Origin of the sequence: Caloranaerobacter sp. TR13 (genome assembly GCF_001316435.1) — a bacterium.
GTDB lineage: Bacteria > Bacillota > Clostridia > Tissierellales > Thermohalobacteraceae > Caloranaerobacter.
Genome location: NZ_JXLL01000001.1, coordinates 230,686 through 346,028, shown reverse-complemented (window position 1 = coordinate 346,028; position 115,343 = coordinate 230,686). Strand labels below are relative to the sequence as shown.

Annotated in this window: 120 protein-coding genes and 2 other annotated features (2 of these 122 only partly in view); of the genes, 10 read left to right on the top strand and 110 right to left on the bottom strand. The window is 28.9% G+C overall.

Annotated features, from left to right (window positions below):
* The 8 genes from TR13x_RS01625 to TR13x_RS01590 all read right to left on the bottom strand — a co-directional run.
* A protein-coding gene (locus TR13x_RS01625; protein ID WP_054870133.1) for an A24 family peptidase crosses the window boundary here: on the bottom strand, positions 1–339 show its 5' end (the start). 420 nt of this gene lie to the left of the window's left edge; the window shows 339 of its 759 coding nt (coding positions 1–339); it begins with the start codon at positions 337–339; the stop codon falls past the left edge of the window.
* 25 nt (positions 340–364) lie between these two features.
* Entirely contained in the window at positions 365–799 is a 435-nt protein-coding gene (locus TR13x_RS01620) for a type II secretion system protein (protein WP_054870132.1), read from the bottom strand.
* 17 nt (positions 800–816) lie between these two features.
* On the bottom strand, positions 817–2,028 hold the full coding sequence (locus tag TR13x_RS01615; protein ID WP_054870131.1) for a type II secretion system F family protein: 1,212 nt from the start codon (positions 2,026–2,028) through the stop codon (positions 817–819).
* A gap of 27 nt (positions 2,029–2,055) precedes the next feature.
* Positions 2,056–3,111, bottom strand: a complete 1,056-nt coding sequence (locus TR13x_RS01610; RefSeq protein WP_054870130.1) for a type IV pilus twitching motility protein PilT — start codon at positions 3,109–3,111, stop codon at positions 2,056–2,058.
* A gap of 8 nt (positions 3,112–3,119) precedes the next feature.
* Positions 3,120–4,799 (bottom strand): GspE/PulE family protein, encoded by a 1,680-nt coding sequence (locus TR13x_RS01605; protein WP_054870129.1) that lies wholly within the window; start codon positions 4,797–4,799, stop codon positions 3,120–3,122.
* 59 nt (positions 4,800–4,858) lie between these two features.
* Positions 4,859–5,731 carry a shikimate dehydrogenase gene (gene aroE, locus TR13x_RS01600; protein ID WP_054870128.1) on the bottom strand — a complete coding sequence of 291 codons (873 nt, stop codon included), beginning with the start codon at positions 5,729–5,731 and terminating at the stop codon, positions 4,859–4,861.
* A 2-nt stretch (positions 5,732–5,733) separates the two neighbouring features.
* On the bottom strand, positions 5,734–6,294 hold the full coding sequence (locus TR13x_RS01595) for a YqeG family HAD IIIA-type phosphatase (protein WP_369813258.1): 561 nt from the start codon (positions 6,292–6,294) through the stop codon (positions 5,734–5,736).
* 67 nt (positions 6,295–6,361) lie between these two features.
* Complete coding sequence (locus TR13x_RS01590) at positions 6,362–7,642, bottom strand: aminotransferase class I/II-fold pyridoxal phosphate-dependent enzyme (protein ID WP_054870126.1); 1,281 nt, start codon at positions 7,640–7,642, stop codon at positions 6,362–6,364.
* Positions 7,643–7,800: 158 nt separating this feature from the next.
* Here TR13x_RS01590 and TR13x_RS01585 point away from each other — a divergent pair, with 158 nt between their 5' ends.
* Complete coding sequence (locus TR13x_RS01585) at positions 7,801–8,628, top strand: SDR family oxidoreductase (protein WP_082394738.1); 828 nt, start codon at positions 7,801–7,803, stop codon at positions 8,626–8,628.
* 37 nt (positions 8,629–8,665) lie between these two features.
* On the opposite strand, the gene sigK is transcribed toward TR13x_RS01585, so the two are convergent.
* The 39 genes from sigK to glyA form a co-directional block, all read right to left on the bottom strand.
* A complete protein-coding gene (gene sigK, locus TR13x_RS01580; protein ID WP_054870447.1) occupies positions 8,666–9,370 on the bottom strand; it encodes an RNA polymerase sporulation sigma factor SigK in 705 nt (234 codons plus the stop codon).
* Positions 9,371–9,441: 71 nt separating this feature from the next.
* Positions 9,442–11,079 (bottom strand): penicillin-binding protein 2, encoded by a 1,638-nt coding sequence (locus tag TR13x_RS01575; protein ID WP_054870125.1) that lies wholly within the window; start codon positions 11,077–11,079, stop codon positions 9,442–9,444.
* 60 nt (positions 11,080–11,139) lie between these two features.
* Positions 11,140–11,781, bottom strand: coding sequence for a uridine kinase (gene udk, locus TR13x_RS01570; protein ID WP_407060168.1), 642 nt, complete (start codon positions 11,779–11,781; stop codon positions 11,140–11,142).
* Positions 11,778–13,007 (bottom strand): U32 family peptidase, encoded by a 1,230-nt coding sequence (locus tag TR13x_RS01565; protein ID WP_054870123.1) that lies wholly within the window; start codon positions 13,005–13,007, stop codon positions 11,778–11,780. The genes udk and TR13x_RS01565 overlap by 4 nt, the downstream gene beginning before the upstream one ends.
* 4 nt (positions 13,008–13,011) lie before the next feature.
* Positions 13,012–13,665 carry an O-methyltransferase gene (locus TR13x_RS01560; RefSeq protein ID WP_255351295.1) on the bottom strand — a complete coding sequence of 218 codons (654 nt, stop codon included), beginning with the start codon at positions 13,663–13,665 and terminating at the stop codon, positions 13,012–13,014.
* An 83-nt stretch (positions 13,666–13,748) separates the two neighbouring features.
* Positions 13,749–14,795, bottom strand: coding sequence for an endolytic transglycosylase MltG (mltG, locus tag TR13x_RS01555; RefSeq protein ID WP_054870122.1), 1,047 nt, complete (start codon positions 14,793–14,795; stop codon positions 13,749–13,751).
* A 158-nt stretch (positions 14,796–14,953) separates the two neighbouring features.
* On the bottom strand, positions 14,954–15,433 hold the full coding sequence (locus TR13x_RS01550) for a QueT transporter family protein (protein WP_054870121.1): 480 nt from the start codon (positions 15,431–15,433) through the stop codon (positions 14,954–14,956).
* 15 nt (positions 15,434–15,448) lie between these two features.
* Positions 15,449–15,802 (bottom strand): YlbF family regulator, encoded by a 354-nt coding sequence (locus TR13x_RS01545; protein WP_200905800.1) that lies wholly within the window; start codon positions 15,800–15,802, stop codon positions 15,449–15,451.
* Between the two features lie 85 nt (positions 15,803–15,887).
* Entirely contained in the window at positions 15,888–16,481 is a 594-nt protein-coding gene (locus TR13x_RS01540) for a lysine exporter LysO family protein (protein ID WP_054870119.1), read from the bottom strand.
* Entirely contained in the window at positions 16,471–16,782 is a 312-nt protein-coding gene (locus tag TR13x_RS01535) for a LysO family transporter (RefSeq protein WP_054870118.1), read from the bottom strand. Before TR13x_RS01535 ends, TR13x_RS01540 begins: the two co-directional genes overlap by 11 nt.
* Positions 16,783–16,837: 55 nt before the next feature.
* Complete coding sequence (locus TR13x_RS01530) at positions 16,838–18,505, bottom strand: ribonuclease J (RefSeq protein ID WP_255351294.1); 1,668 nt, start codon at positions 18,503–18,505, stop codon at positions 16,838–16,840.
* A gap of 153 nt (positions 18,506–18,658) precedes the next feature.
* Positions 18,659–19,096 (bottom strand): Fur family transcriptional regulator, encoded by a 438-nt coding sequence (locus TR13x_RS01525; protein ID WP_054870116.1) that lies wholly within the window; start codon positions 19,094–19,096, stop codon positions 18,659–18,661.
* Positions 19,097–19,207: 111 nt separating this feature from the next.
* Positions 19,208–19,465, bottom strand: coding sequence for a DUF1292 domain-containing protein (locus TR13x_RS01520; RefSeq protein ID WP_054870115.1), 258 nt, complete (start codon positions 19,463–19,465; stop codon positions 19,208–19,210).
* Between the two features lie 13 nt (positions 19,466–19,478).
* Positions 19,479–19,895: a Holliday junction resolvase RuvX gene (gene ruvX, locus TR13x_RS01515; protein ID WP_054870114.1), complete on the bottom strand. Its 417-nt coding sequence runs from the start codon at positions 19,893–19,895 to the stop codon at positions 19,479–19,481.
* Between the two features lie 11 nt (positions 19,896–19,906).
* Positions 19,907–20,857 (bottom strand): aldo/keto reductase, encoded by a 951-nt coding sequence (locus TR13x_RS01510; RefSeq protein ID WP_054870113.1) that lies wholly within the window; start codon positions 20,855–20,857, stop codon positions 19,907–19,909.
* A gap of 4 nt (positions 20,858–20,861) precedes the next feature.
* Positions 20,862–23,030, bottom strand: a complete 2,169-nt coding sequence (locus TR13x_RS01505) for a hypothetical protein (protein WP_054870112.1) — start codon at positions 23,028–23,030, stop codon at positions 20,862–20,864.
* Positions 23,031–23,045: 15 nt separating this feature from the next.
* Positions 23,046–23,291 carry an IreB family regulatory phosphoprotein gene (locus TR13x_RS01500; RefSeq protein ID WP_054870445.1) on the bottom strand — a complete coding sequence of 82 codons (246 nt, stop codon included), beginning with the start codon at positions 23,289–23,291 and terminating at the stop codon, positions 23,046–23,048.
* A 131-nt stretch (positions 23,292–23,422) separates the two neighbouring features.
* Positions 23,423–26,059: an alanine--tRNA ligase gene (gene alaS / locus TR13x_RS01495; protein ID WP_054870111.1), complete on the bottom strand. Its 2,637-nt coding sequence runs from the start codon at positions 26,057–26,059 to the stop codon at positions 23,423–23,425.
* Between the two features lie 146 nt (positions 26,060–26,205).
* Positions 26,206–26,411 (bottom strand) — a binding site (T-box leader).
* 54 nt (positions 26,412–26,465) lie between these two features.
* Positions 26,466–27,644, bottom strand: a complete 1,179-nt coding sequence (locus TR13x_RS01490; protein WP_054870110.1) for an AI-2E family transporter — start codon at positions 27,642–27,644, stop codon at positions 26,466–26,468.
* Between the two features lie 42 nt (positions 27,645–27,686).
* Entirely contained in the window at positions 27,687–27,848 is a 162-nt protein-coding gene (locus TR13x_RS11010) for a YtxH domain-containing protein (protein WP_152912089.1), read from the bottom strand.
* A 45-nt stretch (positions 27,849–27,893) separates the two neighbouring features.
* Entirely contained in the window at positions 27,894–28,433 is a 540-nt protein-coding gene (locus tag TR13x_RS01485; RefSeq protein ID WP_054870109.1) for a PRC-barrel domain-containing protein, read from the bottom strand.
* A gap of 57 nt (positions 28,434–28,490) precedes the next feature.
* A complete protein-coding gene (mnmA, locus tag TR13x_RS01480) occupies positions 28,491–29,585 on the bottom strand; it encodes a tRNA 2-thiouridine(34) synthase MnmA (protein WP_054870108.1) in 1,095 nt (364 codons plus the stop codon).
* A 112-nt stretch (positions 29,586–29,697) separates the two neighbouring features.
* On the bottom strand, positions 29,698–30,123 hold the full coding sequence (gene nifU, locus TR13x_RS01475) for a Fe-S cluster assembly scaffold protein NifU (protein WP_255351299.1): 426 nt from the start codon (positions 30,121–30,123) through the stop codon (positions 29,698–29,700).
* On the bottom strand, positions 30,120–31,298 hold the full coding sequence (nifS, locus tag TR13x_RS01470; RefSeq protein WP_054870106.1) for a cysteine desulfurase NifS: 1,179 nt from the start codon (positions 31,296–31,298) through the stop codon (positions 30,120–30,122). Before nifS ends, nifU begins: the two co-directional genes overlap by 4 nt.
* 84 nt (positions 31,299–31,382) lie before the next feature.
* Entirely contained in the window at positions 31,383–31,832 is a 450-nt protein-coding gene (locus TR13x_RS01465; RefSeq protein WP_054870105.1) for an Rrf2 family transcriptional regulator, read from the bottom strand.
* 147 nt (positions 31,833–31,979) lie between these two features.
* Positions 31,980–33,149: a sugar phosphate nucleotidyltransferase gene (locus TR13x_RS10875; protein WP_082394737.1), complete on the bottom strand. Its 1,170-nt coding sequence runs from the start codon at positions 33,147–33,149 to the stop codon at positions 31,980–31,982.
* Between the two features lie 160 nt (positions 33,150–33,309).
* Entirely contained in the window at positions 33,310–34,260 is a 951-nt protein-coding gene (locus tag TR13x_RS01455) for an NAD(P)-dependent oxidoreductase (protein WP_054870104.1), read from the bottom strand.
* Between the two features lie 110 nt (positions 34,261–34,370).
* Complete coding sequence (queC, locus tag TR13x_RS01450; protein ID WP_054870103.1) at positions 34,371–35,030, bottom strand: 7-cyano-7-deazaguanine synthase QueC; 660 nt, start codon at positions 35,028–35,030, stop codon at positions 34,371–34,373.
* A 19-nt stretch (positions 35,031–35,049) separates the two neighbouring features.
* Positions 35,050–35,682 (bottom strand): radical SAM protein, encoded by a 633-nt coding sequence (locus TR13x_RS01445; RefSeq protein ID WP_054870102.1) that lies wholly within the window; start codon positions 35,680–35,682, stop codon positions 35,050–35,052.
* A gap of 6 nt (positions 35,683–35,688) precedes the next feature.
* Positions 35,689–36,057, bottom strand: a complete 369-nt coding sequence (queD, locus tag TR13x_RS01440; RefSeq protein ID WP_200905799.1) for a 6-carboxytetrahydropterin synthase QueD — start codon at positions 36,055–36,057, stop codon at positions 35,689–35,691.
* 243 nt (positions 36,058–36,300) lie between these two features.
* Positions 36,301–37,365, bottom strand: a complete 1,065-nt coding sequence (gene orr, locus TR13x_RS01435) for an ornithine racemase Orr (protein ID WP_054870101.1) — start codon at positions 37,363–37,365, stop codon at positions 36,301–36,303.
* A gap of 151 nt (positions 37,366–37,516) precedes the next feature.
* Entirely contained in the window at positions 37,517–38,884 is a 1,368-nt protein-coding gene (locus TR13x_RS01430) for a GlmL-related ornithine degradation protein (RefSeq protein ID WP_054870100.1), read from the bottom strand.
* A complete protein-coding gene (gene oraE / locus TR13x_RS01425; RefSeq protein ID WP_054870099.1) occupies positions 38,874–41,102 on the bottom strand; it encodes a D-ornithine 4,5-aminomutase subunit OraE in 2,229 nt (742 codons plus the stop codon). The genes TR13x_RS01430 and oraE overlap by 11 nt, the downstream gene beginning before the upstream one ends.
* Positions 41,102–41,467, bottom strand: coding sequence for an ornithine aminomutase subunit alpha (locus tag TR13x_RS01420; RefSeq protein WP_054870098.1), 366 nt, complete (start codon positions 41,465–41,467; stop codon positions 41,102–41,104). The genes oraE and TR13x_RS01420 overlap by 1 nt, the downstream gene beginning before the upstream one ends.
* A gap of 17 nt (positions 41,468–41,484) precedes the next feature.
* Positions 41,485–42,903 (bottom strand): 2-amino-4-oxopentanoate thiolase subunit OrtB, encoded by a 1,419-nt coding sequence (gene ortB / locus TR13x_RS01415; protein WP_054870097.1) that lies wholly within the window; start codon positions 42,901–42,903, stop codon positions 41,485–41,487.
* Positions 42,896–43,210, bottom strand: a complete 315-nt coding sequence (ortA, locus tag TR13x_RS01410) for a 2-amino-4-oxopentanoate thiolase subunit OrtA (RefSeq protein ID WP_054870096.1) — start codon at positions 43,208–43,210, stop codon at positions 42,896–42,898. Before ortA ends, ortB begins: the two co-directional genes overlap by 8 nt.
* 8 nt (positions 43,211–43,218) lie before the next feature.
* Positions 43,219–44,265, bottom strand: coding sequence for a 2,4-diaminopentanoate dehydrogenase (gene ord, locus TR13x_RS01405; protein ID WP_054870095.1), 1,047 nt, complete (start codon positions 44,263–44,265; stop codon positions 43,219–43,221).
* 203 nt (positions 44,266–44,468) lie between these two features.
* Entirely contained in the window at positions 44,469–45,878 is a 1,410-nt protein-coding gene (locus TR13x_RS01400; protein ID WP_054870094.1) for a sigma-54-dependent Fis family transcriptional regulator, read from the bottom strand.
* A gap of 67 nt (positions 45,879–45,945) precedes the next feature.
* Positions 45,946–47,175 carry a serine hydroxymethyltransferase gene (gene glyA / locus TR13x_RS01395; RefSeq protein ID WP_054870093.1) on the bottom strand — a complete coding sequence of 410 codons (1,230 nt, stop codon included), beginning with the start codon at positions 47,173–47,175 and terminating at the stop codon, positions 45,946–45,948.
* 314 nt (positions 47,176–47,489) lie between these two features.
* Here glyA and TR13x_RS01390 point away from each other — a divergent pair, with 314 nt between their 5' ends.
* Together TR13x_RS01390 and TR13x_RS01385 are read left to right on the top strand one after the other, a co-directional pair.
* Positions 47,490–48,266, top strand: a complete 777-nt coding sequence (locus TR13x_RS01390) for a threonine/serine exporter ThrE family protein (protein ID WP_054870092.1) — start codon at positions 47,490–47,492, stop codon at positions 48,264–48,266.
* 1 nt (position 48,267) lies between these two features.
* Entirely contained in the window at positions 48,268–48,705 is a 438-nt protein-coding gene (locus TR13x_RS01385; RefSeq protein WP_054870091.1) for a threonine/serine exporter family protein, read from the top strand.
* Between the two features lie 26 nt (positions 48,706–48,731).
* Here TR13x_RS01385 and TR13x_RS01380 read toward each other — a convergent pair whose 3' ends face one another.
* The 4 genes from TR13x_RS01380 to TR13x_RS01365 all read right to left on the bottom strand — a co-directional run bounded on the left by TR13x_RS01380 (position 48,732) and on the right by TR13x_RS01365 (position 51,113).
* Positions 48,732–49,001 (bottom strand): metal-sensitive transcriptional regulator, encoded by a 270-nt coding sequence (locus TR13x_RS01380; protein ID WP_054870090.1) that lies wholly within the window; start codon positions 48,999–49,001, stop codon positions 48,732–48,734.
* Between the two features lie 25 nt (positions 49,002–49,026).
* Entirely contained in the window at positions 49,027–49,452 is a 426-nt protein-coding gene (locus TR13x_RS01375) for a SoxR reducing system RseC family protein (protein WP_054870089.1), read from the bottom strand.
* A 31-nt stretch (positions 49,453–49,483) separates the two neighbouring features.
* Positions 49,484–50,239 (bottom strand): ThiF family adenylyltransferase, encoded by a 756-nt coding sequence (locus tag TR13x_RS01370; RefSeq protein WP_054870088.1) that lies wholly within the window; start codon positions 50,237–50,239, stop codon positions 49,484–49,486.
* Between the two features lie 187 nt (positions 50,240–50,426).
* Complete coding sequence (locus TR13x_RS01365; RefSeq protein WP_054870087.1) at positions 50,427–51,113, bottom strand: Crp/Fnr family transcriptional regulator; 687 nt, start codon at positions 51,111–51,113, stop codon at positions 50,427–50,429.
* Positions 51,114–51,299: 186 nt separating this feature from the next.
* Here TR13x_RS01365 and TR13x_RS01360 point away from each other — a divergent pair, with 186 nt between their 5' ends.
* Positions 51,300–51,782, top strand: a complete 483-nt coding sequence (locus tag TR13x_RS01360) for a permease (RefSeq protein ID WP_054870086.1) — start codon at positions 51,300–51,302, stop codon at positions 51,780–51,782.
* Positions 51,779–52,324 (top strand): permease, encoded by a 546-nt coding sequence (locus tag TR13x_RS01355; RefSeq protein ID WP_054870085.1) that lies wholly within the window; start codon positions 51,779–51,781, stop codon positions 52,322–52,324. The genes TR13x_RS01360 and TR13x_RS01355 overlap by 4 nt, the downstream gene beginning before the upstream one ends.
* A 24-nt stretch (positions 52,325–52,348) precedes the next feature.
* Here TR13x_RS01355 and aspS read toward each other — a convergent pair whose 3' ends face one another.
* From aspS to cysK, 30 genes are all read right to left on the bottom strand, one after another.
* Positions 52,349–54,136: an aspartate--tRNA ligase gene (gene aspS / locus TR13x_RS01350; RefSeq protein ID WP_054870084.1), complete on the bottom strand. Its 1,788-nt coding sequence runs from the start codon at positions 54,134–54,136 to the stop codon at positions 52,349–52,351.
* The gene (gene hisS / locus TR13x_RS01345; RefSeq protein ID WP_054870083.1) at positions 54,136–55,404 is read right to left on the bottom strand and encodes a histidine--tRNA ligase; all 1,269 of its coding nucleotides are present in this window, start codon (positions 55,402–55,404) and stop codon (positions 54,136–54,138) included. Before hisS ends, aspS begins: the two co-directional genes overlap by 1 nt.
* Before the next feature lie 68 nt (positions 55,405–55,472).
* Positions 55,473–55,685, bottom strand: a binding site (T-box leader).
* 33 nt (positions 55,686–55,718) lie between these two features.
* Complete coding sequence (hemZ, locus tag TR13x_RS01340) at positions 55,719–57,203, bottom strand: coproporphyrinogen dehydrogenase HemZ (RefSeq protein WP_054870082.1); 1,485 nt, start codon at positions 57,201–57,203, stop codon at positions 55,719–55,721.
* An 11-nt stretch (positions 57,204–57,214) separates the two neighbouring features.
* Positions 57,215–57,388, bottom strand: coding sequence for a hypothetical protein (locus TR13x_RS11095; protein ID WP_161802920.1), 174 nt, complete (start codon positions 57,386–57,388; stop codon positions 57,215–57,217).
* Between the two features lie 74 nt (positions 57,389–57,462).
* On the bottom strand, positions 57,463–58,083 hold the full coding sequence (locus TR13x_RS01335; RefSeq protein WP_054870081.1) for an MBL fold metallo-hydrolase: 621 nt from the start codon (positions 58,081–58,083) through the stop codon (positions 57,463–57,465).
* An 11-nt stretch (positions 58,084–58,094) separates the two neighbouring features.
* The gene (gene dtd, locus TR13x_RS01330; RefSeq protein WP_054870443.1) at positions 58,095–58,544 is read right to left on the bottom strand and encodes a D-aminoacyl-tRNA deacylase; all 450 of its coding nucleotides are present in this window, start codon (positions 58,542–58,544) and stop codon (positions 58,095–58,097) included.
* Positions 58,545–58,557: 13 nt separating this feature from the next.
* On the bottom strand, positions 58,558–60,711 hold the full coding sequence (locus TR13x_RS01325) for a bifunctional (p)ppGpp synthetase/guanosine-3',5'-bis(diphosphate) 3'-pyrophosphohydrolase (protein ID WP_054870080.1): 2,154 nt from the start codon (positions 60,709–60,711) through the stop codon (positions 58,558–58,560).
* A 173-nt stretch (positions 60,712–60,884) separates the two neighbouring features.
* On the bottom strand, positions 60,885–61,397 hold the full coding sequence (locus TR13x_RS01320) for an adenine phosphoribosyltransferase (RefSeq protein ID WP_054870079.1): 513 nt from the start codon (positions 61,395–61,397) through the stop codon (positions 60,885–60,887).
* A complete protein-coding gene (gene recJ / locus TR13x_RS01315) occupies positions 61,388–63,928 on the bottom strand; it encodes a single-stranded-DNA-specific exonuclease RecJ (RefSeq protein WP_054870078.1) in 2,541 nt (846 codons plus the stop codon). The genes TR13x_RS01320 and recJ overlap by 10 nt, the downstream gene beginning before the upstream one ends.
* 65 nt (positions 63,929–63,993) lie before the next feature.
* Entirely contained in the window at positions 63,994–64,380 is a 387-nt protein-coding gene (locus tag TR13x_RS01310) for a lipopolysaccharide assembly LapA domain-containing protein (protein WP_054870077.1), read from the bottom strand.
* Between the two features lie 15 nt (positions 64,381–64,395).
* Entirely contained in the window at positions 64,396–66,075 is a 1,680-nt protein-coding gene (locus TR13x_RS01305; protein WP_369813257.1) for an ABC1 kinase family protein, read from the bottom strand.
* A gap of 114 nt (positions 66,076–66,189) precedes the next feature.
* A complete protein-coding gene (secF, locus tag TR13x_RS01300; protein ID WP_054870075.1) occupies positions 66,190–67,077 on the bottom strand; it encodes a protein translocase subunit SecF in 888 nt (295 codons plus the stop codon).
* A gap of 16 nt (positions 67,078–67,093) precedes the next feature.
* Entirely contained in the window at positions 67,094–68,362 is a 1,269-nt protein-coding gene (secD, locus tag TR13x_RS01295; protein ID WP_054870074.1) for a protein translocase subunit SecD, read from the bottom strand.
* A gap of 99 nt (positions 68,363–68,461) precedes the next feature.
* Entirely contained in the window at positions 68,462–68,965 is a 504-nt protein-coding gene (locus tag TR13x_RS01290) for a gamma carbonic anhydrase family protein (RefSeq protein WP_054870073.1), read from the bottom strand.
* Positions 68,966–68,987: 22 nt separating this feature from the next.
* Positions 68,988–70,337 carry a thioether cross-link-forming SCIFF peptide maturase gene (gene scfB / locus TR13x_RS01285; RefSeq protein WP_054870072.1) on the bottom strand — a complete coding sequence of 450 codons (1,350 nt, stop codon included), beginning with the start codon at positions 70,335–70,337 and terminating at the stop codon, positions 68,988–68,990.
* A 120-nt stretch (positions 70,338–70,457) separates the two neighbouring features.
* Complete coding sequence (gene scfA, locus TR13x_RS10870; RefSeq protein WP_082394735.1) at positions 70,458–70,595, bottom strand: six-cysteine ranthipeptide SCIFF; 138 nt, start codon at positions 70,593–70,595, stop codon at positions 70,458–70,460.
* Between the two features lie 64 nt (positions 70,596–70,659).
* Complete coding sequence (locus TR13x_RS01280; RefSeq protein WP_054870071.1) at positions 70,660–71,049, bottom strand: TIGR04086 family membrane protein; 390 nt, start codon at positions 71,047–71,049, stop codon at positions 70,660–70,662.
* Positions 71,050–71,153: 104 nt separating this feature from the next.
* Positions 71,154–71,420 (bottom strand): preprotein translocase subunit YajC, encoded by a 267-nt coding sequence (gene yajC / locus TR13x_RS01275; RefSeq protein WP_054870070.1) that lies wholly within the window; start codon positions 71,418–71,420, stop codon positions 71,154–71,156.
* Between the two features lie 52 nt (positions 71,421–71,472).
* Positions 71,473–72,591 carry a tRNA guanosine(34) transglycosylase Tgt gene (gene tgt, locus TR13x_RS01270; protein WP_082394734.1) on the bottom strand — a complete coding sequence of 373 codons (1,119 nt, stop codon included), beginning with the start codon at positions 72,589–72,591 and terminating at the stop codon, positions 71,473–71,475.
* A gap of 16 nt (positions 72,592–72,607) precedes the next feature.
* Positions 72,608–73,633 carry a tRNA preQ1(34) S-adenosylmethionine ribosyltransferase-isomerase QueA gene (queA, locus tag TR13x_RS01265; RefSeq protein ID WP_054870068.1) on the bottom strand — a complete coding sequence of 342 codons (1,026 nt, stop codon included), beginning with the start codon at positions 73,631–73,633 and terminating at the stop codon, positions 72,608–72,610.
* Positions 73,634–73,646: 13 nt separating this feature from the next.
* Complete coding sequence (locus tag TR13x_RS01260; RefSeq protein ID WP_054870067.1) at positions 73,647–75,269, bottom strand: SpoIID/LytB domain-containing protein; 1,623 nt, start codon at positions 75,267–75,269, stop codon at positions 73,647–73,649.
* 29 nt (positions 75,270–75,298) lie between these two features.
* A complete protein-coding gene (locus TR13x_RS01255; protein ID WP_054870066.1) occupies positions 75,299–75,514 on the bottom strand; it encodes a DUF2905 domain-containing protein in 216 nt (71 codons plus the stop codon).
* A gap of 5 nt (positions 75,515–75,519) precedes the next feature.
* Complete coding sequence (gene ruvB, locus TR13x_RS01250; protein ID WP_054870065.1) at positions 75,520–76,539, bottom strand: Holliday junction branch migration DNA helicase RuvB; 1,020 nt, start codon at positions 76,537–76,539, stop codon at positions 75,520–75,522.
* 13 nt (positions 76,540–76,552) lie between these two features.
* Positions 76,553–77,137, bottom strand: a complete 585-nt coding sequence (gene ruvA / locus TR13x_RS01245; RefSeq protein WP_054870064.1) for a Holliday junction branch migration protein RuvA — start codon at positions 77,135–77,137, stop codon at positions 76,553–76,555.
* 15 nt (positions 77,138–77,152) lie between these two features.
* On the bottom strand, positions 77,153–77,647 hold the full coding sequence (gene ruvC, locus TR13x_RS01240) for a crossover junction endodeoxyribonuclease RuvC (protein ID WP_054870063.1): 495 nt from the start codon (positions 77,645–77,647) through the stop codon (positions 77,153–77,155).
* Positions 77,648–77,777: 130 nt separating this feature from the next.
* Positions 77,778–78,386: a BofC C-terminal domain-containing protein gene (locus TR13x_RS01235; protein WP_054870062.1), complete on the bottom strand. Its 609-nt coding sequence runs from the start codon at positions 78,384–78,386 to the stop codon at positions 77,778–77,780.
* Positions 78,387–78,454: 68 nt separating this feature from the next.
* The gene (locus TR13x_RS01230) at positions 78,455–79,189 is read right to left on the bottom strand and encodes a hypothetical protein (protein ID WP_054870061.1); all 735 of its coding nucleotides are present in this window, start codon (positions 79,187–79,189) and stop codon (positions 78,455–78,457) included.
* A gap of 282 nt (positions 79,190–79,471) precedes the next feature.
* Positions 79,472–80,212, bottom strand: coding sequence for a YebC/PmpR family DNA-binding transcriptional regulator (locus TR13x_RS01225; protein WP_054870060.1), 741 nt, complete (start codon positions 80,210–80,212; stop codon positions 79,472–79,474).
* A 105-nt stretch (positions 80,213–80,317) separates the two neighbouring features.
* A complete protein-coding gene (gene nadE / locus TR13x_RS01220) occupies positions 80,318–81,043 on the bottom strand; it encodes an NAD(+) synthase (protein WP_054870059.1) in 726 nt (241 codons plus the stop codon).
* A 63-nt stretch (positions 81,044–81,106) separates the two neighbouring features.
* Positions 81,107–82,021 carry a cysteine synthase A gene (cysK, locus tag TR13x_RS01215; protein WP_054870058.1) on the bottom strand — a complete coding sequence of 305 codons (915 nt, stop codon included), beginning with the start codon at positions 82,019–82,021 and terminating at the stop codon, positions 81,107–81,109.
* A gap of 136 nt (positions 82,022–82,157) precedes the next feature.
* Between cysK and TR13x_RS01210 the strand changes: the two genes are divergently transcribed.
* Both TR13x_RS01210 and TR13x_RS01205 read left to right on the top strand, forming a co-directional pair.
* A complete protein-coding gene (locus TR13x_RS01210; protein WP_054870057.1) occupies positions 82,158–82,523 on the top strand; it encodes a sulfite exporter TauE/SafE family protein in 366 nt (121 codons plus the stop codon).
* Positions 82,520–82,870 carry a sulfite exporter TauE/SafE family protein gene (locus TR13x_RS01205; protein ID WP_054870056.1) on the top strand — a complete coding sequence of 117 codons (351 nt, stop codon included), beginning with the start codon at positions 82,520–82,522 and terminating at the stop codon, positions 82,868–82,870. Before TR13x_RS01210 ends, TR13x_RS01205 begins: the two co-directional genes overlap by 4 nt.
* 23 nt (positions 82,871–82,893) lie before the next feature.
* Here TR13x_RS01205 and TR13x_RS01200 read toward each other — a convergent pair whose 3' ends face one another.
* From TR13x_RS01200 to TR13x_RS01190, 3 genes are all read right to left on the bottom strand, one after another.
* The gene (locus TR13x_RS01200; protein WP_054870055.1) at positions 82,894–83,286 is read right to left on the bottom strand and encodes a CoA-binding protein; all 393 of its coding nucleotides are present in this window, start codon (positions 83,284–83,286) and stop codon (positions 82,894–82,896) included.
* 93 nt (positions 83,287–83,379) lie between these two features.
* Positions 83,380–84,027 carry a YigZ family protein gene (locus tag TR13x_RS01195; RefSeq protein WP_054870054.1) on the bottom strand — a complete coding sequence of 216 codons (648 nt, stop codon included), beginning with the start codon at positions 84,025–84,027 and terminating at the stop codon, positions 83,380–83,382.
* A gap of 80 nt (positions 84,028–84,107) precedes the next feature.
* Complete coding sequence (locus TR13x_RS01190; RefSeq protein WP_054870053.1) at positions 84,108–84,542, bottom strand: NUDIX hydrolase; 435 nt, start codon at positions 84,540–84,542, stop codon at positions 84,108–84,110.
* Between the two features lie 171 nt (positions 84,543–84,713).
* On the opposite strand from TR13x_RS01190, the gene TR13x_RS01185 reads away from it, so the two are divergent.
* A complete protein-coding gene (locus TR13x_RS01185) occupies positions 84,714–85,169 on the top strand; it encodes a DUF3189 family protein (RefSeq protein ID WP_054870052.1) in 456 nt (151 codons plus the stop codon).
* Here the strand turns inward: TR13x_RS01185 and TR13x_RS01180 are convergent.
* The 4 genes from TR13x_RS01180 to TR13x_RS01165 all read right to left on the bottom strand — a co-directional run bounded on the left by TR13x_RS01180 (position 85,158) and on the right by TR13x_RS01165 (position 88,433).
* Positions 85,158–85,817: a HEAT repeat domain-containing protein gene (locus tag TR13x_RS01180; protein ID WP_054870051.1), complete on the bottom strand. Its 660-nt coding sequence runs from the start codon at positions 85,815–85,817 to the stop codon at positions 85,158–85,160. The genes TR13x_RS01185 and TR13x_RS01180 overlap by 12 nt on opposite strands.
* Positions 85,814–87,118 (bottom strand): GTPase HflX, encoded by a 1,305-nt coding sequence (gene hflX / locus TR13x_RS01175; RefSeq protein ID WP_054870050.1) that lies wholly within the window; start codon positions 87,116–87,118, stop codon positions 85,814–85,816. Before hflX ends, TR13x_RS01180 begins: the two co-directional genes overlap by 4 nt.
* A 141-nt stretch (positions 87,119–87,259) precedes the next feature.
* Positions 87,260–87,916 (bottom strand): sporulation protein YunB, encoded by a 657-nt coding sequence (yunB, locus tag TR13x_RS01170; protein WP_082394733.1) that lies wholly within the window; start codon positions 87,914–87,916, stop codon positions 87,260–87,262.
* Positions 87,917–88,010: 94 nt separating this feature from the next.
* Positions 88,011–88,433, bottom strand: coding sequence for a hypothetical protein (locus tag TR13x_RS01165; protein WP_054870048.1), 423 nt, complete (start codon positions 88,431–88,433; stop codon positions 88,011–88,013).
* Between the two features lie 184 nt (positions 88,434–88,617).
* Between TR13x_RS01165 and TR13x_RS01160 the strand changes: the two genes are divergently transcribed.
* Positions 88,618–91,581, top strand: a complete 2,964-nt coding sequence (locus tag TR13x_RS01160) for a penicillin-binding protein 1A (protein WP_054870047.1) — start codon at positions 88,618–88,620, stop codon at positions 91,579–91,581.
* 18 nt (positions 91,582–91,599) lie between these two features.
* Here the strand turns inward: TR13x_RS01160 and TR13x_RS01155 are convergent, their stop codons facing one another.
* From TR13x_RS01155 to spoIIAA, 12 genes are all read right to left on the bottom strand, one after another.
* Positions 91,600–93,054: a spore germination protein gene (locus TR13x_RS01155; protein ID WP_054870046.1), complete on the bottom strand. Its 1,455-nt coding sequence runs from the start codon at positions 93,052–93,054 to the stop codon at positions 91,600–91,602.
* Positions 93,041–93,616, bottom strand: a complete 576-nt coding sequence (locus TR13x_RS01150) for a stage V sporulation protein AE (protein WP_054870045.1) — start codon at positions 93,614–93,616, stop codon at positions 93,041–93,043. Before TR13x_RS01150 ends, TR13x_RS01155 begins: the two co-directional genes overlap by 14 nt.
* 17 nt (positions 93,617–93,633) lie before the next feature.
* Entirely contained in the window at positions 93,634–93,990 is a 357-nt protein-coding gene (gene spoVAE / locus TR13x_RS01145; protein ID WP_054870044.1) for a stage V sporulation protein AE, read from the bottom strand.
* A gap of 10 nt (positions 93,991–94,000) precedes the next feature.
* A complete protein-coding gene (spoVAD, locus tag TR13x_RS01140; RefSeq protein WP_369813256.1) occupies positions 94,001–95,026 on the bottom strand; it encodes a stage V sporulation protein AD in 1,026 nt (341 codons plus the stop codon).
* A 6-nt stretch (positions 95,027–95,032) separates the two neighbouring features.
* Positions 95,033–95,476, bottom strand: a complete 444-nt coding sequence (gene spoVAC, locus TR13x_RS01135; RefSeq protein ID WP_054870042.1) for a stage V sporulation protein AC — start codon at positions 95,474–95,476, stop codon at positions 95,033–95,035.
* A gap of 12 nt (positions 95,477–95,488) precedes the next feature.
* Complete coding sequence (locus tag TR13x_RS11090; protein ID WP_161802919.1) at positions 95,489–95,632, bottom strand: hypothetical protein; 144 nt, start codon at positions 95,630–95,632, stop codon at positions 95,489–95,491.
* A gap of 24 nt (positions 95,633–95,656) precedes the next feature.
* Positions 95,657–96,073, bottom strand: a complete 417-nt coding sequence (locus TR13x_RS01130) for a stage V sporulation protein AB (RefSeq protein ID WP_054870041.1) — start codon at positions 96,071–96,073, stop codon at positions 95,657–95,659.
* 22 nt (positions 96,074–96,095) lie between these two features.
* Positions 96,096–96,629, bottom strand: a complete 534-nt coding sequence (locus TR13x_RS01125) for a stage V sporulation protein AA (RefSeq protein WP_242851709.1) — start codon at positions 96,627–96,629, stop codon at positions 96,096–96,098.
* Between the two features lie 55 nt (positions 96,630–96,684).
* Complete coding sequence (locus TR13x_RS11085; RefSeq protein ID WP_161802918.1) at positions 96,685–96,858, bottom strand: hypothetical protein; 174 nt, start codon at positions 96,856–96,858, stop codon at positions 96,685–96,687.
* A 72-nt stretch (positions 96,859–96,930) separates the two neighbouring features.
* Positions 96,931–97,704: an RNA polymerase sporulation sigma factor SigF gene (sigF, locus tag TR13x_RS01120; protein WP_054870039.1), complete on the bottom strand. Its 774-nt coding sequence runs from the start codon at positions 97,702–97,704 to the stop codon at positions 96,931–96,933.
* Positions 97,705–97,709: 5 nt separating this feature from the next.
* Entirely contained in the window at positions 97,710–98,147 is a 438-nt protein-coding gene (gene spoIIAB, locus TR13x_RS01115) for an anti-sigma F factor (RefSeq protein WP_054870038.1), read from the bottom strand.
* 13 nt (positions 98,148–98,160) lie between these two features.
* Positions 98,161–98,496, bottom strand: a complete 336-nt coding sequence (gene spoIIAA / locus TR13x_RS01110) for an anti-sigma F factor antagonist (protein ID WP_054870037.1) — start codon at positions 98,494–98,496, stop codon at positions 98,161–98,163.
* Between the two features lie 190 nt (positions 98,497–98,686).
* Here spoIIAA and TR13x_RS01105 point away from each other — a divergent pair, with 190 nt between their 5' ends.
* Complete coding sequence (locus tag TR13x_RS01105) at positions 98,687–99,631, top strand: phosphoglycerate dehydrogenase (protein ID WP_054870036.1); 945 nt, start codon at positions 98,687–98,689, stop codon at positions 99,629–99,631.
* A gap of 36 nt (positions 99,632–99,667) precedes the next feature.
* Here TR13x_RS01105 and TR13x_RS01100 read toward each other — a convergent pair whose 3' ends face one another.
* The 10 genes from TR13x_RS01100 to TR13x_RS01055 form a co-directional block, all read right to left on the bottom strand.
* Positions 99,668–101,359 carry a Na+/H+ antiporter NhaC family protein gene (locus tag TR13x_RS01100; RefSeq protein ID WP_054870035.1) on the bottom strand — a complete coding sequence of 564 codons (1,692 nt, stop codon included), beginning with the start codon at positions 101,357–101,359 and terminating at the stop codon, positions 99,668–99,670.
* 220 nt (positions 101,360–101,579) lie between these two features.
* Positions 101,580–102,935, bottom strand: coding sequence for a [FeFe] hydrogenase H-cluster radical SAM maturase HydE (hydE, locus tag TR13x_RS01095; RefSeq protein WP_054870034.1), 1,356 nt, complete (start codon positions 102,933–102,935; stop codon positions 101,580–101,582).
* Positions 102,936–103,066: 131 nt separating this feature from the next.
* Positions 103,067–104,014 (bottom strand): ADP-ribosylglycohydrolase family protein, encoded by a 948-nt coding sequence (locus tag TR13x_RS01090; protein ID WP_054870033.1) that lies wholly within the window; start codon positions 104,012–104,014, stop codon positions 103,067–103,069.
* A gap of 82 nt (positions 104,015–104,096) precedes the next feature.
* Positions 104,097–105,074, bottom strand: coding sequence for a YeiH family protein (locus tag TR13x_RS01085; protein WP_054870032.1), 978 nt, complete (start codon positions 105,072–105,074; stop codon positions 104,097–104,099).
* A gap of 464 nt (positions 105,075–105,538) precedes the next feature.
* Positions 105,539–106,516 carry a hypothetical protein gene (locus TR13x_RS01080; RefSeq protein WP_054870031.1) on the bottom strand — a complete coding sequence of 326 codons (978 nt, stop codon included), beginning with the start codon at positions 106,514–106,516 and terminating at the stop codon, positions 105,539–105,541.
* Entirely contained in the window at positions 106,503–108,311 is a 1,809-nt protein-coding gene (locus TR13x_RS01075) for an AAA family ATPase (RefSeq protein WP_054870030.1), read from the bottom strand. The genes TR13x_RS01080 and TR13x_RS01075 overlap by 14 nt, the downstream gene beginning before the upstream one ends.
* Before the next feature lie 1,066 nt (positions 108,312–109,377).
* Complete coding sequence (gene brxL / locus TR13x_RS01070; protein WP_054870029.1) at positions 109,378–111,426, bottom strand: protease Lon-related BREX system protein BrxL; 2,049 nt, start codon at positions 111,424–111,426, stop codon at positions 109,378–109,380.
* Positions 111,427–111,451: 25 nt separating this feature from the next.
* The gene (pglZ, locus tag TR13x_RS01065) at positions 111,452–114,007 is read right to left on the bottom strand and encodes a BREX-1 system phosphatase PglZ type A (protein ID WP_054870028.1); all 2,556 of its coding nucleotides are present in this window, start codon (positions 114,005–114,007) and stop codon (positions 111,452–111,454) included.
* An 18-nt stretch (positions 114,008–114,025) separates the two neighbouring features.
* On the bottom strand, positions 114,026–114,757 hold the full coding sequence (locus TR13x_RS01060; RefSeq protein WP_054870027.1) for a DUF3226 domain-containing protein: 732 nt from the start codon (positions 114,755–114,757) through the stop codon (positions 114,026–114,028).
* Positions 114,757–115,343, bottom strand: partial view of an ATP/GTP-binding protein gene (locus tag TR13x_RS01055; RefSeq protein WP_054870026.1) — the 3' portion only. 448 nt of this gene lie beyond the right edge of the window; 587 of the gene's 1,035 nt are visible here — the last part of the coding sequence; its start codon lies off the right edge, out of view — the gene reads right to left on this strand; it ends in the stop codon at positions 114,757–114,759. The genes TR13x_RS01060 and TR13x_RS01055 overlap by 1 nt, the downstream gene beginning before the upstream one ends.

The following is a 115,343-nucleotide window of genomic DNA, read 5'->3' as shown; positions in this document are numbered from 1 at the left end:
ATCAATAAAACTAATTACTACAAGCAAACTTGTCAAAAATAAATATCGTATTAAATCAAAGCCAAACCCAAATTTGTAAAATAGCAACAGATAAATTAATCCATTAAGCAATTCTATAAATGGATACTGTAGGGAGATATTTTCCCCACAGTATCTGCACCTACCTTTATTTAACAAATAACTAAATACAGGTATCAAATCAAAAAATTTTAACCTTGTATTACAGCTTGTACAATGAGAAGGCGGATAAACTATTGATTCTCTTTTTGGTATTCTATATATGCATACATTAAGAAATGAACCTATAATTAGGCCTACCATACTTATTAATAAAACCATAATCACAGCTCCTAAAAAACAAACATTAATTACTATAGTTAGAATCAGTATCAGGATAAAGCTCTGTATCTATTGTACCACTACCATTATTAATTGTACCTATCCCTACTCTTATTTTACCTGATTCATTAACTATAATTACAAACTCCTTATTATTTACTGATTGAGGTACTGGTTTTGAATCCAAATAGTTTTTTCCTACTAAATCAGATTGAATATTTACTGTATTGTCATTATTATCAGGAATTTCTATATCACCTTTAGCAATAGCTAATTCAGTTGCTTTAGCTAAACTTCTAGCAGTAGCAACATCTGCTTTTTTCTTTGCCTCTTCTTGAATACCTACAAATCTAGGTACAGCTATCGCTGATATTATACCCAAAACAGCTATTACAACAATTAGCTCAACTAAAGTAAATCCCTTTTTATTTCTTATTCTTTTATTTATAGCCTTTATCATTATTTCACCTCCTTTCATTAGAACCTTACAGTATTAATCATATCAAACATAGGCAGTACCATTGAAATTACAATAAAGCCTACTATTAATGCCATAATAATAATCATAATTGGTTCTATTAGTGAAGTCAGCTTCTGTAGAGAAGCTTCAACCTCATCATCGTAAAAACTTGCAGTGTTGTCCAATATTTCATCAAGAGAACCCGATTCTTCTCCAATTCTTATCATAGATACAACCATTGGTGGAAAAAGCCCCAATTTTTCTATGGGTGATGCTAAGTCCAATCCTCTTCTAACTTCATCTTTAACTAAATTTAACCCTTCTTCTACTACTTTATTACCAACTATTTTTGAAACTATTTCTAAAGCCTTTATCAGTGGAACTCCACTAGATAATAATGTTGATAAAGTCCTTGTAAATCTACTCGTAGTAATCTTTCTTATTAAGTTATTAAAAATAGGAATTCTTAGTTTTAACTTATCAATTTGCATTCTTCCTTTTTCAGTCTCATAATACTTTTTAAAAAAATATGTTAAAATTGTAATTAATGCTATAATTAAATACCAATAGCTTTTTATAATATCACTAATCCCTAATAAAATCAGCGTTGGAGCAGGTAACATTGCACCACTCTGTTGAAACATTGATACAAAAGTAGGCATTACTACTGTTAATAAAAAAACTACTACCACTGTTGCTACAGTACTTAAGATTATTGGATATACCATTGCGCTTTTTATTTTATTACTAATTTTATTTTCTTTTTCATAATGTATCGCCATTCTGTCCATTATCGTATCTAAATTACCACTTACTTCTCCTGCTTCAACCATATTTATCAATAACTCTGGAAATACATCTCTATGACTCTTTAAAGACTCAGATAATGTCATTCCTTTTTGTACTGACTCAAAAATTTGTCCTAAAGTTTTTTTCAATTTTTTATTTTCAGTTTGATTTCTAAGTACTTCTAAGCAATTTACAATAGTAACTCCTGAATTTAGCATTGTATAAAATTGTCTGCAAAATACAGCAATATCTTTGATTTTTATTCTATTAAATATTTTTAAATCTTTTATATCCTTACTGCCAATTACTTCCTCAATCTCAATTGGATATATATTATCTGATTTTAACATATTAATAACTTCTATCTTTGAATTTGCATTATATTGTCCGTGTACCTTCTTACCATCAAAAGTAACTGCTTTATATCTATAGACGGGCATATATTCACCCCTAACCCTAAAATAATATTAAAAACTTATAAATCTACTTACAAATTCCCTATCAACTGCATAATCTAGCGCTGTATTTTTACTTATTAGATCCTGCTTAAAGAGGTTTATAAGCGAGTTATCCATTGTCTGCATACCAAATTTCATTCCTGTCTGTATTGCTGTCTGTATCTGATATGTTTTTCCTTCTCTAATTAGATTTCTTATTGCAGGTGTAGCTATCATTATTTCCAATGCTAATACTCTTCCTGCATTATCTATCCTAGGTATTAATTGCTGTGATATTATCCCTTCCAGAACTGCAGATAGTTGTATTTTTATTTGTTGTTGCTGATGTGGAGGAAAAACATCTATTATTCTATCAACAGTTTTAGCTGTTCCTATTGTATGTAAAGTTGATAATACAAGATGTCCAGTTTCTGCTGCTGTAATAGCAATTGAAATAGTCTCTAAATCTCTCATTTCACCAACCAATATTACATCAGGGTCTTGTCTTAACGCAGCTCTTAAAGCACTAGCAAAACTTCTAGAATCGCTTCCAATTTCCCTTTGATTTATAATGCTTTTATTATGCTTATGCAAATACTCAATAGGATCCTCTAACGTTAAAATATGACAACTTCTTTCTTTATTTATGCAATCCAACATAGAAGCTAATGTAGTTGACTTACCACTCCCAGTAGGTCCGGTTACTAGTATTAACCCTCTTTGTTTTCTTGATAATTCTTTTACAATTTTAGGTAACCCAAGCTCTTCAATTGTAGGAATTCTTAGTGATACAGCTCGTATCGCCATTCCATATGTACCTCTTTGTTTATATACATTAATTCTAAATCTTCCTAAACCTGCGACTGAATAGGAAGTATCTATTTCACCTTTTATTTCTAATTGCTTAAACTTCTCATCATCAAGTATCTGTTTTACAAGACTAAGATTTTTTTCTGGAGTCAATATCTCTTCTCCATATTTCTCAAGTTTACCATTAATCCTCATAACCGGTGGATAACCTACTGTAATATGTAAATCTGAAGCTTTTAATTCAATAGTCTTTTTTAATAACTCAGTAATATTCATATCATCACCTATTCTATAGTATATGTTACTCTCATTAATTCTTCAAACGTTGTAATACCTTCTATAACTAGAGATCTACAATTTTCTCTAAGTGTTATCATACCATTTTTAGATGAATTTAGCTTTAGAATATCATTACTAGCATTTTCATCAATAAGCTTTCTCATTTCTTTATCTATAATCATAATTTCATGTATTGCAGTTCTCCCTTTATATCCTGTATTATAACATTGGCTGCACCCTTTTCCTCTAAAGAGTTTAGTGTTTTCATCAATATTTAGACTTTTTATTTCAATCTTATCAGGTATATATGATATTTTACAATTATCACATATTTTTCTTACTAATCTTTGTGAAATAACTCCAACTAATGATGAAGAAATCAAATATGATTCTATCCCCATATCAATTAGCCTTGCTACAGTAGATGAAGCATCATTAGTATGCATTGTACTTATTACTAAATGTCCTGTTATTGCAGCTCTTACTGCTAACCTTGCTGTCTCTTCATCTCTAATTTCTCCAACCATAATAATATCTGGATCTTGCCTTAATATTGAGCGTAATCCAGTTGCAAATGTAAGTCCTGCTTTATTATTAATTTGGACTTGATTTATACCATCAAGCTTATATTCAACAGGATCTTCTAAAGTAATAATATTTTTATCCATCGAATTCAGTTCTCTTAATAAAGCATATAATGTTGTTGTCTTACCACTTCCTGTAGGTCCAGTAATTAAAATAATACCATTTGGATTTTTGATTATTTTATTAAAGCGTAATAAATTATCTTTAATAAATCCTAATTGTTCTTTACTTAGTAGAAAGCTTCCTCTATCTAAAAGCCTTATAACTACTTTTTCTCCATAAACTGTAGGCATTGTTGAAATTCTTAAATCTATCTCTCTTCCATCAATGTTAATTTCTACCCTACCATCCTGTGGTATTCTTTTTTCAGCAATATTCATTTTCCCCATAATTTTTATTCTTGTTACTATAGCAGAATGGGTAGATATCGATGGGGTCATAATTTCTTGTAGTTGACCATCTATTCTAAATCTTATTCTTAATCTATTTTCAAATGGTTCAATATGTATATCACTTGCTCTACTATTAACTGCTTGCTTAATTATAGAATTAATTAATCTTACTACAGGTGCATTATTAATTTGGGTAATAATTTCCTCATCAATTCCATTAATGTCATCAACGTTATACTGTTTTTTAAAGTCTTCTACAGCTTTTTCTGCTATTTCTTTACCATAATATTGCTCTATTGCATTCAGTATATTTTTTCTAGTTGAAATAACCGGCTCTATATCTAATCCAGTTGCAATCTTTATATCATCAATAGCAAAAATGTTTAAAGGATCAGCCATCGCTACTATAAGCTTATTTCCTTCTTTTCTTATAGGAATTAGAGTATGTCGTCTAGCTAATTTTTCGGGTATTATTTTAGGTATTTCAGGATCTATAAAGTATTTGTCTAAATCCATATGAGGAATTCCAAGCTGGTATTCAAGTACTTCTATTATTTCTTCCTCTTTTATATACCCTTTTTCAACCAGTAATTCTCCTAATTTTTTTCCTGTTTTTTTTTGTTCTTCTAAAGCAGATTTCAATTGTTCTTCTGTTATTTTTTTTGCTGAAATTAACAATTCTCCTAAACGAATTTTACTTCTACTCATTACTTTCACCTTCTATTTATTAGCCATAATACTTATAGCATGTTTTAATGCAAAAATTATTATATAACTTCTACATTTTCTAATAAAATCCTTCTTTTAAGTGTATCTTTTATTTTTTCTATATCTAATTTTCTATTAAGCCATATCTCATCACTTAATAGAGCTTGATAAAGCAACATATCTAAACCACCAATAGCAATCATACCTTCTTTTTTGGCTGATTTAATAAGTTCTGTTTCTAGTGGTTTATATATTATGTCATATACAATTACATTTTTATTAAATTTGTTTATTTCTATTGGTACTTTATCAATTTCTGGATACATTCCTATCGAAGTACAATTTATTAATATATCAATATTTTTAAAGTCTATATATGTTTCATTTAGGCTACCATAACTGCTTTCTATTTCTGGAAATTTGTCCTTGATTTTTCTAACAAGTATTTCACTTTTACTAACTGTTCTATTCAATATAGTTAAGCTGTTAGCTCCTTCATTTGCAACTGTTAATGCTATCGATTGGGCTGCACCACCTGCACCTAAAATTAGAATATTCTTACCTTTTAATGAAATATTCCTTTCTTCAAATGTCTTTAAAAAACCTAACCCATCTGTGTTATATCCAATTAGTTTTCCGTTGTCAATTTTAACAGTATTTACAGCACCTATTAATTCTGATTCATAACTCAACTCATCAAGAAAGTTTATAATGTCAATTTTATACGGAATTGTTACATTGAATCCTTTAACATTAATAGCTTTAAAACTATTAATTACATTTTCAAAATCTTTTTTCTCTATGTTAAATGCCATATAAACGGCATTTTCTTTTTCCTTATCAAATATATAATTATGTATGGTAGGTGATAAGCTCTTAACAATAGGATTTCCAATTAAACAATAAAGTTTTGTTAATGAATTAACTTTCATCGTCAGCTCACCTTCTCAATTTTCCTTAAAATCCTTCTTTCTAACTTTCGAATAATTCTAGTCCATAAAAATTCTTTCTTGCTAATCGGTACTACTAAAATTGTAAATGCTCCTAATCTATTTCCTCCTAAAATATCAGTGAAAATTTGATCTCCAATAACAACTGTTTTACCAGGAGTGGTATTCATAAGTTTTATCGCTTTTTGAAATGGTTTTTTTCTTGGTTTAACCGCTCTATGAATTGCATATACTTCTATACTTTTATTAAATTTAACAACTCTATCTTTAGTATTGTTTGAAACTATGCAACATTTAAACCCTAATTCTTTTATTCTTTTAAACCAATCAACTACCTCTTTTGATGCATATTCAGACTCCCAAGACACAAGAGTATTATCAATATCAACTATAATTGAATCAATTCCTTTAGATTTTAATGATATCAAGTCAATATCGAATATTGTATCAACATATAAGTCTGGTAAAAGCTTGCTCATCAAATCACCTCTTCCCATTAAGTCTAATATAACATATTCACTTCTATTTTTAAAGAAAACTATCAACCTTAATATTTCATTATAAAACTTTACATAAAAAAATAAGGGAAGTCAATCTTCCCTTGCTTGCATCTTATATTATCCCCAATTTCTTACCGGCTGTTTCTAGTACATCTAAAGTATAATCTAATTGTTCTTTTGTATGCTGAGCCATAATACTTATTCTTAATCTTGAAAGTCTCTTAGGTACTGCTGGATATAAAACTGGATTTACATATATTCCAGCCTCATGGCATATTCTACACATCTCTTTTACTTTGTAGTCATCTCCAATGATAATTGGAAATATAGCAGTTTCTGCATTGCCAATATCAAATCCTAAATCTAATAAACCTTTTCGCATATGTTTTATATTTTTCCATAAATGTTCCCTAAGAGATGGTTCATTTTCAATTACATCTAAAGCAGCTATTAATGACCCTGTTACTTGAGGTGTAGGAGCTGTTGAAAACATATAAGTTCTTGAATAATAATGTAGTAACTCAATTAATTCGCTATTACTAGCAATAAAACCACCTACACCACCTAAAGCCTTACTAAAAGTTCCTGCTACAATATCTACTTTACCTTCTATATGAAAATATTCAGGAGTGCCTCTACCATTTTCACCTATGACACCTGTTGCATGAGCTTCATCAACCATCACATAGGCACCATAAGCATGAGCAATTTCCACAATTTGATCTAAATGTGCTATATCTCCATCCATAGAGTAAACACCATCTACTACTACTAGCTTTGTTCTATATTTATCTTTCACTCGCTTTAATACCTTTTCAAGCGAGTTCATATCATTATGCTTAAAAAATTTCATATTAGTATTCTTACAACCATCTATTATACTTGCATGTACATATAAATCTAATATTGCAATATCCTTCTCTCCTAACAAAGATAATAAAGTACCTGAGTTTGAGCCAAAGCCAGAAGTATAAAGTATAGCTGCTTCACAGCCTTTAAATTTAGCTACTTTTTTCTCAAGTTCAATATGTAAATCTAAAGTTCCACCTAGTAATGGTACACTTCCAGCACCTGCACCATATTTTAATAATGCTTCCTTGCCTGCTTTAATCACTTTAGGATGTTTTGTTAAATTTAAGTAATCATTCGAAGCTAAATATATCATTTCTCTTTCTTTACCAGTGTACGCATCAATAATTTTCATTACTGGTCCTGAACCAGTTAATGATATTCTTCTATAGTTTAAATGCCTTTTACTATACATATCTTCCTGAAATAATTTAAACTCTTTAGCCCTTCCCATAATATCTTTGTCTGGTATATCATAAAAATCAGCTAAACTTAAATAAGATGAATCTAATTTCTTACTTATTTTTTCTTCAACCACACTCATTTCCATCCCTCCTAATATTATTAAATATAATATTCTATAAATTGTAAGTTTTTCCTTCCAATTAGTAAAATTTTTTGCACAAAATTGTGCACGAATAAAAAGGATTTTTTTTCTAATTATAGAATATTTATTGTGTATAGAATAAAGGAGGGGGTTTTGTGAAATACATATACGGAAAAGTCGCACTTGTAGTAGGGGCGTCTTCAGGAATGGGTAAAGCATGTGCTGAATACTTAAAAAATCATGGATATATAGTTTATGGCACTTCTAGAAAAGCTACATTCCCTGATTTACTTTCTGAAAAAAGAGAAGGCACAATCCAGATGATACCTTTAGATGTAACACAAGAAAAATCTATTATAAAAGCTATTGATTATATATTAAAAAATGAAGGTCAAATAAATATTTTACTCAACTGTGCAGGCTATGCTCTAGGTGGTGCTGTCGAGGATATATCCAATGATGAGGCACATGAAATATTTGACACAAATTTTTTTGGAATGATGTCAGTTATAAGACATGTACTACCTATAATGAGAAAGCAAAACAAAGGTTTGATTGTAAATATAAGTTCTGTAGCAGGCTTTATTGCACTTCCTTTTCAATCCATGTACAGTGCAACTAAATATGCAGTGGAAGCAATGACTGAATGTCTTAGAATGGAAGTTAAACCTTTTGGTATTAAAGTTTCCATGATCGATCCGGGAGACATAAGAACAAATTTTACTTCTTCAAGAAAAACAGCAAAAGCCGCTTTAATTAATCCAGCGTATAAAGAAAGACATAAGAAAGCTGTTGAAACTATGATAAAAGATGAATTAAATGGTCCAGGTCCAGAAATTGTAGTAAATGCATTTGCAAAAATTTTAAATAGCAAAAATCCACCTATTAGGGTTGTTGTTGGAATCAAATATAAATGTGTGGCATTACTTAAACGAATTTTACCTGCAAAAGTAGTTGAATACGTTTTAGAAAAAATTTATTAAAATCGGAAAATAAACACTGTATCTTTGCATACAGTGTTTATTCATTATAATTAAATGCTCTACTCAATTTTTTTATAGCTCTTTTTTCTATTCTTGATACGTAAGACCTTGATATTCCTAGCATTTTTGCAATTTCTCTTTGAGTTTTACAACATCCATTTATTAATCCATATCTTAATTCAATAATTTTTCGTTCTCTAGTTTTCAATATTTTATCCATTTTCTTATAAAGCTTATTTACCTGCATTTTCAAATCTACTTTATCTACAACCTCATCAGGATCAGTACCTAATATATCTATTAATGAAATTTCATTACCTTCTTTATCCATTCCTATAGGGTCTTGTAAGGAAATCTCAGATTTAATTTTCTTTGATGAACGTATACACATCAATATTTCATTATCTATGCATTTAGCTGCGTATGTCGCTAATCTTGTTCCTTTTTTTCTATCAAATGTAGTAATTGCTTTTATTAAACCTATCGTTCCTATCGATATTAAATCATCAATCTCTTTACCTGTATTATGATATTTTTTTACTATATGAGCAACTAATCTTAAATTTCTCTCTATCAAAATATTTTTAGCATTCTCATCTCCTTGTTCATATAATCTCAAATACTTGTCTTCTTCTTCAGGACTTAAGGGATTAGGAAAAGAATTTGTATTAGTTATATAACCAGCATATAAAGCAATTGGTTTAAGAAGTACTCCTAATACAGCTAATAAAGTCGTAAACATCAAAAAAGCACACCTCCATAAAAGGTCCTACTAGATTATATGTTTTTTTTAGTGAAGGTGTGCTAGTACATCTATTCAATTTTTTGTATTTCTTTGGCTATTTTCTCAAATATTGGTGCTGCAGTTTTTCCCCCTGAAATACCATTTTCTATTAAAACCGTAATTGCATATTTAGGTTTCTTTTTTGGAAAATATCCAGCAAACCAAGCATGTATAGTTTCCCTTTTATTATAAACAGCTTGAGCTGAACCCGTTTTACCTGCAGCACCTCCAATTTCATCCATCGAAATATTTTTAGCTGTGCCCATAGTAACCACTTTTTCCATATACCCCTGTATAAGTTTTGCATAATAAGGTTCCAAAACTCTTTTTGATTTATTTCTTTTTATTTTTTTTATAATATTTCCATTCTCATTTACTATACTATCCACGATAGACATATCTTTCATAATCCCATTATTAGCTATTGTAATAATCATATTAGTTATCTGAAGTGGAGTAACTTCAATACTTCCTTGTCCTATTGATATATTCCCTATGGCCGGCCCGAGTATATCATCACCTTCTGGTAAATTACCCTTGATCTCTTCTAAAAGTCCAATATCAACTATATCTCCAAACCCAAATTTTTTTGCAGTTTGAATTATCTTTTTAGAACCCACTATCTTTCCTATTTGAATAAAAACAGAATTACACGATTTATAAAATGCTTCTTCTAAATTTAATTCTCCATGACCACCATCTTTATATGAATGGCAAGCTATTTTTATATTGCCTACTTCTTCATAACCTTTACAAATATACTTTTTATCTAAATCAATCTTTCCACTTTGTAATGCTGCTGCAAGTACGATTATTTTAAATAAAGAACCAGGAGGATAAGACACTTGTATTGCTTTATTATATAATTCCATGTTTCTACTATTAAAGTACATTGCAACATTTTCTTGATTAAAGTTAGGTCTACTAACCATAGCTAAAATATCTCCACTTTTTACATCGGCGACTATTACAGCTCCATTTTTATTTTCTGAATCCATTACTTTCTCTACAACTTTTTGAATATTATAATCAATTGTCAGTTTTACACCAGTAGCTTCTTGACCTTTTTTCTTTTTTATATTCATCATCCCAATTCCTGGTATTACTTTCTTTTTACCATCAACAATCAAAGCAACTTTTCCATATGAATTATTTAGTTTCAATATATTATCAAAAGCCCTCTCAATACCACTTTCCCCCTTATTTTCACTTTTATTAATATAGCCAATAACATGTGATAATATATTTGATTTATCATATCTTTTAATTTTATCTTCGATATAGATTCCTTTTAATTCTTTTAATTCTTCTATTTCGCTATATAGTGGAACTTCTATCACATTATCTTTATTAAACATTATATTTTTTTTAATAAAATTTCTATCAACCAAAGTTTCTATTATTTTTGACAATTCTTTCTCACTAAATATATTTTTAAATATAAACATAGTTCTAATCTTATCTTTATTTGTTAAAGGTATTAAATTTCTATCAAAAATCATACCTCTAGCAGGTTTTATTTGAACTTCCATTGTTCTCTGCCTTATTGCTGCTTGTTTATATTCTTCTCCTTTAATAATTTGAATATAAAATAGTCTTACAATAATTAATCCAAAAATAAATAATACTGTACAATAAAAAAGTATTAAATTTCTTTTATACTTCATAAAAAATACCTCCAATAGATAACTAATATAAGTATTTCCATTATCTATTGGAGGTATAAGTTAGAATTCTTGTTTTTGTGCTATTATGGATTTAATTTTTGTAACCATTAAATCTATTGCTACTTTATTATATCCTCCCTCAGGTATAATTATATCAGCATATTTTTTACTTGGTTCAATAAACTGCATATGTGCTGGTCTTACTGTTGTTAAGTATTGTTCGATTACAGATTCTAATGTTCTACCTCGTTCTTTAATATCTCTTGTAATTCTTCTAATAATTCTAATATCTGCATCTGTGTCAACGAATATTTTTATATCTAGTAGGTTTCTTATTCTTTCATCATCTAATATTAGAATTCCTTCTAATATTATTATATCTTTAGGTTCTACTCTGACTGTTTCTTTTTTTCTATTATGCTCTTCAAAATCATAAATTGGTTTCTCAATTGCTTTACCTTTAAGTAAATCGTTTAAGTGTTCAATTAACAAGTCATTATCAAAAGCTAATGGATGATCATAGTTAGTTTTTATTCTTTCTTCAAAAGTTAAATGACTTTGATCCTTATAATATGAATCCTGTTCAATAATTACAATATTCTTTTCTGGTAAAGAACTAAAAATTTCCTGAGCTACAGTACTCTTGCCTGAGCCAGTTCCTCCTGTAATACCTATTAGAATTGGTCTTTTCAAATTTATCATTCCTTTCTAGATTTTCTTATTATATCCCAGGGCTCTACTGGTTGTTTCATTTTTATTTTCACTATCTGTTGTGGGTGTGGTGCTACTTCAATCTGCTCTCCATTCTCGTCCCACATTTTTTCAATTGTTTGAGTAAAATGCTCCTTGTTAGGACCAAAAACTTCTATCTCATCGCCGACAAACATTCTATTTCTCTGTTCAACAGTAGCAATTCCTAAGTCTTCATCATACTCAAGAATTAATCCTGTAAAATCATAAGTTCTTATATATGAACTACTCCCATATACTTGTTCTTCACCGGTTGGTTTTCCAAAATAGAACCCTGTTGTAAAATCTCTATGACTAGCTTTCTTAATTTCATCCAGCCATTTATCATTATAAACATAATTTGCTGGATCAGCAAGATATTTATCAATAACCATTCTATATGATCTTACAATAGTAGCTACATAATAAGCACTTTTCATACGTCCTTCTATCTTAAAACTATTTATCCCAGCATTTATCAATTCTGGGATATGCTTTAACATACATAGATCTTTTGAATTAAAAATATAAGTTCCTCTTTCATCCTCAAACACTGGAAAATATTCACCTGGTCTCTTTTCTTCCATAATATAATATTTCCATCTACAAGGATGTGCACATGCTCCTCTATTTGCATCTCTAAATATCATATAGTTACTTAACAAACATCTGCCAGAATATGATATACACATAGCCCCATGAATAAAAGCCTCTATTTCTAAGTCATCAGGTGTTTTATCAATTATTTCTTTAATTTCCTCTAAAGATAGCTCTCTTGCTACAACTATTCTTTTAATTCCTTGCTTATACCAGTAGTTGGCTGTATGATAATTTGTTGTATTTGCTTGAGTACTTAAATGTATTTCAAAATCTGGAGCTACGTCCTTTACAATGCTAAATACCCCTGGATCAGATACAATTACAGCATCAACTTCTAAATTATATAAGTCTTTTATATATTCTCTTAAACCTTTAAAATCTTCATTATGTGGTATTATATTTAATGTTACATAAACTTTTTTTCCTTTCTTATGAGCAAATTCTAGGCCTTGTTTTAATTGTTCAATATTAAAATTTCTAGCTCCAGCTCTCAATCCAAATCTTTCCCCACCAAGATAAACAGCATCTGCACCATAAGTTATTGCCATCTTAAGTTTTTCTAAATCACCTGCTGGTGCCAGTAGTTCTGGCTTTTTCATCATTTTACCTCCTATCTTTCTTAATTGTTAAAGCAATACCATCACCAATAGGTATAATGCTCGTTTCAAGAATTGGAGTATTGCATATATACTTTAAATACTCTCTCATTCTTCTTACAATTGTTTTTTTTCTTCTTATTACTAATTCATCATTAGCAACCATACCTTTAAAAAGTACATTGTCTGAAATTATAACTCCTCCACAATTTAGATTTTCTATACAATAAGGTAGAAATTCCATGTATTTACCCTTAGCAGCATCTAAAAAAATTAGGTCAAATTTTTCTTTTATATTAGGTAAAATTTCCTGTGCTTCACCATGTAATATTCTTATTCTATTATTCAAATCAACTTTTTCAAAATTCTCTTTTGCCAGCTTAACCATATCTTCTCTTCTTTCAATTGTAATTATTTCACAATCTCTTTTAGAAGCTTCTGCCATCACTATAGCAGAATAACCTATAGCCGTACCGATTTCCAAAATTTTTTTTGGGTTTTTTATCTGTATTATTACTCTAATAAACTGTGCAACTTCAGGATGTATTATTGGTACATTATAATTCTTAGCATAATCCTCAATTGTTTTTAGGATTTCCGAACTTCTAGGTATAACACTTCTTATATATTTTTGTATGTAATCCATGTTTATACTACACAAAGCTATCTCCCCTTACAATTAATATTACACAAATAATACGTGGTTAATATACCACGTATTATTTTCTCCAATTTTTAAATTTATTACTTGTTTTTATTTTTAGCATTTACATGCTCATTAAAACTTCTAGAAAAAGTATGACTTCCATCTTTATTAACTACAAAAAACATGTAATCAACATTAGCCGGTTCTACAGCTGCTTCTATTGATTTTAAACCAGGGGATGCAATAGGCCCTGGTGGAAGACCTTTGTACAAATAAGTATTATATTTAGAATCAATCTTTAAATCATCGTAAGTTAAGTTTTCCTTTCTTTCTCCTAATACATATTGAACTGTAGCACACGATTGTAATAACCAACCTTTTTTTAATCTGTTGTGAAATACAGCTGATATTAAAGGTCTTTCGCTATCTAGTTTAGCTTCTCTTTCTATAATCGATGCTAGAGTAATTACTTCATTCATCGTTAAATTCAGTTTTTTAGCTTTATACTTTATTTTATCATTATAAACTTGTTCAAATCTAGCTAACATTTTGTTAATAATCTCTTCTTCTTTTGCATCTTTGTAAACTTCATATGTATCAGGAAATAGATAACCTTCTAAAGTTGACCCTTCTGGAAGTTCTTTAAGAAAGTCAAATTTCTTTTTAAATAATGATACATTATTACAAAGCTCTAAAAATCTTTCTTTATTAACTAAATTCTGTTTACTAAGCTTTTCTGCAATCATTGATAATTCATAACCTTCTGGTATTGTAAATTTCACAGTCTTTTTAGGGTTGCCTTTAACTAAAGCATCTATAATCTGATACAAATCCATCTTTTTATTTAGTGAATATTCACCTGCTTTTAATTTTCCATCAACTTCTTTCATTCTAACAATAATTTTAAAAATGTATTTATTTTTAATTAATGAATTTTCTTCTAGTATATCTGCAATTTTTGCAGTAGTACTACCTGAAGGAATTTTTATAGTAATATCATAAGAAACACCTTCACTATCTACAGGTTTCATTTGCTCTTTTACATAAATAAAACCTACAGTTGCAATTATAATAATAGCTAAAATTAAAAATGTTAAACCTAATTTAATCCCTTTATTTCTACTTTTAATTAGGGCTTTAGCCATAGCCTGTCCCCCTTTTATTTTGCTCTTCTAATTATATAATTTTACGCTTATTTTTACAAGATATAATAATAATTTAGTAAAAATCTTTGTTTTATTTACTAAAAAAAGCGGATAAACCGCTTTCAAATTGTAGATAAACTTAAAGCTAGTAAATCACTTTATATAAATTTTTTTATTGTTCTTTCATAAACATACAAGACAACATTTCCAAACAATCCTACGGCAATTAATTCACCTAAAGCAATTGATGCAACTGTCGGCCAATAAGGAACATTAAAGAAATAAGAAACCCATAACGAAACAATTAATCCATTTAAAATAACAGGAGGTAAAATTCCTAGAAATTTATTAGGCATTTTACTTGTTAATAATGCAGCAATTAGCGTAACTAAACTTCCACCTATAATATCTATTAACCCAAAACCTGAAGTGAAAGTTAGAATTAGATTTGCAATAAAACATCCAACAAAAACGCCAGGTATTGCAGCTGTTTCTACTAACGGTAATAATACTAACGCTTCTGCTATTCTTATTTGTATAGGCCCAAAAGCAAGTGAACCAAATGGTATTTCTAAAGCCACAAGTATAACATATAAAGCAGCAATCACACTTGCTTTAGTTAAAAATCTTGTATTCATTAGAAACCTCCTTTGTTATCTTATGTTATCTTCAATTCCCAAATCTATATTTATAGATTCTCCTAAAATTTTATAAATATCACTCATCATTTGCCCAAATCTCATTTCTGCCATAAAAAATTCACGTATTACAGGATTACTCATAATTATCTCTTCTATCTTTTTAAGTTGTTCTAATTTTTCTTGAGATACTTCTTTACCTGTCATCTGCTCCATTTGAACTTCCATAGTTTTTTTTCTAAAATCAATAACCATTTCTCTTGTTTTTTCGTTTGCAAAAACCTTTTCTTGTTTTCTTAAATATTCTTTATACTCATCTGAATTCTTAATTGCTCTAGCTAAATTATGCGCTGCATCATAAACATTCATCAAACCACTCCTTGTAAATTAAATTTTACTATACAATTCATTATATGTATACAAATAATATAGGTTATTATATAAAATTTGAAATTTACAAATTTATTAATATCGGAACTAAAACTGGTACCGCTGAAGACAAAATCACTCCTGTAACAAATGCAATTATTGAAATACTTGCATTAGTTGCTTTTGTAATTATTGGTAGTGATGTATCCATAGCAGTAGCACCTGCAGGGGCAATACTTTCTAAATCACCAATATATTTTACAATGAGAGGTATTGATATAAATGCTATAATTTCTCTTATCACATTAGACATAAATGCTAATGCTGCAAGTTCAGTCGAATAACTAGACAGCAATACAGATGATAAACTATACCATCCTAATCCTGCACCTACTGCCCCAGCTTCATTATATTCCATCCCAATTACTATACCTCCTAAAATACTTCCTAATATACTTCCTAGAATAATCATAATAGGAATTAAAATCAACTTAAATCCAATTTTTTTTACTCTTGTTAACGATTCTTTATTAAAGCCAATTTCTATACCTACTAAAAACAGTAATAAACATAAACCTAAATCTATTACCCAACCTGTGTAACTAAAAAAACTGCTTGGTAACCCAAAACGTCCTAAAGCAACCCCCAATGCTATTACTACTATTATACTATAACTCACTTTCTGATTCCCCTTTGGAAATAGAATTATAAATAAACCTCTTAACCAGCTTCACAAATATAATACTAAATATAACAGATAGTAATGACAGAATAAAAGCTTTAATACCTAAGCTAAATAAATTATTTAAAACTTTTTCATCCATTCCAATTCTTATTCCCATAAATAACAATAATAAAAACAAACTTAAATACTGTAATTTTTGTATGAATACTTTATTTTTACTACTAATAATTCCTCTAGCACCTATAATGAAACCAATAAAAAGTAAAACTAAATATAAAATAAATCTACTAAGCAAATCTCCCACTCCTATATATAAAATTAGCAAAATGCCGCAGCAATAAGCCACGACATTAAACTTCCATTATGATAGGTAAAATCATAGGATTTCGTTTTATTTTACTGTATAAAAAGTTTCTTAACTCATCTTTAATATTAGCTTTTAAAGTAGCCCAATCAGTAATATGATTTTTTTCACATTCAGCTAGGACAGCTCTAATTCTCTCTTTAGCCTCTTCCATCAAATCTTCAGATTCTCTTACATAAACAAAACCTCTTGAAACTATATCTGGGCCTGCTATTACCTTACCATTTTCTTTACTAATCGTTACTACTACTACGATTAATCCATCTTCAGACAGATGTTTTCTGTCTCTAAGTACAATATTACCAACATCACCTATTCCAAGACCATCTACTAAAATATTCCCTGCAGTTACTTGCTGCCCAAATTTCCCTTTATCTTTTGTAAATTCAATTACTGAACCATTTTCTGCAATAAAAATGTTTTCTCTTGACATTCCTATTTCTTCAGCTAATTGAGCATGCTGCTTAAGATGTCTATATTCACCATGTACTGGAATAAAGAACTTTGGTTTTAATAAAGTATGTATTAATTTCAACTCTTCTTGACAAGCATGTCCTGATACATGAACATCAGCTAGTGTTTCATAAATAACATCAGCACCTTTTTTAAAAAGCTGATTTATTACTTTTGCTACCATTTTCTCATTACCAGGTATTGGTGTTGCAGAAATAATCACTAAATCTCCAGGCATTAGTTCCATTTTTTTATGTTCAGAAGATGCTATCCTTGATAAAGCTGACATAGGCTCCCCTTGGCTGCCTGTTGTTATAACTACTATCTCATTATCTGGATACTTATCTATTTCATTAATATCTATTAATACACCATCTGGTAAATCTAAATATCCTAGGTCTTTTGCAACTCTAACTACATTAACCATGCTCCGACCAGATACAGCTACTTTTCTATTAAACATAATTGCTGCATTAATAATTTGCTGTATTCTGTGTATGTTTGATGCAAAAGTAGCTACAATTATTCTCTGTTTTGCTTTCATAAAAATATCTTTAAAAGTATCACCAACAGTTTTTTCTGACATTGTATAACCCGGTCTTTCTACATTTGTACTCTCAGCCATTAAAACCAATACACCTTTTTGACCTAACTCTGCAAATTTATGCAAATCAATAACTTCTCCATTTATTGGTGTATAGTCTATTTTAAAATCTCCAGTATGTACAACAATCCCAACAGGAGTATGTATTGCTAAAGAAACTGAATCTGGAATACTATGATTATTTCTTATAAATTCTATATTAAAACATCCTAGTTTTACTGATTTACCTGGTCTTACAACATTTAATTTCACGTTTTTTATATTATGCTCTCTTAACTTATAATCTACAAGACCTAAAGTTAATTTCGTACCGTAAATAGGAACGTTAATCTTTTTCAATATATAAGGTAAAGCTCCTATATGATCCTCATGACCATGTGTTAAAACTATACCTCTAATTTTCTCTCTATTCTTCAAGAGATAAGTTATATCTGGTATTACTACGTCTATTCCTAACATTTCATCTTCTGGAAATATTAGTCCACAATCAATAACTATAATATCATCATTATACTCTATTACTGTTATATTCTTGCCTATTTCAAATAGCCCGCCCAATGGAATAATTTTCAACTTGTTTAATGTCCTTTTCGACACCCTATCACACTCCTTGTTTATGTTTCTTATATAAAGCATTAACTAATATGCTATCATAATCATATTGTGTTCATTAGATATTTTAACCAAAAAAAATATATTTACTTTAATTAGTCTTCAATCTTAATGAAAAAATAAATCCCTCTATGGGATTTATTTTTTACAGTCTTTACAGTACCCAAAAAATTTCAAATTATGGTCTACGATTTTAAATTCTCCACTCTTTTCAATCTCTTCTTCTAACGTTTCTAAAAGATCTAGTTGAACTTCTATAACTTTGCCACAACTTAAACAGATTAAATGATGATGTTGGTGATCGCCACTATTAGTATTTAATTCATATCTACTACAACCATCATTAAAATTCAATTTATAAATTATATTTAATTCCTCAAATAGTTGTAAAGTTCTATAGACAGTAGCTAAACCTATCTCAGGAAATTTTCCTCTAACTTTTTCATATATTTCTTCTGGGCTTAAATGCTTTCCTTGATTTTCCAAAATCACATCGAGTATGATTCTTCTTTGTGTTGTTAATTTATAGCCCTTTTCCTTTAATTGTTCTCTTAAACTTTCTATCAAATATACCATCACTTCACCTGCTTTTCCTGTTCTATATATTAGTCTATAACTATATTATGGAAAAGTCAACAAATATGTTAATTTAAAATTTCATAAGCTTAATATAATTTAAATATGGGTTTAAATTATCTCATCTATAATAGCTTCATATACAGCTGCAGCATCATCAAACTCTGCTTTGTCTTCTATATTTACTAAAATCATATTGCCATCTTCATCAGATTCAATTCTTAATATATAAGCTTCTTCCTCTTCTTCATTAATAGGAAGCAAAACTGCATATTCCCTATCTTCAATATCAAATGTAGCAATTACCTCAAATTCTACTTCGTTACCTTCTTCATCAATAAGTATTATTGTCTCTTGTTTATCTTTCATACTTATCACCTTCCTAATTTTTTATTTTATCTAAATAAGATTGTAGAATAAAAACAGCAGCCAATTTATCTATAACATTTTTTCTTTTTTTTCTACTTACATCTGCATTAATTAGTGTTTTTTCAGCAATTATAGTTGTTAATCTTTCATCTTCAAATAAAATATTAACTTTAAATCTTTCTTTTATTTTTTCTGCAAATTTAATAACTTTTTCACCCTGTGGTCCCAACGAATTATTCATGTTTTTCGGTAATCCAATTACGATATCGCTAATCTTATAATGATTGATAAGCTCCTCTAATTCATTCAAATCACTCTTAATGCTTTTTCTTCTAATTGTTTTTACACCTTGAGCAGTTAAACATAATGGATCGCTAACCGCTACTCCAATAGTTTTATCACCAACATCAAGCCCTAATATCCTTCTCATACATACCTCCATTATATTACTTTTATACAAAACTCTGGACATGCTGCTGCACAATATCCACAAAAAATACATTTACTCGTAACTGCAGTAGCTTTACCTTCTAAAATCTTAATTCCACCATGCCTACATGTTTCAACGCATTTTTCACAGCCTATACACCAATCCTGAACTATAAGTTTTCTAGCTTTTTTACTCAATTTCTCCTTTAAAAACTTTGGTATATTCCCTTTTTGTAATAAGTGAACATTTGCATCAACTTCGTCAATTGATTGCATTCCTATAGCTATCGAATGAAGATGTGGAATATTTTTGACATATTCAAAAGCTTCCTCTACTCTATTTATCAAATGCCCACCACCTAAAGGTTTCATTCCATATATGCCAACACCTTTTTCATACGCTTTCTTTATTGCATCAATCATTTCTTCTGAATTTCCATCTTGTATTCCTAAACCAAATTTATTAATTATAGGATGTATAACTTCTATCTCGTCAAATTTCAATGAATCTAACACACCTTTTACTCTATGTGTAGAAATTCCAAAGGCTCTTATCAATCCTTTTTCTTTAGCCTTTAAAAAATATTCTATTGCCTCATAATGCCCTCGGATTGTATATTCACTCTCTTGCTCATGTAATAGGAAAATATCAATATAATCTGTTTCTAATTTATTCAGCGCATTATAAAGGCTTCTCTCTGCAGTTTCTCTTGAATAAGAATAAGATTTTGTTGCTATAATATACTTTTCTCTTGGTATAGTTTTTAGTGCTTCCTTAATATATTCGTAATTGTTATATAATTCAGCTGTATCTAGAAAATTAATTCCACACTCATAAGCATATTTTATTATATTAGCACCTATCTTAATAGGTAAATTAGCTTGAAGTGGTCCAATTGTTAAAGAGCCAAAGCATATTCTTGATACCTTAATATTAGTTTTGCCAAGATTTCTATATTCCATTACGTCACGTCCTCAATTTCTGATATATTTGTAATACTACTATATATGTTAAAGCAGTTACAGTTAATAAAAGTATTAAAGCTGCTATAACAACTCCAGAATCATTCAAAAATAATCCAAAAATTGCACTAAGTATTAAGCATTTAAGTGCAAAAGATATATTTTTATTTCTAGTTAAGAAATTTTTTATAATACTCTTTTGGGTTATTAGTAAAATCATAAATAACATTACATTTATTCGAAGTGACTCACCCCAAATAGAGACTTTAAACAGTTTAACATTCATAAGTAATTTTCTAATTATTATATTATAAATATAGTTAACATCTCCACTTAATATCTTATTAATAAAACTATCTATATGCGTTGTATTATTGCCCATTATAGTGTTAGTAACAGTAAATATAGAAATAACAGCTAATGCCACTAATAACATTTTTACAATATTAGAATAATTCTTTTCTACTTCAAAAGAATCATTAAATATTATATAAATTAATATAAATACTAAGATCAAGCTGCCGCCTAAATTTGCTCCATAATTTGAACTTATTAATAAATATGTATTAACGATAAGTAGTATAGATAGAAATAGTTTGTTTGGTTTATTTTTAAATACAAAAGCTATTGCAGTAAACAATGAAAAAATTAGAATACCTACTAACTCATTACCTATTCCATAATATCTAGCACCTATTATTGGATCATATCCAATAATAGACGTTTTAGCTAATTCACAATTTGTAAAAAGGTCTATTAGAATTGTTATGTAAGTTAAAACACCAATTAACTGCAGTCTATATTTAGAATTAAAAACTAAAACTAAAATTAGTATGAAAAAAGATATTATACTTATATATTTTATATATTTCCAAGTATCCATTATATTGTAACTTGATACAAATAAAAAGACAAGAGGCATAATAATTATTAACATAAGTATTGATTGAATAATCCTTAATAGTTTTTTAGTTTGTATCCTTCTAAACAACAATATAAAAATTATAATCATTATAAAAATCATTTCGCAAATTACATATAATTTTAAAGACTGTTTTCTAATATTTGAAATGAATTTTATTTTATAACTTAGTTGTTTAACATATGCTAAATTATTATTATACTTTTTAAATTCAATAAAAGTACCAGTAAAACCTTTGTATTTAATACCTAAATATTTTGTAATTGAAGGAGCAATATCTATATTAGATACAATACCTTTTCTTTTTGTAGTTTTTGAAAATAAAACTCCTTTAGGTATTCCATCCCCCCAAAATATTAAAGGTGTTAATTCACTAGCATTTTTTATCTTGTCGTCTCCCATATTGGGACTTATTATTATAAGTCTTGTTGTATTTCTATCAATGCTATTTACTAAATCTCCTATGAACTCATCAGCTTTTTTTAATATTTTTCTTCTATGTAAAAAATACATTATATCTGCTAAATTATCTTTATAAAAATAGAGCCTATCTAGGTCACCCGTTTCTATAATTACTAATGAAGCTTTATCATTTAGATTTTTTATTTCTGTTAATACTTTTTTATAGTCAGTTCGTATTCCATATGGATATGAATCATCTTTAATTAAAATGTTATCTACATTGCCATAGTCTATAAGTCCTCTAAAATCAGTAGCAATTAAACAATTTGTCCTAATAATAGTATCAGCAGTATCTGAATTTCCAAATACTGCTGTTTTTAATCCTTTTTTATGTAAAGCGTAACCTAACGCTCCTATTTTTGCATTAAATTTATTCTTATTATTTAATTTATTAAGTTTTATTATTTCAGTATTAATAATTTGATATTTCTTTGGTATAATTCCTAATCTTCTTTTATAAATATTTGATATGTTATTTTTTAAATTATAACTTTTTGAATATTCATATGTTGCACTAACTCTTCCAGAAGCATTAATAGTAGCATATGATCCTGCCCCTTTATATCCATAAAAACCTTTTGTATTCATTATTCCTATACTTCCGTCTTCAATTAAAGCATTTAGGTTGTCCATATATTCCAAATCTTCAAATATTAGTCTATTTAAAACTATCATAACTACTTTTTTGCGTTCATTAGACTCAGAAATAGAAAAATTTTTTTCACATATAATTAATACAACAACTATAATCAAAATTTTAAACAAGTTCTTCTTTAGTATATCTAACAAAGCAATCGCTCCATTTTACTTTTCTAAATAGTTTCTTAATAATTCTTCTAATAATTCATCTCTTTCTAACTTTCTAATTAAAGTTCTTGCATTTTTATGACTTGTAATATAAGTAGGATCACCAGAAAGTATATAACCTACCATTTGATTTATCGGATTATATCCTTTCTCTTTCAAGGCATTGTATACACTTTCAATTATCTTTCTAGCTTCAGTAATATTATCCTTTTCTACATTAAACTTTACAGTGTGATTTATTATCTCTTTCACAACAGCACCTCCCTTTTATTTATATCATATATTCTACAATTATATACATATTCCTTTAAATTTATAATTTCTATGGTGAAAACCTGACCCGTAAAGGGTCAGGAGTACTTGTCTAAAAATTATTATAATTGTTCTTTTACTATATCTACTACTTTTGATAAAGCAATATCTATTTTAGATACATCTTTTCCACCTGCTTGGGCCATATCTGGTCTGCCGCCACCTCCGCCACCAGTTTCTTTAGCAACTTCTCTAATTATATTTCCTGCATGTATTCCTTTTGAAACTAAATCTTTTGTAGCCATTGCAACAAACGAAATTTTGCCATCTTTAACTGAACCTAAAATAACTAAAACAGAGTTCATCTTATCTTTAATTCTATCACCTAATTGTCTTAGTTCATTCATACCCATATCATCTATTCTTTTAACTATCAGACTTATTCCATTAACTTCAATTTTTTCATTAATAATATCATCTACTTTTGAACTTGCTATTTTTGATTTAAGATTATTAATTTCTTTTTCCAATAATTTATTTTCTTCAATTAAATCTTTTGCTTTTTCTATAACTTCTTTTTTATTTGTTTTAAGTACCTCTATTAATGAATTCATTTTCTTTTCCATGTCATTTAGATATTCAAAAACTTTCATGCCTGTTATTGCTTCTATTCTTCTTATACCTGATGCTACTCCACTTTCACTTACAATTTTGAACATACCAATTTGACTTGTATTATTAACATGAGTACCACCACATAATTCCAGAGAATAATCACCCATTTTCACAACTCTAACTTTTTCACCATATTTTTCATCAAACAAAGCTACTGCCCCCATTTTAACAGCCTCATCTAAAGAAACCTCAAAAGTTTCTACATTTAACGATTGTAGAATCTTCTCATTAACTAATTTTTCTATTTCTACAAGTGTATTTTTATTTAATCCTTCAAAATGTGTAAAGTCAAATCTTAGTCTATCAGGATGTACTAAAGAACCAGCTTGATTTACATGCTCACCAACAATATCTTTTAGTGCCCTGTGTAAAAGATGTGTAGCAGAGTGATTTCTTGCTGCATCTAGTCTCTCTTTCTCATCTACAATAGCTTCCACTTTATCTCCTTCAAAAACTTCTCCATCTATTACGATAACTTTGTGAAGAATAACACCTTTGCTACCTTTCTTAGTGTCAAAAACCTCACATTTAAAATTATTATTTAATAATTTACCTTTGTCTCCAACTTGGCCTCCACTTTCAGGGTAAAAAGGCGTTTCTTTTAAAATTAAAATACCTTCTTGTCCTTTTTCAAGTTTTTTAATTTCTTTATTGTCTTTAATAATGCTTAATACTTCTGTTTCTAGTCTAATATTATTATATCCTTTAAAAATAGTTTTTTCTCTATTAATATAAAATCCCTCTATATCTATATCCCAAGCTTGACTATCTTTCTCAGCTCTTGCTTTTCTAGCTCTTTCACGTTGTTTATCCATTTCTCTGTTAAATCCTAATTCATCTACTGTTAAGCCTTCTTCTTCCAATATTTCCTTAGTTAAATCTAATGGAAAACCATAGGTGTCATATAATTTAAATGCACTTTCACCATCTAATCTAGTTTCTCCATTATCTTTAATCTTTTCTATATATCCTCTTAAAATATTAATACCTTGATCAATTGTTTCATTAAACTTATCTTCTTCTATATCAATTACATTCTTAATTTGAGTCTGTTTTTCTTTCAATTCAGGATAAATCTCTTTCCAGTTTCCGATAACAACACTAGATAATTTACTCAAAAATTTTCCATTTATCCCTAATAATTTTCCATGACGAGCAGCTCTTCTAATTAATCTTCTTAATACATACCCTCTTCCTTCATTACTTGGTAATACACCATCTCCTACCAAGAAAGTTATTGCCCTTATATGATCAGTAATTACCCTTATTGATGTATCACTTTTATAATCCTTTCCATAAACTACACCACTTATTTTTTCTACTTCATTCAATATACTTTTTATTGGTTCTATTTCAAAAATATTATTTGCTTCTTGAATTACTGCTGTTATTCTTTCAAGACCCATTCCAGTATCTATATTAGGGTTAGGTAAATTGTTATAATTACCATTCTCATCTTTATCAAATTGTGAAAATACTAAATTCCAAACTTCTACATATCTATCACAGTCACAACCAGGTTTACAATCATCTTTACCACAACCATACTTTTCTCCTCTATCTACATAAATTTCAGAGCAAGGGCCACAAGGTCCAACTTCTAATTCCCAGAAATTATCTTCTTTGCCTAATCTAACAATCCTATTGCTATCAATCCCTATAATCTTATTCCATATTTCAAAAGCCTCATCATCTTTATAGTAAATTGATACCCATAATTTTTCTCTAGGTATCTGTAACCTCTCAGTTATAAATTCCCACGCCCATTTAATTGATTCTTCTTTAAAATAATCTCCAAAAGAAAAGTTTCCTAACATCTCAAAGAAAGTTGCATGTCTATCCGTTTTACCTACATTTTCTATATCTCCAGTTCTAACACACTTTTGACAAGTTGACATTCTTTTTCTTGGTGGTTGTTCCTTACCTAGAAAATATGGTTTTAAAGGTGCCATTCCAGCGTTTATTAATAGTAAACTTTTATCATTTTTAGGAATTAATGAATAACTTGGTACTATAAGATGTTCTTTTTCTTTGAAAAAATCTAAAAACTCATTACGTATTTCATGCAAACCTAACTTTCTCATTTAGTTCACCCTTTCTTTAAATTTTATATTATTTAATAAAACATCCAAAACTTAATCATATGAATTATATTAACATCTTCTATTAAAATAAATTTAACAATGATTTTGTTATAATTTCTATGGATTATAAAAAAACTCGCCCCTTAATTAGGGACGAGAGAAGAACCCGCGGTACCACCCTACTTACTATAAAGTCGCTCAAGTACGATAACGGTATAACCGTAGACTTCTACTATAGTTTCAAAGTCTCAACTTAAGGGCTGCTTCAGTACACTCATCTAAATACCTTCCAGCCAAGGGTATTCTCTCTATAAGACTCGTAATACTTACTACTCCCTATCATCGTTGTTAACAATATTTTCTTAATAAGGATTATAAATAAAATATCTATTCTTGTCAATATTATCTACAATCTAATAAGTTTATTAATTATAAAGTTTATTACTATCTTTAACACTGCTGCTACAGGAACAGCTAATAAAAGCCCCCATATTCCAAAATAACTACCTCCAAGTAACAACGAAAAGATTACTACTACAGGATGTAAACCAACACTCTCCCCTACAATTTTAGGTGAAATTATCCCACTTTCAACTTGCTGAATTATAACAAATAATATAACAACCCATAGAGCTTTTATAGGGCTTTCCATTAATGCAAATATGAGTGCAGGTATTATCCCAATTATAGGTCCAAAATAAGGTATAACATTAGCTATCCCGGCTATTATACCTATTATCAATGCAAAATCAATACCTAAAATTAATAATCCAATTGTTGTAGCTACTCCCACAAAAGCAGCAACTATAAGCTGTCCTCTAATAAACTTACCTAATATCAAGTCAATCTCTCTAAATACACATAAAACATCATACCTATAAACCTTTGGAATAAATAAGATTATTTTTTTCTTAAAATAATCTTTATCTTTTAGAAAATAAAAAGTTAAAATTGGAATTAAAATAAAACTAAAAGCCTTTGAAAAAACTTGTATAATAGAATTTGTAAAGTTTTTTAGAGAATTTATTATTGTAACTTGTATTTTATCAAGATTAGACTTAACTACTTCGTTTATGCTTTGTAATTCAGGTGGTAAATTTTCGATATTTCGTGAATACTTTAAATAAAGTTCATTAAAAAAACTATAAGCATTATTAAAAAAGTTTGGTAAAATATCAATTAATTTCTTAAATTCACTTGTAAGTTTAGGAAATATAGAAAAAGAAATTACAAGTATAATTCCAATTAAAAGCAGATACACTAGAAGTACTCCTAGAGTTCGTGATATCCTTCGTTTTTCTAGGCCATTAACTAATGGATTCAAAAGATATGATAATCCTATCGCTAAAATAAACGGTGTAAATAAGCCAGTCATATCTTTAGTAATTTTATAAGTTATGTAAATAAGGAGAAATATTAATAGAGTAGTTATAAGTTTAACTATTTTTCTCTTTGATACTATAATCCGTTTAGTTGATTCTACATATTTATTCCCGATATTAACTAAAAAATAAATTATAAGTCCTAATAAACATACAATAAAAATTTCTTTCAAATAAATGATAAGATTAACTAAATTTTGCATAACAACCTCCTCATATATATAAAGGCAGCAAAGCTGCCTTATTTAAAACCATCCCATATTATCCATCATGTTAAAAAGCATTTTTTTACCTGTTTTCATTAGTCTCTTTCTTTGTCTAGGAGTCATTTTACTTGCAGCATACATTCCTGCTGTAGCACCAATTATACTGCCAGTGATAACTCCTTTCACAAATCTACCTTTCATTTTACACACTCCTTTAACTGTGTTTATAGTTAGTTTATTACTCTTTTACTGTTCTAATTCTAGCAGTTTTTTGAAATACTCCTTGTTTTTATCAAACTCTGTTTTAATTTCATTTGAAATCATTAAGGCATCTTTACCAAATGTAATACCATAGATATAAGGTAGTACATTTCTACCATCCATAATATCCTGAATTAAACCATCCGATAAAATAAACCCTAATACTTTTCCATTATCTTCGTCTATTATTATATCTTTTATTATCCCTATATTTTCTCCTGCTTCTGTTATTACATCCTCACCTATTATTTTTTTCCTTTCTTTTATTAATTCAAAAATCTCAGGTATATTTGCTGCAGATTCAATAACATTTTCTTTATTGACTATAATAGCGTCTTTTCCAACACTTATTATATTTTTATATTTTATTATTTTCGCTTCTTTAAAAACACTACCTTCATGTGTCATTAAAGCCAGAATTCTAAACTTGTTTCTTGAAAAAACCAAGTCTTTTATAACAGCTATTTTTTTTCCAGAAACTTTACTCATTACAGGTAACCCAATAAATTCACTGGCTTTTTTCACTAAAAAGACCTCACTTTATAAATTTATTTCTTATATAATTATTATTCCACAAATAATTTATAATATTTTCTTCAAAATTGTTCCACCACCAACGACAATATCACCATCATAAAATACAACTGATTGCCCTGGAGTTATTGCTCTTACAGGTGCATCAAACACAACTTTAACTTTATCTTCATCGATAGGATATATAGTAGCATCTGTTTCTTTTGCAGTATATCGAATTTTAGCCTTAACTTTTAGTGGTTTTGTAAGTTTTTCAAATGGTATAAAATTTAAATCATTCGCAATAAGTTCAGTACCAAAAACTTTTTCTGCATCACCAACAACTACTATATTTTTTTCAGGATCAATGTGTACAACATAGACTGGTTTCCCAAGTGCTAAACCTAAACCTTTTCTTTGTCCAATTGTGTAGTTAGTTATTCCTTTATGTTTTCCTAAAATATTTCCATCTGTATCTACGAAATATCCAGGCTTAATTTTATATTCAGCATTTTCTTTTATAAACTTACCATAATCATTATCCTCAATAAAACATATTTCTTGACTTTCTGGCTTTTCTGCCACAATTAAGCCTAATTCTCTTGCTATTTTTCTAACTTCTTCTTTGTTGCCAATATTACCTAATGGCATTAGTATATGTTTTAATTGTTCCTGTGTTAAATTATATAATACATAAGTTTGATCTTTACTTACTGCTTCAGATCGTTTTAATAAGTACCTACCTATTTCCTGATCATATACAATTTTAGCATAGTGACCAGTTGCAACATAGTCTGCACCAAGCGATTTAGCTCTTCTTAATAATTCTTCAAATTTAACAAATCTGTTGCAAGCTATACAAGGATTTGGTGTTCTACCTTTTCCATATTCATCTATAAAATAATTTATAACTTTTTCTTTAAAAACGTCTTTAAAATTCATAACATAGTAAGGTATACCTAAATAATTAGCAACTCTTCTAGCATCTTCAACTGCTGAAAGTGAACAACATCCACCTTCTTTTTCCATAACATAAGGATCTTTTTCTTGCCAAATCTGCATTGTAACTCCTATTACTTCATAACCCATTTCTTTTAGTAAAAATGCTGCAACTGAACTATCAACACCACCACTCATTCCTATTACAACTTTCTTTTTTTCCATAATCCACCTCTATCTATCTTCTATTTTATTAATAATATATTTTACATCAATTTTTTAAAGTATACAAATCATTTAACTTTGAAAAAAGCTACTGTTTATCAGTAGCTTCTTTTTAGTGTCCATGTGGGTCTTCATCAGGATTGAAATCTTCCAAACCCTCTATTACAATATTATTTTTCTTAGCGTAATCTAGTAGAGCTGATTTAATTGCTTGCTCTGCCAAAACTGAGCAATGCATTTTAACTGGAGGAAGTCCATCTAAAGCCTCAGCTACAGCTTTATTTGTCAATTTAACAGCTTCCTCAACACTTTTTCCTTTTATCAATTCAGTAGCCATACTTGAAGAAGCAATTGCAGAACCACATCCAAATGTTTTAAACTTAACGTCTACTATAATACCATCTTCTATTTTTAAATATATTTTCATTATATCTCCACATTTAGGGTTCCCTACTTGACCAACGCCGTCTGCATCTTCAATTTCACCTACATTCCTAGGATTCATAAAATGATCCATAACCTTTTCTGAATACATTATTTAACCTCCCTTACACTCTCATACAATGGTGACATTTCTCTTAATCTTTCTACAATCTTAACTAAATTCTCAACTACATAGTCCACATCTTCTTCTGTATTAAAATCTCCTAGTGAAAATCTCAATGAACCATGCGCTATTTCATGAGGCAATCCTATTGCAAGTAATACATGTGATGGGTCAAGAGAACCTGAAGTACACGCAGATCCACTAGATGCAGCTATTCCCATCATATCTAAACTTAATAGCAAAGCTTCACCTTCTATAAATTCTATGGAGAAATTCACATTTCCTGGTAGTCTTTTTTCTGGGTGTCCATTTAATCTTATATAATCAATTTTACTAGTAACTTCTTTGATAAGTTTATTTCTTAAATAAATTAACTTTTTATTATGCTCCTCCAAATTTTCATAGGCTAACTCCAATGCTTTTGCTAGTCCTACTATTCCTGCAACATTTTCGGTTCCAGCTCTTCTATTTTTTTCTTGAGCACCACCATGTACATAAGGATGAATTTTGACACCTTCTCTGATATATAATACACCAACACCCTTAGGGCCATAGAATTTATGTGCTGACATAGAAAGTAAATCTATATTAAGCTCATTAACATCAATCTCAATATTACCTATAGCTTGAACTGCATCAGTGTGAAAATAAATGCCTTTTTCTCTTGCTATTTTACCAATTTCTTGAATAGGCTGTATGGTTCCAATCTCATTATTAGCAAACATAATTGTAATTAAAATAGTTTTATCAGTTATTGCATTTCTAAGCTGCTCTAAATCAACTATACCAAATTCGTCTACATCTAAATAAGTAACCTCAAAACCATGTTTTTCCAAATATTCACAAGCATGTAATACAGCATGATGTTCAATCTTGCTAGTTATAATATGATTACCTTTATCTCTATTTGCAAAGGCAACCCCTTTAATAGCCCAGTTGTCAGATTCTGAACCTCCACTTGTAAAATAAATCTCTTTAGATTTAGCACCTATTATTTTAGCAACCTTCTCTCTAGCTTCGTCAATTGCTGCTCTAGATTCTCTGCCTATTCTGTATATACTTGATGGATTACCATATTTTTCTGTGAAATATGGTATCATCTCTTCTAAAACTTCCTTTTTAACAGGAGTTGTAGCAGCATAATCCATATATACATATTTCTTCATAAGAAAACCTCCTATACAACAGATAAATTTCTTTTTATTTCAACAAAATGTATCTTATACAATTTATTTAAATTGCAGAGTCTATTATATATAATACATATAACCATTGTTTTTATTCATTTTATAATGCTCATCAACCATATCTTGTAAAGTTACTGAATCAATTACATCATTTATACTGTCTCTTATCTTAATCCAAATAGTTTTTGTTACGCAAAAGTCCTCCTTATCACATTTAAAAGCTTCATCTTTAATAACACAATCAGTAGGAGCCAAATTGCCTTCTAAAGCTCTTAAAATTCTACCAACTGTTATATCCTTAGGAGGGTAAGCCAAAAAATATCCTCCCTGTGCCCCACGTACACTGTTTACAATACCTTCCTTTTTTAAAACAGAAATAAGCTGTTCCAAATAATTCTCTGATATATCCTGGCTATCAGCAATACTTTTCAGGGGAATCGGACCTTCTCCATATCTTTTTGCTAATTCAAACATTGCTTTTAAACCGTATCTTCCTTTTGTAGACAACTTCATATTATCACCTCTTTATAATCCCTAGTGAACCACTTGGAATTCTATATTAAGTATATTATAACCTACTAAATCTGTCAACATTCAAATATTTTAAAAAAAACGTAACAAAAATAATAAGGGACTATCATCCCTTAAATAACATAAGTATTAAATAGAATAATGATTGAATTTATTATTCTTAGTTTTATAATACACTGTATTATCAATAACTATACTTTTAACAATATGAATTTTACTATTTTTTAAAAAAACTGTACTGTAAATAGATGATTCCTCTACTTTAATATTTTTTATATTTACATTGTCACCGATTATAGTATATGGCTCTATTATACAATTACTTATAAAAGAGTTTTTTCCAATAAAAACAGGTCCTTTAATATAAGAATTTATTAATTTTGTATTTCTACCGATTTTAACTTTACCATATATTTTACAAGTATCATCCATATTGCCTTCAATAGCTGTATTAATTTTGTTCAAAAGATATTTATTAGCCTTAAAAATATCATCAGGTGTACCTAAATCCATCCACCATTTTTTTGTTTCATTAAACGTTACCTTATACCCATTATCTATAAGATACATTATAGCATCAGTTATCTCATATTCTCCTCTTTTAGATGGTTTTATATTTCTACAAGCTTTAAAAATACTTTTGTCAAATAAATATACGCCTGTTACTGCCATATTGCTTATCGCTCTTTTAGGTTTTTCTTTAATCTCTATTATTTTGTCACCTATAACTTTGATTATACCAATTTCTTTATCTTTTAAAGCCCTTAATAAAATAATTTTAATTTGCTCTTTTGTTAATGGTTCTAGTTTAAATACCATAGATCTAGATATTAAAGCTTTATTAACTTCAAAGTATGGATTTTCTGTAGTAGCACCTATTAGAATAATTGTCCCATTTTCAACATACGGTAATAATGCATCTTGTTGTGATTTATTAAATCTATGTATCTCATCAATAAATAGAATTGTTCTTTTATTATAAAAACCTAACCTTTCTTTTGAAATTTCGATTATTTCTCTTATATCTTTAATACCTGAAGTCACTGCGTTAAGCTGTTCAAAATGTAATTTAGTTGTGTTTGCTATGATTCTTGCAAGAGTTGTTTTACCAGTACCTGGTGGACCATGTAAAATTAGAGAAGTTAACTTATCAGCTTGAATAGCTCTATACAATAATCTTCCCTTTCCAACAATATGTTCTTGTCCAATAAATTCTTCTAAAGTTTTTGGCCTCATTCTCTCTGCAAGGGGACTTTGCTTTTTTAACGAGTTTTCTGCATTTAAAGTAAATAAATCCAAACTACCACACCCCTAATTTTTTATCAAAATATTATATTGAAATTTCCAATTTAAAATGAATTAAAAAAATTCCTTTAAAATACATATTTATACATTTCCCCACTTAATTAGCGTCTAATAATGTTATATATTAATAGTATATAACATTATCTTTATTTTTTTAAGTTAAGTTATACAAACTTTTAATATAACTTATTTCCTTTTTCAAACCCTCATATATACCTGTTCTTTTATCTAACGTAATAATATCTTTTAATTTCTCAACTGAAGCATAAGTAATAATCTGCTCTTCTATTATAGGCTCAATATATTTAACTATAGCCTTTTTGTTGAGTAGCTTCTCAATAACTTTAATAGATTCATTTACACTTAAAGTGACTCCACCACCAACATTTATTATCTCATTTTTTAAATTTAGATCTAGTAAATTTAGTATTATTTCGCAAATATCCTCTACATAAATAAAATCGCGTCTCTGTTCTCCATCTCCATATATACAAATTTCTTCTTCCTTTATAATTTTTTTAATAAAATTATGAAATGCCATATCAGGTCTTTGTCTAGGCCCATAAACTGTAAAAAACCTTAATATAGATACATCAATATCATATACTTTACCATAATAATGGCATAAAGTCTCTCCTGCTAGTTTAGTAACACCATATAAAGAAATAGGTTTTGGATTGTGTAATTCTGACATTGGTAATGTATCATTATCTCCATATACTGTTGAAGAGGAAGCATAGATTAATTTTTTAACTCCTTTATTTTTAATTGCATCTAGCATTCTTTGTGTCGCAGTAATGTTATATTTTATATATTCGTCAAAATTTACTTCACTACATGTAGTTACACCTGGTATATCAGCAAGATGTATAATACAGTCAATTTTTAGACCTTCTATAAGTTTGACTATATTTGGCTCTAAAATATTATATTCTAAAAAAACAAAATTTGGATTTCCTAGGCAATATTTTAAATTATATTCTTTAATCCATCTTTCATAATTGTTGTAAAAATTATCGATACCTATAACCTTATATCCTTTTTCTAATAATAACTCACATAAATTGCTACCTATAAAACCTGCTGCACCTGTAACTAAAATCATATAAAAAACCCCTTTCATCTTTATATAATTCAATATATGATGAAAGAGGTACAGTTGTTATTTAATATATTTTAAATAATAATAAAGTTTATAATTACTTTTAATTAATACTACATATATTCTATTGGGTCTTCTATTCCAGCTTCTTCAAAACCTTTTAGCCTCAACACACAGCTATCACATACCCCACATGCTTTTTCTTTTCCATTATAACAACTAGTTGTTAAATGATACGGCACACCATACTTTGTACCAATTTTTATTGTTTCTGCTTTTGATAAATTTATAAGAGGAGCAACTATCTTTATTGATTTACCTTTAACTCCTGCAGCTGTACCAACATCAACTACATTTTGAAAAGCCTTTATAAATTCTGGCCTACAATCAGGGTATCCACTATAATCAACAGAACTCACACCTATAAAAATTGCTTCTGCACCAATTACTTCTGCATAACCTAAAGCATAACTCAAAAACAAAATGTTTCTAGCTGGTACATAAGTAACTGGAATTTCTCCATCCCCTTTATATTCAGGTACATCTATATTTTTATCTGTAAGCGCACTACCACCTACATTATCTAATGAAATAATCTTGTGTTCTTTCACATTATAATACTCTGCTATCTTTTTTGCAGCTTCTAATTCTCTTCTATGTCTTTGTCTGTAGTCAAAAGAAATAGGATATAATTCATACCCTTCTTTCTGAGCAATTCCCATACAAGTAGTACTGTCTAAACCTCCTGAAAGCAAAATAACTGCTTTTTTCATATTCACATCCTCCTTATTCCTATACTCCTCTTTCGTCTGGGTTCCATATGATTTTGTGTAATTGAAGTTGAAACCTAACATCTAATCTGTCTTGTAATATCCAGCTTACAATTTCTTTTGGTTCAATCATATTATAGATTGGTGAAAATGTAATAATACCTTTTTTATAGTATTTTTTTATAATTTCTTTACACCAATTGTAGTCCTCCCAAGTCCCTATTACAAACTTTATCTCATCATTATCTCTTAGGTAGTTAAAATTGTTCAATTTCATTTTCTTATGTTCATTTGATGTTGGAGTTTTAATATCCATAGTAAATCTATGTTTCTTAATAAGCTTATATTTACTTATATCTACTGAACCGTTTGTTTCTATATTTACTTCATAATCAGCTAATTTTTCTAATAACTTTATAATATCCTTTTGTAACAAAGGTTCTCCACCAGTTATACATATTCTTTTATAATCAAAATTTTTAATTTTATCAACTATTTGCTCAATAGTCATAAGATTACCATAATTATATGAATAAATTGTATCACAATAGCTGCATCTTAAGTTACATCCAGTTAACCTTATAAAAATAGTAGGCAACCCAGTTGAAATACCTTCTCCTTGTATACTTAAAAATATCTCATTTACTCTTAACATATACAACTACCTTTCTAAAGTTGCATAGCTTGTTGGTGTCTCCCAGAGCACAACCTTTTTAAGGCAACATTTATCATTTTTTATTGCATTATCGATTTCGTTAAATATCCAAAGTAAAATATTTTCACAAGTTGGATTAAAATCAAATACTTCATTTAAATATTTGTGATCTAGTACATTAATAACTCTCTCTTTTACTATATCCTTTAAATCATTAAAATCAATTACAATACCCCTGTTATCAATTTCTCCTCTTATTGTAATTTCAAGCTTATAAGTATGACCGTGTAAATATTTACATTCTCCATCATAATCTTCTAGTTTATGTGCACTATCAAAAGTAAATATTTTTGTTATTTCTATTGTTCTATTCATCAAATTTCTCCTTTCATATCTATTATTGCATTATACAAAATAGTCATTAACCCAGCAAGCTCCTTTAAGGCATTCCCTCAATAAACAAGTAAAATCAAGAATAATAAAAGGCTACTTATTTAACAGCAGCCTACTTAACATCATCAAAATATTATAAAAACACAAAGTTTTCTATCTCATTACTAATTTATCACATTACATTAAGAAGTTCAACCATAAGTTCTATATCATATACTATGTTTATTATATAAAAATCTTTTTTACATACTCAGACGTCATAACCTTCAATATGCCGCCATAAGTTAGCTTAAACTCTATAATATCTCCAACATAGTAATCATTCTCACATTCTGTAATATCTAAAATCAAATGGTCACTACTTGCACCTAATATTTCAATATTTTTATCATAAGGTATAATGTCACCCAAATCAATATCTTGCTTTCCTATTGCACAAATAGCTCTCTTAACTATACCCCTATCAACAAAGGAAGGCTTATTACCAAAAGCATCCATACCTATTTCTCCTATTGGAACTGAAGGCTTTTCTTTAACCTCTATAATCTCAACAATTAGTTTGAAACAGTCATCATAAGTATTATGTATATTTTTGCCAAATGCTGTTTCTCTGCCTAAAACTATTGATTCACCTAATCTTAATTGATTTACATCTTTTGGCATTTCACCAGTTTGTAGCAAATATAAACTACTCGAGTTCCCTCCTGAAATAATATCTAGTTTTATATTAAACTTCATTTCAATATCTTTTTTTATTTCAACTAATCTACTTAAATTCTCATATTTTGGTATTACTCCTCCATAACAAGTAAGGTTTGTACCAATACCTATTAATTTTATACCGTCTAGATTTAATATATCCGATACTACTGAAAATATTTCTTTTTCATCAAATATTCCTTCTCTCAAATCTCCTAAGTCAATCATTAAAATTATTTTATGATTTTTATTTAATTCTACAGCTTTTTTTGATAATTCTTTTATTGTTTTTAGCTCTGAGTTCAGAGATATATCAGAATATCTTACAACATCATCTACTTCGCTTATCATAGGAAGTCTAAGTAGCATTTTAGGAATTTCAATTTCTCTTAATTTAATCAAATTTTCTATTCTTGAATCGGCTAATATTTGTACTCCACCATCTACCATTATTTTTGCTATTTTTGGTTCTCCACAAAATACTTTTGTCACACCAGCTACATTTATCTTATTTTTTTCACATAATTCAACAAGCTTTTCAGTATTGTGCTTAATTTTATCCAATGAGATCTCTACACATGGGTATCTCATTTTAGTCCTCCTTTCAAATAAACAAAATCTTCGTTTGGATAGATCAAGGTAAATTTTGTTGAAATCCATAAACGAAAATTATATTTGAAATTATCCAAAATTTTATATGGAATATAATTTCCTATGGATTATAAAATGAGGGCAATGCCCTCTAATTAATGTTTAAACTTTCTTTCAATAACTTAATTGCAGCTTCAGGATATTTTTTAGACAATACACCTAATGAAGCCATAATATAATCATTATCTATTAAAATCTTAGCTTCTTTGGTAGGTAATAATTCATTACCTTTATTACTAAGTGCAATCTTTTTTAAAATCTCAACTCTATTTGGCAGTCTAGTCAATGCTCCTCCAGTACCAATAATGTATTTCACATTTGTTAAATCTTTTCCTTCAGCAATAGTTTTTTTACCATTTGGACCATATAAATGTCTAAAGCGTCCACAATGTCTCTTTACCGCAGTTATAACAGCCTCTAATGTAAGTTCTTCAACAAATCTTTTTTCTAATTCTGTTTCTGGTATAGGTTTATAGTTACTCATCAAATCTAAAACAATTTCTTCATTTACATCAAGCTTATCACTCAACTTATCTATACCTAATCTTTCTATAACATTCTTCATGTTTACATATACGCCTAAGTCTCCTTCAACTGTTCTCTTAGCTAAAGGTTCTGGACTTATTAGCATCCTATTTATTTCATCACTACCTTCTGTTACTGAATGAACATCAGTTGTTGCACCACCAACATCAACAGTTATCAAATCTCCTATTTCATTATATAGTAGCTTTGAAGCTACCATTACTGCACCTGGTGTTGGAATAATGTTACCAGTTACCATTTCACGTACTTTTCTCATTCCTGGAGCGTTAGTTATGTGTTCTTCAAAAACTTTCTGAATAACTCTTCTAGTTGGTTCTATATTAAGTTGATCTATTTTAGGGTATACATTTTCAACAATATATAGTCTCGTATTAGTACCCTCGAAAATATATCTAATATCATCATGATTTTCTATATTACCTGCATAAATAATAGGTATTTCTAAACCTAATTCTGCAATCAATTCCGCATTATATAGTGCTGTATCTCTCTCTCCGTAATCTACTCCTCCAGCTAATAGAATAATATTAGGTCTAATTGCAACTAATTTCTTTAAATCACTTTTTCTTAGTCTACCTGCAGTAATCTGATGAATATTAGCACCTGCACCTAAAGCTGCTTCCTTAGCGGCTCTAACAGTCATATCATAGACAAGTCCGTGTACAGTCATTCTTAAACCGCCTGCAGCACTGCTAGTAGCAAGCAATTCATCATATTCAATTTTACTTGCCCCAATATTTTTTCTTAAACTTTCAATAGCTCCTTTTAAACCAATATTAACATCGCCTTCAAGTACAGTTGTTGGAGCTTGCCCCTGCCCAACAAAAGTTGGACAGGAGCTAAATATTCCATCAAATGCATTCACTACAGTTGTTGTACTTCCAATTTCCGCAACTAAAACATTAATTCTCATTTCCTAATTTCTCCTTCATTTCCCTACGTTTCTTTACTAAGAAAGTAGCTACGTGTACACCTTTAGTTCCTCTACCAAACCCTGCATCAACACCTTGCTCTACTGCTAGTTCATTTGAAACCTGAGTTCCACCACAAATTAATATAATCTTATCTCTAATTCCTTTTTCAATGCAAAGCTCATGTATTTTTTTCATATTTTTATAATGCACATCATCGTGACTGATAATTGTTGAAGCTAATATTGCATCTGCATCTAATTCTATAGCAGCATCTACTAATTTCTCAACAGGCACAGATGTTCCTAAGTAATGACACTCAATACCATACTTTTCAATTCCACCATGCTTAATATCTATTATTTCTCTTAATCCTACTGAGTGTTCATCTTGACCTACTGTAGCTGCAACAATTCTCATTGGCTTTGCTTCAATTTCAGCTCTTATTTCTTCATCAGACATTACTTCTGGTTTTGGTGGAATAACTAATTTGCTAGTATCGATTGTAAATGGAACTCTACCTTTTAACTCTATTCTTGTACCTTCTGCTAACTGCATGATTTCTTTATGAATAACTTCAACATCTTCTAGTCCCATTCGTTTTCCTATTTCGACAGCAGCAACTTCTGCAACCCTCTCCTCGGTTGGCAAGAATAGAGTAATCTGTATAATTCCATCACCTTGCCATTCCATTTCAGGTTTTATTTTACTAGTTTCTCTAAGTTCTCTTGTTTCTTCTAGTCTCTTATATACATTATCATTTTCATCCAACTCATCTATAAAAATGATTTTGTCTGGATTTTCAAATGTACATCCATCAATAAGTTTTGAAGGATTATCTACAGCACTTTCATCATATTGAGCTATATTATTATATCCAAAATGTGCTGTCACAGGTGCCATATAATCTTCTTCTCTTTCAACTACTGTACCAGCACCTATACCTCCATCAATTTTTCTTACTATACCATCACCGTTTCTTTCTGGATAATATCCTGAATCTACAAAGAAACCTAATTCAACAGCTTTAAAATATCCACCAACTTCTAAAATTTCTTCCATAAATAATACTGCTCTCTCTTTTAATTCTCTAACCTTTTTAGCTAGTTCTCCTTCATGTCTCCTAAGCTGTACCATTTCCTTAAGACCATCCATACCAATAAGAGCTTGTTTAGCTGTATCACATGCTTCCATATTATAAATATGCCATGGTACATTTCTACCTTCATCAGGTGTAATAGTTGATTGTATATCAGCTCTTGTTAATTTAGAAATAAGCAAGTTTAAAACATGTGTTACAGTTGCTTCTCTAGTTGATGATTCCATATATTTTGTATTCATTTGTGCTCTCATTTTATACTCTTTAAACAACTCTCTTAAAGCAACTGCATAAGGTAAATCCAATCTCATACAAGGAGCTGGTGGTGCTGTTGGTGGTACTGTTGAAAGACAAATATTTTCTTTTTTCATTCCAACTTTTACTGAAAACATTGAGTTAATAGCATGTTGAACCATAAGCTCTGGCATAACTTTCCAAGCTTTAATAGCTGTTGCATTAGCATTATGAGCACCATCTATCTGTGCCATATCTGCCCAAACCATCACTCTTTTTGCAACTGCTGCGTCAACGAAAGATCTAATCATGTTAATATTTCTGTAAAGAACATTATATTGAGGGTCTTGATGTGCACCATTTACCCCTTCTTCTGCGAACATAACAGCTATTTCTGGACCAGCTACTCCACTTACGTATGAATGGTAATTTATAGGTCTTCCTACTTCTTCTTCGATTATATCAAGTGCTTTTCTTTGTGCTCTAACTTGTTTTCTTGTAACAGGTATACCACCAATACCTTGTGGAGTACCTTCGATAAGACCATCAAAATGACTCTGTCCTGCAGTTCTTATTACCATTATATGATCAGCACCATGCCAAGCTGCCATTCTCATACGTCTAATATCATCTTCAAATCTACCAGATGCAATTTCTGTTGTTATAATACTATCAGGCTGTGGATCTATTTCATCAAAACTTTTTGCAGCAGGCAGTGGTTGGCTCTGTTTTAAAGGTTCTGAAGTATCATAATACTCAAATTCACCTATTTTTCTTTTTTGTCCTGTTCCCTTTCTCCAAGTCCAGCCTCTTCTTTTCGGTCTATATTTATCTAAATCTTTTAAGATGTTTTCAATATTTAATTTTTCATTTGGTTTTAACTGCATTAACGCTCACCTCCTCTAAAAATGCTAACAACTTCATCCCACATTTCTCCTTCAGCAAGTTTCAAACCAGCTTCACGGATATCCATACCTTTTTCTTTAGCTAGTCTATATACTAAATGCCCTGCACCTTTACCTAATAATCCTCTATCAACCGCTCCTTCAACAATAGCTTTAGCTTCTAAACTTGAAAAGCCCATTCTTAATAGTACTGCCCTTTCAATCGAAGGAGAAGTATGCTTATATGCTAGCTCAATTAATGGATCGACTATTTTCTCTGCTAACTCCCAAAATCTTTTTTCTAATTCTTCTTCTGTTAAATCTTTTAAATGCTGTCTTCTAGTTTCAAAATCATCTGGTCTTTTCATAAATGCACCTCCAATAATTAGTATTTAACTCCTAATTCATTTAAAATTTGTTTTACAAATTCCTCATTTGATTTTGTATCTTCTACTAAGAAATCTATATCTTCTTTAGTTACATAATTAATTTTTGTTGTCTCAATACAATTTTTAATATACGATTTCTTAATTTTATCAAGATCTAAATCCCTAGCCTTTATTAGACTTGGATGACTTGGTAAAATAATATTTTTTCCAGGTACTTCATCATCTGGATTGCCAATAATAATATCTACACCATTCTGTTTTGCAAATGTCAACTGAGGTTGAATATGTTTTCCAGCACCTGTATATTCAGTTTCTTGTGCTACTATTATTTGGTCTTCATCTAGCTCTTGAGCTAATGCAAAAGCAGCAGCTAAAGATGTGTTCCCAGCAGGACCCCTTTCTAATCCTTCCAATTGTGCCAATGCTTCAGTGATATAAAACACTTCTCCTTGATTTACAGTCACATATCTATCCATATATCTCAAAGGTCTCGCTGCAGATCTAGGTACATCTGACCTATCAGGCCATGTAGCAAAAGGTATGCCAAATCCTGTATGTCCAGTAGTAAAGGATTTTCTATTAAATTGTGTATCACTAGCCATATGAAGTCCTTTTAAGTTTACGCTTGCTCCTACTATTTTTACATCATAAGCTCCAGCTTTTATAAGTCCTCTAGCAGTACCTGTTAAGTTACCACCGCCTGCATTTGTTGCTACAACAACATCTGGGTCTCTACCTACTAACTCTCTAAATTGCATTGCTAATTCATAACCTAAAGTTTCTACTCCTGCAATTCCAAATGGCGTATATAATGATGCGTTAAAATAACCAGTTTCCTCTAATAGTTTTAAAAAGGTATAAAATAATTCTGGTCCTACTGTCAACTGCAAGACTTCAGCTCCATATGCTTCACATTTTCTTGCTTTCTCTATAATCTCAGGTTGACCAATCCCTCTTGAATCATAGCACTCCTGAACTATTATACATTTAAGTCCCTTCATTGCTGCTTGGCTAGCTACTGCTGCACCGTAATTACCACTTGTAGCTGCTATAACTCCTTTGTATCCTAACTTCTTAGCATGATAAATACTTGTTGCAGCTCTCCTTGCTTTAAAACTTCCAGAAGGATTACACGCTTCATCTTTAATAAATATTCTAGCCCCCTTACCTTTAGGTGCTAATTTTCTAGCTAATGCTGTTAAATTTTTCAATTCATATATCGGTGTATTTCCTACTCCTGTTTCGTTCTGTATTTTTTGTATTTCTTGTAAGCTATAACCTGTTTCTCTCATCATTCTTTCATAATCAAATGCTATACCTTTACTTTCAAAACGTTCATAATCAATACCAACAGCTTTTTTCATTATTTCATTTCTTCTAGACATAACACCTTGATAACTCATATCTCTATTCATTATCTTCACCGCCTTCGAGGATGCCACGCAATTGTCTACCGATAAACAGTAATTCTGGTATGCATTTTCCATAATCATGGCTATAATATGGATTTATTTCTACTAGCTTCCCTTTGATTTTCCTGCCAATATATGTTTCTATTTCTACTTCATCACCAATTTTAGCTTCTTCATTTAATAAAAAACCTTTAACCCACATTTCTAAAGGAACTTTCTTAGTATCGTCAGGAACTTGCGGAGCTCGTTCTTCAGGTTTAAGAACTATATTATAAACTCTTACCCAATCTCCTTTTTTTGCCTTATTCATATACATCCCTACCTTTTTATAAGTTCTCTCATATCACCCATAATTGCTCTCGGAACTGGTAAATCTAACATAGTTTTTAATCCAGAATCAGCATTAATAACATGAGGTATCATATTAACACACATAGCTATCGTTCCAATACCTCCTGGAATTTCAGGCTTGATTTGCATACTTATGTTAGGTGTACCTTTTATCCAAATATAATCGCCAGTTTCTACTCCTTCTTTTTCTGGTAATATTTGCTGTGGATGCTCCATTTCAATTTTTAATTCATCACCTACATAACCATATCCCATTTGTTTGCATCCTGCTACATTTCCAGGCTGTACTTCTGCATATTTAGTTTTTCTATATACATTTGAAATTATTGGTTCTTTAGTTTGTTCAATTTTACTAATTTCCCAGCCTATTGCGTCAGCTATCATATTTATAGATTCTGGGAAACCAACATGACCAGCTAGTGTACCATCTTCAACACCCTTATTAAATTCGTCTACTGTAGTTCCAACTCCTTGCTCTGTCATAACTGCTGGGCCAAAAGGTGATAAGTCATTAATTCTTGATGCCTTTATATGTTGAACTTCTTCACATGCACCAGTTAAAGCTATTACTAATAAATCCATAATAAATCCAGGATTTATCCCTGTACCTAAAACTGTGACACCGTTTTCCTTTGCTATTCTATCCATCTCTTTAGATAATTCTGGTGATTGAGCCATTGGATACGCCATTTCTTCTGCTGTTGAAATCACATTAATCTTTTTCTCCAAACAGAATTTAATTTTATCAAAAGCATTTTTTGTAAATGAATCTGTTGCTAAAAGTACTACATCAGCACATTTTTCAGTAATTACATCTTCAATATTTTCCTTAATAATAACCTCTGGTCTATTTCCTCTTTCCACTCCCAAAACTTCATACATACTCTTATTAACTCTTGCTTCATTCCTATCACAAACTCCTACTATCTCAACACCTTTCTTCTTAAGTAGCATTTCAGCCATTCCACTTCCCATAGCACCAAAACCCCAAATTATAACTTTTACATTTTCCATAAAAACACCTCCGAATTTAATTTTTATTTTATCGTCATTAGTATTATGCAATTAACCTGCCAATTTTCTTTTTTTTAAACAAATTATTTTTTCGCTAATTTTCAACATATTTTTTTGTTAAATCTAAATATTCTTTATATTATAAATCTACAAAAAATAAAAAGCGCAAATAATTTTGCATGTACATGCAAAATTATTTGCATCTAAAGTTTTATATTATATTTTTTAATTTTATGCTGCAGGGTCTGCCTCTTAATATTCAATTTATTTGCTGCTTTAGTAATATTATTACCAGTTGATTTTAATGCATACATTATTAGATTTTTTTCAATTTCTGAGATGATTTCTGGTAATGAATTCTCTAAATTTATTTTATCTTTAATATCGATAATTTCTGTATTCTCTTCAATAACATATGAAGGAAAATGCTCTTTCTTGAGAACATGCTCATCCTTAGATATGAAATTTATAGCTCCTTCTATTAAGTTTTCTAATTCTCTAACATTACCTGGCCATGTATAATTTAAAAACTGTTCATAAACATGCTCCGATAACATCCAAACATCTTTATTAAGTTTCTTGTTATATTTTCTAATAAAATAATCACATAGCAATTTTAAATCTTCTTTTCTCTCCCTTAAAGATGGAACTTTTATTGAGATAACGTTCAAACGATAGTATAAATCCTTCCTTAAAGTACCTTTTTCTATAGCAATTATCGGATCTTCATTAGTAGTGGCTATTATTCTTACATCTATCGGTATATCTTTAAGACCACCTATTCTTCTGATATACCCTTCTTGTAATACTCTCAATAGTTTAGATTGCAACGTCAATCCCATAGAATTGATCTCATCTAATAATAAAGTTCCTCCATTAGCTTGTTCAAATAGACCTGGTCTGTCAAGCGCTCCTGTAAAGCTACCTTTTACAGTACCAAATAAAATACTTTCAAGTAAAGATTCTGGTAATGCTGCACAATTCTGTGCTATAAAAGGTTTACTCTTTCTTTTTCCACAATAATGTATACTTTGAGAAAATAGTTCCTTACCTGTTCCTGTTTCTCCATATATTAGTACTGTTGAATTTGACAATGAAGCCTTTCTAGCAATATCAATTGCTTTCTTTATTTCATTACTATTACCTATAATATTTTCAAAAGTATATCTTTTTATGCTAGGCTTTACACTTTCTCTATCTTTCTTAAACAGTTCTTGCTGTAAGTCAATTACTTGTTCAGACAACGCCTTAATTTTAGTTATATCTTTTGCAATTTCTAAAGCGCCAGCCTTTTCATCATTAATAAATAACGGAATTGTAGTATTCATTGTTGTAATCTTATTCCCTTTATAATTTAAATATGTCTGATTTCTATTAACTATTGGTCTGCCTGTATTCATTACTGTAAGTAAAGTGCTTGAATTTTCATCAAGACTAGGAAATATATCTAGTATATTTTTATCTAACACTGTTTCTTTATCCAAACCTTCTAATCTAGCCATTGCATCATTATATAAAATTGTATTACCTTTATTGTCAATAACATGGATACCCTCATCTATATACTGCAAAATATTTTGCAGTACTAACTGTAATATTTCCTCTCTTTTCATACTATCAACCCTTCATAAGATTAAAAAGATACTGCATTATAATATGCAGTATCTTTTTCAATATTCCCTAATATAACGGAAAACTGTCACATAACTTTTTAACTCTTTCTTTAATCATGTCCCTGGAATTTGATTCATCTAATGTTAAATTGATTATTTCAGCAATTTCTACCATTTGCTCCTCTTTCATTCCTCTTGTAGTAACTGCAGGTGTACCTATCCTTAAACCACTAGTAACAAAAGGACTTTCTGGATCAAAAGGTATAGTATTTTTATTAGTAGTTACTCCTACTTCATCTAATAATGCTTCTGCTTTTTTACCAGTTAACCCTTTATTTCTTAAATCTATTAAAATTAAGTGATTATCTGTACCACCAGAAACTAATCTAAAACCTCTTTCTATTAAACTTTCAGCTAATACACTTGCATTTTTAATTATCTGTTTTTGATATTCTTTGAAATCTTCTTCTAGAGCTTCTTTAAAACTTACTGCTTTTGCTGCAATTACATGCATTAATGGACCACCTTGTAGTCCTGGGAATATAGCCTTATCAATTTTCTTTGCGTATTCTTTTTTGCAAAGTATTACTCCACCTCTTGGACCTCTTAAAGTCTTATGCGTAGTAGTTGTTACAAAGTCGGCATAAGGAACCGGACTTGGGTGTAATCCTGCTGCTACTAAACCTGCAATATGAGCCATATCTACCATTAGATAAGCTCCAACCGCATCTGCTATTTCTCTAAACTTTTTAAAATCTATTACTCTAGGATATGCACTAGCACCTGCAACAATTAGTTTTGGTCTTTCTCTTTTAGCAATTTCCATTACTTCATCATAATCTATCATTTCTGTATCTTTATTTACTCCATAAGAAATAAAGTTAAAATATGTACCTGATATATTAACAGGACTTCCATGTGTTAAATGCCCACCATGAGATAAACTCATACCTAAAACTTTATCACCAGGTTCTAATACTGCAAAATAAACTCCTAAATTTGCATTTGCTCCAGAATGTGGCTGTACATTAGCATGTTCAGCATCAAATAACTTTTTTAATCTTTCTCTTGCTAAATCTTCAACTATATCTACAAACTCGCATCCTCCATAATATCTTTTACCAGGATATCCTTCTGCATACTTATTTGTTAGTTGGCTTCCCATAGCTTCCATAACTTGTGGAGAAACAAAATTTTCTGAAGCTATTAGTTCTATTTTGCTACGTTGTCTGCCAATTTCCTGTTCAATGGCTTGCATAACTTCAGTATCAAAATTTCTTAAATTACTAAAATCCATATTACTTCTCCTTTCTATAATAAATTTAAATAAAGTATTGTTATTTTTATAATCCATAGGAAATTATATTCCTTATTAACTTGAAGATAATTTAGAATATAATTTCCGTAATGGATTTCAACAAAATTCTCCTTAATTTATTTTATTAATTGAAAATTTTGCTCTTTTTGCTTATAATATACCTTTGTAAATATAAAATACAGTATGTTATATAAAAGCCTATCAAGTATATTATACTAAAATATTTTCAAAATAGGAAATTTTTCAACAAATTTTTGACTTTAAAATAAATTGAAAGAAAGGTAAGTGTTGCTATGGAATCATTAAACGATGTAAAAAAACTACTAGTTATGGCTATTCTAGCCGGTAAAGTCATGCTAAAAAACGGAGCAGAAACTTACAGAGTTGAAGATACTATAAAAAGAATCTGTAAATCACGAAATATAGATTTCGCAGAAGCTTTTGTTACTCCAACTGGTATATTTTTATCTGTAGAATATAGAGGAGAAATATTAACTTATATAAAAAGAATAAAAAATATTAGATTTGATCTTAACAAAATTGCACTTGTTAACGAATTTTCAAGACAATTTGTAAATTCTAATATGTCTATAGATAAAGGTTTTGAAATATTAAATGATATTGATAATATAAAAACCTATCGCAAAAGCGTAAGACTTACATTCGGTGGATTTGCAGGTAGCTTTTTCACTTTATTATTTAAAGGGAGTTTTACAGATTTCATTTCAGCTTTTGTTATAAGTTCTATTGTAGTTTTAGTTATGGAATACTTAAGTAAAAAAAATTTTACTTTCTTTCTTTCTAATATTGTAGGCAGTTGTATAGCAACATTACTATCTATTATATCTGTTACTTCAGGTTTTGGTACAAATATGGATAAAATTATTATCGGTTCTATAATGACCTTAGTTCCAGGTGTTGCAATAACTAATGCAATCAGAGACTCAATTGGTGGGGACTTTCTTTCTGGTGTTTCAAGAGGATTAGAAGCTATAATAGTTGCATTAGCAATAGCCTTTGGAGTGGGAGCTACTCTAAAATTATCTTTTCTATTGTTTGGAGGTATGTAAATTGATTTATATAAAAGAGTTTATTTATGCTTTTTTATCCACATTAGGATTTTCAATTATTTTTAATATTCCAAAAGATTCTATTATAAAATCAGGAATCACTGGTGCATTAGGTTGGGTAGTCTATCTTTTTATAAATATCAATTACTCTTCAAAAGTTGCAGGCGCATTTTTAGGAGCTATAACTGTTGGTATGATAGGAGAAATTATGGCAAGATTATTTAAAAAGCCTGCAACTGTATATATAATACCTGGAATAGTACCACTTGTACCAGGAGCCGGCATGTATTATACGATGTTGTCAGTCATTGAAAAGAATTTTATTCAAGCTGCTAATTTTGGTAGTGAAACACTATTTATAGCAGCATCTATATCAAGTGGAATTATTATTTCTACTACTCTAAATAAAACTATATTTAGTTTGAAAAAAAACTGCTAATTTTTTAGCAGTTTTTTTAATATAATCTATTTTGTATACTTAAGCATAGTATCAATCAGCTCTTCTATTACTTGATCACCTTTATTTTCATCTAGATAGCCTTTAATACAATTTTTCATATAGTTCTCTAAGATTAGTCCACCGACTTTATTAAGCGCAGACCTAGCTGCAGCTATTTGTATCAAAATATCACCGCAACATTTATCTTCATTAACCATACGTTGAATACCTTTTATCTGACCCTCTATTCTTCTTAGTCTAACTATAATATCATTAGTATTCTTTATAACTTCCATTTTTACCTCCTTATTTGCATTTCTTTCACTTTAAAATTCTAACCATTTCAAATTTATAATCTTCATTCTTTTTAATTTTTTTATCATACAATTTTAAAATTATAAACGAAAAACCTAAGAAAAATAATCCTGTTATAAAACCTAAATTTTCATAATTACTATACCCCATATTTTTAAATAAATATATACTTAAACTTATTCCCAATAACATAAAAACAAGTGGTAATACATACACCAAAAATGCTGATTTTAAAACTATATTCGTATTCATTCTAATCTCTACATAATCTCCTGGTTTTGCCCCTAATGTATTCTTGATAGTCGTCTTTATTCCAGGTACACTACATCCCCCTTTACAACTAGTACATTTATCACCACAAGAAGAAACTCTTCTTACTATAACTTCAGCCTTATCTCCATCAACCCTACTTATAAAACCTATTTGATCCACTTTTTAAACCTCCCAAATATTTTTATTTTCATTACTCTTTATATTCTATTAAATCTTTCACAACCTCAGAAGCGATAATCAAACCTGCGACTGATGGAACAAAGGAAATACTTCCTGGTATTTGTCTCCTTTCAGCACAAGTTCTATCTTTATTTGGACAGATACAATCTGTCTTACAATTGCCTCCAACTAATTTGGGTTTTATAGGTTTTTCCTTGGAGTATACTACCTTTAAACTTTTTATACCTCTCCTTCTCAATTCTCTTCTCATTACCTTGGCTAACGGACAAACGGACGTATTGTATATATCATCAACCTCTAGCATAGTAGGATTCAATTTATTGCCTGCTCCCATACTACTTATTATAGGTATTCCTCTTTTTTTACATCTCTCTATTAAATCTAATTTAGAAGATACCATATCTATAGCATCAACAACATAAGAGTATGAGTCTGAAAGTAACATTTTAGCACTTTCAGCATTATATAGTTCCTTAAAAGTTATAACCTCAGCATTAGGATTTATCTCTAACACTCTATCTCTCATTATTTCTACTTTTGGTTTTCCAATAGTTTTCCTTGTAGCATGAATCTGTCTATTTATATTAGTCAAACATATATCGTCATCATCTACCAGTACAAATTTACCTACACCCGCTCTAACTAAACCTTCAACAACAAAAGTGCCAACTCCACCAATACCAAAAACTGCAACAGTACTATTTTTAAGTTTTTCTAATCCTTCTGTACCTATTAACATCTCTGTTCTTGAAAATGCATGCAACATATCTTACAACACCTCTTTAAAACAATTCTAAATTTTAAATTATTAATACTAAATTTAATAGTCACTAAACCAAAAATAAACAATTACATTAATTAAATTTATCTTATTAAATAATAGCATAGTTTAATATCTTCATCAATAAAAGAATCTTTGATTCTTTAAGTCTTAAGCTTTCTTAAAATATATATTAATTATCTATATAATCCTTAATAATATCTAAGTTCTTAATATATATTGTATTTCTATCATAATCTATTAATCCTTCCTTTTTCATTTTAGACAATTCTCTAGAAAGTGATGGTCTCTGAACTCCAATTTTTTCAGCCCATTCTTTCTTGCTCATATTTAACCTAATCTTAAGCGTATTCTGTACACAATATTGATTAACTAAAAACTCTATTATCTGCTGCCTTATAGTCTTCATAGTTACAGATTTTAGTTTCGTTCCAATAATTAAAATTTTATTAGATATTGATCTTAATAATTCATTTGAAAAATTCATATCTATCTGGCAAAATCTTAATACTAACTCTTTATCCATATGTAATAATATTACATCTGTCTTCGCCTGTACCATCATAGGATAATTATTGCAATCGGCAAACAGTAAGTTCCCACCTATAGTATCTCCAGTTTTAAACTCTGAAACTGTTAATACTTTACCATTTTCATCTATCGTTTTTATAGTTACAATTCCTTCAAGAATCATATCAAAACTTCTACATTTTTGATTCTGTAAATATATTATTGTTCTTTTTGGATAATCTTTAATTTTGTAATTATTTTCATTAAATAAAGCGATAATATCTTTATCTGAAAAATTCTTAAAGAATTTTGTCTTCTTTAATACTGGAATGTACTCTAACAATTTCATTTATTGCCCCTCTTACAACTAGATTCGTAACATAAGTTACAGAATTATATTTATACTGAAATTATAATATAAAAGTGAAAACAATAAAAGGAGGATTTTTCTATGATAGAAAAAGTTTTTAATGATGAAATTCTTGAATTTTTTGTAGTAAAGGCACCAAATCCAAAAGAAATGGAGAGATAAAAAATGGATCTTTTTACTATACTTTTATGGATCATTACTATTGTACTTTTTATAATTTTTTTAGGTAAAGACAAGAAAAAAACTATTAATTCAGTAAAAATGGCTAAAAAGCTAATGAAAAATATGATAGGTGAAATCATAGCAGTTCTATTTTTAATTGGGTTAATTTTAACATTTATTCCTCCACATATTATAAAAGACTTTATGGGAACTTCAAAAGTAATATCATCTACTATTGTTTCTGCTTTAATAGGTAGTATAACATTAATTCCAGCTTTTGTTGCTTTTCCTCTAGTTGGCTCTTTAGTTGACAGAGGTGCAAGTATAATTCCTATAGCATCTTTTTTAACTACTTTAACAATGGTTGGAATCGTTACGTTTCCTTTAGAAAAGAAAAACTTTGGTACAAAATTTGCGGTAATAAGAAATACTTTAAGCTTTATCTTTGCTCTATTTATTTCTTTCTTAATGGGGGTACTAATATGAATAATATTTTAGTGAAAATCAAAAAAAATAAACTATTAACTCTTGTCAGCTTAATTTATTTAGTACTATTTTGGGTAAATACAGATAAAGCTATCTTATCAGTAAAAAATAGTATATACTATGTAAAAGAAATGTTAGAAATAATGCCTGCGATTTTTGTTATAACATCTCTAATAGAAAAAAATGTTCCTAAAAATGTTATAATAAATAACCTTGGAGAAAATTCAGGAATTAAAGGTACTGTACTCTCATTTATTCTTGGTAGTTTTTCAGCAGGACCTATATATGCTGCATTTCCTATATGCAAAACTTTAATTAAAAAAGGAGCAAGTATTTCAAACATAGTAATAATATTAAGTTCATGGGCCGTTATTAAAGTTCCTATGTTATTAAACGAAGCAAAGTTTTTAGGAATTAAATTTATGTTTTTAAGATGGATTCTAACTATAATTTCAATTTTATGTATGTCTTATTTAGTTTCATTACTTGTTGAACATGCTAACACTCCAAATACAGAGAAGAAAATAATTGAATTAAGCTAAAATAAGCTGGGGTATTTTCCCAGCTTATTTTTCATTATCAGGTTCAACATTTATGTGTAGTTCTTTTAACTGTTCATTTGAAGCTTCAGATGGTGCATTTGTTAATAAACAAGTTGCATTTTGTGTTTTAGGGAATGCAATTACATCCCTTATGTTGTCACTATCTGTAAGCAACATTATTAATCTATCAAATCCATATGCAATACCTCCATGAGGAGGAGTACCATATTTAAATGCTTCAAGTAAAAATCCAAATTTATTCCATGCTTCTTCTAAAGTAAAACCTAATGCTTTAAACATTCTTTCTTGTAACTGAGAATTATTGATTCTTATACTTCCACCACCAATTTCATCTCCATTAATAACAATATCATAAGCCTTTGCTCTTACTTTTTCAGGTGCAGTTTCCAAAAATTCTATATCTTCATCTACTGGATGTGTAAATGGATGGTGCTTAGCTACATATCTACCCTCTTCCTCATCATATTCAAAAAGTGGGAAATCAGTTATCCATACTAATTTAAACTCATTTTTATCTATTATATCTAATCTTTTAGCAACTTCTACTCTTAAATGTCCTAATGCATCAAATACTACTGAAGGTTTATCTGCAACGAACATAAGTAAGTCGCCTGTCTTTGCTTCCATTCTTTCTAAAATAGCTTCAATTTCATCTTCACTTAAAAACTTACTTATTGGAGATGTTACACCATCTTCAGTCACTTTTATCCAAGCAAGACCTTTAGCACCATATGTTTTTACAAAATCTTCTAGTTTAGAAATTTCTTTTCTACTAAATTTTTCAGCACATCCATTAAAATTAATTCCTCTAACATTGCCCCCATTACTGATAGTTCCTGAAAACACCTTAAAATTTGAATTCTCAACAATGTCAGATATATTTTTTAATTCAAATCCAAATCTTAAATCAGGTTTGTCAGAACCATATCTCTCCATTGCTTCGTTATAGCTCATTCTTTTTATAGGTAATTCTATTTCAATTCCTTTTATTTCTTTAAAAATCCTGTATAGTAACTTTTCATTAATACTAATCACATCATCTACATCTACAAATGACATTTCTATATCTATTTGTGTAAATTCAGGCTGCCTATTAGCTCTTAAATCTTCATCTCTAAAACATTTTACTATTTGATAATATCTATCCATACCTGATACCATTAATAATTGTTTAAATAACTGTGGTGACTGAGGTAAAGCATAAAATTTGCCCGGATTAACCCTACTAGGTACAAGGTAATCTCTCGCACCTTCTGGTGTTGTTTTTGTAAGCATAGGAGTCTCAACTTCAATAAAATTATTTTCATCCAAAAAATCTCTTACAATTTTTGCTGTTTTATGCCTAATTTTTAACTTTTGCTGCATTGATGGTTTTCTTAAATCAAGATATCTATACTTTAATCTCATAGCTTCTGAAACATCATCATTATCTTTTATATAAATAGGTGGAGTTTCTGCTTCATCTAATATTTTTAGTTCCTCTGCAAATACTTCTATCTCCCCTGTTGGTAAATTCTCATTTATAGATTGTCTTTTATAGACCTTTCCTTTTACTGCAATTACATATTCACTTCTAATCTGATCTGCTTTAGTAAAAGCCTTTTCTGATACATCATTATCAAAAACTATTTGAACAATTCCTGTTGTATCTCTTAAATCCACAAAAATTAAACCACCTAAATTTCTTCTTTTTTGAACCCAGCCCATTAGCACAACTTCTTTACCAATATCTTCAACTCTTAAGTTGCCACACATAGTAGTACGTCTTAGCTTGCCCATTGTCTCTCCCATTATCTATTACCTCCTTGCTCTTTAATAAATTTAGATATATCTTCAATCTTAATATCAATTTGCTGACCAGTATCCATATTCTTGATTTTTACTAATCCTTTATTTAGTTCATCTTCTCCTAGCACTAATGTAAATTTAGCATCTAGTTTATTTGCATATTTAAATTGTGCTTTTATACTTCTTCCTAAATGATCTTTCTCTGATGATATTCCTTCTTTTCTTAAATTATAAAGTATCTTAAAAGCTTCTTTTTCTGCATTCTCACCTATTGCAATAAGAAAAACCTCTAGTCTCTTAGGTTTAGGAATTTCAATGCCCTTATTTTCAAGGGTTAACAATAATCTTTCAATACCCATACCAAATCCAACACCTGGTGTTGATGGTCCTCCAATTTCTTCAACTAGCCCATCATATCTTCCACCACCACAAACAGTCGATTTAGCTCCTATTTCAGTAGAAATAAACTCAAAAGCTGTTTTCGTATAATAATCTAACCCTCTTACAATTTTTGGATTTACAATAAAGTTAATATTAAGAATTGACAAATAATCTTTAAGTTGTTCAAAATGACTTTTGCACTCATCACATAAATAATCAATCATCAAGGGTACATCTTTTAGTTCATATTGACATTTTTCATTTTTACAGTCAATAATTCTCATTGGGTTTTTTTCATATCTCACTTGACATGTTTGGCATAAGTTTTCCAGTTTATTTGACAAGTAGTTTTTAAGTATCTCGTTATATTCTTTTCTGCATTTTGGACAGCCTACACTGTTTATATTAAGCTCTATATCCTCTATTCCTAATTTTCTATAAACTGACCACACTAAACTTATAACTTCAGCATCTATAGATGCACTATTTGAGCCAAAAACCTCAACTCCAAATTGATGATGTTCTCTTAATCTTCCCTTTTGTGGCCTTTCATATCTTAAAACCGGAGTTATGTAAAACACTTTAGTTGGTTGTGGTTCTGCAAACAACTTATTTTCTACATACGCTCTTACAACAGAAGCTGTTCCTTCAGGTTTTAGCGTTATACTCCTTCCACCTCTATCTTCAAAAGTATACATTTCCTTTTGAACTACATCAGTTGTCTCACCAACACCTCTTTCAAATAGCTCTGTATGCTCAAAAATTGGTGTTCTTATTTCTTTATATCCAAACTCTTTACATGTCTCCCTAAATAAATTTTCTAAATACTGCCATTTGTATGAATCAGCAGGTAATACATCTTTTGTACCTCTTGGTGCTTTCATAATCATCGTTACCCCTCCTTAGAATATGTTATAATGTGTTAGAAAAAAACCTCTCATCACTGTCCAAACTTTATGACAGGGACGAGAGGTTAAATCCCGCGGTGCCACCCTTATTGGGTAAATAATACCCCACTTTAATACCATTAACGCTGGTTTACGAATAGCTCTACTAACTTTCAAGCTACCTACTCCAGAGTGTCTTCGTTAGATGTAAGCACCGGATTCCCACCACCGCCGGCTCTCTTAAGCTCAGTGACCTAACTACTACTCTCCTTCATAGTATTTATAATATTTCTAATAATTATAATTAAAATATTATTTTATGTCAATAACTTAATAAACTTTTTCTTTCTTTCAACCATTTCGTCAACACGTTTTAAATATTCATAAATATTTTTTACATTTGGAACACGTTCAATTCTATTTTCATCCGGAAAGAAAAATTTCGATACTCCACCTGCTCCAACAGCTAAAATTGTTTGCTTTTCCTCCATAATTAAAATGTTATATAAACATTCTTTATCTGGTATTGTATAGCCTATATTTTCCATATTGCCTAAAATCTGTTTTTGTCTATATAAATAGTATGGATACATGCCCATTTCGTGAGCGAATTTTTTCGTTATATCAATCATTCTCTCAATTTCTATTTGCTTTGATAGTTTAAAATCATTCAAACTCTCATTCAGTTTTGAAGCTCTTTTAATTGCCATAGTATGAACAGTTAAATTGTCAGGCTTTAATTTAACTATAAGTTCCATTGTCTTTGCAATATCTTCAACATCTTCATCAGGTAAACCAACAATTAAATCCATATTTATATTACTAAAACCTATTTCTCTAGCTAAACTATATGCTTTCAAAATATCTTTTGAGCTATGCTTTCTGCCAATCAATTTCAATGTATTTTCATTCATAGTTTGTGGATTTATACTTATTCTATCAATTCCTAGTTTTTTTAATTTTGTAAGTACATCTCTCGATATCGTATCTGGACGCCCTGCTTCAACAGTAAATTCTATTATATTGTCTGCTCCAAATACTTTTTGAATTCTATCGATTATTTTTTCTAAATATGAAATAGAGATCGATGTAGGTGTACCTCCACCAATATAAACGGTATTTATGTGCATATTCTCTGTTAATTCTCCAACTTTATCTATTTCATATACTAGCTTCTCTACATACTCACTCACATAACCTTTTGTCTTATCTAGTGGATTAGAAGGAAAAGAACAATATACACATCTTGTTGGACAAAATGGAATACTAACATACAAACTAAAATTTTTTTTTGAAACAGGATATATATACTTTCTCTGCAATCTAGCGATGTCTAAAATTAATTTAGCCTTTTCTTCGAACATTTTGTAATTGTTTAATAATATTTCTAAAATAGATTCGTTATTGTATCCTTTATCAATTAATTCGTGTACTACTTTTGTAGGCCTTACTCCTGTTAATATTCCCCAAGGAGCTTTCACTTCAACAACTTTTGTAACTGCTTCATAGATCGACATCTTAACTGCAATTTTCAATTTCTTTTTTTCACTAAAATCTTTTATTGTTATTTTTTCTATTTCGTTAATAATTGATGAAGTTAAAAGTTTATCATCCTTCTTAATATTAGTTTCAACAACATAAGAGTTATCACTTTTATATAATATACTTTCTATCAAGAGGCTTTGGTCATTGACCAAAGCCTCTTCATCTATAAATCTTATTTCATCATTAACAAAAAATACTCTTAGTAATTCAAACACTTCATAATCAAAATCATGTCCTTTCAAAACCACATTAACCATTTCAATTCTCCTTAATAATCCTTTTCTATTTCCATTAATAATTTATTCAAAGATTTATTTGATAAATAAAATTCGTTAGCAATGTCATTTTTACTTATATTTAATGAACTGAATTCAATTATATCATTTAAACTAATATCATCATATAAACTTCTCTTTCCATAAATATATTCTGATATTTTCAATAAAACACCCCCAAAAAGATAGTTTATTATTAGTTTTCCACCTATCTTTGAGAGTATACTTTTTAAGTGTTTTTCTATACTATAAATGGATTTGTTATTTTTTCAATTCCTATAGTTGTTGCAGGACCGTGTCCTGGGAAAATTTTAACGTCATCATCATAAATTAGTATTTTTTCTTTTATCGATTTTATAATATTTTCATGCGAACCACCAGGTAAGTCTGTTCTACCTATTGAACCAGCAAACAACGTATCTCCTGTTAATATATTATTCTCTAATCTTATACAGATACTACCCTTTGTATGGCCAGGAGTATGAATAATATAAGCATTGTAACTTCCAATTTTAATTACATCTTTATCTTGAAGTACATCATCTGGATTTACTTCAACGTTCTTTATACTCATTTTACTTGATAAATTAATATCGCTATCTTTTAACATATATTCATCATCAGCATGTATTAATATTTTTGCATTTGTTTTTTCTTTTAATTCGATAACTCCACCTATGTGATCACCATGCCCATGAGTTAATATTATATACCTTACTTTCAATCCTAACTCTTCTATTTTTTCTAATATAGTATCAACATCTCCACCCGGATCAACAACTACAGCTTCTCCCGTTTTCTCACATCCAATAATATAGCTATTTGCCGAATATACTCCAACAGGTAGTCTCTCAAAAATCATTATTTTCCCTCCTAGAATATCTTTTTACTATCTAATAAAATAGTAACAGGCCCATCATTAATTAACTCTACATGCATATGTTCACCGAACTTACCAGTTTCAACTTTAATGCCTGTTTTTATGATCTTATTAACAAAATCTAAATACATACTTTCTGCCTTTTGTGGCTGCGCTGCATTCATAAAATTTGGCCTTCTACCTTTCCTTACATCTCCATATAAGGTAAACTGTGATACAACTAATAACTCTCCTTTAATATCCAATAGCGATTTATTCATTTTGCCATTTTCATCTTCAAATATTCTTAAATTTATGATTTTATCACATAAATAATCTAAATCTTTTTCATCATCATCTTGTCCTACTCCTAAAAGTACAAGTAAACCTTTATTTATACTACCTACAATAGCATCTTCTACATTAACACTAGCTTTAGAAACTCTCTGTACAACAGCTCGCATTTTCTCATCCTTTCTAAGTAATAACTCTATACACATCAATAACTCCATTAATGCTTCTAATCTTCCTCATTAATTCATTTAATTGTTCAACACTTTTAATTTCCAAAACTAAATTTACAAGAGCTATTTTTTCCCTATTCGTTCTAGCATTCAATGAAGTAACTGTTAAATTCTTCTCTGTTAATAATTGAGTAATCTCAGATAACAAACCTGACCTATCAGTAGCTTTAATTTGTATCTCTGCTAGATAAGAAACCTTTTTAGCATCATCCCATTCTACTTCTATAAATCTATCTTGTATACTTAGGTCAGCTATGTTTGGACAATCCTTCCTATGAATTGAAACCCCTCTTCCTCTAGTAATATAACCTATTATCTCATCTCCAGGCACTGGGTTACAACATTTTGAAAATCTCACCATAATATTATCTATACCTTTAATCTTTACTCCTTGAGCTGGTCTGTACTCTTTATTATTTTTTATTTGTTTTACTATTTCTTCATCTTTCTTATCTTCTTTATAATATTCTTTATAGAGTTCTTTTAGTTTATGAATTACCTGTGATAATGTAATACTACCATAACCAACTGCAGCATATAAGTCATCGATATTATTTAAACTCAATTTAGAAGCTACTTCTTGTAACCAATCTTCTTTCAAAATTTCAGTTAATTTAAAGCCTTGTCTTTTTACTTCCTTTTCAATTAGTTCTTTACCTCTATTAATATTTTGTGCTCTTTCTTCTTTCTTAAACCACTGTCTAATCTTACTCTTTGCATGGCTACTTTTCACAATTTTTAACCAATCCCTGCTTGGACCATTACTATTCGCAGAAGTAAGTATTTCTACAATATTGCCATTTTTCAGCTTATAATCAAGAGGTACAATTCTACCATCTACTTTAGCCCCTATACAATTATTACCAACTGCAGTATGCACTCTATACGCAAAATCAATTGGAGTTGAGCCAGCTGGTAGACTAATTACATCACCTTTTGGTGTAAACACGAAAACTTCATTTGTAAATAAATCTATTTTTAATGATTCCATGAATTCTTTAGGGTCTTTTAGTTCATTTTGCCATTCCAATAACTGCCTTAGCCAGCTTAATTTTTTATCGAAATCATCACTCTTAGTTATACCTTCTTTATATTTCCAATGTGCTGCTATACCATATTCTGCTGTTCTGTGCATTTCCCATGTCCTAATCTGTATCTCTAAAGGTTCTCCTTGTGGTCCAATAACTGTAGTGTGTAGAGATTGATACATATTAGGCTTCGGCATAGCAATATAATCTTTAAATCTACCAGGTATTGGCTTCCACATTGTATGCACTATACCTAATACACCATAACAATCCTTAACACTATCTACTATAACTCTAATAGCTGTTAAATCATATATTTGTTCAAACGTTTTATTCTGATAAACCATTTTCCTATAAATACTGTAAAAGTGCTTTGGTCTACCATTAATTTCACTCTTTATACCCATTTCATCTAATTTTTTAGATAATAATTCTATAACTGTGTTAATATACTTTTCTCTTTCTCTTCTCTTCATTGATACTTTTTCAACTAAGTCATAATAACCTTCAGGATCAAGATATCTTAATGCTAAATCTTCTAACTCCCATTTAATTTTTGAAATACCTAATCTATGAGCAATAGGTGCATATATTTCAATAGTTTCTAAGGCTTTTTCTTTCTTCTTTGCCTCAGACATATAATTTAAAGTTCTCATATTATGAAGCCTATCTGCTAACTTAATTATAATAACCCTAATATCTTTAGACATTGCAATAATCATTTTTCTTAAGTTTTCTGCTTGTCTTTCCTGTTTTGAACTGAATTTCAATTTTCTTAGTTTTGTAACTCCATCAATCAAATTTCTAATCTCTAAACCAAACTCTCTTTCAATATCATCAAATGTTACTTCTGTATCTTCAACCACATCATGTAATAAACCTGCAGCTATAGTAGTTGTATCCATATTGAGTTCTGCCAATATTAAAGCAACATTGTAAGGATGTATAAAATATTTATCTCCTGATACTCTATACTGCCCTTCATGTGAAGTTTCTGCAAAGTAATAAGCTTTTTTTACAATATCTATATCACCATGAGGGTTATACTGCTTTATTTTATCTATGAGACTGTTTAACAAATCAATTCACCCTCTTACTTATTTTTTGGTTTCCATAACATTGTTATGTAAACTCATAATTTTCCATTAAATTATATAGATATAGTATAACATAATAATATTATTAACTAAACCACTTATGTTAAAAAACCCCACAGATGTGGGATTTTTTAAGTAATATATTTTAAGTCTTCTTAGAATTTAATTAATGAATTAACTTCATAATCCTTAAGCAATTCTCTGCCATTTAAGAATTCTAATTCTATAAAGAAACTAATTCCAACTACTTCTCCGCCAAGTTGTTCAATTAATTTTACCGTAGAATGTACAGTTCCACCTGTTGCTAATAAATCATCAACTACAACAACTTTTTGTCCTGGCTTAATCGCATCTTTATGCATTTCTAACTTATCTGTACCATATTCCAGTTCATACTCTACACTTACTGTCTCTGCTGGTAATTTACCAGGTTTACGTACTGGTACAAATCCAGCTCCTAATTCGTAAGCTAGAGGAGCGCCTATCAAAAAGCCTCTTGCTTCTGGTCCAACAATGATGTCTATTTCCTTATCTCTTAATTTCTCTGCCATTTGATTTATTAAGTAGCGAAAAGCTTCTTTGTCTTTCAAAACAGTTGTTATGTCTTTGAAATTTATTCCTTCCTTTGGAAAATCCTTAATATTTCTGATTTTGCTTTTTAAATCCATGCCATTTCCTCCTTTTTTATTTCAAATAAATTTAGAAATGTATTCTTCATTTTACTTTGATTATTTAATAGCAAATTAGCACTTCTATATATAGGTATTTCTAGTATTTCGATATTATCTGTAGGCTTTTGCTTTAATTTTATATAATAGTTATTCTGATTAACTTTAAAATCAATCAAATTACAATCTTTTAGTATTTCTAGTGAGAAGATAAATTTACTTTTATTAATTTTAATTTTAAAACTTTTATTTAAATAATTAAAATAATTTACAGCATCGATTTTAAATATATTTTGTTTATTTAAAAGAAAAGTTTTGTAAACAATTCTTAGTTCATTTAATTTAGGAATAAAGTTATCTAACAAAAGCTGATTCATTTTAAAATCTTTTTCATTAAATAGTAAATATACTTCTTTATCTATCAACCTTTTTATTATATCAAAAAAATCGTTTTCATCAAAACAAATATCAAAAAAAATTATTTTATTAAATATTTTTAAATCGTAGTCTTGATGTAATGGATTAATTAATAACGTATTCGTCCTAATATTTAATATATCTCCAATATTGGTAGATATTCTTTTATTAAACTCTCTTCCTTGATAATGTAACTCATTAATTATTCTTTTTGCATTTAATAAATTATTTATTATAATTAAAACATTTTCGTTATTATGTAAAAATTCAATTAAACTTCCTATCTTGTCATCAACTTCTTTTATAATTATTCTATTGCTCAAATCAAACTTTGTATTATTTTTTTTCTTTCTTAAATTATTAATAAAGTTTAGATAATACTCTTCTTCAATATCAGTACTAATGTTATCTTTAATAAATATATCTTTAACATTCAATTGGAGTTTTTTTTCATTCATATATATATTTATATCAGGAACAAACACAATATCTACACTATCACCTTCATTAATATGTTGTGCTTTATGGCCTAAATTAAAACCTATACAATCCATAACATCTTTATCATCTTTAATACTAAATTTTAAATGTTTTCCATCCGAACCAACATTCTTAATATTAATAGCCTTTACATCTTTAATAATAAACAACGGAGATGGATTGCCAATTCCATATGGTTTTAACAACTTTAATTCTTCTATAATTTTATAATTTATATCTTTCACTTTTAATATATCATCAACTTTTATCTCGTCAATCATATCTTCTTCCATAAGTAATTTTTCAGCAATTTCATTTATTTCTTTTCTAAAACTATCTATTTTTTCTCTATCTATTGATAAACCTGCAGCCTGTTTATGTCCGCCAAATTTATTAAAAAACTTACTTACTTTGCTTAGTCCTTCATATATATCAAAAGTTGGTATACTTCTAGCAGATCCTCTTCCTTCTTTACCTTCAATTGCTATTAATATACATGGTTTAAAGTATTTTTCACATATTCGTGATGCTACAATACCAATTACACCATGATGCCAATTTTCTCTTGCGATTACAAGTACTTTTTCTTTTTCATATTTATCGTCATTTTTAATAATTTCTTCTGCCTCTTTCAGTATTTTCATTTCAATTTCCTGGCGTTCTTTATTTACTTTATCTAGCTCATTAGCTAGTATTAAAGCTTCTTTGATTGATTTAGATGTCAAAAGCTCTACACCTGTTTTAGCAGAACCCAGCCTTCCAACTGCATTAATTCTAGGACCTAGTACAAAACCTACGTGTCCAACTGATATTTCTTTATCTTTCAATCCAGTTACTTCTAATAATGCTTGTACCCCTATATTTTCAGTTCGATTAATTAACGCTAAACCTTCTTTAACTAAAACTCTATTTTCGCTTGTTAGCGAAACTACATCTGCTACCGTTCCTATTGCAACAATAGGTAATATTTCTCCTATAGGTATTTCAGAATTCAACTTAATTGATATTGCTTGAATCAATTTAAAAGCAACACCTACTCCAGCAAGCTTCTTAAAAGGGTAATCACTGTCTTTTCTATTAGGATTTATTACTGCAAGAGCATTTGGGATTTCACTTTCACACAAGTGATGATCTGTAATTATAATGTCAATACCTTTTTCAATACAATATTCAACTTCATCATTTGCTGTAATACCACAATCAACAGTAATAATAAGTTGTCCACCTTTATGTACTATATAGTCAATAGCATCTTTATTAATACCATATCCTTCTGTCATTCTATTAGGTATATAATATTCAACATTACAACCTATCTTTTCTAAATACAGTTTTAAAATTGTAGTGCTAGTAATTCCATCTACATCATAATCTCCATAAATCCATATTTGCTCATTTTTCTGAATTGCTTCAATTATTCTTTCAACAGCTCTATCCATATCTTTAAGTAAAAAAGGATTGTACAGATTTTTCAGACTTACATTAATAAAATTTTCACATTCTTCTATAGTTTTAATGCCTCTATTTATAATAACTTTCGCAGTTATACTAGATATGTCAAAAGCATTACTAATTTCATTTATACTACTGTAATCTTCACTGTATAGTTTCACAAATTTTTCATATCTAATCATATACTTCACCTACTACATTAAAATCTATATATGCTAAAACATATAGAGCATACATCAATCTCTTATTATTCATTTTCGTTATCACTGTTTTCTTCTGAATTTATATTTTTTATTTCAATTTCTTTATTACTCGCTTCAAAATCAGTTTCTATCTTTAAATCTTTTTCCGAAATAATCTCTTCAATTCTACTCTCTAATAAAGTCTTTTCTTCTTCTAATTTTTTAATTTTTCTTGCCTGCTCTTTTATTTTCAGAGTTAATTTCAACTGTCTTACAAGTCCTAATATAGTAACTATTACTGCCCCTAATGCTGCTGATACGAATATAACTATAGCCTGAGAAACTTGAATCTTAGCAAAAAAGAAATCAATCATAACACTGTCTGCATTTTTTAAAGCAAACACCGCTACTAGTATTGCGAAAATAAGTGAAAATATAAAGCCTATTTCCATTAAAATACCCCCTAGTTATTTATAATTCCTTTTATTTAGTAAAATAGAAATAATTAATGCTACTCCTAAAATCCCAGCTGCTACAAAACCTATTAGTCCAAAAGCTGACATCCCAAATATTTCAGGACCTGTATGAGATTGAATTATTATAGATGATCCTACAATAATTGATGAAATTATTAAACTTAATGATAACTTATTTGTTATTATATATATTTCTTTTTCCAACCTACTTAATCCTTCTATTTCCATTTTAATTTTTAGTTTATCGTTATCTATTTTATATAGTATATTATTAACTTTATTAGTAATCTCGAAAATATTTTCTATATTTTCAGTCGTATTATCTATAATTTTTTTTGTTAGAAGTTTAGGATTTAATTTTCTTTTTGTTACTTCTTTTATAATCTCTTTAGAAATTTTTGATAAATTGAATTGAGGATTTAATTTTTTCCCTGTGCCTTCAATCGTGATTATTGATTTAATTAATAATATTAATTGTGAAGGTATTCTTAGTTTGTATTTATATGATATAGTCATAATTTCATTAAAAACTTCTCCGAAGTTAATTTTATTAATTGGCAAATTAAAATAATGATTTACAATAAAAAACAATTCTTTTTTCAATCCAATTTCATCGGTTTCATCAGAGATTGCATTCATTTTATATAGACTTTCTACTATCTTATCTATATCCCTGTTAAGAGTCGCTTTTAATAAAGTAGTTATAAATTCAAATGTCATATTATCTAAATAACCTACAACCCCAAAATCTATAAAACTTATTTTATCTTCTGATAATATTAAAATATTACCAGGGTGTGGATCGCCATGAAAAAATCCATGTACAAATATCTGCTCTAAGAAAATCTTTGCACCTAGTTCAGATAATTTTTCCTTATTAAATCCTATTTTATCAATCTCATCAATATTACTTACCTTAATTCCTCTTATTTCTTCCATTACTAACACTTTTTTTGTTGTATATTCCCAATATATTCTAGGAATTATAACTCTTTTATCATTTTTAAAAAGCATTCTAAACCTTTCACAATTTTGAGCTTCATATGTATAGTCTAGCTCCTTTTTGATAAAATAAGAAAACTCTTCTACAATATTTCTTGCACTAATAACTATTTTTTTCTTTAAAATATCATCAAACATTTTAGCTAAAGTATATAAGATATCAATATCTTGTTTTATTACTGTATTTATATTAGGTCTCTGTATTTTAATTACAACTTTATTACCATTTTTTAGTACGCCACGATAAACTTGACCAATTGATGCAGCTGCGATAGGTTCTTCTTCAAACTCCATAAAAATATCTTCTAACTTCCTTCCTAACTCATTCTTAATTATATTTTTTGCAGTATCTAGATCAAAAGGAGTAATTTCATCCTGTAGCTTTGATAGCTCATCTACTATATCATTAGGTAAAATATCATATCTTGTACTAAGAATTTGTCCCAACTTAATAAAAGTAGGTCCTAGTTCTTCCAATGTAAATCTAATTCTCTCGCCTCTAGTATAATTTTGACTATATTTTTTAGCTCTTTTTATAAAAATTTTTGAAATAATACTTATATCATCAATTTTTTCAGCAACCATACCAAATCCATATTTTGTTAATATTTTAGCGATTTCTCTATATCTTTTTAGTTTGTTCCTTTTTTTACCAAAAAGCAATTTCAATCTTACCACCCCTCTATTAGTGGTATATATATCCATTATTATTGTCTTAAGTTAAATATATATTACAGAAACTCTTCGTTTAGAAAAAAAACTGCCTTGCGGCAGTTTATCATTTTATACTCTATTAGGATTATAATTATTTCTATCTGATACTCTTGTTTTTAATAGATACCATATAGGACTAGCTATAAATATTGATGAATAAGTACCAGCTATTATACCAACTATTAGTGGCAGAGCAAAATCCTTTATGGCCTCAACTCCGAAAATATATAAAACTACTATAGCTAATAATGTCGTAAATGATGTATTAATAGATCTTACAATAGTTTGAGAAATACTTTTATTTACAATTTCTTCATATTTATCCTTCTTCATAATCTTTATATTTTCTCTAATTCTATCAAAAACTACAATCGTATCATTTATTGAATAACCTACTATAGTTAATATAGCCGCAACAAAAGAACTATTAACAGGTACTTTAAAAATAGCATATACACTAAGTGCAATTAAAACATCATGAATTAAGGCAATAATAGCTGAAATACCAAACTTAAATTCAAATCTAAAAGTGATATATATAAGCATACCAATAGTAGCTATTATTACTGATAATAATGCTTTAGTTCTTATTTCCCCTCCTATAGAAGGTCCAAACTTTTGTGACTGAACAAAAGCTTCATCATCAAGATTATACTTTTCTTTAAACTTATTAAATATTTCTAATCTATCTTTATTATCTAAATCTAAAGTTGTCTTTATTATTACCTGCTCTTTATTATCTCCAGCATGAAGAATACTTGCATTTTTATCAAATTGATCTGTAATTTCTCTTATTTCACTAACTGGTATTTTCTTCCCGAAATCAATCTGTAGTAAAGTTCCTCCAGTAAAATCAATACCAAAGTTTAAGCCACTTACGATTGCCATTACTAAACCTACCACAATTATGGTTAAAGATATAAGGAAAAATTTGTTTCTATTTCTTATAATATTCACGTCAAATCCCCCTCTTTTATGCTCCATAAAGTTTTGTGTTTTTGGTTATATTCATTTTAATAGTTAGTTTTAGCAGGTATTTTGTGATGAATACTGCTGTAACCATTGAAGCAACAAGACCAATTAATAATGTTACTGCAAATCCCTTAATAGGACCTGTCCCAAACTTAAATAACACAACTCCTGCTATGAAAGTAGTTACATTAGCATCTATAACAGTACGTAAAGCTCTTTTGAACCCTGAATCAACAGCAGCTCTTAATGTCTTACCTGCTCTTATTTCTTCTTTAATTCTTTCAAAAATTACAACATTAGCGTCTACAGCCATACCAATTGATAAAATTAAACCTGCGATACCTGGCAAAGTTAAAGTAGCATCTAAATAAATCATAGCACCTAAAACTAGTAATATATATATAGTAAGCCCTAAATCAGCAATTAATCCCGGTATTCTATAATATATTAACATAAATAAAAATATCAAAATAAGTCCTATTTTCGCAGCATAAATACTCTTGTCCAATGATGTTAATCCCAATGTAGGTCCAATAACTGAAGTTTGTATTTCTTTCATCTCAACAGGTAATGCACCTGCTCTTATTAAAGTTGCTAATTTACTAGCTTTTTCAACTGTAAAACCACCTGTTATCACGGCCTTACCATCTGTAATAGTACCACTAACTACAGGACTTGAAATCACTTCGTCATCTAGAACTATATATATGATTCTATCTTTTGAATTTGCATTCTTTATGAGTTCACGAGTTGCTTCTGCAAACTTCTTAGTACCTTCCTTATCAAACTCTAAAGCAACAACAGGCTCTTCTCTTCCTTTTTCTCTATTTAACTGATAAGTAACTTCTGATCTCTTTATGTTCTTTCCCGTTACAACAACATTACCTTTAGGGTCAATAAATTGTAATTGTGCTGTTTTACCAATAATATCAATAGCATCCTGTGCATTTTTTACACCTGGTAACTCAATTCTAATTCTTTTCTTGCCTTCTAACACTATATTAGGCTCAGCCACACCTAATCCGTCTACTCTTTGTCTTATAATAGCTTTTGCCTGTTCCATTTTCTTTTCTAATTCTGCACCTTGCGCATCAGTCTGAGCTTCTAATACAACAAATACTCCACCTTCTAGATCCAAACCAAGTTTCATATTTTCTTTTGCAGGTGTAATTTCATACTTGCCTAAATTGACCCCGAAAATCGCTGAATAACTAATAAATCCAACTATTGCAACAATCAATAGAAAAATAGTAATACTTTTGAAGTTCATTTGTTATGCCCCCTTCAAATCATCATTATATTTATTATATAACTCCTGTAAAAATGAGTCAACATTATATAACTTTGTTATATCTTAACTTTATTCAAGCTATTTTTTGTGTTTCCTTGCATATTCAACATAATCTACAGCTGACTGTTTCAAATGCATAATTTCCTCTTCAGTTAGATTCCTTACAACCTTTGCTGGTGAACCCAACACTAAAGTTCCTGATGGAATCTTTTTTCCCGGTGTCACAATACTCCCTGCACCTATTAACACATTATCTTCAATTTCAGCACCATCCAAAATTATAGCTCCCATACCTATCAAAACATTATCACCTACTTTACATGCATGTACTATTGCTTTATGTCCAATAGTAACATAATCTCCTATAACTGTTTCATATTCTTTACTTATGTGTATCACACATCCATCTTGAATATTTGTATATTTACCAATTTTAATAGGGTTCTCATCTCCTCTTATTACTGTATTGTACCAAACACTCGTGTTCTCTCCTATTTCAACGTCCCCAATTATTTCAGCACTGTCTGCAATAAAACAAGTGTCATGTATTTGAGGCTTTTTACCTTCATATTCTTTTAACATACTAAAACCTCCTTATGTTATTTTAGCATCCATTTGCAACTATTGATATAGCGCACTCTATCCTTTTTTTCTCCATTTCACAACCGATTTTATATGGTTTAGTTATATCTTTATTAAAGTTATAAGCATTTGCATGACATCCTCCACTGCAGTAAAATCTAGCCCAACATTCCTGACATTCATTTTTTGTTAATACACTGGCTTTCTTAAATTGTTCTCTTAGCTCTTCGTTTAGCACACCACTAAAAACATCACCCATCTTAAATTCTTCATTTCCAACGAATTGATGACAAGGATATAAATCACCTTCAGGGGTAACAGCTAAATATTCCACACCAGCACCACAACCTACTACTCTTTTAATCAAACAAGGTCCTTGACTTAAATCAATCATGAAATGGAAAAACTCAAAGCCTTTCCCTGCTTTTTTAAGCTCTATATATTTACTTGATAATTCTTCATACTCACTCAATATAGTTTTTAAATGCTTTTCTAAAATTGCATAATCATTTTCAGGACTTGCAACTACAGGTTCAACTGAAATACTGTCAAACCCTATTTCATGAAGTTTTAAAACATCTTTAGAAAAATCTAAATTGTGACTTGTAAAAGTACCTCTAACATAATATGACTTTTCTCCTCTTAATTTCACAAGTTCCAAAAACTTTGGAACTATAGTATCAAAACTACCACTACCATTTATTGTTTTTCTCATCTTATCATTTACTTCTTTTCTGCCATCTAAGCTAAGTACTACATTATCCATGTTTTCATTAATAAATTTCATATTATCATCGTTTAATAAAAGTCCATTAGTAGTAATAGTAAACCTAAATCTCTTATCATACTTTTTTTCTAATTCACGGCCATATTTAACTAACTCTTTCACAACATCAAAATTCATTAGAGGTTCCCCACCGAAAAAATCTACTTCAAGGTTTCTTCTATTACCCGAACTTTCAACTAAAAAATCTAATGCTTTTTTACCAATTTCTAATGGCATCAACAGTCTTTGACCCTTAAAATCCCCTTGAGAAGCAAAGCAATATTCGCATTTTAAATTACAATCATGTGCTACATGCAGACATAGGGCTTTCACAATATTTTGTGGGTTATAATTTATATTTAGATTTTCTTCTTTAGTAAACAATAATTCATTATCAACTAAAGTTTGTATTTCTTTATAAGCTTCTAAAATATCATCTTGATTGTATTTATTTTTCAAATCATTTATGATTGATTCTAAACTTTTATCTTCATACAGTTTAATTATATCCCATACAATTTCATCTACTACGTGAACTGAACCACTATTAATATCCAATACTATGTTTTTTTCATTCATCTGAAACATATGTATATTCATATACATTCCTCCTTAAATACTGTCGCAACTTTTATTTTATATTAAAGCGTGAATCTAATCAAATAAATTTACACTTAAACAGAAAAAAAGCAGTGGATAACCACTACTTTTAATATGTAGTAATAATTATTTCTCACACTTTTGATTTCCAACAGTGCAAGAAGTCTTACATGCTGATTGGCATGAAGTTTGGCATTCTCCGCATCCACCTTTTACAATTGTACTTTTTAAACTACGACCGCTTATTGTATTTATGTGCTTCATAATATACCTCCTTAATAATTTTTTCTTAATAGATTATAACATATTGATTTTTAATTATAAAGTGCTATTTTAAATTAACTCCAATCATTCCACCAACTGCACCTGTAAGTAACGCAACTATTCCTTTTATTATAACATGACTATTAAATTTATATGAACGTATAAAAATATAGCTCACTAGTATTAGCAATATAAAATATAGCAAACCAACAATAGCACCATTAAACCATCCTTTTCTCTTAATTCTAATAGATGAATAAATCGCCCCTATGGTAATACTAACTATCATAACTATAGAATTTAAAATTGGTACTACACTTTCTGATAAACTTGTATAAGTTAATATTACAGCTAAAATAACAATACATATAATAGAAATAACAATACTTATTAAAACACCTTTTAAAGTTGTAACCATATAATTATTATTTTCCTCATTAACTTTTAATTTCATTTTCCCACCCCCAATATTCCTTACTTAAACTTATGCAAAAAAAATCTAATTAATTACAAGAAAAAAAGACCTCCTTCAAGGAAGTCTTTTATGTAAATAAGCTATTATTTATTATCTACAACATTGCCAATTGCCCATCTTGAAACATTAAATTTATTTTTATCAGCACCTACTTCAATAGTTATTATTTCATCTTTGATTTTTACAATTTTACCATGAATACCACCAATTGTAATAATCTCATCGCCGACTTTTAAATTATTTCTCATCTCTCTGATTTTTTTCTCTTTCTTTTGTTGTGGTCTAATTAAGATAAAGTAAAATATAACTAAAAATAGAATTGGCAATAATAATGCTGAAAATTGTTGCATACCATTCCCCCCTTCCTTAATTTATATATTCTATATTGCAATTTAAATTCCTTTATTTAATATATCCATATTTTTTAAAGAATTCCTCTTTATATTGCAGCAATCTATCTTCTTTAATAGCTAATCTAATATTCTCCATTAACTTCAACAAGAAATATAAATTGTGTATAGTAGTAAGTCTAGCTCCTAAAATCTCATTCACATTAAACAAGTGTCTAATATAAGCCCTTGAATAGTTTTGACACGTATAACAATCACATTCGGGATCAAGCTTTCCAAAATCTCTAGCATATTTAGCATTTCTAATAACAACTTTACCTTGACTTGTCATTACAGTACCATTTCTAGCTATCCTAGTAGGTAAAACACAATCAAACATATCAATACCTCTTATTACTCCTTCAAATAAACAGTCTGGACTACCAACTCCCATTAAATATCTAGGCTTATTTTTAGGTAACAATGGTGCTGTATAATCAAGTACTTCATACATGAGCTCTTTTGGCTCACCTACACTTAGTCCACCAATCGCATATCCTGGAAAATCTAAGTCTATAATCTCTTTTGCACTTTGCTCTCTTAAATCTCTATACATACCACCTTGAACTATTCCAAATAGTGCTTGAGTTTCTGGGTTTCTATGTGCTTCCTTACATCTTTTAGCCCATCTAGTTGTTCTTTCAAGAGAATGTTTTACATAATCTCTATCACTAGGATATGGTGCACATTCATCAAACGCCATAATAATATCTGACCCTAATGCATTTTGTATTTCAATTGATTTTTCAGGACTTATAAAATGTCTAGAACCATCTATATGAGATCTGAATTCAACACCTTCTTCAGTAATTTTTCTTAAATCACCCAAACTAAAAACTTGGAAACCACCACTATCTGTAAGTATTGGCTTATCCCAGTTCATGAACTTATGAAGCCCTCCTGCTTCTTTTATCAACTCATGACCCGGTCTTAAATATAAATGATAAGTATTACTTAATATAATTTGAGCTCCTAAATCTTTTAATTCTTCCGGAGTCATTGTCTTTACAGTCGCTCTAGTACCTACAGGCATAAATATAGGTGTTTCAATTATGCCATGAGGTGTATGTAGTTTACCTAATCTTGCTTTACATTCAGTAGATTCTTTAATTAATTCGTATTTTACAGCCATCAGTTGCCTCCTTCACTTATTTTATTAACATAGCATCTCCAAAACTAAAAAATCTATATTTTTCTTTGACAGCAATATTATAAGCTCTTAAAACATTTTCTTTGCCTGCTAATGCACTAACTAACATAATCAATGTAGATTCAGGTAAATGAAAATTTGTAATAAGCCTATCAATAACTTTAAACTTATAACCTGGATAGATAAATATATCTGTCCATCCTTTTTTAGGTACAACAAATCCTTCATTATTACTTGTTGACTCTAATGTTCTAGTTGTTGTTGTTCCTACAGCTATTATTTTTCCACCCTTTTTCTTAATTTCATTTATTTTATTTGCTGCTTCTTCACTAACTTCAAAAAACTCAGAATGCATTTTATGCTCATCTAACTTATCAACTTTAACAGGTCTAAAAGTCCCAAGTCCTACATGAAGAGTTATATATACAATTTCTACTCCTTTTTCCTTAATTCTTTCTAGTAGTTCTTCTGTAAAATGAAGTCCAGCAGTTGGAGCAGCTGCTGAGCCCTCTTTTTTTGAATATACTGTTTGATATCTTTCTTTGTCTTCTAATTTTTCTTTTATATATGGTGGTAATGGAACTTCTCCTAACCTATCTAGTACTTCTTCAAAAATTCCATCATATTTGAACTCAACTATTCTAATACCTTCTTCACCAATATCTAATACATCTGCTTTTAAAATCCCATCACCAAAAACAAATGTAGTTCCTACCTTCGCTCTTTTGCCTGGTTTAACTAATACTTCCCATTTATCTTTTTCAATTCGACTTAATAGTAGGAATTCTATCTTACCACCTGTTTTCTCTTTTTGCCCAAAAAGTCTTGCAGGTATCACTCTTGTATCATTTAATACTAAACAATCACCCTCATTTAAATAGTCAATTATATCTTTAAATTCTTTATGTTCAATAGCTCCCGTTTTTTTATCTAAAATCATCAGTCTTGAGCTATCTCTTTTTTCTATTGGACATTGCGCAATAAGTTCTTCTGGTAAATCAAAGTAAAAATCTTGTCTTCTCATTTAACCACATCCTTTACTCAACTTTTGCTCCAGTATAATAATACTCTAGTATTTGTTTATAATTATATCCTAATTCAGCCATTTTCTTAGCACCCCATTGGCTCATACCAAGTCCATGCCCCCATCCTCTACCTTCAAAAATATATACATTAGGTATTACAGGCATTATATTAGTTTCTTCCCCATTTGTTATTCTCACTTGAGAATACATATCTTTAGTACTAGTAATTGAACCATTTGCTGAAATAACATGAACTTTATTTAAAGTTGTTTTAATTGGTTCAAAATCAGTGCCAGTAACAACGTACACATCTGCATCTGATTTTACATTAAACCAAGTGCTTTTCAATGAACTATACCCAAATATTTTTCTGCTTTTTTCTTTTTTTAGAATTTCTACTCCATTAGTTCCTTCGATTTTTAATTCTAACACTCTTCCATATTCAGAAAAAGCCAAAGGTTCAATAGAATAAATATCTCCAATATTTATACCGTTTGCTTCAAGTTTTTCTTTTACCTCTTTTCTATTTAAAACTAACTGCCAACTATAATTTGGTGAATCTATAGAAAAATCGTCTTTTACTCCTCGTAAATAAGGAATTTTATATCCCCAAACATTTTCACTATTTTCAGTATGTCCACCATTAGTAGAATGGAAATATGCATTTACTAACTTTCCATTATATTTTAGAACTTTTCCATAGGTTTCATCAACAGCTCTATTACTTTTTAGGCTCTCCCAATCATAGCCTGCATATACTTGACAATTTTGTGTATCACACAAATCATAGCCTAAATCCTCATGCTTTTTTAAATTAACTAACGCATAATTTCTAGCTGCTACTGCTTGTGCTTTTAATGCCTCAAGAGGCCAATTTACAGACATCTCTCTAGGCACTACACCATATAAATAATGTTCTAGTGGAAGATAGTTTATAATTATAAGCTCTTTATCTACTCTGTTTAAAGTCAAATAATCTCTATAATTACTTCCATTTATAGCTATTATGCTTTCATTCACTTCAACTACGTTCTCTTTGATATAAATCTTTGTATCTGAGTTTAATACCAATAAAATATTTCCTTCAGCATCCTCAATTATAATTCTAGTTTTAGTCTTATCTATTATATTAATTTGTTTACCAAGTTTTTCTGATAATATTCCTGCCTCTTTTGATGCCTCTTCATAAGTTTTATAAAATCCTAGCCAAATTCTAAACTTTCCATCATAATACGGATATGCATTAACCCCAGAATTTTTCAATTTATTAATTTCAACTTTTATATCATTATATACAGTATATTCTCCTTGTATTTCCAAGTGATATGAACCATAATCTGACTGTTCGTTTTCATTAACTAGTTTTAAAGCATCGCCTTCGATTTTATAAAAATCATCTAATCTAATAAATAGACTTTTTGCATCGGTTTTTAATATTTCATTATAGTTACTATCTATAGTACCAATAGAAAACCCATTTTTAGTGCTAATAACAGCTTGATCTTCAAATACCATTGGATTTTTAAGGCCCACTCTTATATATTCTTTATAATTTTCGTCCCCTAAAACATTTATAGAAACAAATTGAGCTAACATTACTGTTAAAATAATTATTAAAACTCTTTTTACATTCAAAATTTCACCCCTTAAACTTTATCGTATTCTTACTTTAGTCTTGAAATAATATTTATAATTATTGATAGAATTATACTTAAAACAATACTTGTAACTATAGGAAAAACAAAAGTAAAATTACCTTTTTGATACACAATGTCACCAGGTAGCTTTCCTAACCCTACTTTTTGAAATATAATTAAAAATCCACCTAAAATAATGAAGATAAGGCCAATTACTACAAGAAGCCTACCTAATGATTCCATTTATTTCACCCCAACTCATCTATTTTAATTTTAAAATAATCTAAACATTTCTTAGTTACAATCCTACCTCTAGGCGTTCTATTAATAAATCCCAGCTGAAGTAAATATGGTTCATAAACATCTTCTATAGTATTGCTTTCTTCTCCTGTAGAAGCTGCTAATGTATCAAGCCCTACAGGCCCTCCATTAAATTTATATATTATTGTATATAATAGTTTTTTGTCTACGTTATCTAATCCCATTTCATCTACTTCTAACAATTCTAAAGCTTTTTGAGCTACACTTTTTGTGATAATTCCATCTTCTACAACTTGTGCATAATCTCTAACTCTTTTAAGAAGTCTATTTGCAATACGAGGTGTTCCTCTTGAACGCTTTGCTATCTCATTTGCACCATCATCATCAATTTTTACACCTAAAATATATGCTGACCTTATTATTATTTTTTTAAGATTTTCTACGTCATAAAAATCCAATTTACAAATTACTCCGAATCTATCTCTTAGTGGAGATGTTAACAAACCTGCTCTTGTTGTAGCTCCTATAAGAGTAAATTTAGATAAATCGAGTCTTATTGACTTAGCACTAGGACCTTTTCCTATAACTATATCTAATACATAATCTTCCATTGCTGGATAGAGAATTTCTTCAACATTTCTATTTAATCTGTGTATCTCATCTATAAAAAGAACGTCATTTTCTTCTAAATTAGTTAGTATCGCAGCAAGGTCACCCTGCCTTTCTATAGCTGGTCCTGATGTGATTTTTATATTAACTCCCATTTCATTTGCTATAATATTAGCCAATGTTGTCTTTCCAAGACCAGGTGGTCCATAAAGCAAAACATGATCTAATGACTCATTTCGCTTCTTAGCTGCTTCAATAAATATTTTAAGCTTTTCTTTTACTTTACTTTGTCCTATATAATCCTCGATTTTTCTCGGTCTTAATGTGTTTTCTATCTCATAGTCCTCATACTTCAAATTACTTGTAATTATCCTACTTTCTTCAGTTATACTACTCATATATTCTTCCTCCCTACTTAGTTGACAATTTCTTTAGGGCAATCTTAATTATTTCTTCCGTTTTCAAACCTGATGTATCAGTTTTTGATAAAACATTATTTATTTCGGATCTACTATATCCTAAAGAAATCAATGCTCCAACAGCTTCATCAACAAATGAGTCAGTTTTAAAAATACTTATTTCTGTAAATATATCATCTTTTATTTTATCTTTTAATTCTAAAACAATTCTTTTACCTGTCTTTAAACCTATTCCTTGAGCTGTTGAAAGTAATTTTATATCTTCATTTAATATTGCTTGTTTAATGCTATCTGGTGTTAACGATGAAAGTATACCAAGAGCTACTTTAGGACCTATCTTAGATACTAGTAATAATAATTTAAACATTTCTAATTCTTCTTTACTAATGAATCCGTATATACTAATGCCATCTTCTCTTACATGAAAGTGTGTATGAACCTTTATACCTTTTAATTTATCTTTTAAATTACAAATTGTATTTTTTGATGTATTGATAAAATATCCAATTCCATGATTATCTATCACTATGTAATCTTCACCTATCTCGCTTATATCACCAATTATATAACTGAACATCAAATTCCTCCTATTTTATCTAATCTTAAATAAATCTTTGAATCTACCTGAATGTGCATGACATATTGCAACAGCTAAAGCATCTGCAACATCATCAGGTTTTGGAATTTCATTTAGATTTAATAATAGTTTTACCATTTCTTGAACTTGCTTTTTTTGTGCTCTACCATAACCTACAACACCTTGCTTAACTTGAAGTGGAGTATACTCATAAATATCTATTCCACAATTAACAGCTGCTAATATTTCAACCCCTCTAGCTTGTCCTATAGTAATAGCAGTCTTTACATTTTTATTAAAAAAAAGTTCTTCTATAGCAAACGCATCTGGCTTGTATTCTAAAAGTATTTTTGTTAACTCGTCATAAACAACTTTTAATCTGTAAGGTAATGAAATATTTGGTTCAGTTGTTATAGCTCCATATTTTATAGCTTTAAGTTTATTTCCCTTTTTTTCAATAACACCATAACCTACTATCGCAATTCCTGGATCTATTCCTACTATAATCATTAAATCATCTCCCTATGCAAACATATATTCGTATTATACTTTAAAATCCACACTAAGTAAATATGGTATATAAGTATTTTATCATAATTAATTAAAACAAAAAAGCTAGGTATTAACATTATCCTAGCTTTTAGCTTATAAAATTTTCTATAATGTCCCCTATTTCTTCTTCCGAATCTACTACTATACCTTTTTTTAATCTTTTCTGATCTATTTCTTTTAAAGTTGATACAGATTTGTTTATTATTTCAACTAATACTTTTTCACCCATATCATTGAACTTGAATATAGCAATCTTATTGTCTTTAACGCTTATTATGTAATGATTTGGACAATATCTATCTAATTCTCTCTTAACTATGACTTTTTCGTTTGAAAAAGACAATAATTGCCAATTTGGATGATCTGTTTCTAAATACTTCTTATAATCTTCTTCATTTAAATTTATTATTGCTTTTTCTGGTTCTACTATTTGTGTTAAAGTATCATTGCATTTTTTATAATAATTTATATATTCAATAACAGTATTAGGTCCAATAATCTTTTCTTCTTTCTCTACACTTTCAACATTACTATCGTCTTTATAGTCAACAATATTATTCTCTGTACCTTTAATCGTTAATTCCTTTTGAGGTTTCTTAATAGCTTTCTTATTCCCGACATTATATCCATATATAAAACTTATTAAAAGCAGTGAAAATGCAAAAGTTACAAATGCAACTTTTGAAATTTTTTTCATAAATATCCCTCCCAATCTCTTGAGGAATATTTTTTCCAAATTACCAATTTCTATACATTCAAAATATATTAAATATACCTTTTTAAGACTCTATCATTGATAGCATACCAACTTGCATCTTTATATATATCTTTTACGTTTTTTATAATAACACTTACAACAGAATGATAAATTTTATCCTGTTCTTCTTCCTTTAGTTTATAATCCTCTTCCTTAATACTATAATTATAGGGATTAAAATCTATTTTTAGCTGCTTATCAACATATCTATCTAAATTCTTTATCTTCTTTTTTATAATTTTGTTGCAAAATGTGTAAACTAAACCTTCAATTTGTCTATCTTTCTTCTCTTTGCTATCAATTTCTCTTCTTAAAGCTCTTCTAATCTCTGCTATCTCAAGATTACTAAAATCATAGTGAAATAGATAATTATTATTATAAAGCCCTTCAAGTCCATGTAATTCTATAGCTTTCTTCTCTAATCTATCTACCCACTTTTTATTATTATAGCCGTACTTATAACCTTCTAAATAAAAACATAATTCTAATCTATTTATATCTTCATGAATTAATACGCTTATGTTTCGAGCTATTAATTCTCTGTTTGTCCTATTTTTCAATATATATTTAATACGCCTTTTAATACTTTTTGTGCATGTATATTTAGGGCGTATATTACTTATATTTTCTTCTAAATCATATAAAGCTAGTAGGATATAAATTGAATTAATATCATTATGAAATAAAAATTGATTTTTAAGTCCTTCATATATATCCCATAGCTTTTTGGGCGCAGTTGACATAGATATCCCTCCATCTAGCAATTATTACCATAAAAAAGGAGGTTTAAACATGCATAACTTTTTTCTTTGCATAAACCAAGTTTTAATTACTTTATTATTTACATTAAAGTTTTTTTATTTAATCTTTGAATAATAGTAGACTCTATCTATCCTACTTTAGAATTACTAATAAGTCAATAGGTAAAATAACTTAATTTAACATATTGTTAAAATCACCTAAATATTTTTCAAAAAATAAAATACACTTCTAAATCGAATTTAGAAGTGTATTATGAAACTAAATTACTCTAAATCCTCTGGCATCTCCCAGTTATGATATACGTTTTGTACATCATCATTATCTTCTAAAGCATCTATAAGCTTAGTCATATTCTTGATATCATCTTCATCAGTTAATTTGCTTGTATTTTGAGGTATAAAAGAAATTTCTGCAGTTGTGAATGTGTATCCTGCTTGTTTTAATGAATCTCTCACGTTTGCAAAATCTTCTGGACTTGTTGTTATTTCAAAATATTCTTCTTCTGTTATAAAATCCTCAGCTCCAGCTTCTATTGCTTGCATCATTAACTCTTCTTCGTCAATTCCATCTTCTTTTTCAATTATTAAAACGCCTTTTCTATCAAACATAAATGAAACACAGCCAGTAGATCCTAAATTTCCACCAAATTTACTGAAATAATGTCTTATGTCAGATGCAGTACGATTTCTATTGTCAGTTAAAACTTCAACCAATACTGCAATTCCACCTGGTCCATACCCTTCATATGTTATTTCTTCATAGTTAACACCATCTAATTCTCCAGCACCCTTTTTTATTGCTCTCTCTATATTATCATTTGGCATATTTGCAGCTTTTGCTTTTTCAATAGCAGTTTTTAAAGCAGTATTATATTCTGGGTCTGCTCCTCCCTCTCTAGCTGCTACTATTATAGCTCTAGTTAATTTTGTAAAAATCTTTGCTCTTTTCGCATCTTGCTTTCCTTTTCTATGTTTTATATTAGCCCATTTTGAGTGTCCTGCCATAATTTAACCTCCTTATAAAATATATAAAAATCAAATAATTCAATACTATATATGAATAATCTATCGAAAATAATATACCATAAAAAAAGAGCAAAGGCAAAGCCTTTACTCTTCTCTCTTAAACATCAATGGCATTCTTCTCTTATGCTCACTTAATTTATTCATTGTAACTATCTTTTCTTTTACTTTTGGATCTGCTTCACCTGTTAGTATAAAGGAATCTAATTCTTTATAGCTGAATCCCATCTCGTTTTCATCTGTTTGATTTTCCCATAAACCTGCTGAAGGTGGTTTATTTATAATTATTTCAGGAATTCCTAAGAATTTAGCTAACTCTTTTACTTCAAATTTAACAAAATCTGAAATTGGAAGTAAATCTACCCCACTATCACCATATTTAGTGAAATAGCCTATAGTCAATTCACTCTTATTACCTGTACCTGCTACTAAATATTTGTTTTTCTGTGCAAAATAGTATAAGGTTGTCATTCTTAATCTTGGTTTTATATTAGATACTGCTAACAAATTAGCTCCATCATCTTTCAACTCATCTATTAAATTATCAAATGTTTTTGATAAATCAACTTTAACTGTCTTTAAGCCTATTGTTTCTGCTACTAATCTAGCATGTTCTTCATCTTTGCTGTTGCTATGGCACGGCATTATTACACCTAATGAATCCTCGGGAAAAGCTCTTTTAGCTAAGGCAGCTACTACAGCTGAATCAATACCGCCACTTAATCCAACAACTAAGCCTTTACATCCCGCTTCTTGTACTTTGTCTCTTAACCAAATTACTAGATTATCACATACTCTTTCTACATTTTCCATTTTACTACCCTCCATTAAGCGTTTAAATATAAAATACCACATTTAATGGAGATAGTAAATAGCTTACTCAAATATTCCTGTACTTAAATACCTTTCTCCGTTATCAGGAGCAATTACTACTACTTTTTTACCTTTTCCTAATTCCTTTGCTTTGTTTAAAGCTACATATATAGCTGCTCCTGATGATATACCTAACAATATTCCCTCATTTCTAGCTATTTTTCTAATTGTATCAATTGCATCTTCATCCCTAACTTTTTCTATACTATCTATCAAGTCTTTATCTAATATTTTTGGTATAAAACCTGCTCCTATACCTTGTATTTTATGTGGTCCAGGTTGCCCTCCAGATAAAACTGGTGATTTTTCAGGCTCCACTGCTACTATTTCTACATTTTTCATTTCTTGCTTTAGAACTTGAGCTACACCAGTTAAAGTACCACCTGTACCAACTCCAGCTACAAATACATCAAAATCTCCATCCATTTGTTCTATAATCTCTCTTGCAGTTGTTCTTCTATGAATTTCCGGATTGCTTGGGTTTTCAAATTGTTGCGGCATAAAGTAATTATCATTTTGTTCTAAAAGTTCTTTTGCTTTTTCTATTGCTCCTTTCATACCCTTTGCACCAGGAGTCAATACTAATTCAGCACCATAAGCTTTTAATAAGTTTCTTCTCTCTATGCTCATTGTATCCGGCATTACTAAAACTACTTTATAGCCTTTAGCTGCACCAATCATAGCCAATCCTATGCCTGTATTTCCACTAGTCGGTTCTATTATAACTGAATTCTTAGTTAATTTACCCTCTTTTTCTGCTTGTTCAATCATATTCAAAGCAATCCTGTCTTTTACACTACTTCCAGGATTAAAGTATTCAAGCTTTACATATACATCTGCACTATTTTCATCAACTGATCTGTTTAACTTTACTATAGGAGTATTTCCTACTGTTTCTATTATACTACTATAAACCATAATAACCCTCCTTTTATTTCCTAGTAATCTTATAGGTTTATATGTATATAATATTTTTTATATTATTTTTTGTCAAGTGAATAATTAAACTTATTTAAGGAAAATTTACAAATAAAATATCTTTTATGGTGATAGTATGCTACTAAATAAAAAAATATATAAGTCTTTACTAGTAGGTTTTTTAACTGGAATAATTAATGGCCTATTTGGATCAGGTGGAGGTACTATTATTGTGCCATCTCTTGTATTTTTACTAGATATAGAAGAACATAAAGCTCATGCTACAGCAATTTTCATAATTTTACCTATTACCTTAGTTAGTACTTTTATTTATTTAAAACAGGGTATGTTAGTTTACAAAGTAGCACTACCTGTAGTTATCGGGTCAATTTTAGGTAGTGTAGTAGGATCAAAATTACTAAATAAAATTCCTACAAATATACTAAGAAAAATTTTTGGCATTTTTATGATTATCGCAGCAATTAGGATGGTGATTAAATGATTCTTTTTATCATAGGTCTTTTTTCTGGAATAATAAGTGGTTTAGGTATTGGTGGAGGTACTATTCTAATTCCTGGTCTTATCTTATTTACAACTTTAACTCAACATGAAGCTCAAGGTATTAATCTCCTAGTATTTATACCAACTGCAATAACTGCATTATTCATTCATTTCTATAATAGAAATATACTTTTAAAAATAGCTTTTCCAATAATTATAACTGGACTAATTGGTGCATTTGTAGGTTCTACGATTGCAATTAATATCAATCCAAAAATGCTTAGAAAATTTTTTGCAATTTTTCTATTTTTAATGGGAATATATGAATTTTGCTACAAAAAAAAGTAAAAGGCTCCATAATGGAACCTTTTCTAATCTAAAGCTACTAAAACACAGTCATGAAAAACTATTTTTTTACCTAAACTCTCAGCTTTTTCAATAACTTCTTCGTCTGCTGTTCCTGGTTGAAACCATAAATATTCTATTCCAAGTTCGTGTGCATGCTCAATACCTTTTAACGTTACTTTAGGTGGAACAACGAAATCCACTACATCTGGTATTTTAGGTAAATCTTTTAATGTAGGATAACAAGCTTCACTATCAATATTATCATATTTTGGATTTACTGCATAAACTTCATATCCATTATCTTTTAACTTTTTCCATATTTTATAGCCGAATTTTTCTTTATTATTTGTAGCACCTACTACTGCCCATACCTTCTTTTCTAGCATTTCTTTCTTGTTCATTTCAATTTTATCCATATTATACCTCCTTTTCAGACGATATACCATACCCACGTATATTATAACTCTAAATTGTAAATTATTAAATATTCTTATTTAAAAAGAATAATATTATTTAATTATTTTACCATCCTTAACTGAATAGTATTCTTCGTCTAATTCTTCAATTTGTACTCTACCGTTAGTTATATCTATTAATAAATTTGTCAATTCAGTAATATTATCTACTTCACATAAAATAATTAAATTTACTGCTGTATCATAAGTTACATTATCTATGATATATCCACCTCTAAGTAAATCATTTTCAACTCTTCCATATAGAGTATAGTCTATTCTGGCCATTATTCTTTTAAATAATACCTTCTCAACAATAACACCAGCTTCAATACCAATCTTTGCACCTTTAGTATAAGCCCTAACTAATCCTCCAGCACCTAGCTTAATTCCACCAAAATACCTAGTTACTACAACAACGACATTTCTTAAATCTTCTTTCTTTATAACTTCAAGAACTGGTATGCCTGCAGTTCCACTTGGTTCACCATCATCACTATATCTTTGAATATTATTATTTTCGCCAAAAACATAAGCATACACATTATGTGTTGCATCTCTATGTTTAGCCCTTATCTCATTAATAAATTCAATTGCTTCTTGTTCACTATTTATAGGCTTAGCATACCCAATAAATTTCGATTTATTTATGATAATCTCATCCTTACCGTATTCATGTAATGTTTTATACTTGTTTTTCATTCTGAATCTCCCCTTTATATTAGCTTCAGCTATTCTAATTATAATCATTTAAACAAAAAAAATAAAGGGCAATAACTGCCCTATACATAAGCTACTTTTTTATCTCTTAATTTTTGATATTTTTTAAATGATAAACTAACCAAAGCTTTATCCTGGCTATATGTAATTAGTTTAAGTGCATCTTCAACATCAAAAAATCCACCATCTTTAAAGCCCTCATCCTTATTTATAATAAAATCTTTATTTTTTGCTTCCATGATGTACCATATTATTTCATTACAAACTGGTCTTTGTCTTGTAATAGAAAAAAATTCGTAACTAGTCTCCCCAGCAGTTGACACAATAGAAACCTCAAGTCCTGTTTCTTCCTTAACTCTACTTACCGCAGTCTCATGCGCTAGGAATTCGTTACGAATCTTTCCTTTAGGTAATACCCATTCACCTTTTTCATTTTTTAAAATAAAAACCTTGTCGCCATAAAACACTACACCACCAGCACAGTTTCTAAACAGCATTGGTATTCCCTCCCACTTTTTAATTTTATTATAATTTAAAATATTTTTAATTGCAATATAATTCTGAAATTTTCTTTTGCAACTAGTTTATGTTTAAAACTTAATTTATATAATTATTTTTATAGAATTTGGGAAAATTATATTTGTATTAATCTTTCACGAGGTGATTAAATGTATATAATTTATCATTGTGTCGGGGGAGCTCATTCGTCTGCAATAGCATCTGCAATTCATCTTGGTCTACTCCCAAATAATAAAAAACCTAGTTTAAAAGATATACTTTCTTTATCATACTTTGATACGTTAAACAAAAAAGACCAAGGTAAAATTATTTTTCGAGGTATAGATGAAAAAGGACATAAAGTATTTACATTAAGCAGACAATTTGTACCACATCTTGTAATACCAGCAATAAAAGATGCATGGGAGCTTGCTGGAGGAAATAAAGATGATTTATTACTAGTCAATACAATGGATGGTGTAAATATCTTAATGAAAATAGGAGGCTTTAGCTCAAGACGACTTAATCTTGTTGCATTTGGACGTCCTATAGTTGCATATGGTACAATACTATCATATAACAAATTAGTTAAAATAGTTGAAAACACTAAAAAGCTAATTTGCTAATTTTGCTTCAATGCTAACTAAAGAATTGTAAGCTGCTTTTTTTACATAATCTTTTTCTTTCTCATAAGTAATTATTTTTCTAAGTTTATCAATTGTTTCTTCATTGCCTATATATTTTAAAGCTTTTGCTGCGTATTGTCTAACCTGAGGATTTATATCTTCCAATGCCTCCTCTAACCAATCTTTGGTTTTCTCATCTTTAATTTTACCAAGAGCTGAACAGCATAGTCTCCTTATATTTACATGCTTACTTCTCAGCTCCATTCTAATGAAAGGTAGTAACCTTTTATCCTTAAGCTCTCCTATTAACCATATTAAAATCATTCTGTCCTCAATATTTTTGAATCTGATATATCTTTTGTATATTTCCATTACTAAAACTTCTTTTTCAGTTTTATTCATCCTATTTAAATATTCCAATCTATCTTCCTTGTTCAAACTAATTATTCTAATTAGTAAATCTTCTTCTGATATTTTTTTACTTAAATTAATCTTACATTCTAAAATATGTCTTTCAATCTGTTCTTTAGACATCCTTCTAATAATAGAAATTTCATCAACACTCCTACCTTCTAAATATAGTAAGTAAGTTATTTGATAATCTTTCAGTTCTTTTAAATTACTCCAAGTTAGTTCAGCTTTTTTCATATAGTCTCATCCTTATTTTCAGTTACATATTTATAATACTTGTTGTAATTAGCTTCATCTAATACAGTTTTTATTAAAACACCATTTTCTTGATAATTATATTCTTCAACCTTAGCTGTATCAAAAAATTTAGACATTATATCTAAATCACTATAAGGAACCAAAAGATTTACTTTATAATATTTCTTACTAAAGTAATCTTGTATCATGTTCAATAATTTATCAATATTCTTACCTTCTTTTGCAGATATAAACAATTTTGGTCCACTGATATTATATACTAGGTCTTCTTCTTTAATTTTATCTACTTTATTGAAAACAGTTATAATAGGTTTATCAAAAACTCTCAAATCTTTAATAATGTCTAAAGTTGTTTTAATTTGTATATCTAAATCTTTATTAGTACAATCAACTACATGAAGTAATAAATCGGCAAATTTTATTTCTTCTAAAGTACCTTTAAATGCTTCAATTAAATGAGTTGGCAACTTACTTACAAAACCAACTGTATCTGTTATTAAAAAATCATGTCCATTAGGTAGTTTTGCTCTTCTTAGTGTTGTCTCCAATGTAGCAAAAAGCATATCATATGCAAATACTTCTTTATTTTCAAAATCTTCACTACAAATATTTAAAATAGTATTTAGTAAAGTGGATTTTCCTGCATTTGTATACCCAATTAAAGCAACAATTGGCAACGAAGATTTGTCTCTACGTTTTCTCTTAACCTCTCTAACTTTTTTTACTTCTTGTAATTGTCTCTCTATTTCTGAAATTCTCCTTAATATATGCCTTCTATCAATTTCCAATTTTTTCTCTCCTGGACCTCTAGTCCCAATACCAGCACCTGTTCTTGACAGGGATTTACCTAAACCTACTAATCTAGGTAATCTATACTTTAATTGTGCTAATTCAACCTGTAATTTTCCTTCTTTAGTTGTCGCTCTATTTGCAAATATATCTAATATTAATGTAGTTCTATCAATAATCTTTCTTTCTACTATACTTTCGATATTTCTCATTTGCATACCTGATAGTTCATCATTAAAAACAACTGTATCTATATCTAACTCATCACAATATAATCTAATTTCTTCAACTTTACCTTTACCTATAAAATAAGATGAATCTATTCTATTTCTCTTTTGAACAATACTTGAAATCGGTATTCCTCCAGCAGCCTTTACTAGCTCTTCTAACTCTTTCATTGAACTTTCTATACTAATCTGTGATTTTTTTTGTAAGTCTATACCTACTAACAAAACTCTTTCATCTTCTGTAGTGTTAATGTAAATTGCCATAAATTCACCTCTTTAAAATTGTCATTAGTCACTCGCCATTCGCTATTCGTTAAATTGTTACAATAAAACTTTTAACACTAACTTTAATTATTTTTAACTAATAATATAATATATCATTTTTATATTCTTTTCTAGATATATCTAGTCAGGTACAACGTTTAATATTTCATTTTCAGGCACTCTAATATAATATTGAGGCACATCTCCTACTATTACTGTTTCGGCTATCGGTACATTAGTTGATACTTGTATTGTTTCTGAAGTCAAGGGAACAATAATTCTAACATTAGTTTTTATCGTTAAAAAAACTTTATGTCTAGTTTGATTTATACCCGATTCCTCAAACTCTGTTGTAAAATCTACAGTTACTGTGCCTTGTGGTACTATATTTATATTTATTTTAGGCCCCCATTGAGATAGTATCTGACTATTAAGTGCATTTCCTAAAGGAATTCTTATATTACTTGCTGCTATTTGTCTCATGTTTTCCTGAACTTCTAATGCTACTTCGGATGCAATGCTATTCATTAAAACTGTATTGGCTTGCATCATTGTAACTTTGCCTTGATTATCATATTTTAGAAAAATTAAATCATTATAATTAATATCTTCATTTATTTTTGCTCGTACTGCATCATTTATCGCTTGCGTCGCTATCATTCTAGCTTTAGCCTCACAAATGGCCAAAACCGTTGGTTTGATATTTCTATCTATTATAATAAATCCGTAAATTATTATAACTAATATCACAACTAATATAATAAAAGTTTTTTTCTTTTTATTTCTAGCTTGTTTCAAAATAAACACCCCTCCTAACATTATATGCAGGAAGGGTGAAAAAGTTTTAATTAAAAAGCTCTCATATACTACTTATATTTAAAAATTTATTTTGTTAATGTCTATAAGGTCTTCTGTGATAAGGTTTACGATACCTTCTTCTCCTGTATATCATTACCAATAGCAAGAACCATAACAACAAGCTTGTAGGACTAAAAAATTGATTCTCTAACTCCCTATCTGATATTTTTTTGTTTTCTGATGATTCTACATTTATTAATCGCTTTAGTTTTTCAATTTCTCTTTTAATATCTTCTGTTACAAAACCTTCAAATTTAGAAATTGCTTCAAGATTTTTAATGTGTCTTCTTTTAACCGCATCAGGAACCTCTTTTTGAACTCTTTCTATTTCTTGGTAAATATATTTATCAGATTTATCTTCATATTTTTCAAGAAATTCATTAAATTTATTTATAATAATATCATCGTATAGTATTCTATTGAACATATAATCAAAATTTAGTTTATTATTATCCATTTTTTAACCTCCTTTCTTCCTGTGTTTTTTCACTAGTATAATATGTTTATATGTTTTTTAAGTTACATAATATTTTAAAATGACAGCATATTTATTGCATAACCTACTCTAATTTAACAAACTTCTGTTTATATGTTATAATTAACTTTGATGTTGGTGCCCTCATTTTAAAGGAGGTAATATTATGACAGAAAACAAAAAAAGATCTAAAAAGAAGAAAAAGCTCAGCATCCTAAAGTTCATACTAATTGTTTTATTATTGGTAATATTTATTACTGTTGGTTCTGTTGGAGGTCTTGTATTTGCAGTTATAAAAAACACGCCCAAAATTGATCCAACAAAAATTGATTCTCTTTTAAGTGAAAATTCTATTATTTTAGATAAGAATGGAAATCTTATTGAAAAAATTGAAACTCAAGAATACAGAACAATAATAAAAGATCTTGATGAAATCCCTGATTATTTAGAAAATGCTTTTATTGCTATAGAAGATGCTAGATTTAGAAAACATATAGGTTTAGATTTTATCAGAATAATCGGAGCTTTAATTAAAGACATAAAAGAAAGACAAATTGTAGAAGGTGGAAGTACAATAACCCAACAGCTTGCAAAAAATGTATATTTAAGCCGTGAAAAAAAACTTACTAGAAAAATCAAGGAAGCTTATATAGCAATACAAATCGAAAGACACCTCACAAAAGATCAGATTTTAACACTATACCTTAATACAGTCGACTTAGGCAAAGGTGCTTTCGGAATTCAAGAAGCTGCTCAAACATATTTTTCAAAAAACGTTAATGAATTGACTCTAGCAGAAAGTGCATTATTAGCTGGTATACCAAAAAGCCCAACAATCTATTCTCCATATATTTTATTAAAATCGGAAAATGTTGATAAAGATAAATATTACGTCATTGGAGAATATGATATATATGGAACAAAGTATACTGCTGTATTTAACAATAAGGCTCTTGAAAGACAGAGATTAGTACTAAAAATGATGAAAGAACAAAACTATATTACTGAAGAGGAATATCAAAAGGCACTTAAAGAAGATATAAAGAAAGCTATAAAACCAGGGCAGAAAAAAATAAAAGGTATTTCATCATACTTTACTGATTATGTAAAAGAACAAGTTTTAGACACTTTAGTAAACAAGTTAGGATATACAAAGGAACAAGCCAAAAGAGAATTATATACAGGTGGTTTAAAAATATATTCTACTATGGATATTGATATGCAGCATAAAGTAGAAAAAATTTATGATAATTTCATTAATGTCATAGTAGGAGATACATCTAAAGTAAAAGGACCTGTATTAATAAGCTGGTCAAGAGATAAGTATGGAAATGTTCTAGATAGCTATAAAAAAGTTATACTTTACAAAAAAGAAAATCTATTAGATAAAAATTATAATTTAATTATAGAAAAAGGAACTTTTGATTTTTCTAATGGTAATCTTATAATAAGAAATAAAAAGTTAAATGTATATCCAAAAACTGTAGATATAACAGATTACTATACTATTGACAGCAATAAAAATCTAGTTACACATACTGTTGGTTCTCTTGATATTTCAAAAGAAAATTACTATATAGATAAAAAGAAAAGAGTAGTCATTAAAAGTAATTTCTTAAATCAAAATAAAGATTTTTATAAAGTTGATGAAAATAAAAACCTTTTAATTAATTCAAAATATTTCTATATTAATAAAACAGGTATTGTACAGCCACAATCTGCTGTAGTAATTATGGATTATACAACAGGTGAGATAAAAGCTTTAGTTGGCGGAAGAAATGTAAAGGGTAACAAAGTCCTTAACAGAGCTGTTCATTCACAACGACAGCCTGGTTCTGCTATAAAACCAATAGCAGTTTATTTACCAGCTTTAGACAATGGGTATACTGCAGCTACAGTAATAGATGATATTCCACATTATGATAGTAAAGGGAATCTATGGCCTGAAAACTGGTATGGTAAAACTAAATATGGAAAGAAAAGAAAAGATGATGACTTTTTAGGTTTAACTACTCTAAGAGAAGCCGTTGAACAATCAGTAAATGTTATCGCAGTAAAAGTATTACAAGATATAGGCATCGACACTTCAATTGAATATTTAACTAGAGAAGGTATAATAAATGAAGCTGATCCAAGCAAAGACAACTTCGTATCAAGAAGCGAAAATAAAAGAGTTAATGATGAGAATTTAGCTTCACTTGCTCTTGGTGGTTTGTCAAAAGGATTTACACCATTAGATATGACTAAAGCTTATGCTTCTATTGCTAATCAAGGTATTTATATTGAACCGATTTCTTTTACAAAAATTGTTGACAGAGATGGCAATGTTATATATGAAAATAAAGCTCTTAAAAACAGAGTTGTTACACCACAAGTAGCATATCTTATGACTGATATTCTGAAAGGAGTTGTAACAAGAGGTACTGGTTGGAGAGCTCAGCTTTATCAGTATAATACAACAATACCAGTTGCTGGTAAGACTGGTACAACACAAAACAAAGCAGATGCTTGGTTTATTGGATACACTCCATATTATATTGGTGGTGTTTGGATAGGTAATGATAATCCTGGGGTCAAACTATCACAAGGTAGTAAAATAGCATCTATCTTATGGAAAAACATCATGAAAGAAATCCATAATGGTTTTGAACCTAAAGACTTTGTTAAGCCTCAAGGATTTGTTGTTAGAAATATCTGTACAGAATCCGGTAAACTGGCAACAGATTTATGCGAAAGAGACCCTCGTGGAAGTACTGTTAAAGCAGAAATTTTTATAAAAGGTACAGAGCCAACTGAATTCTGTGACGTTCATGTAGAAGCATTAATAGATACAAGTACAAATAAATTAGCTAATAAATTCTGTCCACCAGAACTAGTTGAAAAAAGAGTATTTATAAAAAGAAAAGTTCCATATATACCAGAAGAAAATGATGGTTATATCCCAATGGATTATCAATATACATTACCAACAGAAGTATGTGATGTACACAATGAAGAAAACAGTTTTAAAGATTGGCTGAATAAATGGTTCTTCAACAATACTGAACAAAATACAAATCAAAACAACGAAAGTAACCAACAAAATATAAATACTCAAGAAAATAACACTGAAAATAACATGAACGATTAAAGAGGCTTTTGAGCCTCTTTATTTTTTATCGACTTTCATCTTATCTTTATCTTTTGCTCTAAGAAAATCTGGTCTTTGATATACTTCTGGAATAGGTTTTCTTGTTAATACTGTAGATAAAGCTTTTGCATTAAATGGTATTAACGGCCAAGTGTAATTAATACCTCCAAAAGATTTTGTTCTTAATAAAGTAATTAAAAATATAAAGATACCTATTACAAAACCAATCGTGCTAAATAATCCGGTCAAAATAAGCAATATTAATCTAAATATCCTTATCGCCATAGCAAATTCAATACTTGGAGTTGCAAACATTCCTATACCAGCAATTGCACCATATAAAACTGTTTCTGGTATAAACCATCCAACTTTGATTGCAAAATCACTCAAAAGCAATGCTCCTATAATTCCAAGAGAAGTTGTTAATGCATTTGGTGTATGTATTGATGCTATTCTTAACATATCTAAACCTATCTCTAATATTATAAATTGAAATAATAAAGGTATCGCTCCTGATTCTTTAGGACCAATGAACTTTAAAAATTCTGGTAACAAAGCCTTATTCTTAGTTAGCAATAGCCACAATGAAGGTAAAAGATATGATAAAATAATAGCTAAAAATCTTATCCACCTTATATAAGTTCCTATAATAGGATTTTGATAGTAATCTTCTGCATGTTGTGTAAAATGAAAAACGCAAACGGGTAATATCATTACGCTAGGTGTTGTATCAACCAACAATACTACATGCCCCTCTAATAAATGTGCTGCAGCTACATCTGGTCTTTCAGTAAATTTGGCTTGAGGGAATGGATTTAAATTTCTACCTAAAATAAACTCTTCTAAACTCTTTTCAGCCATTACTAAGGAATCAATATCTATGCTCTTTATTTTTTCTCTAAGACTATCAATCAAATCCTTATTTGTAATATCTTCAATATAGCCAATAACTACATCATTTTGAGACCTTTTACCAACTTTATATAATTCAAAACGTAAATTTGGATCTCTTATCCTTCTCCTTATTAAAGCAGTATTAAAGACAATAGTTTCAACAAAGCCATCCCTAGAACCTCTCGTAACTTTCTCTAAATCTGGTTCTTCCGGCCCTCTTGCTGGATAAGTTCGTACATCAATTATCAAAGCTTCTTTTAAATCCTCAATAAACAAAACAGCAGACCCTGATAATAAAGAATATTGAATTTCCTCTAAATCTTCACTACTATCACACTCAATATATGATATCTTTCTTTTAATTAATTTATTTAAAGTATTCGGTATTATTTCTTCTCTATTAACCTCTTGCAGTCTTTTTATTATCCATATCATTAGTTCATCTTTTACAAAACCATCTATAAAAAAAAGAGAGGCATTTTTGCCAGCAACTTCAAAATCTCTCCTAACAGCATCAAAACTTTTTCCTACACCTATTTTTTCAGAAATGTAATTTATTCTTTCGTCATATACTTTCATTACTATCACCTTGTTTATTCATTCTTAATATTTCTTCTATTGCCTTAGTCAAAATAGGAGCTCCTATTTTTGAGTCATCTTTCCCATTCATTTTGCCTATATCTCCAATCCCTACTATAACTGGCACTTTATATTTATTTAGAACATCTACAGTATCTCCATATAAGACTTTGCTATTAGTTTCTGTGCCGCATTTATTAACTGCATTTTCTACCTTTTCTCCTTTTGAGTTAATTGAAAAATCTACTGCAACTCCATCAACGCCTTCAGTATTTGAAGCTACAGCTATAACCCCCAAAACCTCTATTTCTTCACTTTTAAGTATCTCTTCTATAACTTGTTCCCCTTGTCCTTGGTTAGGATTACCTTTATCATCTACCATAACAATGACTGGATCATATTTTGCTATCTTTACTAATTCAATAATTTCTTCACCTGATAAAGGAGTTGGATTCCCAGCAGACCTAGAAATACATCTTCCTCCTACCCTAGCAGTTGCCATCTCAACTGCTCTACGTGCATTAATATCACCATCAGTAACTAAAATAACTCTCCTTTTCAAAGTATCACTTCCAATAATCAACTTTTTGTTTTAGGATTGAATATTAAAGACATTATATAACCAAAAAATATTGCTGCTGATACACCTCCTGCAGTAGCTTGAATGCCACCAGTAAAGATGCCTATTAAACCATCTTTATCTACTGCTTTAAAAACACCTTTCGCCAAAGAATAACCAAAACCTGGTAATGGCACGGTAGCTCCTGCTCCACCAATATTTACTATTGGCTCATATATTCCTATTGCAGTCAATACTACTCCAGAGGTAACAAAAGCTACTAGTACATGTGCTGGTGTTAGCTTAGTTCCATCCATTAGTAATTGTCCAATCACACAAATTAAGCCACCAATGATAAAAGCTCTTATATACTCCATTAAATCCCTCCTATTCTCTTGTATTACTAATAGTAACTGCATGAGCTATTCCTGGAATTGACTCTCCTTGTTGTGTACTTGTAGTTGAATGTAGTGCTCCAGTTGAAACTAATAATACTCTATTTAGATCTCCATTTTTAAGTAACTTGTAAATATATCCACAAAATACTACAGCTGAACAACCACACCCACTGCCCCCTGCATGAGTATCCTGTCTTTCATGGTCGAATATTTCAATTCCACAATCAGTAAATATTCCTGAAATATCATAACCTGCTTTAGCTATAAATTCCTCAGCTATTTCTTTACCTATTTTAGCTAAATCTCCAGTTATTATTAAATCATAATCTTCTATTCTATATCCCGTATCTTTAAAATGTTGTATTATAGTATCTGCTGCTGCCGGAGCCATTGCAGCTCCCATATTATTTGCATCCTTAACACCAGCATCTACTACCTTTCCAGTTGTAACATGAGTAACATATGGACCTAGACCACTTGAAGATAAAACAGCAGCTCCAGCTCCAGTAACGGTCCATTGAGAAGTTGGTGGCCTTTGATTGCCTAACTCTAGAGGAAATCTAAACTGCCTTTCAGCAGTACAAAAATGACTTGATGTAGCACAAACTAGATAATCTGCATATCCTCCGTCAACAAGCATAGAACCTAAACTCAAACTTTCTGACATTGTTGAACAAGCACCATACAGACCAAAATAAGGTATACCTAAATTTCTTACTGCATATGAAGACGATATAATTTGATTCAATAAATCTCCTGCCAAAACGTACTCGACCTGTGTTTCAGATAACTGCGCATTTTTTATTGCCATCTTTATAGCATCTTCAAGAATTTTAGATTCGCACTTTTCCCAAGTTTTTTGACCACATAAATCATCTTCTAAAATATAGTCAAAATACTCCTTAAGTGGTCCATCACCTTCCTTTGGCCCAACAATACTATAAGTTGATATTATAGAAGGTGGATTATCGAATTTTACTGTTTGTTTTCCAAGTTTCTTTACAGCCAAGTGCACACCTCCTTATTTCTTTATTAAATAATATATTAAGCCTACTATAACTGAACTACCAAAGCCATACACAAGAACTGGTCCTGCAATTGTAAACATTCTTGCTGCTACTCCAAATATGAAGCCTTCTCTTTTAAATTCCATTGCTGGCGATACAATAGAATTCGCAAAACCTGTTATTGGCACTATAGAACCTGCTCCTGCTCTTTTTCCTAACTTGTCATACAGTCCTAAACCAGTAAAAAAAGCTCCAAGAAATACTAGAGTAATTGCTGTTGCTGTCGATACTCCTTCTTTATCAAGACCTAAACTTTTATAGAAATTTATTACAAACTGGCCAAATGTACATATAAGCCCACCAACAAAAAAAGCCCAAAGACAATTTTTTAGGTAACTAGGTTTCGGGATTTTCTCCTGAACATATTTGTTGTAATCCTTAGGATTAATCTTATCCATAAAATCACCCCTTTACTTAATTTGATTTATTTTTTTAAAGAATTCACATTTTGACACTAAATCATCAGAATTTATTGCATTCTCTTGATATCTTAATTCATTCTCATTTATATTTTCTTTAAAAATACTTTTACCTAACTCCTTATAATATTTCATAATATCCTCTGTCATTTCATCACCTTATCTTTCTAAAACTAGCCATTGTATTAATGAACCTACAGTTTTTCCGATAGCTATAGCTATTAAAATATAAATAATGTAATCTTTTATTTTAACCCTTCTTTCAAAAACAGCTACTACATTAATAACTTCAGCTAGTGCAGCTGCTAAAATACCAATAAAAATTCCCATTATTAATCCTATCGGAATTAAGTAAATTTCATTTATCTTTAACGTAACATCAAAAAAATCTAACAGTGTAATTACTACAACTGACAAGACCATAACTTTCTCATAAATATTAATAAACTTCTCTGTATGAGACATTTTAGCCAAACTTGGAATTATATTTAATAATACGATAACTGCAATAAAGGCACTTCCAATTACAATGCCTCCAGAAAACCCTATTAATGTTAAAAGAATATATTTGAACATTTTCATCACCATATTTTGTTAATTAATCTTCATTTTTGTTATTCATCTTATAATCATCTATATCTTTCTTATATTTATACATTTCTATTTCTAATGGACTAGGCTCTTTTTTACCTTTCTTACCAAATTGGTTTAAAAAAATGGCCATGCCAATACCAATGCCCAAAGAATATGATATCTGTAATGTTAGTGGTTTATCAGTTTTTTTCCCAGTTATAAGATAGTATATTATCTTATGTGATTTTTCCATATTTACATCTGCATGAAAATTTATTATAGCAAGACCAGCCCCAATAAAAAGAATCAAAGATATTAAAAATACTTTAATCAATTGAACAAACTTATTTGAGTCACTAATATTTATATCTACTAAAACTTCATCTACTCCAAATGTTGATATTGTCAAATTTTTATATTCAGCTTCTATCTTTTTAATTACTTCAAGTACAGATATCTTCACAAACTTCTTATCATTAGGTGTTTTAATTAGCTTAATATCTAATATAGCCTTCTGTAAGTTCACATCCTCACAGTAAACATCAGCAATATCTTTTATCCTTACTGACTCTTGCTTTTCCTTTGTAGCTTTTGTTTTAAAAAATAAATATACATTAGTATTTTTTATAGCATATCACCCCATTGTTATTAATATTTACATTAAAAACTAACTTAGCTCTTTTAGGAATTTGTTTCATAGACTTATTACTTAGAAATACATACCACCCAAAAGTAACAAGTACAATAAATAAAAATAAGCAAACAATAATTTTAAAATACCTTTTCATGCAACCACTCCATTTCTTTTACATATTTTATTATTTACTTCTATCTTTCTTTTAATACAAAAAAATAGGCATCTAAGTTTGATACCTATTTAAATAGTTTCTCATATTTTGTAAAACTCTTTTTTCTATTCTTGAAACTTGAACTTGTGATATTCCTAGCATTTCAGCAATTTCGGTCTGTGTTTTATCTTTAAAATATCTCATTATAATGATTTGTCTTTCTCTCGGCTCTAGTTGACTTAAAGCCTGTTTAAGAACAATTCTATCTAATACTTCTAAATCTTCAGTCTCGTTATTGCCAATTTTATCTATTAAATGAATTGGTGAACCATCATCATGGTGTATTACATCATACAAATAATCAGGCTGATAGTTAGAATCTAATGCCATTACAACTTCTTCCTTATCTATTTTTACTTCATCACATATCTCATTTATAGTTGGTTCTCTCCCTAATTTTTTGGCTAATTTTTCTTTTGCTAACTTAACTTTTGCTGCAGTTTGTTTAAGTGATCGACTAACCTTTATTATCCCATCATCTCTTAAAAATCTCTTTATCTCACCTATAATCATAGGAATTGCATATGTAGAAAACCTAACTTCATATTTAGGTTCAAATTTTTGAATCGCTTTAATTAAACCAATACAACCTAATTGAAATAGATCCTCTGTATCATACCCTCTATTATTAAATCTTTTTAATACACTCCTAACTAATCCTAAATTGTGATCTACAAGTATTGCTTGAGCCTCTTTATCGCCAGCTTGTGCTTTTTTTATTAATTTAATAGTTTCTTCATGACTAAGCAATTCAGTAGAGGTTTTTCTCAACGTACTAGTGCTCATATTATCTACCCCTCAGATGATAGACTTTTAAATTCTTTTACCATCTTGATTATAGTACCTTTACCTACCTCTGATTGTACTTTTAGTTCATCCATAAAAGTTTCCATTACTGTAAATCCCATACCTGATCTTTCCATTTCAGGCCTCGAAGTATAAAACGGTTCCATAGCTTTCTCTATATCTTCTATTCCTTTACCCTTGTCCTCAACAATTATTTCCAATTTATTTTCTATTATTCTGCATTCTATAGTAATTATCCCCATTTTATTTTCATAACCATGAATTATTGCGTTAGTAACTGCTTCTGATACTGCTGTTTTAACATCAGCTAACTCTTCAATAGTAGGATCTAATTGAGACGCAAATGAAGCTACTACCACTCTAGCAAAAGCCTCGTTTTGTGACTTACTTGGTATTTCTAATTTCATGTAATTATCATGCATACAAAACACCCCCTTATATATTGTCTAAAGCATTATTAACAGAATCATAAATCTTAATTATCTTTGTTATTCCTGACATTTCCAAAATTTTCTTGACTCTATTACTCGCATTTACTAATAATAATTTTCCATCATTATTCATTGCTTTTTTATATCTTCCTAGAATTAAACCAATACCAGAACTGTCCATAAAATTCAAATTATCTAAATCTAGAATAATATTTTTTAACATTTTTTCATCAAAATAATCATCTATCTCTTTCCTGATGTTTTCTGCAGTATGATGATCTAACTCCCCACTAAAGCCTACAACTAAAGTTTTACCTATTATATAAAAGTTTAATTGCAAAACTAACCCCCCTATCTTTTAATATCTTATCATTTATTCTCTATCAACATATATTTTCCCTTCAATGAAAATTGTCTTGTTTTGTAATTTAAAGTAATATTTCATCAAAAATACTTCTTAAAATAATGATAAACTTTATCAAAATATTCTGATATAATATATACAAAGCATATTATAAAGGTGGTGAATTATGATAAAAGTCTTATTTACTTATAACTATGGGAAAGAAAAAATGAAAAAAATCGAAGATTTAGGCTATCAAATTGTGTATATTAAAGAACAAGAACTATCCTATAATGAGAAAATAAAAGACATAGAAGTTCTTGTATGTTATAACCCTTTCAACTTTTTAGATATTACTAAATTACATAAGCTAAAATGGATTCAATTATCAAGTATTGGTATAGATCAAGTTCCTAAACAACATTTATTAGAAAAACAAATTTTGTTAACTAATAACAAAGGTGGATATAGTATACCCATGGGTGAATGGGTTGTATTAAAAATACTTGAAATGCTAAAAAGAAGTAAAAGTTTCTATCAAAAGCAAAGTAGTAGGCTTTGGAAAATTGACACTTCTATTATAGAGCTTTATGGGAAAACAATAGGTTTTATTGGAACTGGAAGTATTGCTTATGAATCAGCAAAGAGGCTTAGAGGATTTGAAGCAAATATATATGGATTAAATACTACAGGAAGAGATGTAGAGTACTTCGATAAATGCTTCAGTATTTCCGAATTTGATCACTTTTTAAGCTTATGCGATATTTTAGTTCTTACCATTCCATACACTGAAAAAACTCATCATTTACTTGATGAAAGCAAATTTAAAATTATGAAAGACGGTGTATATATTGTAAATGTTTCTCGTGGTAGTATAATAAATGAAAGCGACTTAATTAAATACCTAAAAAATAGGAAAATAAGATTTGCTGCACTAGACGTTTTTGAAAAAGAACCATTAAATGAGACTAACCCTTTATGGGAATTTGATAATGTTATAATAACACCACATAATTCTTGGGTTTCAGAAATGAGAAATGAAAGAAGATATAACGTTATATATGAAAATATGAAAAGGTACATCAATGGTGAAAAACTAATTAACATTGTTGACTTAAAAAAAGGATATTAAAAAGCCATCGGACTTTACCGATGGCTTTACTTTTAATTATTCTGCACTTTCATTCGCTTCTAAAAGTAAATCTTCTTCAGCTGTACTCTTACCAAAGAAATGTACTATACCTACTAGAAGTGCTGCACCAACTATAAGAGATACTATTGGACTTAATTTAAATATTCCAACTATAATATAACCTAATATAGCAATTCCAGCAGCTGTCAAAGAATAAGGTATTTGAGTCTTAACATGGTCTATATGGTCTGATGCAGAAGCCATAGATGACATAATTGTTGTATCTGAAATCGGTGAACAATGGTCACCAAAAATAGAACCAGTTAAAACTGCACTTAATGTTGCTATTAAAAGATTTGAAGCTCCAGTTCCAGCTAAAATATAACTATTAGCAAGAGGTAATGCTAAAGGAATTACTATTGCCATAGTTCCCCAAGAAGTTCCTGTTGCAAATGCAACAACACAAGAAATCAAGAATACAATAATTGGTAATAAACCACTAGGTAATTTATCAGATACTACCTTAACAAGGAAATCAGCAGTACCTACTGAACTAGTAACACTGCCTAATGACCATGCTAGAACTAGAATAATACATGTAATTAATAATGACTTAGAACCATCAACCCAAGATTCCAATGCTTCTCCTAAAGATAATATTTTCTGAGATATTGCCATAACAATAGCAACTATACTTGCAACTATTGATGCCCAAACTAATACAACACTGGCATCTGCATTACCGAAACAAGTTCTAATATCATACCAGTTTATACCTTCACTATAAGTATATCCATTATACCAAAGACCTATAAATGCAACTATTATCAAAGTAAGAATTGGTACTATTGCATTTGATGCTCTAAGCTTGATTCCTTCTTTAAGTTCCATTTTAGTAATTTCATCACTAGCCATAGGTTTAGCATCGTCTGCTAATACTTTACCTGTTAGCCTAGCTCTTTTCTCTGCTTTATACATTGGACCAAAATCTTTTAATTTAAAAGCTATAATAAAAACTAATAATAATGCGAATATACTATAAAATCTATAAGGAATAGTATTAACAAATACTTCATAGATATTAGCTTTTATACCTAAACTTTCATAAGCATCTTTAATAAGACCAATTTCATATCCTATCCAAGTAGAAATTAAAGCCATACCTGTAACAGGAGCAGCAGTTGAGTCTACTATATAAGCTAATTTTTCTCTTGATATTTTTAGCTTGTCAGTTAGAGGTCTCATTGTTGGTCCTACTATAAGGGTATTTGCATAATCATCAAAGAAAACTATAATTCCCATAAGCCAAGTAACTATTTGTGCACTTCGTACAGTCTTAGCTTTTTTAGCTAATGCTTCAGCAATAGCTTTAGTTCCTCCCATTTTACCTATAACACCTATCATACCACCAATACTTAAGGTAAATACCAATATTGCTGCATTCCATGAATCTGCAACAGAATTGATTACAAAATTATCTAAAGTTCTTAAAAATCCATAGAAAATATTACCACCATTTAACATTACTGAACCAATAAAAACACCTAAAAATAATGACAACAATACCTGTTTAGTAATAAAAGCTAAAGCAATCGCTAATAATGGTGGCAAAATAGATAACCAACCAAATTGAGGTGTTTCACCATCTGGTACATCTGGTGTTAAAAATGCAACTAAAACAAACAGTAGCACAATGAGGACAACGCTTAAAATGTTTTTATTTTTCATTTAACCACTCCTTATAAATATTTATTGATATATGTTAATTTTTGTTAACATTACACCTCCTTTTATTAAATTTTTGTAATTTATTTTTTTATATTCTATAAATATTTAGCATCTCCTTCTTTTATATCTTTTTTATTTTCAACATTTTTTAATTTTCTGAATTTATGGCCAAAAAATAAAATGCGACATAATCGCATTTTATTTTCACCTCTTATTTAACCTAACATATTAATTCATCTTCTATTTCATATCCTAATTCTCTTAAGTAATCATAATTCAAATACTTAGGAAGCTTTCGCTTCGCATCTCTTGTTGATTTTATTGCAAAACTTAAATCAACCATATTTTTATTTGAATAAATTTGATAATTATCTCTTAACATAGCAGGAGTACTAATAAGCATAATTGTATTAGCACCTGCTTTTAAAGCTAGAGTTTGTCCATCTGGGTGCAATGTAGCTATCGCTGTAGTAGCTGGTAAAAATACATGTTGACATACTATTCTAGTAACAGCTACAACTTTTAATGTCAGTTCAAGATCACCTGGTTTATAATTTTCATATGGTGTTCCCTTAGCTGGTAAAAAAGGTCCAAAGCCAATCATATGAATACCAAAATCTCTCTGAAATATAATATCTTCAGCTATTTCATCTATAGTTTGAGTAGGTAACCCTATCATTCCACCAGAACCTGCTCTCATTCCAGCTTCTTTAATAAGTTTAGTATGTTTTACTCTAACATCATAATCATCATCAGGATGGATTAATTCAAATAACCTTCTACTTGCAGTTTCTATTTTTAATAGATAATTATTAACACCTGCATCACCAAATAGTCTATACTCTTCTTCGTCTCTTTCTCCCACACTTAAAGTAATTCCCATTCTAAACTTTTGCTTTATTTTTTTAATAATTGACAATAGCATATCAGTTGTATAATATGGGTCTTCACCTGATTGTAATATTACTGTTTTTATACCTATTTTGTATAACTTCTCGACCTCATTTATTATTTCTTCTTCAGTCATTCTATACCTATTTATTTTATTATCTCTTCTAACACCACAGTAATTACAATTCTTTCTACAATAGTTAGAAAATTCTATTGCAGCTCTTATTTCTATCCTGTCACCAACACATTCTTTTCTTATAATATCTGCTACTCGAATTAATGCATTATACTCTTCATTTTCTACTTCTAGCAAATATTTTATTTCTTCCTTGCTTAATTCTATATTAGCCTCTATTTTTTTCACTATATCTTTAAAAGTATCTGAAATATTCATATTAAATATTTCAGTTAAATCGTATTTGTATTTATCTTTTAAAGAATAAATCCCTTCATATTCAATATTATTTTTCTTTATTATTTCTTTTACTTTTTGTTCAAATTTTTTATCAAACTTTATAGCTGTCGTACATACTCCACCAAACCCTTTTGGTGTAGGAATTAAATCATTTTCTATACCTTCTTTATCCAATAAATCCTTACTAAACAACATCTGCGATTTAGAAGAACAAACTAAAATATACGGTTCTTCAAACTTATTCTTCAGAAACTTGTTAATCAGTGCCATAATAATCCCTCTTTATTTAATAAATTGTTTTTTCTAATAGTAAATTATTTGAAAAATACTTTTTTCACACTACTTCTAACTTATCTTATTATAACATAAATTAATTAATATCTTGCCTTATTAATTGTTATTTAAATATTATTAATATTTAAGCTATTACTAAATCGCTCAGCTAATTTAATTATGTCATCCTTTCTAGCAATTGCATCTATCCAATCTTTTGGTATATCTTCTATACCATAGTATATACCCGCAAGTCCACCGGCTATTGCTGCAATTGTATCTGTATCATTTCCAAGATTAACAGCTGCTAAGACTACTTCTTTATATCCATTTTTATTTAAAAAGCACCAAAATACAGCCTCTAATGTATCTACAACATAACCACTTGACCTTATTTCTTCTTTTTTCAGCTTTGGTATATCTCTATTTAATATCCTACTATATGAATTAAATTCTTTTCTAAAAACAGTATCAGAATAAAAATTAATAATATTTTCTTTTGTATTTTTATAAGCTTCCTTTTTTGAATAACCTTTTAAAAGATTTATTGCATATTCTACATATATACTACAAGCTAAAATACTTCTTAAATGTCTATGTGTAATCGAAGAAATTTTATGTATTACATTATATTTTTCTTCAGCTTTAAAATTTTTTAAGTAAAATGCTAAGGGTAATACTCTCATGAGAGAACCGTTGCCATTTGAATATTCATCATCAAGTCCAGCTTTTTCAGGGCTTATACCTTCAGAAATTCTGCAAATAGCTTCTTTAGTTGTATTACCCACATCAAAAGTTTCATTATATGGTGTCCAGTAAGAATTATAATACCATTTTACAAACCTTTCTCCTATATCTTCTAAATTCAAGCCATTGCATAAGCTCTCAACTAAACATAAAGTTAAAGAAGTGTCATCTGACCATGTTCCTGGTGGCTGATTATAAGTTCCATAACCAATCATATCTGTAACTGGTTCTTTTTTTAATTCTTCTCTTGATTTAAATTCTACAGGTACACCAAGAGCATCTCCAACACAAAACCCTATAATTCCGCCTATGATTTTATTTTTGCTCATTTTATCATCTCCTGAACTTCCTTAATATATTTTTCATGAGCATCATTTTTATATCTTCTTTGTCTCTTCTTTGTCGTCAAACTTAAATTAATTTTGTAATTATGAAATTAGTAGTTATTGATATTAAACCAAATAAAATTAAGCCAAATAAAAATGATTTTAGACCTTTATCTTTAATACTTTTTAAGTCTACAGAAAGCCCCATTCCGACCATAGCCATAAGTATAAAAGTAGAACTTAATTTTACTAATATCATCGAAAGTTGAGCTGGAATTATGCCTAATGAACTTATTACCCCAGCTATTATGAAATAAAATATGTACATCGGAAATTTTACACTAGAACTCTTTTCTTTTTTATTAAATATGTAACTTAGAACCATAGCTACAGGGATTAGCATTACAACTCTACCCATTTTTACGAAAGTTCCTATTTCTCCTGCTTCACTACCTCTAGCAAAAGCAGCCGCTATTGCATGAGCCACACCTTGAAGTGACATTCCAGACCAAATTCCATATTCGATATTACTAATTCCTGAAGCTAAAGCTATTGCTGAATACACTAAAACTCCTATAGCTCCTAAAAAATTGATAATAGATACTGCAACTACAGAATCATCTTCATCTGCGTTTATACAAGGAGCCATCGCTACTATAGCAGAAGCTCCGCATATACTGGAACCAACTCCTATAAGTATAGGAATTTTATTATTCAACTTAAACAATTTACCCAAATAATAAGCAATTATTAAAACGACTGGAACAAATATTATTATCATTAAAATAACTTTAGGTCCAAGGTTTAATAAAGACTTAAAGTTAAGCTTAAAACCAAGTAGAATAATTCCTACTTTTAAAAGTTTCTTTGCAGAGAATTTTATACCTGGTTTAAATATTTCTCTAGTTTCTAGTAAATTATTATACAAAATTCCTATGATAATACCTATAGTTAAAGCTTCTAAATTTACAATATGCTTTATTGAGTCATTAATAAATATGGAAATAAATGATATCAAATAAACAAACAAAATACCTGGTATAAATCTTTTAACATTTTCCACGAATACCACTCCTTCTACATTCTTTAGTTTTTTAAAACAAAACTCAAGGCCTTTAAACCTTGAGTTCTCACAATAGTAAAACGAGTAAGTCTATAAGCCGAGTTCTGTATCAACATTTTTAAGAATGCTTTTTGTGCTGCAAATGGCTATTTAAAGCCATTTTTATTTTTGGCTATATTTCAAAGAATAAAAACATTGCACAGAACCCATGTTATGTACTTAAAATTGCAGTACATAACTAGAATTATAAATTATTATTTCCTTTTATGCAACTAAAAATTTATTGAGTTCTGTACAAGAGAGGTGTGATATATTATACATGTGTAATATATCACACCTCTCTTATTATTTTAAAGGTTATTTACTCTTATAGTAGGCAAAGTTATCAAATAATTATTCAAAAAATCTTTCATTTATGCTACACTTTTGAACTGTTAGAATGGAGTAGAGCAATCAACAGTTCTTTAACTATTGTAACGTTCTTCATAATACTCTTTGTATAAATCACTATGCAATTTAGCCCTCCGATGATTTACCATTTGTTCTTCGGGTATCCTTTTATCAAAGATATTATTCTCAAAGTCCTCTTTCTTAATATCTTCTTTACTACTCAACTTCTTCCAAGTTCTATATAAAGAATCTATAAGTTCAGGAGAATAATTTCTAAATTTTTTTAATAATTCAACTGCATATTCAATTTCTTGTTGGTATACCCCCAATATACCCTGTTCATCATCATATGCTAAATGAAATAATTTATTATTATTTCTTACTTTATATGAATTTTTACCGTATCTTAATGCAATATAAGTGTTACTTGATTTTTTAGTATCTTCTTGTAAACTGTTCATAGCTTGTCCCATTATCAAAATAAATCTACCTTCATCTCCAAAACATTCAAAGTATGGATGAATATAATTTTTTATATTAGTTGATTTTGAACCTTTAAAACTTGAATTGCATGTACTACATATTGGAACTAAATTATAAATCGATAAAGCAAGGTATGGATAATCTTTTTTGCAGTAAAAATGGTCTAAATGACCTCGCTTTGTTCCATGTACATCTTTATAATAGCTAATGTCATTTAAATTACAATATGGACATACTTTTATATCAATTTCTTTATATAGTTTCACTGCATTCATCTTAGCTGATTCTTTATCACTATCACGTGAAACAAAACGTTCATATTCATCTACAAAATCATATTTTGATTTTATTATACTTTTATCTGCTTTTTTTAACATCGTTGAAATTTCTATATAAGTGTTGTCACTTATAATAACATCTTTTAATAAAAAATCTTTTTCTAACATATATTTTCCTTCAATAAATATTTCGCTTAGTTTCGTATTGTCATTAACCTCATAATGATTTTTAAACCAATTCCAGTAAGCTTCCTTAAAGGCGTCTGAGTATGGCGAACTAATTTTTACCATGTATATTCTCCTTTCTATCAATAGAATTTAAAATAATTTTTTTAAGAATAGGTTCGCCAATTATATTTAAAACATAATCTACATACTCTTTATTTTCAGAATACTTATTTTCGGTAATGAATCTTATAGTCTTCTGAATATTTTTATGAGCAAATTGTCCTGAAAAATCTTTCATAAAGAAAGCATTGCTAAGCAGAGTATAAATATTACCTGCAAATGTATTTTCTTTAAAACTATGTAATGATACTCCTCGTTTTGCGTCTTTTTTTAAAAAAACACAATTATCTTTGGGAAGATCTGATATTAAAAATGGTGAGTGTGTAGTTATAATATATTGCACTTTAATATTATAGTCTCTCAGCAATAACTCAGTTACTTGTATTAAAATGTCAATAAATCTTCTTGCTAAATCAGGATGTAATGAACTATCTGCCTCATCAATTAACACTAGTAATGTCTCTACTCGATCTAAGTATCTTGCTTTTCTTTTTACATAAGAATTTAGTTTTGCTATAGTTTTTAATATATTCATTTCACCTTCACTCATTCCATACCAATCTATCGAATATATTTCTTGATTAAAGTATTCATCATTCCTAAACATCCTGAATAGTAAAGGGAATAATTCACTTTTATTCTCAATATAATCTAGTTCAATTTCAAATCGTGTAGGTTTTGCATAATATCTAATTTTTGAACCATCTATTTTTGAAATACCATTTAATATATCCAAAATTTTCTCACTAGTCACTTTTATTTGAGCTGAGGATATTCTTAAGGTTGGTTTTTTCAATTTAATTTGCTCATCTCTTATAGGAAGAATTTTATTAATAAATGTTTCTAATGTACTCTCGAAACTATTATAATAATCAACATTATTAATATACTGATAATACTTATCTGAATATAAATCAATTCCTTCTAAAAAACATAAATTGTTTAAGTACAGTAAATAGTAGCAAAGCATAAAATTAACTAGATAGTTTAAATCTTTTTTTTCAGTATGTTGCAATATTGAATTATGATATTTATATGCTTTATTTAGATAAGGATCTAGCCCTTTATTTCCTTCTAATTTAACAATATCTCTAATTTTTAAAATGCTATTATCTCTTTCTGTAAAAATATGTAGAATTATTTTGTTGGGTAATTTTATATTTAAAGCTGAGTCAGCATTAATTGAATTTAATAAAGATAAAATTTCAATGATTATGTATGAGTTTAAAACTTGAAATGATTCTGTTTTAAATAATTCAAGTTCTTCATCAAAATCAATGTATGGAAAAAACTTGCCATTTTTATCAGATAGATTGGTTTTTCCCATTAATGGTGAATATTCTAAATTGCACTTTATATATTTAATCATCTGTTTTGATTCAATAGCAAGTCTAGACTTTGTAATACTTGGGATTTGATTAGCATGATTTTTATCATATAATTTTGTTACTAAGAATTCTGTATTATTTTTAATTTCTACCCTTAAAGTTGAAATGTATTTAATTACTTTATTTTTTTCATCAAAGTATATATGTAAATGATTGCACGAATATGGTAGTTCACCTTGAATATAACTAAGCAAACTGGATTTACCTGACCCATTACTACCTACAATTGCATTAATATTAGAAATTTTATTTCCAAAAAAATCATTTGGAATTAAATTTAATTTCTTTTCAATTTTGACATAAAAAACTTCATCTCGTTTTTCACATTGAATGTTAAAATATTTCGAAAAACTTATCCCTATATTTTTTAATATTTTGAAATCTTCAATCCATAGATATTCAAGCAACATAGCAAATTCTCCCCTTGACATAAAAATCATATTATCATAAACATACATTGCACTTTAAGATAACTATTATCTATGATAGAGTTCACCTTGAAATATTCTAAGTATATATATGCTATAATAACTTTAAAATTATATTTATTAAAAAAACCTATTTAAAATTATACCATAAAAAGTAATTATTACTAATGTCATTCTCAGAATATAAACATAAGTTTGTCAAAATTAAAATAAAGCATAAAGTTGCCAAACTGGCAAATCTATGCTTTATTCAATACATTACAGAGCTTCATAACTTCAAGTTATTCCATCATTAAAGTAACATACTCATGTTAATAACTTTAGTATTTAAATATTTTATTAATATCAGTATAAGCAATTTTTAACTGTCTCTCAACTCTCTATTCTCTTCTTCAAGTTTTTTAATTTTACACTTTAGGGATGTAATCAAAAATCATCTTTATTATTTTCATCCATTTCACGCTTAATTGGGCTGGAGTAGGTACTTATGATTGATGATGTCTTAAGCCCTCAATTCATTCTCTAATATAAAGATAGCTATATATAACTTTTTAAAGATTACTAGCCTCATTAGCCATGCTATTAAAATTTATGATTTTATTTGCCTTTATAAGTCTTTTTATTGCTTCATCTACATTTTGTCCTGTTTCAGCCTTTTTTGTTCATGTAACTGTTTTAAAAATTCTTTAATAACTTCTTCTGTTCTATTTGTTTATCTATGTATTCTCTAAATACCTACTAGTTATATGACCTTCAAAAACACTTCTAACTAAGATAAGAATATCTTCATTGAAGTAATATTTATTATTTTTAACAATTCTCAAACAGCATGTAGTGTTTCTCTACTTTTTGTAAAAACGAATTAATCAAAGTCATATGATATTTTTCTACTCCATCAAGATAGCAATATTTATCTAAAAATCTCACTTTCTTTATCACTTAAAAGATAAAACAATAAATGTATTAATGCTTTTCATCAAGTTTTATTATTATACCTTTCATTTTTTTATTAGATGTTAAAATATTAAACTTTTATTAATATAAACCATTATTCTACTCCTAAGGCTTTAAATACTGCATCTTCAGGACTTTGATAAAATGCTATCTGAAATTTAGCAAAAAGTTCTGGTGGTACAGTACTAATATCCGATGCTGACGCCATAGGAAGCAATATTTTTTTAGCCCCAGCATCAAAACAAACTTGTAATGTACTAGCAAGTTCTTCAACTTTATTTATTGTTCCACCAATACTCATAGAACCTAATATAACCATCTGACTTTGCACAGGTTTTCGTAATGCTCCTGAACACAATGCAATAAATGCTGCTAAAGATAATTCAGGTGTCATACCTATTCCTTGCAAATCTTGAATATGCATTAAAAAATCATTATTTTGAACCGAAATCGTTCCACTAATATTCTTTTTATTTGCTTTAAAATAATTAAAAGCAATATTAATACTTTCTTTAGCATCTCTATTTGAGCCAAGTCCGGTTCTCTCAAATTTCCCTGAACCTGCTACTACTTCTGTTTCAATTTTATAAACTCCTATCATACCAGAATGACTATGTCCAACTGTATATACATGCCCTGGTTTGCCTATTCCTTCTGGAATTAATTTACCCCCACCTTGCTCTGGTACAGTTACAAATTCTTCATTAAAACTTTCTTTATCTATATAAGAAAAATGAACATCATAAAACTCCATGCCACCAATTTTCTTCAATTGCTCTTTTACCCTTCTTCTTCCAACTAAAGCGTACCTTAAAATCTCCTCTATATCTTCTTTTTCAAATTCTCCATTAGGATATATGAGTTTTACAAGTCCAGAAACTGTTTTTCTAACTGCTATAACATCTCTTTGGTTTAAATTATTTCCTAATTTAAAGTATTTATCAAAAGCATCTGTGTAAGATCTTTTCCTCATTTCCCTAAAAAATTCTGCTAGATAATCTGTAATAAAACCATACTCATCTGTAAAATATTCTGGCCTAAATTTAGGAATATCCCATCCTGGTATATAATAATGCATTCTATCAAAAAAAGCCGTATCATATGCCATTGCTTCAGGGAAAGGATCAAATAAATGAGATGTTTTTAATAATACATCGACACTTTGATTTATGTTCCCTACAAAAACCATTGATGCTGAAGCATTTTTTTCTTCTTTTCCTCTTGCAAATGAGCCTGAAGCCATGTAATCTTTCATTATTTGAATTCCATCTTTGTCTTTAAAAGTTATACCTGCTACTTCATCAAATGCTACTACATCCCATAAACCAACAAGTCCTATTTTTCTTCTCGCCATATTATAGAAAAGATTAGCAACTGTAGTTTGTCCACCTGATATCAATATAGAATTAGGAGAAATTTCTTTATAAATATGCGACTTTCCTGTTCCCCTCGGACCTAGTTCACAAAGATTATAATTATTCTCAACCAAAGGTATCATACGACATAACAAATGCCATTTGACATTTTCTTTTAATTGTGTTGGCTCCATTCCAATAGATCTTAGTAATACATCAATCCATTCATCTTTTGTAAAATATCTCCTACCATTAAATATTTCTTCAATATCCATATTAGGCATTTGAATTGGAGTTAGTTTTGATATATTAAAAGGACTTACGCCTTTTATTTCTTCATCATAATAATAACTCATTTTTAAAATACACCAAATTCCACCTGATAGTAATTTTTCATACTCTTTTACATAATGAGGTGCTAACTCTACTCCTTTAAGTCCTAAATTAGAAAACTCTGCTTCATATATATCTTTCTTTTCATTAAGTTTTACCGTAACTTTGTCTATTACCGTATACTGCCCTAATTCTCTAATTTTCGATTTGACTTTTTCTGCTTCATCAGGTCGAACAAAATTGTCAGCAAGAATCTTTTTAACTCTTTCCACACCCTCATTTATGCTATCTTCATCATCAGTAGCACAATACATTCCTAACAAGTATTCGAGTACATAAACAGGCACATTGGCTCCTTCTTTAATCTTTTTAGTTAAATCCTTTCTTACTACTCTACCTGCAAAGTACTTATTTAATTTCTCATTAAGGTTGAATGTTTTATCAGAACTTTCCATGTTCTTCACCTACTTTTTTAATATACTAAAAGTCAAAATCATTTATAATTGCTAAGTCAATGATAAATGGTATCTTTTCATAGATTTTATCTACTGTTTCATCTTCATCTTCTAGTATTAAATAATATTTCTTAGATTTATCATAAGGCTGGTCTTTTAATGTAAATTTCTCTCTATACGTACGATCTTCTGGTTTAGATGATCTACTATCAGCAATAATAATATTCTCATTTGAAATTCTGTTCCCTTCTTCATCTACAAAATATAATTTTAATCTTATAGGTATCTTTTTATCTTCCACCTTTTCTGTTTGGAAAAACTCCAAATATGTGATTCTGTTAGTAATCTTTCTTGAAATATTAGTTAGTTTCACTTCTACCTTTGTAGATTTAAATTCATTCTTGCGTATATTTTTAAATTTAATTACTGGTATAACTATTTCTTGCAAAGATGCTCCTCCATGAACATAATTTGCTCCTGCACCTTGTACCTTAAACCTTGTCACACCTTTTGGTACTATTGCTTTTAAAGTAGTTTTATTCCCAAATATATAATTTAATGAAATTGATAATGTTCCTTCTATTTCAGGATTATCTTCTGTTAAAATAAATCTTCTACTTTCATCTAATGATTTTAAAGTAGTTTTCTGTATTTTATCGAATTCTTGTAATGTTGACCTTCTATATATAAATCCATGATCTGATGTTATATAAATATTAGTCGCACTAACATTATTTATTAAATTTCTTATAAGATTATTTAAATCGTCAAAAGTTTTCTCAACACCTTCAAAAACATCTCTTTCTGTTAAAGGTTTATCTCCTATAGCATCGATAACATTATGATAGATGTAAATCAAATTTTTGCCTTCAAAGACTTTCTTATAATCTTTTCTCTTCATATCTTTCATGTCGTTGTACTGTATTGCTATAGCATTATCTGAATAATTGAGCAATATCTTTTTTCTATTTTCTGTACCTTGACTATTAATTCCATCTACTATGATTTCTGACTTGTTATTTATTATAATTTCTCTATGAGGAAGTAAACTTGCCATGCCAAGTTTAGTATACGAAGGAATAACCCCTTGCATAAAAGTTATTTCAGCCTTACCCCTTCTTTGTACATTTAGAATATCACTAAATTCTTTAGCAGCCTCATATCTTAAAGCATCAGAAATAATTACAAATACTCTTTCATTATTTCTTACATGAGGTGCTATATAATTCTCATAAAAATCTATTTGTTGTGTAATGCCATTAATTCTAATATCTTCTTTCAATTCATTTTCTATAATATCAGACCATTTAATAGATAATTCATTCAAATACCAATGTGTATAAGTATTTTCTATTAACTCTACCAATTTGCTAAATTTATCTTTGTTTTGAATTTTATCATACGAAATGTAAAATTTTCTATAGAAATAATCGAATAAGTAATATTCTTTTACATAGTTTTCTATCATTTCATAGGCTGTCGAACCTCTTAATGTTTTTTGAAGTTTATTTTCTAATCTTAAAATCTCCATAGCATAATATATTGCTTCATACTCATACTTATATTTGTTAAACCAATGACTTGTCCTTCTACTATTTATAATTTTTCTATATCTCTCATACTCACCAATTTTTTCTATTAAATTATTTATTAATTTGGATATTATTTCTTCATCAAATGCTCTAAAAGTATCACAATTAATATAATTTTCTATATTCCACCTTGATAAATGTTTTCTTAAATTAATTTTCTTTTCAATTCTATCAGCAAGAATATCGTAAATCTCACTATCAACTGAATGATTTATAAAATGACTTAAAAATACTATTGCATCAGACTGCTTATTTGATATAAACTTTTCCCATGTATCAGGTAATTCTTCTTCAAGATTATAACTTAAATGAGTAATAGTAAACATAATCATAAGATGTTCAAGATTTTTATCTTCTAAATGGTATCCATACTTTTTCTCTACTAATTTCCAAAATTCATCTATATCTCCAAATCTTTTTATATCCTGTAAATATTTATTTTCGTCTTTAATTTCTTCTTTTAGTATAGTTCTCAATGCTAATTCGAAATCTGCCACTGATAATTTACATATGGTAGACAAAACTGCTATATGCACTTTTTCTTCAGTAAAGTTCTCTAATTTGTATGATGCAAACCTTTTATATCTTTCCTTATTTCCGAAAAATTTTAAATACTTTTTAAATGTATTTCTTAAACTATCATCTTTAACTCCTAAATCTTTCATTATTACAGTTGCTTTATCAGTAGAAAATTCACTGCTGTATTTTAAAATATCTAAAAGATAATTTTCTTTAGGAGAAGGCTTTGGAGCAGAAGAATATATTAAATAATTTGAATTCATATCCAATTTTTCTAATAAATATTTTATATAAAAACTATTATTATCTTTTAACTTTAATATCTTTGCATTTTTTAATTCTAATTCATCTATATCTTCTACAAATTCACCATCTGAATCATACCAGAAAATTATATGCCTATTTTTACCATCCGAAGGTTCTTTATCAAAATTTCGTTCTAATATGTTCTTTATTTCTTTTAGATTCATATTTTCACCTGCTTATTTCTATATTTCTTCTAACTTTTTAAATCCGTTTTGTATAGTTTTGTATTTTTCCCAGTCAATACTTTTAAGCATCTCATCAATTAAAGTAAATGTCTTTTGTGGAAACATTACTCCAAAAGTTACTGCCAATTCTCCTTTTACTTTCAATCTCTGGATATTGACATATTTATTTAAATCAAAACCTGCTATAAATTCTTTACTCTTTTCAACAATATAACATTCTTCCTTGCCAATTTCACAAATAGCGTCCATTAAAAACGTTTCTAATGCTCCATTTTTATTGAATGGTATAATAATAGGAAGTATTCTAACTATTATAGATTCTTCAAATTCATTAGTATATTCTTTTTCTGACCATTCATTATTTCGTAAATCAACTTCTTCTAAATACTCACTTAATTCATTAAGTAAATCCTCATCATTTTCTGAATAATCTCTGTCTGTCAAAATAATAATTTTATTAAATGCATCTTCTTTATCTGCTAGTCTATTTATTTTTAAAACTTGTTGAATAGCATATTTAAAATTGTCTTTCCCTCCAACACCCCAAATGGCTAATAAATCATCACCCAGTCTATACCAATTTGCTTCTTCATTTTGTATGTTTCTTACAGGAATATTTATTTTTCTTTTATCTTTTTTTCTGTAAAATTCCCATCCTTTAACTTTATTAAGATAATAACTAATCAAAATAGCATCTGATTTCCCTTCACACAGTAGTATGCTTTTCATTATCTCAACTCCATCCCAAAGTCTATTCTGCTGTCATATGCCTCTAATCCATTTAATATTCTGGCTTTAGTTTTTTCTCCCTCAGTGCTATTTTTGATAGTTATTATCCTTAAAGAATCTTTCAAAAAACTAGTATTGTCTAAATCTTTCTGACTTTCTAAAATACTATCAATAATCTCAATGCTGTGAGTTGTCATAAATACTTGTACTTTATATTTATTACATGCTTTTACAAACCATTTAAAAATTTCAACTAATGCATCTATATGAATTGCTGTTTCAACTTCATCTATTAATAACACTCCATTTTCTGCCTTTATAATAGATGAACCCAATAAAAGTACCTTCTTAAGCCCATCTCCATATGTAGATAAAGGCATTAATCCAAGTTTTTTATGTTCAATATATGGAACTATCTTTTTTTGTTCTTCTATCATTTCAAGACTAATTATATCTTTATCAAATATTTTAAGTAAATTTATTAATTCCTTCTTTTTACCTTTCTTAATAATCTCATTAGAAACATTCTTAAGTAAATGTTCTGCTGGAGTAACATATTCTATAGGTATTAATTTAAAATCGCCAA

Excerpts from the sequence above, each read along its gene's own strand:
- TR13x_RS01205 (WP_054870056.1), top strand. The coding sequence starts at position 82,520 with ATGATTCTTTTTATCATAGGTCTTTTTTCTGGAATAATAAGTGGTTTA.
- TR13x_RS01185 (WP_054870052.1), top strand. The coding sequence starts at position 84,714 with ATGTATATAATTTATCATTGTGTCGGGGGAGCTCATTCGTCTGCAATA.
- TR13x_RS01280 (WP_054870071.1), bottom strand. The coding sequence starts at position 71,049 with ATGAAATTAAAAGTTAATGAGGAAAATAATAATTATATGGTTACAACT.
- TR13x_RS01615 (WP_054870131.1), bottom strand. The coding sequence starts at position 2,028 with ATGCCCGTCTATAGATATAAAGCAGTTACTTTTGATGGTAAGAAGGTA.
- TR13x_RS01105 (WP_054870036.1), top strand. The coding sequence starts at position 98,687 with ATGATAAAAGTCTTATTTACTTATAACTATGGGAAAGAAAAAATGAAA.
- mnmA (WP_054870108.1), bottom strand. The coding sequence starts at position 29,585 with ATGGAAAAAAAGAAAGTTGTAATAGGAATGAGTGGTGGTGTTGATAGT.
- TR13x_RS01180 (WP_054870051.1), bottom strand. The coding sequence starts at position 85,817 with ATGAAAAAAGCTGAACTAACTTGGAGTAATTTAAAAGAACTGAAAGAT.
- TR13x_RS01130 (WP_054870041.1), bottom strand. The coding sequence starts at position 96,073 with ATGTTCAAATATATTCTTTTAACATTAATAGGGTTTTCTGGAGGCATT.
- ortA (WP_054870096.1), bottom strand. The coding sequence starts at position 43,210 with ATGAATAAGGCAAAAAAAGGAGATTGGGTAAGAGTTTATAATATAGTT.
- TR13x_RS01590 (WP_054870126.1), bottom strand. The coding sequence starts at position 7,642 with ATGAGTGTGGTTGAAGAAAAAATAAGTAAGAAATTAGATTCATCTTAT.
- TR13x_RS01100 (WP_054870035.1), bottom strand. The coding sequence starts at position 101,359 with ATGAAAAATAAAAACATTTTAAGCGTTGTCCTCATTGTGCTACTGTTT.
- tgt (WP_082394734.1), bottom strand. The coding sequence starts at position 72,591 with ATGGCTGTAAAATACGAATTAATTAAAGAATCTACTGAATGTAAAGCA.
- TR13x_RS01060 (WP_054870027.1), bottom strand. The coding sequence starts at position 114,757 with ATGAAAAGCATACTACTGTGTGAAGGGAAATCAGATGCTATTTTGATT.
- TR13x_RS01320 (WP_054870079.1), bottom strand. The coding sequence starts at position 61,397 with ATGGATTTAAAAAGCAAAATCAGAAATATTAAGGATTTTCCAAAGGAA.
- TR13x_RS01365 (WP_054870087.1), bottom strand. The coding sequence starts at position 51,113 with ATGAAATTGTTAGAGTACATTCCAGTATTAAAGAAGACAAAATTCTTT.
- queD (WP_200905799.1), bottom strand. The coding sequence starts at position 36,057 with ATGAATAGAACAATAGAAATAACAAAAATATTTACTTTTGATAGTGCA.
- TR13x_RS11085 (WP_161802918.1), bottom strand. The coding sequence starts at position 96,858 with ATGAAAAGGTATTTTAAAATTATTGTTTGCTTATTTTTATTTATTGTA.
- hisS (WP_054870083.1), bottom strand. The coding sequence starts at position 55,404 with ATGATTATGAAAGCACCAAGAGGTACAAAAGATGTATTACCTGCTGAT.
- scfB (WP_054870072.1), bottom strand. The coding sequence starts at position 70,337 with ATGTATATGAATATACATATGTTTCAGATGAATGAAAAAAACATAGTA.
- queC (WP_054870103.1), bottom strand. The coding sequence starts at position 35,030 with ATGAAAAAAGCAGTTATTTTGCTTTCAGGAGGTTTAGACAGTACTACT.
- spoIIAB (WP_054870038.1), bottom strand. The coding sequence starts at position 98,147 with ATGCATGATAATTACATGAAATTAGAAATACCAAGTAAGTCACAAAAC.
- TR13x_RS01445 (WP_054870102.1), bottom strand. The coding sequence starts at position 35,682 with ATGTTAAGAGTAAATGAGATATTTTTAAGTATACAAGGAGAAGGTATT.
- hflX (WP_054870050.1), bottom strand. The coding sequence starts at position 87,118 with ATGGCAATTTACATTAACACTACAGAAGATGAAAGAGTTTTGTTAGTA.
- hydE (WP_054870034.1), bottom strand. The coding sequence starts at position 102,935 with ATGGCACTGATTAACAAGTTTCTGAAGAATAAGTTTGAAGAACCGTAT.
- TR13x_RS01400 (WP_054870094.1), bottom strand. The coding sequence starts at position 45,878 with ATGAAAAGAGAGGAAATATTACAGTTAGTACTGCAAAATATTTTGCAG.
- TR13x_RS11010 (WP_152912089.1), bottom strand. The coding sequence starts at position 27,848 with ATGAAAGGTAGATTTGTGAAAGGAGTTATCACTGGCAGTATAATTGGT.
- TR13x_RS01255 (WP_054870066.1), bottom strand. The coding sequence starts at position 75,514 with ATGGAATCATTAGGTAGGCTTCTTGTAGTAATTGGCCTTATCTTCATT.
- TR13x_RS01610 (WP_054870130.1), bottom strand. The coding sequence starts at position 3,111 with ATGAATATTACTGAGTTATTAAAAAAGACTATTGAATTAAAAGCTTCA.
- dtd (WP_054870443.1), bottom strand. The coding sequence starts at position 58,544 with ATGCGAGCTGTTGTACAGAGAGTTTCTAAAGCTAGTGTTAATGTAGAA.
- TR13x_RS01430 (WP_054870100.1), bottom strand. The coding sequence starts at position 38,884 with ATGAGAATTAATGTTTTAGTTGCGGAAATTGGAAGTACAACAACTGTA.
- pglZ (WP_054870028.1), bottom strand. The coding sequence starts at position 114,007 with ATGAATCTAAAAGAAATAAAGAACATATTAGAACGAAATTTTGATAAA.
- glyA (WP_054870093.1), bottom strand. The coding sequence starts at position 47,175 with ATGGATTTTAGTAATTTAAGAAATTTTGATACTGAAGTTATGCAAGCC.
- TR13x_RS01465 (WP_054870105.1), bottom strand. The coding sequence starts at position 31,832 with ATGAAGTTGTCTACAAAAGGAAGATACGGTTTAAAAGCAATGTTTGAA.
- TR13x_RS01190 (WP_054870053.1), bottom strand. The coding sequence starts at position 84,542 with ATGCTGTTTAGAAACTGTGCTGGTGGTGTAGTGTTTTATGGCGACAAG.
- queA (WP_054870068.1), bottom strand. The coding sequence starts at position 73,633 with ATGAGAAGACAAGATTTTTACTTTGATTTACCAGAAGAACTTATTGCG.
- cysK (WP_054870058.1), bottom strand. The coding sequence starts at position 82,021 with ATGGTTTATAGTAGTATAATAGAAACAGTAGGAAATACTCCTATAGTA.
- TR13x_RS01490 (WP_054870110.1), bottom strand. The coding sequence starts at position 27,644 with ATGCAAAATTTAGTTAATCTTATCATTTATTTGAAAGAAATTTTTATT.
- TR13x_RS01620 (WP_054870132.1), bottom strand. The coding sequence starts at position 799 with ATGATAAAGGCTATAAATAAAAGAATAAGAAATAAAAAGGGATTTACT.
- sigF (WP_054870039.1), bottom strand. The coding sequence starts at position 97,704 with ATGAGCACTAGTACGTTGAGAAAAACCTCTACTGAATTGCTTAGTCAT.
- TR13x_RS01225 (WP_054870060.1), bottom strand. The coding sequence starts at position 80,212 with ATGGCAGGACACTCAAAATGGGCTAATATAAAACATAGAAAAGGAAAG.
- TR13x_RS01520 (WP_054870115.1), bottom strand. The coding sequence starts at position 19,465 with ATGAAAGATAAACAAGAGACAATAATACTTATTGATGAAGAAGGTAAC.
- sigK (WP_054870447.1), bottom strand. The coding sequence starts at position 9,370 with ATGTTTACGACTTTATTAGCTGTATTAGGAGTACTTCTTAAACCAATT.
- spoVAE (WP_054870044.1), bottom strand. The coding sequence starts at position 93,990 with ATGGAGTATATAAGAGCTTTTATCATTGGTGGCTTAATTTGTGTGATT.
- oraE (WP_054870099.1), bottom strand. The coding sequence starts at position 41,102 with ATGCAGTTAAAACCAAATGAAAAATTAAATATTGAAAACATCTTAAAA.
- ruvC (WP_054870063.1), bottom strand. The coding sequence starts at position 77,647 with ATGATTATAGTAGGAATAGATCCAGGAATTGCGATAGTAGGTTATGGT.
- TR13x_RS01510 (WP_054870113.1), bottom strand. The coding sequence starts at position 20,857 with ATGGAATATAGAAATCTTGGCAAAACTAATATTAAGGTATCAAGAATA.
- ruvA (WP_054870064.1), bottom strand. The coding sequence starts at position 77,137 with ATGTTCAGTTATATAATTGGTGATATAAGCGAGATAGGTGAAGATTAC.
- brxL (WP_054870029.1), bottom strand. The coding sequence starts at position 111,426 with ATGGAAAGTTCTGATAAAACATTCAACCTTAATGAGAAATTAAATAAG.
- yajC (WP_054870070.1), bottom strand. The coding sequence starts at position 71,420 with ATGCAACAATTTTCAGCATTATTATTGCCAATTCTATTTTTAGTTATA.
- ruvB (WP_054870065.1), bottom strand. The coding sequence starts at position 76,539 with ATGAGTAGTATAACTGAAGAAAGTAGGATAATTACAAGTAATTTGAAG.
- TR13x_RS01200 (WP_054870055.1), bottom strand. The coding sequence starts at position 83,286 with ATGGATAAAATTGAAATGAACAAGAAAGAAATGCTAGAAAAGAAGGTA.
- TR13x_RS01195 (WP_054870054.1), bottom strand. The coding sequence starts at position 84,027 with ATGAAAAACAAGTATAAAACATTACATGAATACGGTAAGGATGAGATT.
- alaS (WP_054870111.1), bottom strand. The coding sequence starts at position 26,059 with ATGAGAAAGTTAGGTTTGCATGAAATACGTAATGAGTTTTTAGATTTT.
- TR13x_RS01420 (WP_054870098.1), bottom strand. The coding sequence starts at position 41,467 with ATGAAAAGACCAGATGATTTTGAAACTAGAAGACAGCATTTAAAAGAT.
- TR13x_RS01230 (WP_054870061.1), bottom strand. The coding sequence starts at position 79,189 with ATGTCAACTGCGCCCAAAAAGCTATGGGATATATATGAAGGACTTAAA.
- hemZ (WP_054870082.1), bottom strand. The coding sequence starts at position 57,203 with ATGGTTAATGTGGTTTTGAAAGGACATGATTTTGATTATGAAGTGTTT.
- TR13x_RS01455 (WP_054870104.1), bottom strand. The coding sequence starts at position 34,260 with ATGATTTTAGTTACAGGTGCAGCAGGTTTTATAGGTAGCAATTTATGT.
- scfA (WP_082394735.1), bottom strand. The coding sequence starts at position 70,595 with ATGAAGCACATAAATACAATAAGCGGTCGTAGTTTAAAAAGTACAATT.
- TR13x_RS01310 (WP_054870077.1), bottom strand. The coding sequence starts at position 64,380 with ATGGAAATAGGCTTTATATTTTCACTTATTTTCGCAATACTAGTAGCG.
- TR13x_RS01290 (WP_054870073.1), bottom strand. The coding sequence starts at position 68,965 with ATGTTAAAAGAATATGAAGGTAAAAAGCCTCAAATACATGACACTTGT.
- mltG (WP_054870122.1), bottom strand. The coding sequence starts at position 14,795 with ATGGCTAAAGCCCTAATTAAAAGTAGAAATAAAGGGATTAAATTAGGT.
- ruvX (WP_054870114.1), bottom strand. The coding sequence starts at position 19,895 with ATGAGAAGGATATTAGGGCTTGATGTTGGTGATAAAACTATTGGAGTA.
- TR13x_RS01605 (WP_054870129.1), bottom strand. The coding sequence starts at position 4,799 with ATGAGTAGAAGTAAAATTCGTTTAGGAGAATTGTTAATTTCAGCAAAA.
- nifS (WP_054870106.1), bottom strand. The coding sequence starts at position 31,298 with ATGAAGAAATATGTATATATGGATTATGCTGCTACAACTCCTGTTAAA.
- TR13x_RS01160 (WP_054870047.1), top strand. The coding sequence starts at position 88,618 with ATGACAGAAAACAAAAAAAGATCTAAAAAGAAGAAAAAGCTCAGCATC.
- aroE (WP_054870128.1), bottom strand. The coding sequence starts at position 5,731 with ATGAAAGTTAATTCATTAACAAAACTTTATTGTTTAATTGGAAATCCT.
- secD (WP_054870074.1), bottom strand. The coding sequence starts at position 68,362 with ATGAACTTCAAAAGTATTACTATTTTTCTATTGATTGTTGCAATAGTT.
- TR13x_RS01545 (WP_200905800.1), bottom strand. The coding sequence starts at position 15,802 with ATGAATGTTTATGATGCAGCGCATAATTTAGCTAGAGCAATTAAGAAT.
- TR13x_RS01080 (WP_054870031.1), bottom strand. The coding sequence starts at position 106,516 with ATGGTAAAAATTAGTTCGCCATACTCAGACGCCTTTAAGGAAGCTTAC.
- TR13x_RS01165 (WP_054870048.1), bottom strand. The coding sequence starts at position 88,433 with ATGGATAATAATAAACTAAATTTTGATTATATGTTCAATAGAATACTA.
- TR13x_RS01380 (WP_054870090.1), bottom strand. The coding sequence starts at position 49,001 with ATGGAAGTTATAAAGAATACTAATGATATTATAGTTAGACTAAGAAGA.
- orr (WP_054870101.1), bottom strand. The coding sequence starts at position 37,365 with ATGAGATACCCATGTGTAGAGATCTCATTGGATAAAATTAAGCACAAT.
- TR13x_RS11090 (WP_161802919.1), bottom strand. The coding sequence starts at position 95,632 with ATGAAATATTATAAGGAGTTAGGTAAAAGTATTTTTAAAGAAAATATA.
- ord (WP_054870095.1), bottom strand. The coding sequence starts at position 44,265 with ATGGAAAATGTAAAAGTTATAATTTGGGGTTTTGGTGCTATGGGAAGT.
- TR13x_RS01155 (WP_054870046.1), bottom strand. The coding sequence starts at position 93,054 with ATGAAAGTATATGACGAAAGAATAAATTACATTTCTGAAAAAATAGGT.
- recJ (WP_054870078.1), bottom strand. The coding sequence starts at position 63,928 with ATGATTAGATATGAAAAATTTGTGAAACTATACAGTGAAGATTACAGT.
- TR13x_RS01370 (WP_054870088.1), bottom strand. The coding sequence starts at position 50,239 with ATGTTGCATGCATTTTCAAGAACAGAGATGTTAATAGGTACAGAAGGA.
- udk (WP_407060168.1), bottom strand. The coding sequence starts at position 11,781 with ATGATAAATTTGAAAAGACCAATTCTAATAGGTATTACAGGAGGAACT.
- TR13x_RS01210 (WP_054870057.1), top strand. The coding sequence starts at position 82,158 with ATGCTACTAAATAAAAAAATATATAAGTCTTTACTAGTAGGTTTTTTA.
- TR13x_RS01235 (WP_054870062.1), bottom strand. The coding sequence starts at position 78,386 with ATGAAAAAAATTTCAAAAGTTGCATTTGTAACTTTTGCATTTTCACTG.
- spoVAC (WP_054870042.1), bottom strand. The coding sequence starts at position 95,476 with ATGGATAAGATTAATCCTAAGGATTACAACAAATATGTTCAGGAGAAA.
- TR13x_RS01075 (WP_054870030.1), bottom strand. The coding sequence starts at position 108,311 with ATGTTGCTTGAATATCTATGGATTGAAGATTTCAAAATATTAAAAAAT.
- TR13x_RS01565 (WP_054870123.1), bottom strand. The coding sequence starts at position 13,007 with ATGAAAAAGCCAGAACTACTGGCACCAGCAGGTGATTTAGAAAAACTT.
- TR13x_RS01550 (WP_054870121.1), bottom strand. The coding sequence starts at position 15,433 with ATGAATACAAGATTTTTAACTAAAGCAAGTGTGATTGCTGCTTTATAT.
- TR13x_RS01525 (WP_054870116.1), bottom strand. The coding sequence starts at position 19,096 with ATGGTATATTTGATAGAAAGTTTAAGAGAACAATTAAAGGAAAAGGGC.
- TR13x_RS01390 (WP_054870092.1), top strand. The coding sequence starts at position 47,490 with ATGGAATCATTAAACGATGTAAAAAAACTACTAGTTATGGCTATTCTA.
- TR13x_RS01360 (WP_054870086.1), top strand. The coding sequence starts at position 51,300 with ATGGATCTTTTTACTATACTTTTATGGATCATTACTATTGTACTTTTT.
- TR13x_RS01335 (WP_054870081.1), bottom strand. The coding sequence starts at position 58,083 with ATGATTTTTGAGAGACTACCTGTTGGAGTATATTCGGCAAATAGCTAT.
- TR13x_RS01355 (WP_054870085.1), top strand. The coding sequence starts at position 51,779 with ATGAATAATATTTTAGTGAAAATCAAAAAAAATAAACTATTAACTCTT.
- ortB (WP_054870097.1), bottom strand. The coding sequence starts at position 42,903 with ATGAATAGAGATATGAGTTATCAAGGTGTTATGTCTAGAAGAAATGAA.
- nadE (WP_054870059.1), bottom strand. The coding sequence starts at position 81,043 with ATGGAAAATGTAGAAAGAGTATGTGATAATCTAGTAATTTGGTTAAGA.
- TR13x_RS01575 (WP_054870125.1), bottom strand. The coding sequence starts at position 11,079 with ATGAAGTATAAAAGAAATTTAATACTTTTTTATTGTACAGTATTATTT.
- TR13x_RS01090 (WP_054870033.1), bottom strand. The coding sequence starts at position 104,014 with ATGAGCAAAAATAAAATCATAGGCGGAATTATAGGGTTTTGTGTTGGA.
- aspS (WP_054870084.1), bottom strand. The coding sequence starts at position 54,136 with ATGGGAGAGACAATGGGCAAGCTAAGACGTACTACTATGTGTGGCAAC.